The sequence below is a fragment of the Xanthobacter sp. NM-59 genome, assembly GCF_021401125.1.
Classification (GTDB): Bacteria; Pseudomonadota; Alphaproteobacteria; order Rhizobiales; family Xanthobacteraceae; genus Xanthobacter.
In genome coordinates this window covers 1-114072 of the sequence record NZ_JACBFQ010000003.1, presented here as the reverse complement: position 1 = coordinate 114072, position 114072 = coordinate 1, and the positions used below count along the sequence as shown (strand labels likewise).

Here is a 114072-nt window from a genome sequence, read left to right as displayed (position 1 = left end):
GGACCGGTTGTAAGGCGGCGGCGATGCCTTTTGATCTCGTGCTCGGCCTGGGCGCTGCCGCCGCGCTGTTCGTCTACCTGCTCGTGGCGCTGCTGCGCCCGGAACTGTTCTGATGGGGATGGGCATGACCAGCGATCTCATCCAATTCGCCCTTTACCTGGCGGTGCTGACGGCCATCGCCCTTCCGCTCGGCGCCTACATGGCGGCAGTGTTTACGGACAAGGTCCGATTCCTGGCGCCGGTGGAGCGGGCGCTGCTCGGCGCGGCGGGCGCCGGAACCGTGGAGAGCCAGCGCTGGACCGGTTATGCGCTCGCGCTTCTGGCCTTCAATGGAGCCGGCTTCGCGCTCCTGTTCACCATCCTGGTGCTGCAGGGCTACCTGCCCCTCAATCCGCAGGGCTTCGAGGGGCTGGCCGCGCCGCTCGCCTTCAACACGGCCATCTCGTTCGTGACCAACACCAACTGGCAAGCCTATGGGGGCGAAACCACGCTCTCCAATTTCAGCCAGATGGCGGGCCTCACCACCCAAAACTTCCTGTCCGCGGCCACTGGCATGGCGGTGGCGGCGGCGGTGGCGCGCGGGTTCGCGGCGCGCCAGGCGCGGACGATCGGCAACTTCTGGGCCGATCTGGTGCGCGCGACCCTCTATGTGCTGATGCCGGGGGCCGTTCTGCTCGCCCTGGTCTTCGTGGCGTTCGGCATGCCGCAGACCCTTGCCGCCGCGTTCGATGCCACCACGCTGGAAGGGGCACGGCAGACCATCGCCCTTGGTCCGGTGGCGAGCCAGGTGGCCATCAAGCAGCTCGGCACCAATGGCGGCGGCTTCTTCAATGTGAATTCCGCCCACCCGCTGGAGAACCCCGACGCCATCACCAACTTCCTCTCCACCCTCGCCATCCTGGCGCTGCCGGCGGCGTTCTGCTTCACCTATGGCCGCATGGTGGGCGATCGCAGGCAGGGGCGCGCGCTGTTTGCCGCCATGGCGCTGCTGTTCGTGGCCGGCTTCGCCGCCATCTACGCGGCCGAGGCGGCCGGCAATCCGCAACAGGCGGGGCTCGTCATCGCCGGCGCGGGCAACATGGAGGGCAAGGAGGTGCGCTTCGGCGTGCTCGGCTCGTCCCTGTGGGCGGCGGCCACCACCGCCGCGTCCAATGGCTCGGTGAACGCGATGCATGACAGCTTCACCTCGCTGGGCGGGCTGGTGGCCATGCTCAACATGCAGCTGGGCGAGGTGGTGTTCGGCGGGGCGGGCGTGGGGCTCACGGGCATGCTGCTGTTCGTCATCCTCACCGTGTTCCTGGCCGGCCTGATGGTGGGGCGCACGCCGGAATATCTGGGCAAGAAGATCGAGGCCCGCGAGATCAAGCTCGCGGCCCTGACGCTCCTCGTCATGCCCCTTGGCGTGCTGGTGCTGGCGGCGCTCTCCATCGCCGCGGGCACCGCCGCGGCCAGCGTGCAGGATGCCGGCCCCCACGGCCTTTCCGAGCTGCTCTATGCCTATTCCTCGGCCACAGGCAACAACGGCTCGGCATTCGCGGGCTTCTCCGCGAACACCGCCTGGCATGACACCTTCCTCGGCATCGCCATGATGCTGGGGCGGTTCGGATACATCATTCCCATCCTCGCCATCGCCGGCAGCCTCGCCGCCAAGAAGACGGCGGCGGCCACGGCAGGCACCTTCCCGACCCATGGCGCGCTGTTCGTGGCGCTTCTCCTCGCCACCATCCTCATCATCGGCGCGCTCACCTTCCTGCCAGTCCTCGCCCTCGGCCCCATCGCCGAGCAGGTGTCGCTGCTGGCGGGCAGAACCTTTTGAGGCCCCACATGAGCAAGCATTCTCCCGCCGAGCTCGGCCTGTTCGCGCCGCGCATCATCCTGCCGGCCATGGGCCACGCCTTTCGCAAGCTGGATCCGCGCGCGCTGGCGCGCAATCCGGTCATCTTCTCCACCGCGCTTGTCAGCCTCGTCGCGACCATCCTGGTGGCGCGCGAGGGGCTGCGCGGCGGGCCGGCCTTCGCCATTGGCCTCCAGATCACGGTTGGGCTGTGGTTCACGGTGCTGTTCGCCAACTTCGCCGAGGCGGTCGCGGAGGGGCGGGGCAAGGCCCGGGCCGACGCCTTCCGCGCCACCAGATCCGCGGCGCGGGCCAAGGTGCTCGCCGATCCGGCGGACCGCTCCGCCATCACTGAAAAGGACATTGAGAGGGTGGAGGCGGGTGCCTTCATCCTGGTGGAGGCGGGCGACATCGTCCCCACCGATGGCGAGGTGGTGGAGGGTGTCGCCAGCGTGGACGAAAGCGCCATCACCGGCGAGAGCGCGCCGGTGATCCGCGAATCCGGCGGCGACCGCTGCTCGCTCACGGGCGGCACGCGGCTTGTGTCCGACTGGCTGGTGGTGCGCGTCACCGCCCGGCCCGGCGAGACGTTCCTCGATCGCATGATCGCCCTGGTGGAAGGGGCAAAGCGGCAGAAGACGCCCAACGAGATCGCCCTCGACATTTTGCTGGCGGGGCTCACCCTGGTGTTCCTGCTGGTGGTGGTGACGCTGCCGGCCTTCGCATCGTGGTCGGGCACGCAGATTCCGCTGGTCTATCTGGTGGCGCTGTTCGTCACCCTCATCCCCACCACCATTGGCGGGCTCATCTCGGCCATCGGCATTGCCGGCATGGACCGGCTGGTGAAGGCCAATGTCATCGCCAAGTCCGGCCGCGCCGTGGAAGCGGCGGGAGACATTGATGTGCTGCTGCTGGACAAGACCGGCACCATCACTTTCGGCAACCGCATGGCGGACGCCTTCGAGCCGGCCCCCGGCGTCAGCGAGCGGGAGTTGGCGGAGGCCGCGCTCCTCGCCTCGCTCGCCGATGAGACGCCCGAGGGCAAGTCCATCGTCGATCTCGCCGGCCGGCGCTTCAGCCTCGATGCCGGCGGGGCGGAGGCGGCGGAGTTCGTGCCCTTCAGCGCCCACACCCGCATGTCGGGGGTGGACCTGAAGGGCGGCGCGGTGATCCGCAAGGGCGCCTCGGACGCCATGGCCGCCTTCACGGGCGCCGCCTTGCATCCGGCGGTGGACCAGATCGTGAAGCGCATCGGCTCTTCGGGCGGCACGCCGCTGGTGGTGGCCCGCGACACGCGGGTGCTGGGTGTCATCCACCTCAAGGACGTGGTGAAGCCGGGCATCCGCGCGCGCTTCGCCGAGCTGCGGCGCATGGGCATCCGCACGGTGATGATCACCGGCGACAACCCGCTGACCGCCGCCGCCATCGCCGCCGAGGCCGGCGTGGACGACTTCCTGGCGGAGGCGACGCCGGAAAAGAAGCTGGAGCTGATCCGCCGCGAGCAGGCGGAAGGCCGCCTCGTCGCCATGTGCGGCGACGGCTCCAATGACGCGCCCGCCCTCGCCCAGGCCGACGTGGGGGTGGCCATGAACTCCGGCACGCCTGCCGCCAAGGAGGCCGGCAACCTCATCGACCTCGACAGCGATCCCACCAAGCTCATCGAGATCGTGATGGTGGGCAAGCAGATGCTCATCTCGCGCGGGGCGCTCACCACCTTTTCGGTGGCGAACGACGTGGCGAAGTATTTCGCCATCCTGCCGGCGCTGTTCGTGGCTGCCTATCCGGGCCTTGCGGCGCTGGACGTGATGGGGCTCGGCTCGCCCCAGTCCGCCATCCTGTCCGCCATCATCTTCAATGCGCTCGTCATCGTCGCGCTCATCCCCATCGCGCTGAAGGGCGTGCGCTACCGGCCGGCGCCCGCCGCCACGCTGCTGGGGCGCAACCTGCTCGTCTATGGCATCGGAGGGCTTGCTGTGCCCTTCCTCGGCATCAAGGCGATCGACCTTCTCGTCGACCTGCTGCATCTCGCGTGAGCGGAGAACAGACATGAACACTTATGCTCGCCCCGCTTTGGTCCTGCTGCTGCTGTTCACGGCACTCACCGGCCTGGCCTATCCGCTCGCTGTCACGGGCCTCGCGCAGGCGGCGTTTCCGCGCGCCGCCAATGGCTCGGTGGTGGAAGCCGGCGGCCGGATAGTGGGGTCGCGCCTCGTGGGCCAGTCGTTCACGTCGGAGCGCTATTTCCATGGCCGCCCCTCAGCCACCACCGCTCCCGATCCGCTGGACCCCGCGAAGAGCCTGGAGAGCCCGTACAATGCCGCGAGCTCCTCGGGCTCCAACCTCGGTCCCAGCTCGGCCGCGCTCGCGGAGGCGGTGAAGGCGCGGGTGGCGGCGCTGGGCGGGGGCCCCGTTCCCGCCGATCTGGTGACCGGCTCGGCCTCCGGGCTCGATCCCGACATCACGCCGGCGGCGGCCGCGTTCCAGGTGATGCGGGTCGCTCGGGCCCGGGGGATCGATGAAGCCCAGGTGCGCACGCTCGTCCGCCGCAATACCATGGGGCGGGCTCTCGGCTTGCTGGGTGAGCCGCGGGTCAATGTCCTGGCGCTCAACCTTGCTCTCGACGCGCTGAAGCCATAGGGCGCTTCCGGGGGGGGGAGCAGGTTCACGTGAAAAACACGCGTATAAACAAAATGATAATCCACTTCCGTGTCGCTGGGGCACACGGAGGTGGTGCAGCACACGGGGCCACGGTTTCATGGTGAGCACAGCCGATGAGCGCCCGGCACCCGAGGCCTTTCTGGAGGAGGCCCGCACCGAGGCCCGCGGCCGGGGTGCGCCCGGGCGGCTGAAGATCTTCCTTGGGGCCGCGCCGGGCGTGGGCAAGACCTTCGCCATGATCGAGGAGGCCCGCGCGCGCCAGCAGGCGGGGGAAGACGTGGTCGCGGCCCTGGTGGAAACCCACGGCCGCGCCGACACCGCCGGTCTTCTCGGCACCCTGGAGCAATTGCCGCGGCGGCCGGTGGCGTATCGCGGGCAAAGCTTGAGCGAGCTTGATCTTGACGCCCTGCTCGCCCGCCACCCGCAGCTCGCCCTCATCGACGAGTTCGCCCACACCAACGCGCCGGGATCGCGCCATCTCAAACGCTGGCAGGATGTGCTGGAGGTGCTCGACGCGGGCATCGACGTGACGACGACCCTGAACATCCAGCATATCGAGAGCCTCAACGACATCGTCGCCCGCATCACCGGCGTGAAGGTGGCGGAGACGGTGCCTGATCATGTGCTCCAGCGGGCGGACGTGATCGAGCTCATTGACCTGCCGCCGGAGGAGCTCATCAAGCGGCTCAAGGCGGGCAAGGTCTATGTGCCGCAGCAGGTGGGGCGGGCGCTGGAGAACTTCTTCTCCAAGGGCAACCTGACGGCGCTGCGCGAGCTCGCATTGCGCACGGCGGCGAGCCGGGTGGATGCCGACATGCTGGCCTACATGCAGGCCAATGCGGTGAAGGGGCCCTGGCCGACCCAGGAGCGCCTGCTGGTTTGCGTCAACGAGGCGCCGGTGGCCAAGGCCCTGGTTCGGGCCGGAAAGCGCATGGCCGAGCGCGCGAGGATCCCCTGGATCGTCGCCACCGTGGTCACCCCGCGCCACGAGGCCATGCCGCCCGAGGCGCGCGCCGCCACCCGCGAGGCGCTGCATCTGGCCGAAACCCTGGGCGCGGAGACGGTGACGCTCCACGCGGAATCCGACGTGGTTGCCGAGCTGCTGCGCTACGCCCGGGGGCGCAACGTTTCCCGCGTCGTCATGGGGCGCGCGCGTTCGCGCGGCTTCTGGCGGCAAGGGCTGGCGGGCCTGTTCCGTGAGCGGGTGGCCGACCGCCTGCTGGATGCGGCGACCGATTTCGAGGTCACCCTGGTCACGGCCCACGGGCGACCGGGGCGGCGGCCCCTGGCCCACGCCCGCCATCTCAAGCCGGAATGGCGGGGCTATGTGGCCGCGGTGGCGGCCATCGCCCTCGCCAGTCTCATCGCGTGGCCCATTGGCCTGTGGGATGCGCTGCCGGGCGGGGCGATCTCGGCGATCTATCTCACCGCCGTGCTGGTGGTGGGGGCCCGGCACGGGCTGGGCGCCTCGCTGGTGGCCACGGTCCTCGGCTCCGTGGCCTACAATTTCTTTTATACCGAGCCCTATTACACCCTTTCAGTGAGCAATCCGGAGGACGTGGTCTCGATTCTGGTGTTCCTGGTGGGGGCGGTGTTCACGGGCAGCCTCGCCGGCCGGCTGAAGGCGCAGGTGGAAACCATGCGCGCCACCCAGCGGCGCACGCAGACCCTCTACGATTTCGCCCGCAAGATCGCCTCCGCCGGCAATGCCGACGACGTGCTCTGGGCCGGCGCCTACCACATCGCCGCGACGCTGGACTGTCAGTCCCTCATCCTGATGCCCGATGCGGAGGGGACCCTGCAGCAGGTGCAGGGCCATCCCACCATCGAGGATCTCGACGCGGGCGCGGAGGCGGCGGCGCGCTGGGCGTTCGAGAAGAACCAGCCGGCGGGCTCGGGCACCGCCACCCTGCCCATGAGCGCGTGGCTGTTCGTGCCGCTGGCGGCGGGTGAGCGGCCCCTGGGTGCGATCGGGGTGCGGTTCCGCGACCGTGGACGCGGCCTGGATCCGGAAACCCGGCGCCTGCTGCTGGCGGTGGAAGACCAAGTGGCGGTGGCCATCGAGCGGGTCCGCCTCGCCGGGGAGCTGGCGGATGCGCGGGTTTCGGCCGAGAGCGAGCGGCTGCGCGGGGCGCTGCTCAATTCGGTGAGCCACGACCTGCGCACGCCGCTGGCCACCGTTATCGGCACCGTCTCCACCCTGGCGGAGAATGACGATGGCAGCATCGGCCCGGCCGACCGGCGGGAGCTCATCCTCACCGCCTTGGACGAGGCGCGGCGGCTCGACCGCTATGTGCAGAACCTTCTCGACATGACCCGCCTCGGCCACGGCGCCCTCAGCCCCAAGCGCGCACCGGTGGAGCTCGGGGAGATCGTGGGGCGCGTGCGCACGGATCTGGCGCGGGTGCTCGCGGCCCACACGGTCGTGGTCAGTATCCCGCGTGATCTGCCGATGCTGGATGTGGATCCGGTGCTGATCGGCCAGGCGCTCACCAATGTGCTCGAAAACGCTGCGAAATATGCCGCGCCGGGCACCTCCATCCTTCTCTCTGCACGCGCCGAGGGCCGCGATGCGGTCGTCACCGTGGCCGATGAGGGGCCCGGCATTCCAGAGGGCGAGCGGGAGAAGGTCTTTGATCTCTTCCACCGCGTTACCCAGGGCGATGCGCGGCCGGCGGGCACGGGGCTGGGCCTTGCCATCGTGCGGGGGCTTGTGGAAGCTCACGGCGGACAGGTGAAGGCGGAGGCGGGACCGGGCGGGCGCGGGGCGGCCATCACGCTCCGGCTGCCGCTCGCCCCGCAGTCCCCCTTGGATGACGGCGCATGACCCAAGCGAGCCCAGCCACGAGCCCAGCCACGAGCCCAGCCACCCGCATTCTGGTGATCGAGGACGACGCACCCATCCGCCGCTTCCTGCGGATCGCGCTGGCGAGCGGTGGCCACGACATGCTGGAGGCTGAGCGTGGGCGCCAGGGGATCGAGCTTGCGGCCACCTCCGCGCCCGATTGCGTGGTGCTCGACCTCGGCTTGCCGGACATGGACGGCAAGGAGGTGATCGCGGCCATTCGCGGCTGGTCACGGGTGCCGATCCTGGTCCTGTCCGTGCGCGACGGCGAGGCCGAGAAGATCGCTGCCCTCGACGCCGGGGCTGATGACTACGTCACCAAGCCCTTTTCCACCGGTGAGCTTCTGGCGCGCCTGCGCGCGCTTCTGCGCAACCGCCTCGATCGGCCCAGCGAGCCGCCCGAGCAGGTGATCGGGCCCTTGAGCGTCAACTTCGCCAGCCGGACGGTGCGGCTGGAGGGGCGCGAGGTGAGGCTGACCCGCAAGGAATTCGACGTGCTGGCGCTGCTGGCGCGCCATCCCGGGCGGCTCATCGCCCACCGCCAGTTCCTGTCCACGGTGTGGGGTCCCGCCCACGCGGACGACACCCACTATCTGCGCATCGCCGTCGGCCATATCCGTGACAAGCTGGGGGATGACGCCACCAATCCGCGCTTCATCATCACCGAGCCCGGCGTGGGTTATCGGCTGCAGGGGACATGAGCGGGCCGCTGCTCAATGCGCGCGCCACAGCAGGGCGAGCAAGGCGGCCGCGACCAGCCAGAGCGCAAGCAGCGCAGCCAGCACCGCGCCGGCGCCGCCCGTGGCCATGAGCTGGGCCGCAACCAGGGGCGCGAGGGCCTGGGCCAGCAGGGCCGGGCGCGCAAGCCGGCCGGCGAGCACCGGGTAGCGCTCGGCTCCCAGAACCGCCAGCGGCACCGTGCCCTTCGCGATCGAGAAAATGCCGTTTCCCGCGCCATAGGCGGCGAGCGCGATGGCGATGATGGGCAGCCCCAGTGCCAGCAGCACAAGCCCGAGGCCGATCAGCGCCACGGCCCACACCATGGTCCACAGCGGGTGGTGCCGCCCGCCGCTGAGCTGCTCGATGATGCGTGCGAACACCTGCGCGGGCCCGATGGCCGCACCCGCCGCCACCGCCTCCGCGAGGCTGAAGCCACGGGATTGCAGCAGCGCGAGCACCTGCACCGACATGGCGGAGGCAATGGCGCCGGCCAGCGTGATGATGCCAGCCAGCAGCAGGAACGCCTTCAGATCTCTCCCCCGCAGCGCTCCCGCCGGCCGCGGTGCGGCGGTGCCGGCCACCGCGCCGCGCGGGGCGATGGCGGGGATGTACGTGGCCACCAACGGCAGGCACAGGACCACGTGCAGCCCCGCATAAGCGAGGCAGGTGCCGCGCCAGCCGATCTTCGTTTCCAGAAAGGCGGAGAGCGGCCAGCATACGGTGCTGGCAAAACCGCCCCAGAGGGTGAGCAGGGTGATGGGGCGCCGGGCCGCCGCGCCGTGCAGCCGGCCCAGGGTGGCGAAGGCGGCGTCATAGAGGCTTGCCGCCATGCCGGCGCCCATCACGCACCAGCCGAGGGCGAAGATCGCCGGGTTTGGCGCAAGGGCGAGAATGACGAGCCCCGCTGCCAGCAGCGCGCACCCTGCGCCCAGCACCGGCCGGCCGCCATGGGCCTCGATCAAGGCGCCGATGCGCGGCGAGACGAGCCCCGCCACCAGGAGCCCCAGGGAGAGGCTGCCCATCACCCATTGCGCCGGCCAGCCGGTGTCGCGGGCGATGGGCGCCGCGAGTACCGCCAGCAGGTAGAAGGAGGAGCCCCAGGCGAAGATCTGGACGATGCCGAGGGCGGCGATGAGCCGCCGCCCGGCGGTCGGCTCCGGGCCGGGGGACGCGACGGGGGCGGCTGTGCTCACCGCACGGCCGCGCCGAGGGCCAGCCTCTCTTCCAGCTTCGCGGCCTCTTCCTTGCGCTCGCTGTAGCGGTGGGTCAGGTAGGGGGAGATGTCGCGGGTGAGGAGGGTGAACTTCATCAGCTCTTCCATCACGTCCACCACCCGGTCGTAATAAGCGGAGGGCTTCATCCGCCCCTCGTCGTCGAACTCGGCATAGGCCTTCGCCACCGAGGACTGGTTGGGGATGGTGAGCATGCGCATCCACCGGCCGAGAATGCGCATCTGGTTGACCGCGTTGAAGGATTGCGAGCCGCCGCACACCTGCATCACGGCCAGGGTACGGCCCTGGGTGGGGCGGATGGCGCCGAGGGACAGGGGGATCCAGTCGATCTGCGCCTTCATCACCGCGCTCATGGCGCCATGCCGCTCCGGGCTGCACCACACCTGGCCCTCGGACCAGAGCACCAGTTCACGCAGCTCCTGCACCTTCGGGTGCTCCACCGGCTCTGCGTCCGGCAGGGGCAGGCCATCGGCGTGGAATACCCGCGTCTCGGCGCCGAGGCGGCGCAGCAGGCGCTCCGCCTCCAACGTCAGGAGGCGCGAATACGAGCGCTCTCGCAGCGAGCCGTAGAGCAGCAGGATGCGCGGGGGATGGCGCGAGGGCGCCGCGGGGATCAGCCGGTCGAGGGTGGGGATGTCGAGCAGGGCGGCATCCACATTGGGCAGGGTGTCGTGGGTCACTGCGTGCTCCTCGCGGGCGCGCGGGTTGCGGCCTCGCCTTCATACCAACGCTTGGAGCGGTTCACGATCCACACCACGGACAGCATCACCGGCACCTCGATCAGCACGCCCACCACCGTGGCGAGCGCCGCGCCCGATGTGAAGCCGAACAGCGAGATGGCCGCCGCCACCGCCAGCTCGAAGAAGTTCGAGGCGCCGATGAGGGCGGAGGGGCCCGCCACGCAGTGCGCCTCGCCGGCCATGCGGTTCAGCACATAAGCGAGGCCGGCATTGAAATAGACCTGGATCAGGATCGGCACCGCCAGCAGTGCGATGACCAAGGGCTGGGCGATGATGGCCTCGCCCTGGAAGCCGAACAGCAGCACCAGGGTGGCGAGCAGCGCCACCAGCGACAGCGGGCCGAGCCGCGACAGGAGCCGTTCCAGGGCCTGCGGGCCCCCATGCGCCAGCACCCGGCCTCGCAGCAGCTGCGCCACGAATACCGGCACGACGATGTAGAGCACCACGGAAAGCACCAGCGTGCCCCACGGCACGGTGATGGCGGAAAGGCCCAGCAGCAGGCCCACGATGGGCGCGAACGCCACCACCATGATGGCATCGTTGAGGGCCACCTGCGACAGGGTGAAGTGCGGCTCGCCCCGGGTCAGGTTCGACCACACGAACACCATGGCGGTACAGGGCGCCGCCGCCAGCAGGATGAGGCCGGCGATATAGCTGTCGATCTGGTCCGCCGGCAGCAGCGGGCGAAACAGCCAGCCGATGAACAGCCAGCCCAGGAACGCCATGGAGAAGGGCTTCACCGCCCAGTTGACCAGCAGCGTCACGCCAATGCCGCGCCAGTGCTTGCCCACCTGCCCGAGGGCGGCGAAATCGATGCGCAGCAGCATGGGCACGATCATCAGCCAGATGAGCACCGCCACCGGCAGGTTCACCTGCGCCACCTCGACAGCGCCGATGGCCTGGAACACCGCCGGGGCGAGATGGCCGAGGATGACGCCGGCGACGATGCACAGGCCCACCCACACGGTGAGATACCGTTCAAACAGGGACATGCGTGTCTCCTTGGGATCAGCCAGCGATGCGGTGGCCGGCCGCGTCCACCACCTGCTCGCCGTCTTCCTTGGTGAAGGCGCCCTGCTGCGGCGGCAGCAGCTCCAGCACCAGCTCGGACGGCCGGCACAGGCGCACGCCCTTGGGGGACACCACGAGGGGACGGTTGATGAGGATGGGATGGGCCATCATGGCATCCAGCAGCGCCTCGTCGGACAGGGCCGGGTCGCCGAGGCCGAGCTCGGCATAGGGCGTGCCCTTCTCGCGCAGCACATCGCGCACCCGAAGGCCGGCGCGGGCGATGAGCTGCCGCAGCAGCTCACGCGCGGGCGGCGTCTTCAGATATTCCACCACGTGCGGCTCAATGCCGGAATTGCGGATCATCGCCAAGGTGTTGCGCGAGGTGCCGCAGGCCGGGTTGTGATAGATGACCACATCCATGGCGGCCTCACGCGACATGGGGGCGGGGCGCGGTGGCGCCGTCCAGCTGGCCGATCTCGCGCAGGCGGCTGCCGAGAGCGAGCCGGTCCAGCTTGGCAATGGGCAGTGCGGTAAACGCCGAAATGCGGTTCTTCAGATAGCGGAAGGCGGCGTTGAAGGCCGCCTCCTTCTGAATGTCGGTGCCCTCCACCGCGGCGGGGTCCTCGATGCCCCAATGGGCCGTCATGGGCTGGCCGGGCCAGATGGGGCAGGCCTCGCCGGCGGCGTTGTCGCAGACGGTGAAGACGAAATCCATCACCGGCGCGCCCGGCTCAGCGAACTCCAGCCAGCTCTTGGAGCGAAAGCCCTCGGACGGGTAGCCGGCCGCCCGCAGCGCTCGCAGCGCGAACGGGTTTACCTCGCCCTTGGGGGCGCTGCCCGCGGAAAAGGCGCGGAAGTGGTCCGCGCCATCATGGGCCAGGATGCTCTCGGCAAGGATGGAGCGCGCGGAATTGCCGGTGCACAGGAACAGCACATTGTAGATGTGCGGGGGGGCGGCGTCAGGCATGGGTTTCCTCGGCCTCGGGTTCACAGGAGCACGAAAGGGCGGCGACAGCGGGGGTGCAGACATCCGGATGGCCGTTGCAGCAATCCTTCATCAGGAAGGCGACGAGGTCCGACAGCGCCGGATAGACCGCGCTGTAGATGATGGAGCGGCCCTCCCGGCGCGAGCGCGCCAGACCCGCCTGCTCCAGATGGGCAAGATGGAACGACAGGCGCGAGGAGGAGGCACCGCCGATGGCCTCGCCAATGGCGCCGGCCGCCAGACCCTCCGGCCCGGCTTGCACCAGAAGGCGCACGATCCGCAGCCGCGTCTCCTGCGACAGCGCGGCGAAGGCGGCAAGGGCTTGAGCTTCGTCCATTTCTCAATATCTCAATTGAGATTGAATTATTGAATTCATATGCCGTTCGCGGCCGCCGCGCAAGAGGCCCCGGCAAGAGGCCGAGGCAAGAGGCCGGGGGAGGCGCCGGGAAGCGGCCGGCAGGGGCGGGAACAGCGGGGCCCGTTGCCGCCATGCGGGATGGAGCGGAGCCCCTGTGCTGCGCTATAGCTCCATGCCCTGACCGTGGTGGGCATTCTCCCCGTCGGCCGCCCTGTCGGTCGGCGCGGGGCCATGCGCCGCCTGCCCAAAGCCCAAGGCCGAGATGCCCCAGCTGCCTTCCGCCCCCGATCCGTCCGGATCCCTTGTCGAGCGCCTGTCCCTCCCGCCCTATCGCGCGGGGGCCCTCGACGGGCTCGCCTTCACGGTGAAGGACAATATCGACATTGCCGGCCATCGAACCTCATTTGGCAGTCCGGCGTGGCGCGGCGCGCATCCGGCACCGCGCCACCATGCGCTATGCGTGGACCAGCTGCTGGCGGCGGGCGCGCGATGCGTGGGCAAGGTGGTGGCCGACGAGTTCACCTACAGCCTGGACGGCGAGAGCGCGTTTTTCGGAACGCCGCGAAACGCCAGGGCCCCGGAACGCATTCCCGGCGGCTCCTCCAGCGGGTCGGCGGCATCGGTGGCGAACGGGATCGCGGATTTTTCCATTGGCACCGATTCCGGCGGCTCCATCCGCGTGCCGGCCAGCCTCTGCGGCCTTTGGGGCATGCGGCCTTCCCTGCACCGGATCTCGGAAGCCGGGGTCCTGCCCTTCATGCCCAGCGTGAGCACTGTCGGGGCGCTGGCGTCGCGCTTCGATATTCTTGAGCGGGCGATGCGGGTGCTGCTGCGCAGCTGCGCGGGCTCACTGGCGCCCCTGCGGCGCATCGTGGTGTTGCAGGATGCCCTCGACATCGCCGACGCGGCCGTGCGCGAGGCCGCCGAGCGGCTGCTGGCGGGCTGCGCGGCGCGGACCGGAATCCGGCTCGAACGGTTGCCGTTCGCGCAAATCACCGATCTCAGCATGAGCCTTTCCGACTGCAACGAAAAGGCCCTCAGGGATCTGCAGACGGCGGAATTTCAGTGCACGGTCAGCAACTGGATCGAGAATGCGCGACCGGAGCTCGGCTTCACCTTCTCCATGGCCTATCAGAACGTGCTGAAGTTCGATCGCATCGCCGCGCTCGACAGCCTGGCGCGGTGCGAGCAGCTGTTCGCGGCCATCAACGCCTTTCTGGCCGCGGGCACCGTCATCTGCTTCCCCACCACGCCGGTGATCGCGCCGCTGAAGGGCTCGCTTCGCACCCTGGAGGCGGTCGGCGATTTCTATGGGCGAACCATGGCCATCACGGCCTTTGCCGGTGTCGGCCGTCTGCCGGAGATCTCCGCGCCGCTGCTGAGCGTCGAGAATTGCCCGGTCGGCTTGTCCTTCGCCGCGGGCCATTACCAGGATGAATTCCTGCTGCGCGCGGTGCGGGAGATGGTCGCCACCGGGTGAGCGAGGACTGGCCCCGCCCACCCGGTCCGGTTCACGCGGTGCGGATGGTCTGCAGGAAGCGTCGCATCTGCGCCTCGAGCTGGGTGGCCTGGTCGGAGAGGGCGGCCGCGGCGGTGAGCACGTGGCCGGCGGATTCGCCCGTCTCGTCGGCGGTCTGGGCCACCTTGGAGATGTGGGCGCTCACGGTATTGGTGCCGGTGGCGGCCTGGTCCACGTTGCGGGCGATCTCGCGCGTCGCGACGCCTTGCTCCTCCACCGCGGCGGAGATGCTGGAGGCGACATCGTTCATCTTGCGGATCTGGCTGCCGACGGTCTCGATGACCTGCACGGCGTGCTTGGTGCTGGCCTGGATGGCGCCGATCTGGCTTTCGATATCCTCCGTCGCCTTCGCGGTCTGGGTGGCGAGCGCCTTTACCTCGGAGGCGACCACGGCGAAGCCCTTGCCGGCATCTCCGGCGCGGGCCGCCTCGATGGTGGCGTTGAGGGCGAGCAGGTTGGTCTGCCCGGCGATGCTGGAGATGAGGCCGACAACGTCGCCGATCCGCGAGGCGGCCTGGGCGAGGTCCTGCATCGCCTGTCCGGTCTTCTCCGCCTCGGCGACGGCCACGTCGGACATCTGGGCGGACTGCTGCACCTGGCGGCCGATCTCGTCCACGGAGGAACCGAGCTCCTCGGCCGAGGAGGCGACCATCACCACATTGGTGGAGGCCTGCTCGGCGGCGGCGGCGACGGCGGTGGACTGCTCCGACGTGCGGCGCGCGGCCTCGGCCATGGCGCGGGCGGTGCCGTGCAGCTGGCCGGACGCGGAGGCGACGCCGCCGATGATGGCGCCGACCGCGCTTTCAAACTCTCCGGCGAGCTTCATCATGCTCTCGCGGCGCTCCAGTTCGGCCCGCTCGCGGGCCGCGCCGGCCTCGGCCTCAAGTGCGGCGTTGCGGGCCATTTCCTCCTTGAAGACGAGCATGGCCTTCGCCATGCCGCCAATCTCGTCGCGGCGATGGGTGTTGGGAATGGCGATCGAGAGCTGGCCCCCCGCAAGCGCCTCCATGGCGGCGGTGAGATGGGAGATGGGGCGCGTTACCCGCTCGACGACCACGAACAGCCCCACCAGTCCCACGCCCAGCGCCAGCACCAGAAGACCGGCATAGGACAGCAGGGTGGACCAGGAGTGCGCGGCGATGGCGCCGGCCTCGTCGGCGAGGCTGTCCATGGCCGCCAGGCCCACGGCGGCCAGGTTCTCCAGCGAGGCGATGGACTTGGAGCGCCACACCTCGGTGTCGATGTTGGGCAGCGTGCCGGCGGAAAGCTCCTCGGTCAGCTTCTGCCGCAGGGCCGCCGTCTCGCCGGAGAAATAGACCTCGTCGGCGGCGCCGATGGCGGTCTTCAGCGTCGCCGGCATGTCCGATCCCTCGGCCATGGACTGCACTTCGCTCCACGCGGTCTGCACCTTCGCGTTCTGCTCGGCCAAGGCGAGGCTCTTGGCGGTGGTGAACGGGGTCTTGGTGCGCAGCGCGGCGCTGATGAGAAGGGAGGCGTCACCTGCGGCCACGCGCGCGGTGCCGGCGGCGGAGCGCAGCACGATGAAGCGCAGCAGGCTGGGCTCCAGCCCGCGAATTTCGCGCTCCACGGCCACGGTGGCCTGCTCCAGCTGGCCCAGAATGGCATGGGCTTCGGTCATCACGCGGCCGGCGAGCTTGGTGTCCCGGGCCTCGACCGGCAGCCGCAGGGCGGCATCCACTTCCGAGCGCTGCCGGCCGATGGCCGCAACGATGGAATTCAGGCGTTCCGCCACGGCCTGCGCGGCGGGCTGATCGATCTCGTTGAGCTGGGCGAGGGCTTCGCTGAGGCCCTTATCCGCGGTGGCGCGGCGCTCCATCATCTTGCTGATGACGGGCTGTGCCTTGTCCGCCGACAGCGGCAGGACCGAGCCCACATCCGCGCGCTCCACCCGATAGGCCGAATAGGCGCTGAACAGGCCCTGGTCCGCGCGCACATAGGTGGCGGCGGCATCGGCGCTCTGGTTGCGGCCATATGCGGAGATGAGCGAACTGACGCTGATGGCAGCCAGAATCGCCGCGATCGCCGAGAAAAGGACGATCAGCGTAGTCTTGATCGAAAAATTCATGCCCTGTCTCCCCCTACTTAAGCAGGTAGGGGGCAGGGCTGTCCTGAGGCTTGCGTTCACCCCGGCCTCGCGGCCCGCGTGAGGGCGGGCCATGGGGCATGCCGTCAGGCCGCGCGGATCCAGTCCTTGGCGGCTTCCGCATCGGCAAGGGCGAACACCTTGACCTCGGCCGGCATCATGAAGCGGAAAAACTCGGTCGCCTGCCGCAGCCACGCGACGTCGGTAACCACGGCGACCTTGTCCCAGCCGGTGAGATGGGCCATCCCCATCCTGAAGTCGGCCCACATGGCGCCGGGTTCGAAACCGGAGAAGTCGCCACCCACCTCATAATAGACGCGGACCTTGGACTGGCCCGCGAAGGCGGCCTCGATCCTTGGCGTCAGCACGGAATCGTAATCGTGTTTGGTGACTTCGCCGGACGCGCGGATGGCCACGACGTTCAAGGGGAAGCCTTCGAGCAGCTCGATCATTCCACCCTCCCTTTGTCCGCCGGCTGCGCTTGCGAGCCGGCCCGAGGCAGATGCGGCGGGAAGCACTATCCTCCTCCCGACGCGGGCGGCAAAGTCAAATTGCGGGTGGCGGTAGCGGTCACGGGGGCCGGTCCTCGGCGGGCGGCGCCGTGGCGTATCGGGCGGCCGGCGAATATGATCGGCTTTCCGCTTCAGGAGAGGCGAAAAGGGAGGCGCGGAGAGCGCGCGGGCCTTGCGGCGCGCGGGAGACCTTTCTTCCGCGGAAGTGGAGTGGGCGTGATCCGTCGTTTCGACAGTCTTGCGACGCGCACCGCGGTGGTGGCGGTGGTGGGCATCGTCGCGGTCCATCTGGCCAGCCTGTGGACCTACCAGCACGCCATGGAGCGCGAGCGCCACGTCGCCCACACAGCGCGGCTGGCGGAGCAGCTGGCCTCGGTGAAGCGGGCGCTGGCCCTCGTGCCCTCCGCCGAGCGGGAGAATGTGGCCCATGACCTCTCCGGCGGCGCCATCGATGCCCATTGGAGCCGTGACCCCATCGCCGCGCCGGGCCGCCCGCTGCGGCCTGGCGAACAGAGCCTGTTGGACGAGGTGCACGCTCTGGTGCCCGAGCTGGCGCCGGATGATGTGCTGATCGGGGCCGGGGCGGACCCGCATCTGGCGGTGGCCTCCCTGCGCCTGCCGGACGGAAGCTGGGCCAATGTGCGCCTGTTCGCCTCGCCGCCACAGGTGGATGCCGGCCATGGCTCGGTGCTGTCCACGAGTCTCATGGCGCTGGGCGTCCTGCTCATCTCGCTCGCCATCTCGGCCTGGCTCACCCGCCCGCTCCGGGCCATGGCGGGCGCGGTGGCGCGGGCGCACGCCGATCGCCCGCTCGCGCCGCTGCCGGAGACCGGCCCGCGGGAGGTGCGCGAGCTGGCCCACGCCTTCAACGGAATGCAGGCCCGCATTGCCGACCTGATCCGCCGGCGCACCCAGGCCCTGGCAGCGGTGTCCCATGACCTGCGCACGCCCATGACCCGCCTGCGCTTCCATGCGGAAGAGGTGGCGGACCCGGCCCTGAGGGATGCGCTGGTGGCCGATATTTCCGAGATGGAGCAGATGGTCGAGGCGACGCTCTCTTATCTGCGCGGGGAGAGCGCCGACGAGCCCGCGCGCCCCATCGATCTCGTCGCCCTGCTGGACACCATCGTCAACGACGCCCATGACCAAGGGCGGGACGTCACCCTCGACGCGCCGGCAACGCTGGTGGTCGCCGGCCGTTTCATCGCCTTGAAGCGGGCGCTGACGAACCTTGTGCAAAATGCCCTTGCCTATGGCGGCTGCGCCCGTCTCGAGCTGAGGCAAGAGGGTGCGGATGCGGTGCTCACCATCCGCGATGAGGGGCCCGGCATTCCCGAAGACCAGCTCGCGGCGGTCATGGAGCCGTTCGTGCGCCTCGAAAGCTCGCGCAGCCGCGCCACCGGCGGCGTCGGCCTCGGCCTCACCATCGCCCAGGCGGCGGTGCGCAGCCATGGGGGCACCCTCACCCTCGCCAATCGCCCCCGGGGCGGGCTCGAGGTAAGGGTCGTGCTGCCCAAGGGGTGCGTTGAAACAAACTGATACAGAAGCGATACGCGGCGTGACAGGCCGCGCGCTATCAGCCTTCCGGACGGACCAGCAAACGGACGGATCAAGGCATGGTGCGACAGTTGGCGCGGTGGTCGGCGCAAGCCTGGGGTGGCGTGATTTGCGCCCTGCTCGTGGCGGCGAGCCTGGCGGGAAGCGCCCACGCCCATGAAGGGCACGACCACGGCGCGCCGCCGCCCGCCGCCTCCCAAAGCCTCGCGCCGCGCGCTGAAGCGGCCTCCGCCGCCTTTGAGCTGGTGGCCGTGCTGCGGGGCGAGGAGCTGCGCATCTTCCTCGATCGCTTCGCGGACAACGCCCCGGTGGAGGGCGCCACCATAGAGGTGGATACCCCCGCCGGCACCACGACGGCGCGGCCCGCCGCGCCGGGCACTTTTGTGCTGCCCGCGGGCGCCCTCGCAGCGCCCGGCGCGCACGATCTCGCCTTCACGGTCACCGCGGGCGAGGCGGTGGACCTTCTGGCCGCCACGCTCACGGTTCCCGCCGCCAAGGAGAGCACGACATCGCCCCCGTCACCGCCGGAACGGGCCGCACTGGCGCAGATGGGCGGGCAGGGCCTCAGCCTCCTCGCGGGGGTAGGGATCGGCTTTGTTGCCGGTGTGCTGCTGATGGCGCTGCGGCGGCGGACGGCGGCGCTCCTGCTCCTCGCGGGCCTCATCACCCCACTCAGCCTCTTGTCCCCCTTGGCCCGCGCCGCCGACAGCGTGCCGAAGGCGGTGCCCCGCGATGCCGCCCAGAGGCTTGCCGATGGCTCGGTGCTGCTGCCGAAGCCGAGCCAGCGCATTCTCGGCGTGCGCACCCTCGTCGCCTCCGCCGGCGACTTCCCCCGCGTGGTGGAGCTGCCGGGCCGGGTGATCCCCGATGCCAATGCCAGCGGCCTAGTGCAGACCGCCGTGGGCGGGCGCCTCGCGCCGCCGGAAGGCGGCTTCAAGCCCCTGGGCACGCGGGTAAAGACGGGCGACGTGCTGGCCTATGTGCATCCGCCCATCGCCGCATCCGATCTGAAGGACCTGCAGCAGCAGGGCTATGAGCTGGACCAGCAGCTTGCCATCGTGCAGCGCCGCTATGACCGGCTCTCCGCCATTAAGGACGCGGTCACCGCCCGGGAGGTGGAGGAGACGGAACTGGAGCTGAAGGGTCTGAAAACCCGCCGCGCCAATCTGGAGCGGGTGCAGCGCGAGCCCGAGGCGTTGCGCGCGCCGGTGGCCGGCGTCATCGCGAGCGCCGATGCGGTGGCCGGCCAGATGGCCGATCCCAACACGGTGGTGTTCCGCATCATCGATCCCGAGCGGCTGTGGGTGGAGGCCCTGAGCTTCGAGCCCGATGCGGGCCGCGACGGCGCGCAGGGCCGACTTGCCGATGGCCGCCCGGTGGCGCTGGCTTTCCTTGGCGCCGGGCTGTCGGACCGCAATCAGGCGATGCCGATCCAGTTCGCCATCACCCATGACAGCCAGGGGCTGCGGGTTGGCCAGCGCCTCACGGTGCTGGCGGCGTCCGGCGCGCCGCGCACGGGCATCGCCCTCCCGCGCGAGGCGGTGGTGCGTGGGGCCAACGGCGAGGCCGTCGTCTACGAGCACACGCGCGCCGAGCTGTTCGTGCCCCGCGAGGTGCGGGTGGAGCCGCTGGATGCCACCCGCATGCTGGTGGTCGCCGGGCTGGAGCCCGGCCGCCGCGTGGTGACCGCCGGCGCCGAGCTCATCGGCCAGGTCCGCTGAGGCGCCGCCGTGTTCACCTTCCTGGTCTCCCACTCCTTGCGCAACCGGCTGCTGGTGCTGGTGCTCGCCGCCGTCCTCGTGCTCTACGGCGCCTTCGCGGCGACCCGCCTGCCGGTGGACGTGCTGCCCGACCTCAACCGCCCCACCGTCACCATCATGACGGAGGCGGAAGGCCTTGCGCCCGCGGAGGTGGAACAACTCGTCAGCGTGCCGCTGGAAACGGCACTGGCCGGCCTGCCGGGGCTCATGCGCCTGCGCTCCATCTCCGGGGTCGGCCTGTCCGTGCTCTATGTGGAGTTCGACTACGGCACCGACATCTATCGCAACCGCCAGCAGATCGCCGAGCGCCTCGCCCTGGTGCGCGACCGGCTGCCGGCGAACGTGGCGCCGCAGATGGGGCCCATCAGCTCCATCATGGGGCAGATCCTCATGTTCGCGGTGACCAGCAAGAGCGCGTCGCCCATGGCGGTGCGGGAGGTGGCGGATTTCGTGATCCGCCCGCGCCTGCTCTCCATTCCCGGCATCGCCCAGGTGATCCCCATGGGGGGAGAGGTGCGCCAGTTCCGCGTGTCTCCGGACCTCGCGGCCCTGCGCGCCTATGGCATCTCGCTCGACGCGCTGGAGGCGGCGCTCAGCCGGTTCGGCACCAATTCCGGCGGTGGTTTCGCCGACCAGAGCGGGCGGGAGTTCCTGATCCGCAACCTCGCCCGCACCCTGAGCCTCGACGATCTCAAGGGCCTGGCGCTGCCCCGACCCGGCGGCGGCACCGTTTATCTCCACCAGATCGCGGAGGTGGATTATGGGGCCCGGCTGAAGCGGGGGGATGCGGGCTATATGGGCCAGCCGGCGGTCATCCTCTCCGTGGAGAAGCAACCGGAGGTGGACACCCTGGCGCTGACCCGCGCCGTGGAAGATGCGGTCGCGGACCTCAACCGCACCCTGCCGGACGGCATCCGCATTTCCGCGCCCGTGTTCCGGCAAGCGGACTTCATCTCCGCCTCCATCGGCAATGTGGAGAAAGTGCTGGTGGAGGCCATGGCGGTGGTGGCCGTGGTGCTGTTCGCCTTTCTGCTCAACTGGCGCACCACCTTCATCTCGCTCACCGCCATCCCGGTCTCGATCCTCACCACAGCCATCGTGTTCCACGCCTTCGGGCTCACCATCAACACGATGACCCTGGGCGGGCTCGCCATCGCCATTGGCGAGCTGGTGGACGATGCGGTGGTGGACGTGGAGAACATCTTCCGCCGCCTCAGGGAGAATGCGGCGGCGGCCGTGCCGCGCCCGGTGTTCGATGTGGTGGTGGCGGCGAGCCGCGAGGTGCGGTCGGGCATCGTCTATGCCACCCTCATCATCGTCCTGGTGTTCGTGCCCCTGTTCGCCTTGCCGGGTATCGAGGGGCGGCTCTTCGCCCCGCTCGGGCAGGCCTATATCGTCTCCATCCTGGCGAGCCTCATCGTCTCCATCACCCTCACGCCGGTGCTGGCCTTCTACCTGCTGCCGGCCCTGGCCCGCCGCGGCGCCCGTGAGCAGCGGGAAGGCGCGCTGGTGCGCGGCCTGAAGTGGGGCTATGGCGCGGTTCTGTCCCGGGCTTTCCGGCGCCCGCGCCTCGTGATGGGGGCCACGGCCGTGCTCTTCATCGCCGCGCTGGGGGCGGCGGTCAGCCTGCCGCGAGCCTTCCTGCCCCCCTTCAACGAGGGCTCGCTGACCATCTCCATGTCGTTCCGGCCGGGGCTGTCCCTGGCCGAAAGCAACCGCATGGGGCTGGTGGCGGAACAGCTCATCCTGGAGGTGCCGGAGGTGAAGGCCGTGGGCCGCCGCACCGGCCGGGCGGAGCTGGACGAGCACGCGGAGGGTGTCCACGCCTCGGAGATCGAGGTGGATCTCGCCCCCTCCGGACGCAGCCGCGCCCAGATCACCGCCGACATCCGCGACCGGCTCGCGGTGCTGCCCGCCGCCTTCAATGTGGGCCAGCCCATTTCCCACCGGCTCGACCACATGCTGTCGGGCGTGCGCGCCGAGATCGCGCTCAAGCTGTTCGGCGATGATCTCGACACCCTGCGGGCCAGCGCCGAGGAGCTGCGCACCCGCCTCGCCGCCATTCCCGGCCTCGTGGACCTGCAGGTGGAACGCCAGACGCGGGTGCCCGAGCTGGCGGTGCGCGTGGATTATGAGCGCGCCGCCCTCCAGGGCCTCCAGCCGGCCCAGGTGACGGGCGCGCTGGAGCGGCTTTCCAATGGCCGCGTGGTCTCCCGCCTCGTGGACGGCACCCGCAGCTTCGACCTGGTGTTGCGCCTCCATGACGGGGAACGCACCACGGCGGGCCTTTCCGGCCTTCTCATCGAAACCCCCTCGGGCTGGGTACCCCTTTCCGATATGGCGGAGGTGAAGGAGACGGACGGGCCAAACCAGATCCTGCGCGAGGGTGGGCGCCGGCGCATCGTGGTGCTCGCCAACACGAATGGCGCCCGCGACATGGCCGCAATCGTCGCGGACATGCGCCGGGTGCTGGCGGCGGCGCCCCTGCCGCCGGGCGTGTCCGCCAGCCTGGAGGGCACCTTCGCGGCGCAGGAAGAGTCCATGCGCACCATCGGCGCGCTATCGGTGGTGTCGCTGCTGCTGGTGTTCGCGGTGCTCTATAGCCGCTATCGCTCGGCGCTGTTCGCTTTGGTCATCATGGGCAGCGTGCCGCTGGCGCTCATCGGCGCGGTGGTGGCCCTGTGGCTCGCCGGCCAACCGCTCTCGGTCGCGAGCATGATCGGCTTCGTGACGCTGACGGGCATCGCAGCGCGCAACGGCATCCTCAAGATCAGCCACATCATCAATCTCGCCATCGAACACGGCATGACCTTCGGCCCCGAGCTCGTCCGGCGCGGCAGCCTGGAGCGCCTCACGCCGGTGCTGATGACCGCCACTTCGGCCGGCATCGCCCTGGTACCGCTCATGAGCGGGGCGGACGTGCCCGGCAAGGAGATCCTCCACCCGGTGGCCATCACCATCTTCGGCGGCCTCGTCAGCGCCACGCTGCTCGACGCCGTGCTCACCCCCGTCCTCGTCCTGCGCTACGGCCGCGCCTCCCTGGAGCGGCTCGTGGCGGCGGCGCCGCCGGCCTCTCCTTCCGCCGCGCCGGCGACGCCCGCCGACGCCTTCTGACCGGAGCCTTCCATGACCCGCCACATCCTCCCCGTTTTCGTCGCCGTCGCGCTTTTCGCCGCTCCGCTTGTCGCTCCTCCGGCCTTTGCCCATGAGCCGGGCGCGGGCGCCCATGGCGGCGTGCGGGTGGATGCGGGCCATCTCCATGCCGAGCTGGTGGCCGACGGCAGCCCCGCCGTCTCGGTCTTCCTCTCCAATGGGGCGGACAAGCCCATTTCCGCCGAGGGCTACAAGGCCAACGCCATCCTGCTGGTGAACGGCAAGACGCAGCGCTTTGCCCTCACCCCCGCCGGTGACGGCCGCCTGTCGGGCACGGCGGCCGAGCCCGTGCCCCATGGGGTGAAGGGGGTGGTGCAGATCACCGCGCCCGACGGCTCCACGGCCCAAGCCAAGTACTGAGGCCAAGTATCGAGGCCAGCTTCTAAGCCCATCCCTCCCTTTGCGGGCGCCTTCAGGGCCCTGCCGGAGACCGCTTCCATGTCCATCGATCCGCGTGCCCCCCTCGCTCTGAACCGCCGCCAGCTTCTCATCGGCGGCGGCGCCCTTGGCGCCCTGGCGCTGGCCGGGCCGCTGCGCGCCCAGGTGCCCCCGCTGCTCACCGCCGAGAGCACGACCATCGAGGTGCAGGGCAAGGCGGCCAAGGTGTTCGTGGTGCGCGGCCCCTCCGGCGAGGGCATCTTCGCGAAGGAGGGCGACCGCCTCTCCGGATCACTCGTCAACGCCTCGGGCACGCCCCTGCAGATGCATTGGCACGGGCAGATCTTCGCGCCGCCGGAGCAGGACCGAGCCCGGCCGGATGGCACGCCCCTCGCCCCCGGTGGCACCGATGCGGTGGACTATCCGCTCACCCCCGGCACCCACTGGATGCACTCCCATTCCATGACCGAGCAGCAGCTGCTCGCCGCCCCCCTCATCACCCGCGAGGCGGATGCGGGCGAGGCGCAGGACGTGGTGGTGATGCTCCACGACTTCGCCTTCCGCAGCCCGCAGGAGATTTTGGCCGAGCTCGGTGCGGCGGGCGGCCACGGCGCCCATGGCGCCGGCGTTATGCCGTCGCAGGCAATGGGCGCCCCCGGCATGGGGCAGCAAGGCATGGGGCAGCAAGGCATGGGCCATGACGGCGTGGGTCACGGGGCCATGGGTCACGGAGGCATGGGTCACGGGGGCATGGGTCAGGCGGGGATGGGCCCCGCGAGCATGCCCACTCCGCCCATTGGCGCCGGTTACGGAATGGGCGCCGGCCACGGGATGGGCGCCGGCATGATGGGCGGAACCGCGATGGGCGGCGCGGGAATGGCCGGAATGGCGCATGCCAATGATGTCGCCTACGACGCCTACCTCGCCAACCGGCGCACTTTGGCCGATCCGGAAGTCGTCCGGGTTGAGAAGGGCGCCGCGGTGCGCTTGCGCATCATCAATGGCGGCACCGCCACCGCCTTCTTCATCACCGTGCCGGGGCTAGAGCCCCGCTGCGTGGCGGTGGATGGTTCCCCTTGCGTGCCGGTGCGGGCGCCGGCCTTCCCCCTGGCGCAGGGCCAGCGCATAGACTTGGTGGTGGACATTCCCAAGGAAGGAGGCGCCTTTCCGGTGCTGGCCCAGGTGGAGGGCGCCACCGCGCGCACCGGCCTCATCCTGGCCACTGCCGGCGCCACCATCCCGCGTGTGGCGGAAGCGGCAGAGCAGGCCCAGGGCCTGCTCGATCTCTCCTTCGAGAGCACCCTGGCCGCGGCCCGGCCCCTGGCCGTCCGGCCGGCGGACCGCGCCTTTCCCGTGATGCTGGGCGAGGAGCCGGGCTATCGCTGGACCATCAATGGCCGCGTCCATGGCGAGGATGTGCCGTTTGATGTCCGCCAGGGCGAGCGGGTGGAGATGACCTTCATGAATCCGACCATGATGAGCCACCCCATGCACATTCACGGCCATCATTTCCAGGTGGTGGGCCTTGGTGGCCGGCGCTTTTCCGGGCCTGTGCGCGACACGGTGATCGTGCCGCCACGTGTGCCGGTGACCATCGCCTTCGATGCTGGCCCGAAGGGCGAATGGTTCCTGCATTGCCACCACCTCTACCATATGGCCGGTGGCATGATGACGATGGTGCGGGTGGCCTGAGCCGCTGCGTCTGCACGCCGGGTGGGGCGGGGCCGTGCGCCTCCGTCCCGTGCCGCCAGGGGCATGCCCGCCACGCGCGGGCGCCTTCGAAGCGGGGCCGGTCCTCCGGCGCCGCGGCCGCCCGTTTTCCCCGGCCGCCGAAAGCCGGCCAAAGGCTTGTGTGGCAGGGCAGGGGCCGGCGCCGCTGGCATGAAGCGAGCGCGCTTTCCCGACCCGCGCCGGTACCCACGTTGCTCGAAAGGGCGTTAGACCGCGCGCACCTTCATCACCTGATCACTGAGAGGGTTGAATAACCTTCAGCGCCCCCCGGCCGCTCCCGTGCTGCGGGAAGGGGCGCGAGCGGGTGCGGCGCAGGCTTTCCCAGGCCTCCTGGTCGACCTCCGCCTTCAAGGTGGTCTTCGGCGCCTTGTCGGGATGAGCGGTGTCCGGAAAGTCAGCGTAGCGAACGCGGAACGCTCCATCCCCGCGCAGGCGGGGGAGCCGCGTCGGTGGTGTCCTTCGGCTGTATCATGCACGGTCCATCCCCGCATGGGCGGGGGAGTTCTTTGGATATAACATATTGATTTTAAAGCACTATCAAGAAGATGAAATGTGGCGGACTGCCCTGCCACACAGAAGCCAGAGCCCCGTCAAGGTCCGCCAGTCGTCGCGGTGGGGTGCCGAGGGCTTCGAGACCAAGGCCGCCGGCTTGCTTGTCGTCGTGCCGGCCCGAGGGGACCGGGGCCTGGAGCAGCGCCGGCTGGTCCGGCGGACCGACGAGATGCCAGGGCTCATCACCCGGAAAGTCCGGCGTCAGGCCGCGCAGCAAAGCGCGCCAGCTTTCGGCGTCCGGCGGGGGCTCTTCCAAATCCGCCTTGAGGCAGGCCAGCGCACCAAGCTGGCACAGAAAAGCGTGCCACGCATGGCGTTGGCGCGGACGCAGCGCACGGAAGGCTCGCCACCTCGTCCCGCAGCAAAGCGGCATAGGGATCGGGAAGGGTGAAGGGCTGCTCGTTAGCCTTGCGATCAAGGATGCGAATACAGGCAAGGTCCAGCGCATTCGGCATGTACGAGCATTCCAGTTGCCTTCTCACTCTGGTTGCAATCGATCTTGGCTCGTCCCCATGCGTCAACTTGGACCCCGTGACGGACCATGGATCTCCCCCTTCGCGCGCCGTTCCAGGCATGGGACCCGCTGGCGGATCATTGCGCCGACGTGGCGGCGGTGGCGCTTTTGATGCTGCGCCTGATCCAGCGCCGGCTGGCTGCTCTTGCCGGCGTGGCGGACGTGCTGCCGGTCCGGACCGCGCGGCTTTGCGCCCTCGCTTTCCTTCATGATTTCGGCAAGGCCAACCACCGCCTTCAGCGCGGTGACGGGGCCATGTGACCGAGGCCATCTACGTGGCGGCCGATCGCTCCCGCCGCCAGCAAACCGGCCTGGATGCCGCCGAGCCCCGGGCTGCCAATGGCGTGCATTTGCTGGCGATCATCCTCGGCCACCATGGCGAGCCCCCCTGATTTCCAGGCCCGCGCGCCATTCGGGCCGTTTTGGGCTCCGACGCTGGAGCGCGATCCAATCACGGCCGTGTGAACGCTGATCGATACCGCGCGGCACGGATGGCCCGCGGCGTTTGAGCCGGGAGGCCCCCCTGCTTCCCAACCTCCTGAAACCGGCGCCGTTCTGGCACGCTTTCCTGGGGCTGCTGCAGCTCGCTGACCGGCTGGGCTCCGATAGCGCCCCGGATGCCTTCCCTTTTTCCGAGGCGGGAGCACCGTCGCGTCTCGACCTGTCGCGGGTGCGCGCCCGTGATCTGGTGGAGCGGCTCGGCCTCGACCCCAGGAAAATGCGGCATCTTCTGCCTGCTGTATTCGATTTTTCCGCCATCGGCCCCTATCCACCCTCGCCCCTCCAACTGGCGGTCGCAGAGCTGGCGGGGCCGATCGTGGGCCTGGAGGCCGAAACCGGCTCCGGCAAGATCGAGGCGGCGTTCCGGCGCTTCGCCCACCTGTTTGCCGACAGCATGGTGGACGGGCTTTATTTCGCCCTGCCGACGCGCGGCGCTGCGAGTGCCAAGCATGCCCGCATTCAAGCCGCATGCGACCGCCTGCTGGGGAAGGGCAGCTGGACGTGGTGCGCGCTCTGCCCGGTGATGTCGCTGCCGGTGAGACCCGCTGCGCCCGCCGCCGGACTTCGGCGCCCAATGGACGGACGACCCCGACGAGGACACAAAGCGCCCCCGCTGGGCCGCCGAGAGGCCGAAGCGCTTTCTCACCGCGCCAGTGGCGTTGGGCACCATTGACCCGGCCCTGCTGGGCATCGTGCGGGTGAAGCACGCCCAGATGCGCAGCTTCTGCCTCTCCCGCTCGCTGCTGGCGGTGGACGAAGTCCATACTTCCGACGCTTATATGAGCGCACTGCTCGAACGGCTGCTGGAGCAGCATGTTGCCGCTGGCGGTCAGGCGCTGCTTTTGTCGGCAACCCTCGGCACGGTGGCGCGCGCCCGCCTGCTCGCGCCGGGAACGCGCCACACTCCGCTTCCTGCGCTCAACGACGTGATCGCCATGCCTCACCCAGCCCTGTCGCAGGGTGGCGCGGGCGACCCGGTGATGCGGCTGGCCATCGGGCAAAGCCGATCGAAGCGGGTGGAGGTCGTGCCATCCAGCACCATCGGACAGCCCGGGGAGATCGCCGAAAGGGCCCTCGCGACCGCCCGCGACGGCGCGAAAGTGCTGGTGATCCGCAATCTGGTGCGCGATGCGGTGGTGACCCTCGCGGCCCTCGAAGACCAGGCCGGTGGCGATCCAATCCTGTTCTGCGTCGATGGCATCGCTCGCATGGGAATTGGGCGATGGCGATCCGCAGTGGAGCTCCGTTGAGGCCGACAGCATCGGACGCCTTTTCGCCCGCAGGAGCACGGCCGCCCTGGCCGTGGTGGACTGGCGCAGGTCCTGCCCGACTTCAGGGTGGAGAAGGATGAGATCATCGGAACGCGGCTGGGCGTGAGCGACCGGGAGATTCACTTTATCCCTCTGCTACGGGTCCTTTCCCGAGCGCGCCGGTTGTCCACCGGCTGGTGCTCCCGAGCCACGTCGCTGGCGCGGCGGAGCCGGAAACGGAGCCCACGAGCATTCAGCAGGCCGATCGCGGCCTCGAGTTCCAATTCGCCAGCAGAGCCTTTCTGTATGATCGTTTCGGTCTGCGTTCCAAGCCCGTATGACCAATGCCGTGAAAGGCTTACAGCAGGCATTCCCAAGTTCCTCTTCGCCACCGCGCAGCCCACACCCTAGGCTCAAGGTTCATGCGTCAGAGCCGGAAAGCGACGGCGGTCTCGGGGCAGACGGCGGGGAATAATGAGTGGCCACCTCGGTCCTCGCGCGTGGCGATGCGCCGCCTGACGAGAACAAGCGCCACAATATCTCAGTATAATCGGCAGTCGGAGCCTTTCCTGCCATGCCTGATCTATGGGCCGGCGCATCGGTTTCCATAGGGCGGCGAACGGGGCGAGCTGGGCGCAGCTGATGAGTAGGGTCATGGCGCGCGTCGCCGCTTGGCACGCAATGGACCAGGACGGGATTGCCTGACGGGGAGCGTGTCAGGTCGCCTCAGAGGTAAGGGCTCGAGGTCAGGTGGTCGAACAGGCTGAGCGCCGCGGGGGTCAAGTCCGCCTCGTTGCGCACACAGGCCGAAAGCTGGCGGGTTGCCCAGTCGTCAGAAAGCCGCGCGAAACCTATCCGCGCCGATCGCTTCCAATGCCGCGCCGCCTTTTCCGGCACGATGCCGATACCGACGCCCTCGCCGGCCATACGGCAAATGCCTTCGAAACTGCGGAGCGCCACACGCAGCTTGATCCTGGCGCCCAGCCTCGCCGCCTGCATCTCGATATGTTTCTGCAGGGCACCATCCATCAGGCCGATGAAATGATAATCAAGCACATCGGCAAAGCGAAGCCGTCGCTTTCCCGCGAGAACGTGATTGGCCGTAAACACGACGCCGAGCCGGTCGATGGCAAACGGGCGCAAGATCAGCCCCTCGGTCCCAGCTGCATTCGACAGAATGCCGATCTCAGCAAAGCCTGAGGCAATACTTCGCGCAATCTCGAAACTCTGCCGCTCCTTCAGTTCGATGTCGATCTGGGGATTGACCATCATCCATGGAGCAAGCCGCTCCGGCAGGAACTCGGAGACGGCCGCCGTATTGGCGAGGATGCTGATATTGGCGCGCAGCCCCTTGGCGTAACGTCCGAGTTCGCCGCGCATCTGCGCCATTTGGCGCAAGATCGTGCGCGCATGATGAGCGAGGGCCTCACCGGCCTCAGTCAGCTCGACGCCACGGCGGCCTCGATGGAGCAGCAGCACTTCGCCCACCGCTTCCATATCCCGAAGCCTCTCGCTGGCAGCTGGCAACGACATCCCGGCATCGACCGCGCCGCGCGTGATGCTGCCAGCATCCGCAACGGCAAGAAACAGGCGAAGATCGGTGAGGTCGAAGCGCATGAGGGCAGAATAGTCGATCTTCAGCCTTCGGCATATCCGAAGTCTGCTATCGCGAGATCCGCATTGTCGATAGCGCCCGATGCGGTAGCCCTCTGGAATGTTTGATCTTCCGATAGCAACACTCGCCGCCGTCCTGGCGACCTTCTTCGCCGCAGGGCTCGTCAAGGGCGTCACCGGAATGGGCCTTCCGACCGTCGCGATGGGCGTGCTCGGCGCCTTCATCTCCCCATTGGCGGCCGCAACCCTGCTGATCGTCCCGTCCTTCGTCACCAATGTGTGGCAACTCGCGGCCGGACCGAGCTTCGCCTCGCAATTGCGGCGACTGTGGCCGATGATGCTGGCGATCGTCGCGGGAACCCTGCTCGGATCGAGTTGGATCGCCAGCGGCGATGCTGAAGTGACGACGACGTTGCTCGGCGTCGCCCTCATTGTCTATGCCGCCTATACGCTATTCGCTGGACAGTTCAGTGTTTCCCGCCACGCTGAAATCTGGCTGTCGCCGCTCATCGGCGGGGTTACTGGCGCAGTGACGGGAGGAACGGGCGTATTCGTCATTCCGGCCGTGCCCTATCTGCAGGCGCTTGGGCTCGCGAAGGATGATCTGGTGCAGGCGCTTGGCCTGTCTTTCACGGTGTCGACGATTGCGATGGCGGTTGGTCTTGGCGCGCATCGAGCCTTTCAGAGCGAGCATCTCGCGCTGTCAGCCCTATCCGTGGTCCCTGCGCTGGCAGGCATGTGGGTGGGGCAGCGCGCTCGCAACCGGATCAGCCCCTTGGCCTTTCGTCGTGGGTTTCTGGCCTGCCTGCTGCTGCTCGGATGCGAAATGGCAGCGAGGTCGCTGCTATGACCGCCCTCAGCATTCGCGAACAAAGACAGTTCAGCGCGCATCGGAAAGGGGACCTTAGCGGGCGAACGGCGGCCATTGGCGGCAAATCATTCGCCAAATCGGCAAATGTGGCATCGGTGGCGGCGAGCAACCTGGAACTGTATCCCGCGGGCGTTCAGGGGCGTCCGGGAGGCCATTTGAAATATAGCAGAAACTGTTAATTGCGTTCCATCGGCGTCGGCCTGAAGCCGGGGCAGCGGGCCCACAATGGGTGGACTGAACTCCGGGCTGCACATGGTCTGCGCGGAGAAGGGCCAGCCCGTCGTCGCGCTTTTTAACCGAACGCCTGATGAGCGACCGCAAGGGCGCGCGCATCCTGTTCAAAGCCCTGCCACCGGCCAAGGTTCTCATCGCCGACAAGGCCCTCACGACGCGCATTCCCCCATCGGGAAGCCGCAGGCGTCCCTATCGCAATGACCGCAGTTTCTGTCACCAACGCCACGGGATCGAGAACCTGGTCGCTGAGCTGAAAGACTGGGGCCGTATCGCTACACGCTATAACCGATGCGCCCACACCGTCTTGTCGGCCATCTGCATCGCCGCAGCCATCGCATTCCGACTCTGATCGATGAATCCTGAGCGCCGCCATCGGCGGCAGCGACGACAACGCCCTCCTGGGGGATCGATGAGCTCGACAAGGCCGAGCGCATCCATGGGCCGCAGGCCTGGCGAGAACATCCCGCCGGCCGAAGCCGAAGAACACGCTCGGCTCGACCAGCGGAAGAGAGCCGCAGAGCTCACACAACGTGGCCTCTGGTACACCGGAGGTGTTTCACCCAAGGGCGCGAGGAGACGCCTCAGACCCGCTCCAGGGCCACCGCGATGCCCTGGCCCACGCCGATGCACATGGTGCTCAAGGAGCGCTTGCCGCCGGTGAGGGCGAGCTGCAACGCCGCCGTGCCGGTGATGCGGGCGCCCGACATGCCCAGGGGATGACCCAGGGCAATGGCGCCGCCGTTCGGGTTGACGCGCGGATCATCGTCCGCGATCCCGAGATCGCGCAGGGTGGCGAGCCCCTGCGAGGCGAAGGCCTCGTTCAGCTCGATCACGTCGAAATCCGCCGCCGTGAGGCCCAGGCGCGCCATCAGCTTCTTCGAGGCTGGCGCCGGACCGATGCCCATAATGCGCGGCGGCACGCCGGCCGCCGCCCCGCCTAGCACGCGGGCGATGGGCGTGAGGCCATGCCGCGCCGCCGTGGCTTCATCTGCGAGGATGAGCGCGGCCGCCCCGTCATTCACGCCAGAGGCATTGCCCGCCGTCACCGATCCGCCCTTGCGGAAGGGGGTGGGCAGCTTTGCCAAGGCCTCCAGTGTGGTGGCGCGGGGATGCTCGTCGCGGTCCACCACCACGGGCTCTCCCTTGCGCTGCGGAATGGTGACGGGGACGATCTCCCGGGCAAGGCGGCCATCCTGCTGCGCGGCGGATGCTTTGGCCTGCGAGCGCAGGGCGAAGGCATCCTGGTCGGCGCGGCTGATGGCGAAATCCTCAGCCACGTTCTCTCCGGTCTCGGGCATGGAATCCACGCCGTATTGCGCCTTCATCAGCGGATTGACGAAGCGCCAGCCAATGGTGGTGTCGTGAATCTCGGCGTGGCGGGAAAAGCCGGTTTCGGCCTTGGGCAGGACGAACGGTGCGCGCGACATGGATTCCACGCCGCCGGCGATCATCAGCTTTGCCTCGCCCGCCTTGATGGCGCGGGCGGCGGTGATGATGGCATCCATGCCAGAGCCGCACAGTCGGTTAATGGTGGTGCCCGACACGCCCAGGGGCAGGCCGGCCAGAAGCAGCGACATACGGGCCACGTTGCGATTGTCCTCGCCCGCCTGGTTAGCGCAGCCGAAGATCACATCATCCACCGCGCCGAAATCCATTCCCGGATTGCGGGCCATGAGGGCCTTCAGCGGAACGGCGCCGAGATCGTCGGCGCGGACGGACGCAAGGGCGCCGCCAAAGCGGCCGATGGGCGTGCGGATGTAATCGCAGATGAAGACGTCGTTCATTGCGGACTCCCAAAGCATTTCCGCAAGAGAAATGCGTTAAAGCAAGGATCGCGGGCCGTGTGCCGTTTCGATGAAACGAGGCCCGCCCTAGAGTTCAGGCACGATCAGGTCGCCCACCGGGCCGGTGGTGACGAGCTGGGCACCGGTGAGGGACTGCAGCTTCTCCAGCGTGAGGGAAGGCAGCTTCTCGCGCAGCACGAAACGCCCGTTCTCGATGTCGATGACGGCGAGGCTGGAATAGACCCGCGTCACGCAGCCGACGCCCGTGAGCGGCAGGGTGCAGCGCTCCACGAGCTTCGGCTCGCCGCTCTTGGTGACGTGCTCGGTGATGACAGCCACCCGTTTCGCCCCATGGACCAGATCCATGGCACCGCCCACGGCCGGCACGCCCTTGGCGCCCACGCTCCAATTGGCGAGATCGCCATTCTGCGCCACCTGATAGGCGCCGAGAATGGCCACGTCGAGATGGCCGCCGCGCACCATGGCGAAGCTGTCGGCATGGTGGAAGAAGGAGGCCCCCGGCTTCAGCGTCACCGCCTTCTTGCCGGCATTGATAAGGTCCCAGTCCTCCTGCCCCGCGGGCGGAGCCTGGCCGAAATCGAGAATGCCGTTTTCGGTATGGTAGATCACCTCGCGGCCTGCCGGCTGATAGCGCGCCACCATCTCGGGAAAGCCGATGCCCAGATTGACATAGGCGCCGTCGGTGATGTCCTGTGCCGCGCGCCAGGCGATCTGCGCGTTGGAAAGCTTGATGTCGTCGCTGGCGGTCATGGATAGGTTGCTCCGGCGCGGTTCAGCAGTTCCTCCTGCTGCGGGTTCGGCACCTCGACCAACTGGTCGACGAAGATGCCCGGCGTGACCACGTTTTCGGGGTCGATGTCGCCGGCGGGCACGATGCGCGAGACCTGGGCGATGGTCTGGCGCGCCGCCATGCACATCAGCGGGTTAAAGTTGCGCGCGGCCTTGCTGTAGGTGAGGTTGCCGCGGGGATCGCCGAGCTGGCCTTTCACCAAGGCGAAATCCGCCTTCAGCCAGCGTTCCTGCACATAAGGCCGCCCCTCGAACTCCTCCACCGGCTTTCCCCGCGCGAGCTCGGTGCCGTAGGAGGTGGGGGTATAGAAGGCCGGGATGCCGGCGCCGCCGGCGCGGATGCGCTCAGCCAGCGTGCCCTGGGGCACCAGCTCCAGCTCGATCTCGCCCGCCAGATACTTCTCGGTGAAGACCCTCGGGTCCGCCGAGCGCGGAAACGAGCAGATGAGCTTCGTCACCATGCCCACTTCGATCATGGCGGCGAGCCCCACATGACCATTGCCGGCATTGTTGTTGACCACCGTGAGGCCGCGCGGGCTGCCCGTCTTCACGAAGCGGTCGATCAGGGCGTGGATGAGCTCGATCGGCGCGCCGGAGCCGCCGAAGCCGCCGATCATGACCGTGGCACCGTCCCCGATACCGGCCACCGCCTCGGCGAGTGTGGCGATCGTCTTGTCCATGGGTGTCCCTGTTGCGCCATTTCGGCGTTCGTTTCGGATGCCCCGATGAATAGGAACCGCCCCGCTCGACGGCAACGGGATTTGTGCGATATAGATTATTTGTTGACATATCGCACATAACAGACAGGCCGAAGGGCAGCGCAATGAGCATCAGCCAACGGGACACCATGGGCGGCCTCGCCAAGGGGCTGGCGGTGATCGAGACCTTCACGGCCGAGCGCCCGCGCCAGTCCATCACCGAGGTGGCGGAGGCGAGCGGGCTCGACCGGGCGACGGCGCGGCGCTGCCTGCTGACCCTCGCCCATCTGGGCTATGCGGACTATGACGGCAAATTCTTCACCCTCACCCCCCGCGTGCTGCGGCTGGGCACCGCCTGCCTTGCCGCCATGCCCCTGCCGCAGGTGGTGCAGCCCTGGCTCGATCTACTCTCCGCTGAGCTGGAGGAGAGCACCTCCGTCTCCATCCTGGACGAGGACGAGATCGTCTATGTGGCGCGGGCGGCCCAGCGCAAGGTGATGTCCATCGCCCTCATGCCGGGCTCGCGCCTGCCGGCCTATTGCACGTCCATGGGCCGGGTGCTGCTGGCGGCGCTGCCGGAAGCCGAAGCGCTGCGGCGCCTGTCCCTGCGCCCGCTGGTGGCTCGCACCCCCCACACTCTGACCGATCCGCAGACCATCATGGCCCGGCTCCGGCTGGCCCGCGAGGAGGGCTATGTGGTGATCGACCAGGAGGTGGAATTGGGGCTGCGCTCCATCGCTGTGCCCCTGCTCAATGCGCGGGGCGTCACGGTCGCGGCGCTCAATCTGGGGCTGCCGGTAGTCGGCGGGGAGGCCGAAACCCTGGTCACGAAATATCTCCCCGCCTTGCGCTGCGTTCAGGGAGAGATCAGGAAAATCCTGCGCTAGTCGCCGCTATGCAATATTTCTATTGCGATGCACAATTTCCACCGCTGCGTGTGCGCTAAGACGAGTGCGACAAGACGAGACTTCAGCGCAATATACTCGTCCGGTATCAAATTATACCGAGTTGATCTTAGATCAGGCGAGAGGGCCGGTATAGCCTGAAGCTGGGAGCTGTTGCCTTTTCACCGGCATCACAAGCGCTCCTTCCTGGATCACTTCAGCCAGCGTCGGAAAGGGTCATGCCGGTCTTTTGTCGGGCCAATTCCACGGCCAGTTCCATGGCCGATCCCGCGCGCCACCGCCCCCGCGCCTCTTCCGCGAAGGGCATGGCAAGCGGGCATGTTCCGTGCCCGCCCCTCCCGCAGCAGCCGCGAGGGGGCGACGCAGAGACTTAAGCAGCCCCCCGGCGCGCGTGGTGAAGCGCCGCCAATAGCTTTCAAGAACCAAGAAACCTCTGAGGAAATGCCCCGATGCCAAACAGTCTTCCGCTGACGCGGGATGTGAAGCAGATCATCGATGCGGGATCCATGACAGGCCGCCGGTGGGCAGTCGTCGGCCTGTGCTTCGTCATCGCCCTGCTCGACGGCTTCGATACCCAGTCCATCGCCTTCATCGGCCCGGCGATCGCCCAGGACTTTCACATGACCCCGGCGGACATGACTTGGGTCATCACCGCCAGCATCATCGGCATGGCCATCGGCGCCATGGGGCTGGGAAGCTTCGGCGACCGGTTCGGCCGCCGCAAGGCGATCCTGATCGCGGTGTTCCTGTTCGGCCTGTTCTCGCTTGCCGGCGCGTATGCCACCTCACCCACGCAGATCATCGTGCTGCGCTTCCTCATCGGCCTCGGCATGGGCGGCGCGACGCCCTCGGTGCTGGCATTGGCGGGTGAGTACAGCACCGCTTCGAAGCGGGGCCTCATGCTCACCGGCGTGCTGTTGGGCCTGCCCGCGGGCGCCATGCTGGGCGGGCTGATCGCGGCGAGCTGGCTGCCGCTCCTGGGCTGGCGCGGCATCTTCCTGCTCGGCGGCGCCGTGCCCCTCGCACTCATGGTGGTCATCTATTTCCTCCTGCCGGAATCTCCCGCTTACCTCGTTTCCCGCAAGGACATGCGCGGACAGGACCAGGCCCGGCGCCTGCTGGAGCAGATGACCGGCCAGGCCATTGCCCGCGACGTGCAGCTGGTGAGCCCCGCTGATGTGGAGCACGGCGGCTCCATCGCCGGCCTGTTCGAGGCGCGCTATCGTGGCGTTACCCTGGCGATCTCGGCCATCTATCTCTTCAATTGGATCGCCTGGTTCCTCCTGCTCCAGTGGCTGCCCACGGCGCTGACGACCCTGGGCCTGGAAAAGGCCCACGCCGCCTATGGCACGGTGGTGGTCAACGCCGCCTTCATCCTCATGGCCCTGCCCCTGTCCTCGCTGCTGCCCAAGGTTGATCCGCGCAAGCTGCTCATGGTCATGTTCATGGTCGGCATCGCCGTGGCCATCGGCCTCGGGCTGGCGGGAGATCGCTGGCCGGTGGTGTTCACCCTGATCGCCGTGGCCGGATTTGGCATCGGCGGCCAGCAGCTGGTGCTCAACTATCTGATTGCCAACGCATATCCCACCCAGCTGCGCGCCACCGCCACGGGCTGGGGCATCGGCATCGGCCGTTCGGGCGCCATTGTGGGGTCGGCCATTGGCGGGCAGCTGCTGTCCGGTGCCGGGCCGTCGGGATACTTCATCGCCCTGGCTATCCCCCTCGCCGTGGCCGCGCTCGCCACCTTGAAGGTGCGCCGCTCCGACAGCGACGAAGCCGCCGTGCCCGTGGTCACCCACTAGCGGCTTGTCGAGCGAAGCGGATCGGGCCGGAAAACGCGCCCGATCCGTCGGCGACGAACTCAACGAGACAGCACAGGAAGGGAGATACGCGTGTCAGATCAGAGCAGCCGCCCCCGGCGCTTCGAGGGCAAGAGCTTGGTCGTCACCGGCGCGGCACAGGGCGTGGGCAAGCAGGTGGCGCTCGACGCCGCGGAGGACGGCGCCAGCCTGCTGCTGGTCGACCGCTCGCCCATCGTCGACGAGGTGGCGAGCGCCATTAACGCCGCCCATGGGGCCGGCCGCGCCGTCGCCATGGTGGAGGATCTCGAAACCTATGCCGGCAACGCGTCCGTCATGGCGCGCGCCAAGGCGGCGTTCGGCAAGATCGATGTTCTGGTGACGAATGTGGGCGGCGCGATCTGGATGAAGCCGTTCCAGGAGTTTGACGAGCGCCAGATCACCGCGGAAATCAGCCGCTCCTTGTTCCCCACCCTGTGGGGCTGCCGCACCGCTTTGCCCCATATGCTGGAACAGGGCCACGGCACCATCGTGAACGTGTCGTCGGTCGCCACCAGGGGCATCAACCGGCTGCCTTATTCCGCCGCCAAGGGGGGCGTGAACGCGCTCACGGTTTCCCTCGCCTTCGAGCTTGCGGGCACGGGCATCCGCGTGAACGCGGTTGCTCCCGGCGGCGTCAGCGCCCCGCCGCGCCGTGTTCCCCGTGGAACCGATCCCTTGTCCGAACAGGACAAGAGCTGGATGCAAGAAGTTGTCGACCAGACCCTCGACTCCACCCATCTCAAGCGATACGGCGAATTGCGCGAGATCGCTGCGGCAATCCTGTTCCTCGCCTCCGAGGAGGCGTCCTACATCACCGGAACCGTCCTGCCGGTCGGCGGCGGCGATCAGGGCTAGATCTGGTCGATCTCAATGAAGGGGCGAGGCCAAGCCCGTCACATCGGCCGCGACCTCAGCCCTCTTCCCCAGCAGCTTCCTCTCTCGCTTGCGCGGGAGGGCAGGGGGCGCGAGCGCGAGCGCGAGCCTAGAAAGAGTGGCTCAGGTGAAAGACGGGCGCGTGGCGAGATTGTGCTCGCCACTGAGCCACGGCGGGTTCTCCGCATACATCTCCTGGATCAGATCCTTGACGAGATTGATCTGGACCGAGTTGTCACCGACCCTGTGATACAGGATCACCGGCGAGTTCGTCCGCTCGCCTTCCAGCAGCCGGTAATGCACATCCGACCGCATCTGTTGTGCGGATGAGGGAATGATGCACAGGCCCGCCTCCGCGGCGACCAGCCCCAAAGCGGTCTGGAGTTCACGAACCTCCTGCACCTCCGCCGGCCGGGCGCCATGGCCATGCAGCAGGTTGAGCACATGGTCCGCGTATCCCGGCCGCGGCTCCTTGGGATAAACGATGACCCGCTCACCCGTCAGGGCGCCGACCGGCAGGGGGCCGTGTTCCTGCGCGAGGGGGGTGCCCTTGGGGATCGCCACCACCAGGCGCTCTTCCCGCAGAACAATACCCACGACACTCGCGTCAGCGTGATGCATGCGGCCGAAGCCGATGTCGATGCGCCCTTCCTTCAGCGCCGGAATCTGCTGCACGGAGGCCATTTCCAGCACCTGGATCTCAGTCTCCGGCGCCCGCTGGCGCAGCTTGCGCACCAGCGACGGCAGTCCGCCGTAAAGGGTGGAGGCCACGAAGCCGATGGACAGCACACTGTTCTGGTTTAGCCCCACGCGTCGCGTCGCCGCTCGCATTTGCTCGACGCGCCCGAGAACCTGCAGCGACTGCTCGTAGAACAAGCGGCCGGCTTCTGTCAGGCGTACGGGCCGGCTGTTGCGGATGAGAAGGGCCACGCCCAGCTCTTCCTCCAACGACTGGATCTGTCGGCTCAAAGGCGGTTGGGCGATGTTCAGCAGCTGAGCCGCGCGCGTGAAGCTGCGCTCGCGAGCGACGGCAGTGAAGTAGCGAAGCTGGCGAAGATCCATGGCCGCAGCCCTCCCGTGGTATAAAAGTTTCCATCGATTTTGGTATGTTGCGTCGCGGCAAGGCACAGAATATCGCTATTTTTTCGTCTTTCATACCTTATACGCATAATTGGAAACGTAAAAGGTTTTGGACGTCCGGCCGGTCCCCGTCGCAAGGTGTTCCCATGAGCGCCACCTTTGCACACGTCATCTCCACAGCTTCTCCCCTCGGCCCCGTGGTTGAGCGGGTGGAGACCATGCTCGTCGACCTGCCGACCATCCGGCCGCACAAGTTGTCGGTCGCGACCATGAACGGCCAGACCCTGATGCTGGTGAAGATTCACTGCAGCGACGGGATCGTCGGCATCGGCGAGGGGACCACGATCGGCGGGCTGGCCTATGGCGGCGAGAGCCCCGAAGGCATGAAGCTTGCCATCGACACCTATTTCGCACCCCTGATGGTGGGGCAGGATGCCACCGCGGTGCGCGCGCTCACGGCGCGCATCGGAAAGATGATCAAGGAAAACCGCTTCGCGAAATGCGCGGTGGAAACCGCCCTGCTCGACGCCCACGGCAAGCGGCTCGGCCTGCCGATCAGCGAGCTGCTGGGCGGTCGGCTCCGCAATCGCCTCCCCGTGGCCTGGACCCTTGCATCCGGCGATACCGGCAAGGATATCGCGGAGGCGGAAAAGATGCTGGGGCTCCGCCGGCACAAGATCTTCAAACTAAAGATCGGTGCGCGCACGCCCAGCGCCGACGTGGCCCATGTAGCGGCCATCAAGCGCGCTTTGGGCAGCCGCGGTGCGGTGCGCGTCGACGTCAACATGGCCTGGAGCGAAGCCCAGGCGGCTTACGGCATGGCGGCGTTGGCTGATGCCGGTTGCGAGCTGGTTGAACAGCCGGTCGCCTCCGCCTCGGCCCTGGGGCGGCTGGTGCGGCGCTTTCCGGTGGCGCTGATGGCGGACGAGTCCCTGCACGGGCCGGAGACGGCATTCGAAATCGCCAAGACCGCCGGCGCGGATGTATTTGCCGTCAAGATCGAGCAGAGCGGCGGGTTGTTCAATGCGCAGCGTGTGGCGGCCATCGCCGATGCAGCGGGCATCGGCCTTTATGGCGGAACGATGCTGGAAGGCGCGGTGGGCACCATCGCTTCGGCCCAGCTCTTCTCCACTTTCGCCAATCTGCAATGGGGCACCGAACTGTTCGGCCCCCTGCTCCTGACCGAGGAAATCCTCGCCCAGCCGCTCGACTATAGCGACTTCGAGCTGACGGTTCCGCGTGGGCCGGGGCTCGGCATCGAGCTTGATGACGACCGCGTGGCATTCTTTAGCCGCGACAAGATCCGCAACGCCACCAGCGTTGCTCTTTGACGATCAGAACAAGAAGGCCAACGAGCCGCGCACACCAGATGCGGGCGAAACTCTGAGGGGCTTGCGCTGCAGGTCCCCCATCCCGCCACCGGTTGAAGCGCTCCATCTAGGGAGGGAAAGCCATGTCCGCCATTGCTGAAAAACCCGCCGATCTCGACGATCTGCTGGCAAACGCCGTGCAGGACGACAAGGAGGCCGGTGTCTTCCGCTGCCGCCGCGACATCTTCACCAACGAAGAACTCTTCGAGCTGGAGATGAAGCACATCTTCGAGAGCAATTGGGTCTACGTTGCTCACGAAAGCCAGATCCCCGAGAAGGGCGATTATTACACCACCTATATCGGCCGCCAGCCGGTGGTCGTCACCCGTGACAAGACCGGAGAGCTCCACGCGCTCATCAATGCCTGTTCCCATCGCGGCGCCATGCTGTGCCGGCGCAAGCACGGCAGCAAGAGCACGTTCACCTGCCCCTTCCACGGCTGGAGCTTCTCCAACACCGGCAAGCTGCTCAAGGTGAAGGACGAGAAGACCACCCAATATCCGCCCCAGTTCGGTCAGAACGGATCTCACGATCTCAAGCGCGTGCCACGCTTTGTGAACTATCGTGGCTTCCTGTTCGCCAGCCTGAAGGAGGATGTCTCCTCGATTGAGGATCATCTCGGCGAGACGAAGACCATCATCGACCACATCGTCAGCCAGGCTCCGAATGGGCTCGAAGTGGTGCGCGGCAACTCGTCCTACATCTATGACGGCAATTGGAAGCTGCAGATGGAGAACGGCTGCGACGGTTATCACGTCAGCTCCGTTCACTGGAACTATGCGGCCACCATGGGACGCCGCAAGGAAGAGGGTACCAAGGCGGTCGACGCCAATGGCTGGAGCCGTTCCGTCGCCGGCGTCTACGGGTTCGAGAATGGCCACATCCTTTTGTGGACCAACACCATGAATCCCGAGGTCCGCCCTGTTTATGGACATCGCGACGAGATCGCCGCCCGCGTCGGCGCGGACAAAGCGGACTTCATCGTCAACCAGACCCGCAATCTGTGCATCTATCCCAATGTCTTCCTGATGGACCAGTTCAGCACGCAGATCCGCGTGACCCGCCCCATCAGCGTCGACAAGACCGAGATCAGCATTTTCTGCTTCGCTCCCAAGGGCGAAAGCGCGCAGGACCGGGCCACCCGCATTCGCCAATACGAGGATTTCTTCAATGTGTCCGGCATGGGCACGGCCGATGACCTTGAAGAATTCCGCGCCTGCCAGGCAGGCTATGCCGGCATCGCCGCCCCCTGGAACGATCTGTCCCGTGGCGCGCCTTTGTGGATCGAGGGGCCCGACGACAATGCCAAGCGCATGGGCCTTCATCCGCTGCTGTCCGGCGAGCGCAGCGAGGACGAAGGACTGTTCGTTCGTCAGCACGAATACTGGGCCAAGGTGATGCGCGACGCGCTCTCCGCAGAGAAGAACTGAGCAGACCGATGAGCATCTCCTCCGAAGCCGCTCAGGCCCTTTTCTATCGCGAAGCCCGGCTGCTGGATGATCGCGCCTGGGATGAATGGCTCGCCTGCTATGCGCCGGACGTCACCTATTGGATGCCGGCGTGGGACGACGATGACAAGCTCACGGAAGATCCGCAATCGCAGATCTCCCTGATCTACTATCCCAACCGCGACGGCCTTGAGGATCGGGTCTTCCGCATCAAGACCGAGCGCTCCAGCGCCTCCATGCCGGAGCCGCGCACGAGTCATTACGTCAGTAACGTCGAACTGCTCGCGACGCGGAGCGAGGAGGCGGATTTTCGCTACAATTTCCTCACCCTGAGCCACCGGTACAAGGTCACTGACCAGTTCTTCGGTACTGCATTCGTGACCTTGCGTGACGTCGCCGGCCAACTGCTCATTTCAAACAAAAAGATCGTCCTCAAGAACGACTACATCCGTCAGGTTATCGACATCTATCACGTGTGATGGGTGTCGCTGCGGAGCTAGGGAGTGTTCCATGTCCAGCTACAGGATCGCACTGAATTTCGAAGACGGGGTGACCCGTTTTATCGACTGTAAAGCCGGTGAAAAGGTGCTCGACGCGGCCTTCCGTGCCAAGATCAATCTGCCGATGGACTGCTCCGACGGCGTCTGCGGCACCTGCAAGTGCCGCGCGGAAAGCGGCACTTACGATCTCGGCACCGATTATATCGAGGACGCGCTGACCGAGGACGAGGCCGCAGAGGGGCTGGTGCTGACCTGCCAGATGACCCCCTCGAGCGACTGCGTCATCAACGTCCCCGTGAGCTCGCTCGTCTGCAAGACCGGGCAGGAGACCTTCTCAACCACGGTCGCCCAGGTGACCCGTCATAATGACTCCGCCATCGTGCTCGATCTGGACCTTGCCCCCGGCGCGCCTGCGCTGGCCTTTCTGCCGGGCCAATATGTCAATATCGACGTTCCTGGTACGGGCCGCAGCCGCTCCTATTCCTTCTCCTCGGCCCCCGGCGACCAGCAGATCTCCTTTCTGATCAGAATGATCCCAGGCGGGGTGATGAGCGGCTGGCTGGCCGAAGCAAAGCCCGGCGACAAGCTGAACCTGACCGGACCGTTCGGGAGCTTTTATCTGCGAGAGGTGCAGCGGCCGCTTCTCATGCTCGCCGGCGGTACCGGTCTTGCGCCTTTTTTGTCGATGCTCGAGGTGCTCGCCCGCGGCGGCTCTCAGCAGAAGATCCACCTCATCTACGGCGTGACGCGTGATATTGATCTCGTCCTCGTGGACGCCGTGGAGGCTTATACCGCGCGGCTGGCGAACTTCAGCTTCACTACGGTGGTGGCGGACGAGGCCTCGCAACATCCGCGCAAGGGCTGGGTGACGCAATACATGCCGGAAGACATGCTCCGCACGGCCCACCCCGACGTCTATCTGTGCGGCCCCCCGCCCATGGTGGATGCGGTGCGGCAATATTTCGATGCCAACGGCGTCGAGCCGAACAGCTTTTACTATGAAAAATTCACGCCGAATGTGCCGTTGAAGGAAAGTGCATAGCGCGCAAGATCTACGGCGGTAAGAACCTCAAAATACAAAAATGCAAAAACCCTCCGGGGAGGAAACCATGAAAAAAATCGATGTGACCGAGGTGGTCGATTCCGTCCCCTTTGGGGGATTCCAGTGGATGGTGGCCATCGTCTGCGGCGCGCTGCTGGTCGTCGATGGCTATGACGTTTTCGTCGCAGGCACGGTCTTGCCGGCGCTCATGAAGGAATGGGGTCTCAGCAAGCCAGAGGCTGGCGCCCTTCAGGCCTGGGCCCTGTTCGGGATGATGTTCGGTGCCCTCATCTTCGGTCCGCTAGCGGACAAGATCGGGCGCAAGAAGGGCATTGCCATCAGCTTCCTGCTGTTCACTTTGTCGACGCTCTTGGCCGGCTTCGCCAATTCTCCGACTGAATTTGCGATGTTCCGGTTCGTGGCCGGCCTCGGCTGCGGCGGCCTGATGCCGAATGCCGTGGCGCTGATGAACGAATACGCGCCCAAGCGTCTACGCAGCACCATGGTGGCCGTGATGTTCTCGGGCTATTCAGTGGGTGGCATGGTTGCGGCGGGCCTCGGCATCAGCCTGATCCCGCAATTTGGCTGGAAGTCGATGTTCTTCATTGCGGCATTTCCGCTTGCGATGATTCCCCTCATCTTGTGGAAGCTGCCTGAATCTCTGGGCTTCCTGATCCGCCAGGGCAAGCAGGACGAGGCTCGCCGGATCTATGCCCGCATCGCACCGTCCCAGGGCCTCGACGCCGATGACGAGCTGGTTTTCACTGAAACCAAGGGCGTCTCGGCCTCGGTGGTGGAACTCTTCCGCCATCATCGGGCGGTGAGCACCCTGATGTTGTGGGCGTCGTTCTTCTGCTGCCTGCTGCTGGTCTACCTGCTCTCGTCCTGGCTGCCCAAGGTATTGCAGGAAGTGGGATATGCCGAGAAGGCGAGCCTTTTGAGCCTGTTCTCCCTCAATTTCGGCGGCATGCTCGGTGCCATCCTCGGCGGTCGGCTCGGGGATCAGTTCGGCCTGCCGAAGGTGGTGGTGGGCTTCTTCGCCGCTGCCTCGGTCTCCATCGCGCTCATCGGGTTCGGGCTGCCGCCGGCACTGCTGTTCTTCATGGTCTTCATCGCCGGCGCGACGACCATCGGCACGCAGATCCTGCTCTATGCCAGCGTGGCGCAGCTCTACAATCTATCAGTGCGGTCCACGGGCCTCGGCTGGGCGTCGGGCGTCGGGCGCATCGGTGCCATCGTGGGGCCGACGCTGGGCGGGGTGCTTCTGGCGCAGGAGCTGCCGCTGCAGCAGAATTTCTTGATCTTTGCCATTCCCGCGGTGCTCTCGACGCTCGCCATGCTGGTGTTCGCCGCCAGCAATGCCCGCCGTGCCGCCGCCTTGCAGGCGGTCCCGGCATAGCGCCGTAGCAGGGGCGCGGAGGTCCTCCGCGCCCCTGCTAATCCTGAACGAAGCGCCGAAATCACAGGTCCGTCGCGCCGGAGCGCGGCGACGCTCAAGGGCGGCGAGCCGGAAGGGGCGAGAGCGGGGCGAGCAGCCACGATCAGAGGATCGAATTCGTATAGATCAACAGGAGAAATAGCAGAAATGCTTTTCCATGTGAGAATGGACGTGAACATCCCGCTCGACATGCCGGAGGAGGTGGCAGCGCAGCTGAAGCAGCGTGAAAAGGCCTATTCGCAAGAGCTTCAGCGCAGCGGCGCATGGCGTCATATCTGGCGCATCGCGGGCGAATACGCGAACTACAGTATATTCGATGTAGAAAGCAATTCAGCGCTGCATGAGATCCTCACGGGTCTGCCGCTGTTTCCCTACATGAAGATTCTGGTGACGCCGCTCTGTCGCCACGCCTCGTCGGTCCGCGAAGACGACACCTGAAAAAGCCAAAGACACACCCAGGGCCATGCGTGGCTTTTCTCAAGCCGTAGCGTCAAAATGAAGTGGAGGAAACAACAGATGAGCGTTAATATTTTCAGTGGCAAAGAGGTTCAGGATTTCCTGCGCGTGGTGGCCAATCTCGACGGCGCCGGCGGCAACGAGCGGGCGAAGCTGGTGGTGCACCGCATCCTGTCCGACCTGTTCAAGATGATCGAAGATCTTGACCTGACGCCGGACGAGATCTGGACGGGCATTAATTACATCAACAAGCTCGGCGCCGACGGCGAAGCCGCGCTGCTGGCGGCCGGCGTCGGCCTGGAGCACTATATCGACATGCGCCTCGATGCCGAGGACAAGGCTCTCGGTATCTCCGGGGGCACGCCGCGCACCATCGAAGGCCCGCTCTATGTGGCCGGCGCGCCGGTGATGGAAGGCAAGGCCCGCCTCGACAAAAACCCTGATCCGGATACCGTGCCGCTGCACATCCATGGCAGGGTCACCGGGCCGGATGGTGCTCCGGTCGCTGGCGCGCTGGTCGAAATCTGGCATTCCGATTCCAAGGGCTTCTACTCGCACTTCGATCCCACCGGCCGGCAGAGCGAGTTCAACCTGCGCGGTGCGATCCGCACCGCGGCGGATGGCACGTACGAAGTTCTGACCAGGATGCCGGCGTCCTATGGCTGCCCGCCTTCGGGAGCGACCCAGACCCTGTTGAACCAGCTCAACCGCCACGGCAATCGCCCGGCGCATGTGCACTACTTCGTCACCACGGACAAGTTCCGCAAGCTGACGACGCAGTTCAATATCGAGGGCGATCCGTTGACCTGGGACGACTTTGCCTTCGCGACCCGCGAAGGGCTGGTGCCGCACGTGGTGGACAAGAATGACGGCCGTGCGGTCGGCTTCGACGAGGACGCCTATCGGGACATTGAGTTCAACATCGAATTGACGGCTCTGGTCGGCGGCAAGGACAACCAAGTCGTCGAGCGCGCCCGCGCGGCGGCCTGAGCGTGATCCGGCGGCAGCGCTCTTAGCTGCCGCCGATCTCGTTAGGGCCACCCAAACGCGGTCGCCGGCTGGCCTGGGTCATCAGGCGCGGCTGAGCGACCGGAACGATGTTGCCGCAATAATCGAAAGCCATGGCATGTCCGAAGACGCATTTCTCGCATTGCCGAGCCACAGGCTGCACTATCGCATCGATGGCGACGCGGCGAACCGGGCCTTGCCCTGGATCTTGTTCTGCAACTCGCTCGGCACCGACCTGCGGATGTGGGACCCGCAGGCGGCGGCGATGACAGGGCGTTTTCGGGTGCTGCGCTATGACTGTCGCGGTCACGGCCAATCGGGCACCCCACCCGGCCCCTATTCCATTTGCGATCTGGGCGGAGATGCATTGGCGCTGCTGGACGCTCTGAAGATCGAGCGCGCCCATTTCTGCGGCTTGTCCATCGGTGGCCTCACCGGCCAATGGCTGGGCCTCCACGCGGGAGACCGGCTCGGCAAGATTGTGCTGTGCGCGACAGCAGCGAAGATCGGCGATGCCGAGGGCTGGGCGGCGCGCATCGCCGCCGTGGAGACGAGCGGCCTCGCGCCCCTGGTGCCGGCCACCGCCGAGCGATGGTTCACACCTCGATTCAATGCGGAGCACGCGGCGCTCACCGCAGGCATTCTGGCGACGTTCGCGAAAGTCGATCCCAAGGGCTATAACGGCTGCTGCGCGGCCCTGGCGGACGCGGACCTGCGGCCTGAGATCGGCGCGATTTGCAATCCTGTCCTCGCCATTTCCGGCGACGACGATGCCGTGTGCCCCCCATCAGATCTCCAAGACATCGCCGACCACGTCCAGAGCGGCCGTCACCTCTCGCTGCCGGGACGGCACATCGTCAATTTGGAATCGGCGCAGGCGTTCAACGAGGCGCTGCTCGAATTCCTGCAGGATTGAGGAGCCGGCCATGAGCGCACGAAGCGCGGACGAGGCCCGGCGGGATATCCTGGCCATATTGCCCGGCCGGGCGCATGACCTCGCCCGTTTGCAAGAGCTGGCACAGGACGGCGAGCCTATCGTTACGGTCATCGGCAAGTACAACCATGGCAAAAGCCGCCTGTTGAATGAGCTGGTGAGCCGCGACGTCTTTGTCGTGGCCGACAAACGCCAGACCACCACATTGTCCCAACACCTCAGCCATGGCGTGCGCTGGCTCGACGCCCCGGGGCTGGACGCGGACGTGGCCAATGAGGATGACCGGCAGGCCCTGCAAGCCGCATGGCTGAAATCGGATATTCGCCTGTTCGTGCACACCGCCAAGCAAGGTGAGCTGGACGAGACGGAACGGCGCTTGCTGGAGGAGCTGTGTGCGGATGAGCAGCGCACGCGGCGCCAGGTTCTGTTCGTGCTCTCTCAGATCGACCAGCTGGCGGATGACGGCGAGCTCGCGAGCGTGCTTCAGGCCATCACGATTCAGGTGCCGCATATCGCCCCGCACGTCGTCTCCGCGACGCGCCATCGCCATGGCGTCGAGGCCGGCAAGACGCTGCTGGTTGAAAAGAGCGGGATGCCGTCCCTTCGCACGGCGCTGGATGAGGCCCTGGGCCGCGTGCCGGCGGCGAGATCCCACGAAACCGGCCTGCTTTTCACCGAGATTCGCGAAGAGCTACAGCAGCTTTCCGGGCGTCGGGAGCAGGAGTTGGCCGCACTGCGGCAGAAGCAGCGGCGCCTGCTGCAGAACTTCAAAGAAGGGCTCGATGCCGTGTTCGCGAAGGTCGGGCGAGAGATTGAGGAGGTCGTGAATGCACCCATTCCCGATTATGCCATGATCCCCGATACCGCGCAGGACAAGTACAAGACGACTGAGGCTAAGCTGGAGCGGGCGCGCATTCAGATCGGCTATTCCCGCGCCTGCATCCAGATCGACAGTTTCCTTATCGGCCAGGGGGTGAGCGGTCTGCCGAAGGAGCAGCAGACAGCCGCCGGCAGCCTCAACACCGTGATGGTTGCGGTGATGGGTGTATCAGTGAAATTCCGCAACGATCTGCGCCACATGTTCTGCGAAGCCCCCGGCCGGGAGAGGCTGCAGGGAGAATTCACTCGATATTTCGAGCTGTCGGAAGCCAGCACCGTCCTGAGGGCGAAAATCGCCTCGAGCGAGATCGAGCTGAAGGCGATGGAGCGTGCAGTCATGGCCTTAGAGACTCTAGAGGCCGGCGCATGAAAGCGGACACAAATCACGAATACCGCTTCATGTCTGACGTCGACGCCCTCGACTTCTTCGAGCAGGATCTGGAAGCGATCCTGCGAAAACTGACCGATCGATTTGGTCACTTGACCCGTGACCTCGACACCGCCGCCTTGAACCGCGATGGCCTGCGGGACGGCAGCACGCTCGCCCGGCAGGCGGATGCCGTCAATCGTCTGTTGAAGGACAGCATAGCCGCCTGGGCAGGGCAATGGGTGGATCTGCAGCCGGCCCAGGCACTGGCCCACGCCTTTGAGGATCATGCCATCCTGCTGGTGTTCGGCACGTTCAACGCGGGCAAAAGCTCGTTCTGCAATTTCCTGGCGGAGCGTTTCGCGGCCGAGGGCAAGGCCGTGGGCTATTTCCACCTCGACGACGGGCGCATCGTGGACACGCAAGAGCCCTTCAGGGAGGGCGCGACCGAAACCACCGCGCGGCTCCAGGGGGTGCGCCTGGGGGCAAAGCTGCTGCTGCTGGACACGCCCGGGCTGCACTCGGTGACGCCGGACAAGGCGGAGCTGACCCAGCGCTTCACGGATAGTGCCGACTGTGTGCTGTGGCTCACAAGCTCGGCCGCGCCGGGCCAGGTGCAGGAACTGGAGGACCTGGGCCGCGAGCTGGCACGCGCTAAGCCGCTGCTGCCGGTCGTGACGCGCAGTGACCTTTATGAGGAAGACGAGATCGACGGCGCATTGGTCAAAGGCCTGCGAAACAAGACGCCGCAGAACCGGGCGCAGCAGGAGGCCGACGTCACGGCGCGGGCGCAGGACAAGCTTGCCGCGATGCGGGTGGACGCCGCCCAGCTGAAGCTGCCAGTGTCCATTTCGGTGCACATGGCGCGGTCGCACGGGCAGACCTCGATGGGAATGGAAGAGGCCGGGTTCGAGCGTCTCTACGCCGCGTTGCTCGCCATTGTCGAGCCGGCGCTCGCCTATAAGCGCCGCAAGCCCGCCGAAACCTTGTTGCACCACCAGGAAGAGCATGTGCTGGGCACGCTGCGCGCCCGCCTCCTGCCATTGCTGGAGACCCTGAACGCGGAGGCCCGATTGGCTCTCGAGCGGCTCGCCCAGCAGCAGGAGCGAATAATTGAATCGGTGTGGCGCGAGGTGGTTCCGGTCCTGGCGCAGCTGCTGGAACGGCACGCGGACACGCGCGCGGTCGACAGGGTGTGCGAGGACCTGTCTCAATCCCTGCGGCTCGCCTGTATCCAGGCCGAAAAGGAGCATCTTGCGGATTACCTGCCGGCCTCGTTCCAAGGGCCCGCGCCCATCATTCTCGACGAGGGGCTCGGCTTCGACGAACTGTTGGTCGAAGAGGGAGAGCTGCGCCAGGTGGTGGGCGTGGATTATGCGCGCCTTTATGCCGGGCTGGAGAAACAGCTCAGTCACCTTGTGTTGGAACGGGTCGAGGCGCGGATCGAGCAATGCCGGGCAACGATCTTGGCATTGATGAACGCCGTTGCACATCTGGCGGGCATCGTGCCCGCGTATGAGCGAGACTTGCGCACATTAAAAACCGTGCTGCGTGTGAATGCCGGTTGAGACGAAGACGCTGCGCTGCAGGTTAGCGCTCCTGCGGGCTCGCCTACGGCTATCGCGTGGGCAGGAGCCGCCCGAAACAAAAATCGATGAAAGCGCGCAGCTTCGGTGAGTGGTGGGCACTTTGGGGCCAGACCAGCCAGAACCTCTCCTCCGGGGAAGATCATCGAGCAACGTGATGAGCTTGCCGCTACCCAGGCGGTCGCCCGTCCAAACGCTCCTGAAATGCGGCGAAATCGCCACCGTTCCCAGTCGCTAGACCCACCGACGCCACTGTCGAAAATCCCGGAGCCACCTCTTGACGTCTTCTCGGGTATCGAATCGAATGAAGGCGACATCTATAAGGGGGCATGACGGATCGTAGTCATATGATAGCGAGCGTCTTTCTAGCCGCCGGACTGCTTGCGTCGTGCTTTTCCATCAATGCCCTTGCGGAGGACACGAAAGCGCGGGATGCCGTCAAGGAATTCGACATGCATGCGCCCTATGTGCGCGGCCAGTTCGCGGATTCCGATATGGATCGCACCTCGGGGTCGGTGGTGCTGGGTGCGATCAGCAACGGCGGTGCTGAGGCCGGAGAGGTCCATCACACCGCCGGCAATATCAAGACGGTGACGTCGCCAGCTGGCAGGAGGAATGGCTGAAAACCGCAGCGCGCGTGGAGGCGCGCGGCTTGAAGTCGCTAGCCGAGGGCCGCACGCGCAGCACCCGCCAGCAGCTCCTGCGCGCTTCCAATTATTATCGCTTCGCTATCCTTGGAATGATGTCGGACGATCCGCAGATGCGCGCAACTGGAGATAAACTATACGATTTGGCTAAGCGAGCCGGCGAAATCGTCGATACAGCGCATGAGTCTTTCGAAATTCCCTTCGAGGGCGCCAGGCTGCCCGGATATTTCCCCAGGGCGGCGAATGATGTCCAGCCGCACAAGACGCTGCTCACGACATCCTCGTCGCCCGCAAGGATATCGACACCTCGAAACTGGCGGTCTTCGGCGTTTCGGGCGGTGGCGGCTTCGCCCACCAGGCCGCCGAGCAGGATCCGCGCATCAAGGCGGTGGCGATGAGCTCGTGCGTGGTCGACGTCGAGCGCTGTCCGCGGCCATGACCCCGATGGCCACCACCACTGCCGAGAGGCTCGAAATCTCTACCGCCTTCCACCGCAATACGGTGAAGCTCGTCGCCTGGCGGTGGGGCGTGCCGATGGACGATGTGCCGGGGCTGGCCGCGGCCAACAAGGGCTTCACCTTCGAGCCGGCCAAGGTGAAGGTGCCGGCTCTGTCGGTGATCGGCGAAGACGAACACCAGAACCCGGAAACCTGGCGCCAGCAGGCGGTTTGCATGGAAGAGCTGGCCCATCCCAACAAGGAGCTGGTTGGTGACGCCGCTCAATGAAGGCGCCGCCAACCATGTGCTGATGGAGAACCGCAGGCTGATGGCACAAGTGGTGTTCGACTGGCTCGACGACGTCTTCAAGAAATGACGCCGATGGGAACGTCCGTTCCAGCGGCAGGACCTCGTTCGCTCCTTGCCTCTTGCCTCGCCGCATGGCTGGCGCTCGGCGGGCCGGCGCCGGCCGGTAACGACGGAGCGCCGACAGTCCGCCTCGACAGTGGCGTGGTGTCAGGGCGTACAGAGGATGGGATCAACACCTTTCTTGGCATCCCCTATGCCGCTCCCCCGGTTGGCGATCGGCGCTGGAGTGCGCCGCAGCGGCCGGATGCGTGGACCAACCCCCGCGCTGCCATCGCTTTCGGCCCGGCCTGTCCACAGACCGGACTTCTGGAAAAGCAGGCGAGTGAAGACTGCCTCACCCTCAATGTTTGGACTCCCGATGCCTCAGGCGCGGTGAAACTGCCCGTAATGGTGTGGATCCACGGCGGCGGCTTCAATTTCGGCGCGTCATTCCAGCCGGAATATCACGGGGCCAACCTTGCCCGTCGGGGCGTGGTGGTGGTGACAATCAACTACCGCCTGGGACCGCTCGGCTTCTTTCCCCATCCTGCGCGCGCGAATGGACCTGCCCCCGAGGCCTCCGGAAACTTCGGGCTGCTCGACCAGATCGCAGCGCTCCAATGGGTGAGCCGCAACATTGCCGCGTTCGGCGGTGATCCCGGCAATGTCACCATGTTCGGCCAGTCCGCTGGCTCGCGCTCGGTGTCACTCCTCACCCTGAGCGGACCGGCAGCTGGGCTGTTCCAGCGCGCCATAGCCGAGAGCGGCGGGCCGATCATCGGCTCGGAATTTCTCAATCCGACATTCAACGGCGACAAGACTGCGGTCGCGGCCATGAGCAAGGCCCTGAGCGCCCGGCTGGGCTGCACTGACGCGAAAGACGAGCTGGCCTGCCTGCGCGCCAAACCGCCGATGGAGGTGGTGACGGCGGCGGACTGCAAAACTGGCCTTTTCGATACCGGCCTGTTTTTCGCTCCGGTATTCGACGGCACGGTGCTGCCCGACGACCCCGCGGCGGCGGCGCTTGATCCTGCGCGTCCACATGTGCCGATGATCGTCGGCTCGACCGGAGACGAGGGCACCACCTACCTGCGCGGCGAAAAGCACCTGACGCTTCAGCGCTATCGGGCCTTCATGACGGCCCGCTTCGCCGACCGCGCGGATGCAGCTCTCGAGGCGTTCCCGGCGGCGGGCGATGGCGAGGTTCATGCCGCCATCAACCATTTCATTTCAGTGGCGGTCAACGCCGCGCCGGCGCGTTTCATGGCGCGGGCGCTGGAGCGCACGGGAAGCCGCGCCTACCTCTACCGCTTCACCCGCAAGCCCGATACGGCGCGGGCGCGCGAGCTTGGCGCTTTTCATGGGGTCGATCTCGCTTATGTCTTCGGCAACATGGCGGACGGCGAAGGCTATACGAGCCTCGATCTGGCGCTTTCCGACCAGGTGATGGCCTATTGGGTCAATTTCGCCCGAACCGGCGACCCCAACGGGCCGGGCCTGCCGAGCTGGCCGGCCTATGAGGCGGCAGGCGATCGCAGCCTCGACTTTGCCGATGAAATCCGTGTTGAGCAGGGGCTGTACAAGGCGCAAGGCGACTTCATCGACAGCGTGTCGCGCTTCGGCCTGACGCGATGATCACAGGAAGGTCTTACTCGAAGGAATCCGGATGAGGATGCGACACCTGCGGACCACCTTCATCGCTCTGGCGGCAATGGTTTTCGTTGCGACGCCCGTTCTGGCCGACGACCCTGCTGTTGATCCCCACGTCTCGTATATCAAGGTGCGCTTCAGCGACACGACGATGGATTTCGTTTTCGGCTCGCTTGTACTGGGCGCCGCCGTCAACCGTGGAGTGGAAATCGGCGAGGCATTCGCCACCGCCGCGACAATCCGCGACGGCGACGCTCAAAGCTGGAGCGCCGCCTGGCTGAAAATGGCCAGTTTGATCGAGGCGCGCGGCGCCGCGGCATTGGCGAAGGGGCACTTGGTCAGTGCGCGAGACCAGGACCTGCGCGCCAGCTACGCCAATCGCCTCGCACTGGTGGCAATGCTGCCCGATGATGCCCGTTTCCGTCCGACCGCAGAACGAAGCCGTGCCTTGATGAAAAAGGCCGGAGCCCTGCTCGAGCCGAAGCTCGAAGCGATCGGGATTCCCTACGCTGGCGGCGTGCTGCCGGGATATTTCCGCAAGGCGGCGCCGGGCGAGGCTCCGGCGAAGACACTGATCATGATCGGCGGAGCGGAAACCTTCGCCGAGGACCAGTACTTCTATATCGGCCCGCAAGCTTTTGAACGCGGCTATAATTTCCTGACCGTCGACCTGCCGGGCCAGGGTCTGCTCCCGATGGACGGGCGCATATTCCGGCCCGATATCGCCAGCCCGATGAAAGCGGTCGTCGATTATGCCCTGTCCCGACACGACGTCGATCCGAAGCGGCTGGCTCTCTATGGCATTTCGAGCGGCGGCGGGTTCGTCGGACAGAGCGCGGAGCGGGAACCCCGCATCTCGGCTCTGGTGATGAATAACTGCGTGGTCGATGCCGGCGCGGGAGTTGCCCAGATGGCGGTGGCCACGGCCACGCTCGAAGTGGTCGAGCGCTGGTCCTCGTTCGCCCGGATTACCAGCCAATTGATCGCATGGCGGTTCGGGGTCGATCTCAATAACCTTCCGGGGCTGGTCGCCGCCAACCGCGATTTCCGCTTCGATCCGGCGAAAGTCACAATGCCGGCCCTAATCGTGGTGGCGGGAGGCGAGCAGAAAAACCCCGAAATCGAACGCCAGACCCGGCTGTGTATCGACGGCCTGGCGAATGCCCGCAAGGCTGTCGTGGTTACGCCCGAGGCCGAGGGAGCGTCCAACCATGTGGTCATGGAAAACCGCAGCCTGATGGCACAAGTGGTCTTCGACTGGCTTGATGAAACCTTCCATTAAAGCCCGACCTCACCTCGGGCAAAGGTTCAGGCTCTCCTATCAGCAGCAACGAGCGCTCCATCAGGATTGTCGCGGTCCGGGGGCAAACGACCTGAACCGCCCAAGCCTCGCAAGCGGGGCCAAAGCCTGAGGCCCGCTATTTTCCCAATACCTAGTGCGTCCTGCGGGGCGTCTTTTTTGTGACTGCTACGCATGGCTGGTACTCAAATGTAGAATGCTTATTCGCTGGATATTTCCTGGAACGGAAAACCTGAAATGCAGCATAGAGAGACGATATATAATAATTTTTCGATTTCTGGATTGGTGGCATAGGGGGAGATAAACAAGGGCATGTCGCAAGCATATAATGCCGTCGCGAAGGCACCCCATCGCGGGGCACCCGATCGAAGGCGGCGGCCCCCTTTGTGAGGACCTAGCAACTCTACTGGGCGGGTTGAATCGCTTAGCGTCCAAATAACACAAGCAATGTGAATACATTAAAGAGAAAAAATGGCGGAGAGAGAGGGATTCGAACCCTCGATACGGTTGCCCGTATACACGCGTTCCAGGCGTGCGCCTTCAACCACTCGGCCACCTCTCCAGCCGCATGCGCTTGGCGCGCATGGCAACTCGCTGAAGTGCGCTTCAAACAGGCTTGCCGTCTGTAGCGCTCTCAGCACCGCATGCTTTTCAGCTGCGGCCCCACTCGGTCATCCCCGTCGCAGACAGGGGAAATTCAGCGCCGGTTGATGCGCTGCGTCCTAGCGAGGTCGCGGAATATACAGCCTCGGTCGCGTTGCGCAAGCGGGATTCTCAGCTTATCGCAACGCCATTCACAGCGATGCACAGGCCGGCCGGGCCGAGGCCGGAACCTCCGGCCGATGCGGGATGATCGGAGGGCAAAATGCCCGCCGATCATCCCGCGCCTCTGGGCTTGCTGGTGTGCTCAGTCGCGCAGCAGGTCGTTGATGGAGGTCTTGGAGCGGGTCTGGGCGTCCACGCGCTTCACGATCACGGCGCAATAGAGCGACGGGCCCGGCTGGCCGTTCGGCAGCGGCTTGCCCGGCATGGAGCCCGGCACCACCACCGAATAAGGCGGCACTTCGCCGATGAACACCTCGCCGGTCTCACGATCGACGATCTTGGTGGACGCGCTGATGAACACGCCCATGGAGAGCACGGAACCGGTGCGCACCACCACGCCTTCCACCACCTCGGAACGCGCGCCGATAAAGCAATCATCCTCGATGATCACCGGGCCGGCCTGCAGCGGCTCCAGAACGCCGCCAATGCCGACGCCGCCGGACAGATGCACGTTTTTGCCGATCTGCGCGCACGAGCCCACCGTGGCCCAGGTGTCCACCATGGTGCCTTCGCCCACATGGGCGCCGAGGTTCACGAAGGAGGGCATGAGCACCACATTCGGAGCGATGAAGGCCGAGCGGCGCACGATGGCGCCGGGCACCGCGCGGAAGGCGGCGGCGCGGAAGTCCTTTTCGGTCCACGAGAGGAACTTGGAGGGCACCTTGTCCCACCAATGGGCGCCGCCGGGGCCGCCGCCGATCTCCACCATGTCGTTGAGGCGGAAGGAGAGCAGCACCGCCTTCTTCAGCCACTGGTTCACCTGCCAGGAGCCATCTTCCTTGCGTTCGGCGACGCGGGCCTTGCCGGAATCGAGCAGGTCGAGCGCGGTGTCGACGGCCTGGCGCACCTCGCCCATGGTGGAAAAGCCGATGTCGGCGCGCTTTTCGAAGGCGGCGTCGATGACGGATTCAAGCTGCTTGAGGTCGGACATGGGTGTTCCTCCATGCGGCCAGGGGGCGCCGCGCGATGAGTTTGAAGACAAAGCGGAAAAACGGCCTCAGCCGCGCTCTTTCACCGCTACGAATTTGAGCTTGGGCCATTCCTCGATGGCGCGGTCGAGCACCCACTGGCTGCGGGCGAGATAGACCGGCGCATCGTCGCGGTCGCGCGCGGTGGAGGAGCGGTTCGATTCCAGGAAGCGGTCCACTTCGGCGCGATCACCGGTGATCCAGCGGGCGGTGACGAAGGACACCGCCTCATAGCGGATCGGCACGCCATATTCCTTCTCCAGCCGCGCGGCCAGCACGTCGAGCTGCAGGGTGCCCACCACGCCGACGATGGGCGCGGGATCGGACATGGGGCGCAGCACCTGCACCACGCCTTCCTCGGCCATGTCCTGCAGGGCCTTCTGCAGCTGCTTGGCCTTCATGGGGTCGGCCAGCAGCACCCGGCGCAGGATTTCCGGCGCGAAGTCCGGCAGGCCCTCGAAGCGGATGGTCTCGCCCTCGGAGAGGGTGTCGCCCACGCGCAGCATGCCATGGTTGGGAATGCCGATGATGTCGCCGGCCACGGCCTCGTCCACCGTCTCGCGCTCCTGGGCGAAGAAGAAGATGGGGTTGGCGATGGCCATCTGCCGCTTCTCGCGGGCATTGTAGAGCTTCATGCCACGCTTGAACCGGCCGGAGCACAGGCGCACGAAGGCCACCCGGTCGCGGTGGTTCGGGTCCATGTTGGCCTGCACCTTGAAGACGAAGCCGGAGACCATGTCTTCCTGGGGCTCCACCATGCGCTCGCCGGCGGCGGAGCGGGGCAGGGGGCTGGGGCCGACGGCGCCCAGGCCGTCCAGCAGCTCGGCCACGCCCGCTTCCTTCAGCGCGCTGCCGAAATAGACCGGGGAGAGGTGACCTTCGCGGAACGAAGAGAGATCGAAGGGCGGCAGCACGCCCAATGCCAGGGTCAGGCTCTCGATGGATTCGGTGAGGATGCGCTCTTCCACGCCTTCGAGGCCGATCAGGTCCTCCGGCTCGTTGAAGGGCACCTCGCGCACCAGGGGGCCGCCGCGCTCGGTGGCGAGCAGCGCCTTCTTGCCCGCAATGTCGATGAGGCCGCGGAAATCAACGCCGAGGCCAATGGGCCAGGTGAGGGGCGTCAGGTCCAGCGCCAAAGTGGAGGAGACCTCGTCCATGAGGGCGATGGGGTCGAGGCCCTCGCGGTCCACCTTGTTCACGAAGGTGAAGATGGGAATGTCGCGCAGGCGGCAGACCTCGAACAGCTTGCGGGTCTGGCTTTCGATACCCTTGGCCACGTCGATCACCATCACCGCCGCGTCGACGGCGGACAGGGTGCGGTAGGTGTCTTCCGAGAAGTCCGAGTGGCCGGGCGTGTCCAGAAGGTTGAACACGATGCCGTCCTTCTCGAACGTCATCACCGAGGACGTGACGGAAATGCCGCGCTGCTGCTCGATTTCCATCCAGTCGGATCGCGTGCGGCGGCGCTCGCCGCGTGCCTTCACGTGGCCGGCCATGCGGATGGCGCCGGAGGCGAGCAGCAGCTTTTCCGTGAGCGTCGTCTTACCGGCGTCCGGATGGGAGATGATGGCGAAGGTGCGCCGGCGGGCATAATCGGGCAAATCGCCCGGCTTGGCGGCCGCGCGCGCCGCGCCGTGGTCAGGTGTTTCGAGCATGGCGGCTATATAGTGCGAAACCGCGCGGCGATAAACGGTGAACGCGAGGGAGACGGGCCGATGGGCGAGGGATTTTCACAAGCGCGCATGGCTGGCGGTGGCGGGCTCTTTCCGGCCCGGCGGCGGGCGGGTGCGCGCGGGGGCCTTAAGGCCGCGCTGGCGTTCGCCGTTGTCGTCGCGGCCGGCCCGGCGGCGGCGTTGATGCCGCCCTATGTCTATGAGAATGCGCGGCGCGATGCGGTGAGCGTCATCGTGCTGCGGGTGCAGACCGTGACCACCCCGGCCGGCGGCTATGGCGCATGCCGGGTGAAGGGCGTGGTGCGAAAGGTGGAGCGCGGTGCCGCCTTCCGGCCGGGCATGGCGGTGGCACTGGACGTGCCATGCTTGAGGCCGGGCGCGCAGCCCCCCTTGGGCGGCACCATCTATCAGCCGGTCGACACCCTGGTGAAAGCGAAATACGGCCGCGCCTGGCTGGATGCCGAGGGGCATGTGGTGGTATCTCAGTATGAGCAGCTCAAGCAGTTGCCCTGAGTGGCTGGCTTGCGGCTGTGCCCTCGAAGGACGCCTTCCGTGGGGCGCCGGCGCGAACCGCAAGCGCACGCGCTTTCCCCGGCCGGTTCGCGCTGGCCCTAAGTCCTTGATCTCGCAGCGTCTGGCGTTTCCTTGCCCTGCGGCCGGCGGACAGGAGCGCGGGCGACGCATGCGGTTCGCGCATGGAGCGCGAGTTGCTCTTTGCGGAGAATGGGTTAAGCGAAGGCAGTCGCTCCCCGCGTGGGAGCGTGGATCGAAACATCTTGGTCGTGGCACGATCGCCCAAACGCACACTGGTCGCTCCCCGCGTGGGAGCGTGGATCGAAACCCCTGAGCTGGAGACGACTGCGTTTCGTCTCTGGACGTCGCTCCCCGCGTGGGAGCGTGGATCGAAACAAGGTGCTGATGCCGAAGCCGAAGGAGCCGTCCGAGTCGCTCCCCGCGTGGGAGCGTGGATCGAAACAAGCTTGTTCCTCCCTATTCGTGTTCGACAAGGGTCGCTCCCCGCGTGGGAGCGTGGATCGAAACCATCCTTGCTCCTGATCTGGGTCGAGATCGTGGGTCGCTCCCCGCGTGGGAGCGTGGATCGAAACTTCGCGCACACAGCGCGGCGCAGCTCGCCGTTGGGTCGCTCCCCGCGTGGGAGCGTGGATCGAAACATCGCGGCCCGGCAAAGAGCCCTCGGTCACAGCATGTCGCTCCCCGCGTGGGAGCGTGGATCGAAACATCGGGAGCTTGGCGATGACGCCTCGCAGCATGTTGTCGCTCCCCGCGTGGGAGCGTGGATCGAAACTCCTACCATTCCTGTTAATCATGGCGGTCATCCTGTCGCTCCCCGCGTGGGAGCGTGGATCGAAACCTGGCAGACATGATCGGTCGACACGTCGTTACCGGTCGCTCCCCGCGTGGGAGCGTGGATCGAAACAGGCGCCTTCATGATCGGCTTGATCAGGGTCGGATGTCGCTCCCCGCGTGGGAGCGTGGATCGAAACACCAAGGCGGTGATCTATTTCGACCTGTCCGATGCGGTCGCTCCCCGCGTGGGAGCGTGGATCGAAACATCGTCAGGCGCAGCCGCGCCGGCGGCGGGCCACCTGGTCGCTCCCCGCGTGGGAGCGTGGATCGAAACTGGGGAGGCGGTTCGCTCGTCCTCTCCGGCGCCCAGTCGCTCCCCGCGTGGGAGCGTGGATCGAAACCAGACGGTGGTGCTCGACAGCGTCTCCGCCCTGGTCGCTCCCCGCGTGGGAGCGTGGATCGAAACTACCCCGCCTATCGCGCGAGCCGTAAGGCAGCGAGTCGCTCCCCGCGTGGGAGCGTGGATCGAAACACGATTTTCGACGCTGCGTCGGGCCGCGTACTGCGTCGCTCCCCGCGTGGGAGCGTGGATCGAAACAGGCCTAGGTCGGAGGCGATTTGACGGCGCAGGTGGTCGCTCCCCGCGTGGGAGCGTGGATCGAAACGATTAATTAAAACCGCTTGACACCCCGTGGGGAGTCGCTCCCCGCGTGGGAGCGTGGATCGAAACTTAGCTCCGCCGGTCAGGACTGACCAGCCTCCGGTCGCTCCCCGCGTGGGAGCGTGGATCGAAACGCGGGCCAGACCACTAGCTCGTCAATCTCGAAGCGTCGCTCCCCGCGTGGGAGCGTGGATCGAAACGCGCATAGATCACAGCCGCCGACGCAATGACGGAGGTCGCTCTCCGCGTGGGAGCGTGGATCGAAACGCATAACTTCAAGTATCTTGAACTCTGGACTGATAGTCGCTCCCCGCGTGGGAGCGTGGATCGAAACATGATCGCGATGTCAACGAGATCGAGGGTGCCGTCGTCGCTCCCCGCGTGGGAGCGTGGATCGAAACATGAAACCCTAGAAAATCTAGCTAAAAAAGCCGGGTCGCTCCCCGCGTGGGAGCGTGGATCGAAACACGCTGCAAATACTGTCACCGCAGCCGCCCAGGCGAACAGTGTCCGCCTTGATCCTTCGCTCAAGGTTGAGCAGCACCAGCCGATGGGAGCGCCGTCCAAGCCGCCGGGGCGGGCCGCAGGGGCCGCCCTTCGCTGCAAGAAGATCCGGAGGGAAGGCTCAGTCGCCGGTGCCGGGCTCGGCGGAGAACATGGGCTCCTTGCCGGGCTTGCCGTCCCATTCCTTCGCGTCCGGCAGGGCGTCGCGCTTGATGGTGATGTTGGGCCACACCTGGGCGTATTCGGCGTTTAGGGCCGCCCACTTCTCCAGCCCGGGCTCGGAATCGGGCTTGATGGCCTCGGCCGGGCATTCGGGCTCGCACACCCCGCAATCGATGCACTCATCCGGATGGATGACGAGCATGTTGGCGCCCTCGTAGAAGCAATCCACGGGGCACACGGCGACACAATCCGTATACTTGCAGCGGATGCAGTTCTCGGTGACGACGTAAGCCATGGTAATCCCTTTCGCGACCTCGCGTAGCGCACCCGCCTGATGGGTGCAAGCGCGCGGTTGCCGCGCCATATTATTGCACTTTATTTTTCGGTGATTTCTTCGAAAAGCGCGGAAGCTGATGTAGCATCTCCGCGCCGTTCAGAAAAGCTCAACACGCGCAGCACCCTGACGCGGGCGTTCAGGGCGATGGTCAAGACATTGCCCGCCCGCACCGGCTGGGCGGGCGAATTCACGCGCGTTCCATCCAGGCGGACATGGCCGGCGCGGATGAGATCGGCGGCATCGGTGCGACTGCGCACCATTCGGGCGTGCCAGATCCAGCGATCCAGCCGCTGCCGGCCGGGCCCATCCTCGGCGTCGCGCGCGGCCGAGTCCTCCCCGCCGGCGCGATCGGGGCCCTCGCGCCCGCTGCGTGATGCGTCTCGTGACCGCGTTTTCCTCACGCGAACCGATATCCCATCATGGTCGGCGCCGGGAGCGGTCACCCTTTTTCGGGGTGCGCTCTCGGCTCCGATGTGCTGCCGGCGCGGCCGTCAGTTGCCCTTCTTGTCCGTCTCCATGCGCGCCTTGAGGGCGGCAAGGGCGGCAAACGGGCTGTCCGGATCCACCGGCTTGTCACGGCGGCGCTCCTGGTGCGCGGGCCGATGCTCATTGCGCGGGCCGCGATTTTCGTCGCGCGGACCACGCTGGGGACGCTCGCCCCGGGGCGGACGCGGCGGGCGCTCGCCCTCCGGTGCCGCACCTTCGGCCGCGGGCGCCTGGTCATTCCGCTCGGGGCGGCGATGGCCGGGGCCACCCTCGCGACGCTCGCCGCCGCGGCGATGGCCGCCTTCCTTGCGCTCGCCGTCCTTGCCGCCGAAGCGCTCGCCACCCCGCTGGGGACGGTCGCGGCGCGGTCCGCCCGGGGGACGGCCGGGCCGCCACACCTCGATCATCTCCGGCTCGGCCGGAGCGCCTTCCACGGCTTCCGCGCCGCCGGGTGCGGCTGCGGTTTCCACTTCGGCGGCCACTTCGGCCGCAGTGGGGTCGCCGGCCACTTCCATGGCTTCGACAGCCACTTCCGTCTCAACCGCCTCATCGGTGGGGGCCGGCTCTACGGCTTCCGGGGCAGCTTCGGCCGGCGCCAGGTCGGCGGCGACTTCCGCGGCAATGGCCTCGGCCACCTCGGGCGCGCCGGCGTCGAGCGCGGCGGCTTCCGCGGCCACGATCTCCTCAGCCGGGGTCTCGGCGGGAGCGTCGAACAGCAGGTCGGCCTCGATGGCGCCTTCCGGCGCGGGCGGCAGCTCGGCGGGAGCCGCGGCCTCGGCCGCGGGTTCCTCCGGCGGCGGGGCCGCGCGGCGCTCCATGCGATAGCCCAGCGACTTCAGGATGGAGGCGAAATCCTCCCCCGAGCAGCCGGCCAGCGAGGTCATGCCCACAGTGACGGTGAAGCCGCGCCCATCCACGGCACCGGCGGGCTTGGGCCCGGGCGAAGCCGGGCGCCAGTCCAGCGCCGGTCGGATGAGGTCGGCGAGCCGCTCCAGAATGTCCACGCGCACCGCGCGCTCGCCGCACACGCGGAAGCCCACGGCGCGATAGAGCCCCTTCTGGATCTCGTGATCCACGGGGATGGAGGTGCGACCCGACGCCGCCAGGTGCGGCAATTCGTCGAGGCCCTTCTGGGCGAGGCCGCCATGCTTGAGCGCGAACAGCTCCAGCGCCAGGGCGCGGGGCGCGGGCTTCAGCAAGGCCGGCAGATAGATGTGGTGGGCACCGAATCGCACGCCATAGCCACGCAGGGTGGCGCGGGCGGTCTGGTCGAGGCTCTTCATGTCCTCGGCGACGCGGGCCCGTTCCAGCACGCCGAGCGATTCGACGATCTGGAAGGCGATGCCGCGGGCGATGCCGGTGATGTCCTCCGCCGCCTGAAGCTTGGTGAGCGCGCCCAGCAGCTTGTCGACATGGGCGGAAACCCACAGGGCGAGGCGGGCCTCCACCTGGTCGCGGGCGGGGCCGGTGAGGTGCTCATCGGCGATGATCTTGAAGCGGGGCTTCAGGACCTCGTCGCCGGGGATGAGCTTGGCCACGGCCTCGCCGGTCCAGCGGATGGTGCCATCATTGGTGAGCACGAAGGCTTCATCCACGGCCTGGGCGAGGCGCGTGGCGCGTGCTTCGATCTCGCCGGCCAGCGCCTGCTGGGCGGCGGCGCGCAGCGCCTTGGCCTCTTCCCCGCCGGCGGTGGGTTCCGCCTGGAACTGGAAGCCGTGGAGATGGCCGATGACATGTCCTTCGACGGTGACGTCGCCGGTCTTGCTGATTTCAGTTTCGAGCATCTTTTTCTCTCGCAGGCGCCGCATGAGCACGCTGGTCCGCCGATCCACGAAACGCTGGGCCAGCCTTTCGTGCAATGCATCGGACAGCTTGTCTTCGACCCCTCTCGTGACGCCTTGCCAGTGCTCCGGATCCCTGAGCCAGTCGGGCCGGTTGGCCACGAAGGTGAGAGTCCTCACCTGCGCGATCCGGCTCGACAGTGTGTCGATGTCGCCTTCTTGGCGATCGGTCAAGGCGATTTGACGTTTGAACCAATCATCGGGGATGAAACCACCCCCTTCCACATGCCCGAAAAGGGTCGCCACCAGCTCCGCATGGGCGCCCGGGGACACCTTGCGATAGTCGGGCACCTGGCACACCTCCCACAGCCGTTCCACCTGCTGCGGCGAGGTCACGCGGGCCGCCACCTCCGTGTCACGGCTGAGGATTTCCAGCACGGCGACGTCGTCGGCGGTGGGCGCGCGGGTCAGTCCTTCCTCGCGCGGGGGATGCGACAAAGAGGCCAGCAGGGCGCGTGTGGATGAAAAGTCGGGGACGGAGTTGCGCCATTGCAACACCTTCGCGGTGTCGAACGTGTGAGCCTCCAATTGCTCCACCAATTCCTCTTCGAATGGCGGGCAGCGGCCGGTGGTGCCGAAGGTGCCGTCGGAGAGGGCGCGGCCGGCGCGCCCCGCGATCTGCGCCATTTCGGAAGGGTTGAGGCGGCGGAACTGCCAGCCGTCGAACTTGCGATCGGACGCGAAGGCCACATGGTCCACGTCGAGATTGAGGCCCATGCCGATGGCGTCGGTGGCCACCAGATAGTCCACGTCGCCCGACTGGTAGAGTTCCACCTGCGCATTGCGGGTGCGCGGGGACAGCGCGCCCATCACCACCGCCGCCCCGCCGCGATGGCGGCGGATGAACTCGGCGATGGAATAGACTTCATCCGCCGAGAAGGCGACGATGGCCGAGCGGCGCGGCAGCCGCGAGATCTTCCGCTCGCCCGCGAAGGAAAGCGTGGACAAACGCGGGCGCATCATCACGTTCACGCCCGGCAGCAGCTTCTCGATGAGCGGGCGCATGGTGGCCGAGCCCAGAAGCAGCGTCTCGTGCCGCCCGCGCCGGTTCAGAAGGCGATCGGTGAAGACATGGCCACGGTCGAGGTCGGTGGCCACCTGGATCTCGTCGATGGCGACGAACGCCACGTCCAGGTCGCGCGGCATGGCCTCCACGGTGGAGACCCAGTAGCGCGGCGGCGAGCGGCGCGAGCCCTTGGGCTTGATCTTCTCCTCGCCGGTGATGAGGGCGACCTGGCTGGGGCCCACCTTCTCGACGATGCGCTGGTAGACCTCGCGCGCCAGCAGGCGCAGCGGCAGGCCGATGATGCCGCTCTCGTGGGCCAGCATGCGTTCGATGGCGAGGTGGGTCTTGCCGGTATTGGTGGGGCCGAGGATGGCGCTCACCCCCCGCGCCCTCACGGTGCGCGGCAATACGGCCCATTGGGTGATGTCGTCCATCGGTTTCGACTTCGTCGGCTCGGCTCTGGGGGGTGTGTATCATATTGGGTCGGAAGGGCGAGGGCGAAAGGTGTGGATGACCCGATGGAGAACGAACGGGCGACAAAGAGCGTGCGAATCAGGTCGCGGCGCTGCGTCGCGTTTCGTTCCGGCGGCCTTGTGGCGGGCGCGCTCCCTGCTTAAAGCTCACGGGCATGAGCCCGCCCCGATCGCGAGAAGGAGGCCGAAAATGCCGCTGACCCAGGCCACGGTCGATCCGGAAGAGGTCGCCCGCTTTGAAGCGCTCGGCGCGGAGTGGTGGAACGAGAAGGGCAAGATGGCCCCGCTCCACGCCATGAACCCGGCGCGCCTCGCTTTCCTGCGCGGCGCGCTGGTGCGCCATTTCGGCCGGGATGAGAAGGCGCTGCGCCCGCTCCACGGCCTGCGCGTGCTCGATATCGGCTGCGGCGGTGGGCTGCTCAGCGAGCCTTTGGCGCGCATGGGCGCCCAGGTGACCGGCGTCGACCCTGCCCCCGGCAATATCGAGGTGGCGCGCGCCCATGGCCGCGCCTCGGGGCTCGACATCGAATACCTGCCGTCCACCGCGGAGGAGCTGGCCGCCCGCGGCTCGCGCTTCAATGCGGTGGTGGCGCTGGAGGTGGTGGAGCACGTGGCCGATGTGGGCCTGTTCGTGCGCACCGTCGGGCAATTGGTGGAGGACGGGGGCGTGCTCGTCCTCTCCACCTTGAACCGCACGGCCAAGAGCTTTGCTCTCGCCATCGTGGGCGCGGAATATGTGCTGCGCTGGCTGCCGCCGGGCACCCACCATTGGGAGAAGTTCATCACCCCCGACGAGCTGGAGGCGACACTTGCCGCCGCCGGCTATGCGCCCAGCGAAAAGGCGGGGCTCGTCTACAATCCGCTGACGCGGGAGTTCAAGCTCTCGGACGATCTGGACGTGAACTACTTCATGGTGGCGCAGCGGACCTGAGCGCCTCCGCCGGCGGCGAAGCTAGAGGAAGCTCGTCAGCCAGATCCCGAGCGGGATGGTGATGAACAGGGCCAGCGAGGTGATGAGGAGGATGGAGGCCACAGGGCCTTCCTCTTCCTCATAGGTCTCGGAGAAGAGCAGCGCCTTCGACGCGATCGGCAGCAGGCAGACCACGAAGGCGGCCTGGGGCACCGGCCCGGAGAGCCCGAACAGCTTCAGCAGCACGAAGAACAGCGCCGGCATCACGACAAGGCTGTTGAGCACGGCGAGCACCACCGCGCGCGAGCCGAGATGCAGCCGGAACGTGGCCATGGCCAAGCCCGCCGCGAAGATGGCGACCGGGCCGGCCGTTTCGGCCAGGGGCTCCATGATGTCGCTGATGACGGCCGGCAGCGTGAAGCCGCTGAGGGCGATGACGGCACCAAGAAACGGCGCGATCACCAGCGGATCCACCAGGGTCTTGCGCAAGGTCGCAAGGATGGAGGGGGCTTCGCCCGTGCCCGCGCTCTTGAACAGGTAGATGGCCAGGGACAGCTGGGTGAGGTTCATGATCAGCGCGCTGAGGCCGACCATGGCCCGCCCCAGATCCGCGCCGAAGAGCTGGGTGAGCACCAGGAGGCCGTAGACCGTCGCCGCCTTGGAGGTGCCGGCATAAGAGAGCAGCGCGGCGTCCATCGCCGGCTGCCTCGCCGCGCGCAGCAGGGTGTAGCCCAGAACGAAAAAGCCGCTGTAGAACAGCAGCATGATGAGCACCAGCGGGCCCTGGCGCAGCAGTAGCTCGCGATCGAATTGGGCCATGCCGAGGAACAGGGCGGCGGGCATGGCATAGCGCAGCACGAGGGTCGTGAGGCCGCGCATCTGCTCGCCGCTGAACTGTTTCTGTCGTCCCGCGAAATATCCAAGGCCAAGGAGCAGGAAGACGGGCCCGACAACGTGCAGGACGAAGTATATATCCATGGATCGAATAAATCCTATTCGCGATCGTGCGAAATCCGATCGGATGACATGGCGTTTTCGTCTTCATAGGCGAATGAAAGCCGCCCCTCACGGCATATGACCGGCGCCGGGGCCTTCCCATGTTCTTTCGATCTTGGTGATTGTGCATGACGCGCGCGGCGCCGCGCGCGGGAGCGCGTGTTCCCGGAGGGCGGCGCCTTTCGGCTGCCGATCAGGCGGCGCGGTGGAACCCCATGCCGCGATCGGGGCGGGCGGCGTGGAGCATCATCAGCTCGCCCACGTTTTCCGGCGTCAGCAGGCCGACGAGGCGGCCGGTTCCGTCCACCACGCCCACGGCGGGCACCTGCTCGCTGGTGATGAGCTTGAGGGCGGCGTCCAGCCGGGCGCGCGCGTCTACGGTGGGCACATTGGGCTGCATCACCTGGATCACCGGCGTCTGCGGGCCCTCGTCCTTCATGGCGCGGATCATGGCGTCGCGGGTGAGCACGCCGCGCAGGTGGCCGGCCCCGTCCACCACCGGGAATTCCCGCTGTGTGGTGCGGATGAGGGCGTCGGCGGCGTCGTCCACGGTGGCGCTGGGCCCCAGCGTCTCGAAGTGGGTGATCATGGCATCGGCCACGCACAGCCCGCGCGAGGCCTCCTTGAGCTGCACCTGTCCCGCCTCGCCCGACGCGGCCAGGAACACGAACACGCCGATAATCATCAGCATGGGATTGAAGAAAATGCCCGCCAGCCCCAGGCCGATGGCGATGGCCTGGCCGATGGAGGCCGCCACCGCCGTGGCGCGGCCGAAGCCCATATTCATGGCCAGCAGCGCGCGCAGCACCCGCCCGCCATCCATGGGAAAAGCGGGGATGAGGTTGAACACCACCAGGAAGATGTTCGCGCCCGCCAGCTTCACCAGCATGGAGGTGCCCGGGTCCTCGATCTTGGACAGGTCATCCACATTCAGCCCGGCGCCCAGGATGAGCAGCAGGACGGCGGCGATGGCCACATTCACCAGCGGCCCGGCAATGGCCACCACCAGCTCTTCGGAAGGCTTTTCTGGCATGCGTTCCAGGCTGGCGATGCCTCCGAACGGCCACAGGGTGATGTCAGGTGTCTTCACGCCATAGTGACGGGCCGCGAAGACGTGCCCCAGCTCGTGCAGCAGCACGCAGGCGAACAGCAGGGCGACGAATAGTACGCCCTGCCAGGCCGCATCGGCGCCGCCGGTCCGGTAATAGGCGGCCCAGATCCACACCAGGAACAGAAGAAAGGTCACATGGATGCGGATGGCGGTCTCGCCGAGGCGTCCGATGGTCACCGACCAGGGCATGGGCACTCTCCAAAAGGGGCCCCTCACACATAGGTCGCGTGGCGGTGGGCGCAACACGAATCGTGTCGCGCGCGGGTGAAGGGCATTGAAGCTAAGGTTACCTTATTATATGGTTGGCGTGATATGGCAGAAACTCCTCTTGGCTTTCTTCTCGTGGATGCGGCGCGGCTCTACCGCGCCCGCATTGATCGTGCCTTCACCCAGGCCGGCCTTGGCCTCACGGCCGGCGAGGCGCGCACGCTCGCTTATGTGAACCAGCATCCGGGCCTGCGGCAGAGTGCCCTGGCAGTGAAGATGAACGTGGAGCCCATGACGCTGGTGGGCTTCCTCGACGCGCTCGAAAGCCGGGGGCTGGTGGCGCGGGAGACCGATCCGCGGGATCGGCGGGCCAAGATCGTGCGGCTCACGGCGGAGGCGCAGCCTTTCCTGGCCGGCGTCCAGTCTGCGGCGGCGGTGGCGCGGGGGGAGGCTCTCGCCGGCTTCTCCGCGGCCGATCAGACCCGCCTGAGGGACTTTCTGGTGCAGATCCGCGACAATCTCGCGCGCTGCCGCGAGGAGGATTGCCGCGACGACGGGGACAAAGACGAAAAATGAAGCCTGCCGAGTACAAGGCGCCCTCATCCCCTGGGCCGGCGCCCATGATGTCGGAAGTGCGCGTCGCCATGGTCGGCGCGCTCATGGTGATGCTCGGCCCCATCAGCCTCGCCATGTACACCCCGGCCATGCCCACTTTGGTCAGCGTCTTCGACACGACGCCGGCGGCCGTGAAGCTGACCCTGACGGTGTTCTTCCTGGGCTTCGCCTTCTCCCAGCTGGCCTGCGGGCCCCTGTCCGATGCCTTCGGGCGGCGGCCGGTGGCGCTGGGTTTCTTCAGCGTCTACATGCTGGGCGCGCTGGTGGCCACCTGGGCACCCAGCATGGGCTGGCTCATCCTCGGCCGCGGCCTGCAGGGCGTGGGGTGCGCGGCGGGCATCGCCATCTCCCGCGCCATCGTCCGTGATCAATATACGGGCCAGACCTCGGCGCGAATCATGAACCTCATCGGCACCATGCTGGCCATCGGGCCGGCGGTGTCGCCCACCCTCGGCGGCCTCATCCTGGGCACCGCCGGATGGCACATGATCTTTGTCGCCATGGCCATCTATGGCGTGGTGCTGCTGGCGCTGCTCTCCTTCTTCGTGCCCGAGACCAATCGCGGGCGGGACCCGTCCTTGGCGTCGCCCGTTGGTATCCTCAAGAGCTATGCCCGCCTGCTGTCCGACCGCGTCTTCATGCGGGCGAGCCTGGTACTGGGGGGTGGGCTCGGGGCCATCTACACCTTCGCCGCGCTGCTGCCCTTCGTGCTGATCCAGCAGGTGGGGCTCACGCCCACCCAGTTTGGCCTCGCCATGCTGGCGCAGACCGGCTCCTACATGTTCGGCACCCTGATCGCGGGGCGGCTGTTGAAGACCATGAGCGCGTCCGCCCTCATTCCCATTGGCCTGGTGCTGGTGACGGCGGGGGCGTGCGGCCTGGGCATCGGCCTCAGGGTCCTTGAACCTTCGACCCTCACGGTGATGGGGCCCATCGGGCTGTGGGCGTGCGGGGTGGCCATGGTGCTGCCCGGCTGCACCACGGCGGCGCTCGCCGGCTTTCCCGCCATCGCCGGCGCCGCCTCTGCGCTGATGGGCTTCATGCAGATCGGCGGCGGCTTCCTGGGCACGGCGGTGGCGGTGCTGTTTCCCTCGCCGCTGGCGGCGCTCACCACCTTGATGCCGGCCATGGCGCTGGTGGCCATTTGCGGCCATGTGCTGCTGCGTCCATCCCGCTCCGCAGGTGCAGAGGCGCCGGTGGCCACGACCGCCGTGGACGCCACCGATCTCGAACTCGCGGCCGATCCCCTTGGCGTCGTCGGCGCGGCCGGGGAAGAGATCGAGACCGAAACCTGCGTCCGGCAGAATTAGTCCATTCTCGCTTCCGGTCGATCTTCAGCGTTGACCGTTCTCCCACCGTCATGGTCAATCTGCGTCGGGCCGCCCAACGGCCCGGGCTGAGGGGGAGATACGTATGAAGTTCGCAGGACTTGTCCTGGCGGCGCTGATGGCGCTGCCGGCGGCGTCGGCCCATGCGCAGACGGTGAGCTATGCCGAGGCCGCCGGCCTGCTGGCCAAGCATTGTGGCGAAGACATCATGCGCCACTGCCGTGGGCTCAATCTGGGCAACGGCGCCATTTATCAGTGCCTCGTGACGCATCAGGCGAATCTGTCGCCGGCCTGCGCTGCCAACCATGAATCCATCCGCCAGATGACTGAGGCTCGCGCCGAGGCCCAAAAGGCCGTCTACAAGGCGTGCGATCGCGACCGCGCGGAGTTCTGCTCCGGCGTGGTGCCCGGCGACGGCAATCTCGTGTCCTGCCTCCTGGAGGCCTCCAAGGTGGTGAGCCAGACCTGCACCACCGCCCTCACCAATGCGGGTTATCGCTGATGCGCGCCGCTAAGAAGCAGGAGACGGGCTCCATGATCGCCTCGCGTATCACCCTCGCGCTCAGCGCCCTGTGCGCCGGGGCGGTGTTCGCCCTCGGCGCCAGCGCGCCGGCCGCGGCCCAGGCCTTCACCCCCAATTCCGAGATCGTTCAGGGCCTCACCGCCTCGGTGGATGACGTGCCCGGCGTGTCGGTGGAAGCGCTGCGCGATCTCGCCAAGGCCCACATGCAGTATCAGGGCCCGCCCGAGAGCCGCCCGCCGCTGGCGCTGCAGCTCGACAAGCTGGCCCAGATCAATGTGGAGATCGAGTTCGATCTGAACTCGGCGATGGTGAAGCCGTCGTCCTACCAGACCCTCGGCTCCATCGCGGACGCGATGCACAACCCCGTGCTGCTCGGCTACAAGTTCCTGGTGGTCGGCAATACGGATGCCACTGGCACCCGCGAATACAATATGAAGCTGAGCCAGGAGCGGGCGGACGCCATCGCCCAGGCGCTCACCACCACTTTCCGTGTGGATCCGCGCCGCATTCAGGCCGTGGGGCTCGGTGAGGAGGCGCTGCAGGATGCCAAGCATCCCGATGCCGCCATCAACCGCCGGGTGCAGATCTTCAATATCGGTCGCGCCGGTCCGCTGCCGCAGCAGTGACGACATCTTCCGGCCGGTGTCCATGCTCCGGCCGGAGCCTTCATGATCGAAGTTCCGCGGGTCGAAGTCGTCGCGGCGGCAAATGCGCGCCGGCGGGTGCAGGACCTGCCCCCGCCGCGCGAGCCGTCCGGTTGCGGATGCCAACGGAAGGGGCTTCCGTCGGCCATGCCGGGGACGCACACCCCCCGGATGCGCCACCGCCGATACCTCTCGGCCCCCGCTTTCGCGCTGCCGACCTCAGTTCGCGCCCGAAACCGAATGCCGAGTGCCCAGTTCCCCGAACTCGGCTTTACGTGTCAGTTTTACGTGTCAGTTTTTCTTGGGGGCCTTCGCCGCCGGCTTGGAGGCCGGTTTAGCCGGGGCCTTGGGGCTTTTCGCAGCGGCCGCTGGCTTCGTGGTCACAGTCTTCGCGGCAGCCGCCTTCTCGGTGGTGGGCTTAGCGGCCACCGTCTCGGTCACCGCAGGCTTGGCGACCGCAGGCTTTGCGACCGCAGGGTTGGCGGGCGTCGTCTTCGCGGGTGCGGTCTTCCCAGTGGCGGGCTTCGGCGCCGCGGCGGTCTTGGGACCTGCCGACTTGGTGGCCGCGCTTTTTGTGGCGGCACTCTTGGTCGCGGCGGTTTTGGTCGCGGCCGTTTTGGGGGCAGGCTTCTTCGCGGTGGATGCCTTCTCCGCAGGCACCTTCTCCGCAGGGGCCGCCACGGCGGGCATTGCGGGGGCGGGTTCCGCGGGGGTCTTGGGTTCCGCTGCCTTCGCCGAGGTCGCCTTCGCGGCCGGCTTGCCTGCAGTGGCCTTGGTGACGGTAGCTTTGGTCGCGGTGGCTTTGGCGGCCTTGGGGGCCGGCTTCGCGGTGCTGGATGCGCTCTCGGAGGGCGAAACGTCGGCCGGCTTAGCCGCCGCGCTGGTCTTGCTGACCTTGGTCGCGGCCTTTGCCACCGGCTTCGCGGCCGGCTTTACCGCGGCCGGCTTGGCAGGGGCGGCTTTAGCGGGCGCGGCTTTGGCGGGAGCGGGCTCAGCAGCAGCAGGCACGGCAGAAACAGGTACGGCAGTCTTGGCGGCTTCGGCCTTGGCGGGGGCGGCGGCCTTGGGGGCGGGCGCCTTCGCTGCGGTGGCCTTCACCGTGGACGGCTTCGCCGCCTTGGTGGCGGGGGCCTTGGGTGCCGCCGTGGGTATCGTCTTGGGCTCGGCCTTCGGCTTATCGGCGGCCTGGGTCAGGCAGGACGCAGCCAATTTCTTGATCTCGTCGTGAGTAATGCTGCCGGGATCCTTGAGCGCCTTTGCGGCGATCTTGCTCACCGCGGCGCTGGTGACTTCTGTCTTCGCCATTGTCGCCTCCACATCTGGCAGCCGGCGAAGGGTTCGCGAATCAGGGTGTCCGCCAGCATCCCATTGATCTCGTGGAACAACTTCCGAATGGTTAACGCAAGATCAATGTGAAATCCGCGGCGCTCGCGGGGGCGGCGTACTGTTCTTCGAATTCTTCGGATAGTTTTTGCCGATCAAGACTTTGGCTGTGAACGCCAGGGGCCCGCGGCAGCAAAAATCTCTTCGCGCTGATGGCCAGGGGACGGCCGTTGTCATGTCCGCGTCGAGGGACGCGCCTAGTTTCCCGCCCGAGCCGAATCGCCGCCGGAGCAAGTGGGGCGGAAAGTGTGGCGGCAACTACCGGGGGCAGGTGCGGGGCGACCCCGTGACAGGAGTGGGCCTCATGATCACGCGTCCGTCCATCCTCTTCGTGTGCCGGGACAATGCCGGCCTCAGCCTCATGGCAGAAGCGCTGACGATGCACCTTTATGCGCGGGTGCGGGCCTTCAGCGCGGCGACCGCCATGACCGGCCCGGTGGATCCGGTTGCGCTCGAATGCCTGGAGCGGGAGGGCATCGCCACTGATGGCCTGTCCGCCAAGCCGGCGGAGCTGTTCGCTCTTTCGGGCGCGCCGCGGGTGGATTTGGCCGTAGCGCTGGTGGAGGACGCCCATCGCGCCGCCCGCCGCCTGCCTTGGATGCACCTGCTGCGCCTGCGGGGATGGGGGTTCGAGGACATCACCCGCGTGCCGGATCTCAAGGAGCGGGCGCGCGGATATCGCCGGCTGTTGCCGGAGCTGAGGGCCGCCATCACCGCGCTGGTGGAGCAGGATTTCGCCCCCGCCGCGGCCTGACGCGGCTCAGCTCCTCTCCACCAGAGTGGCGCGGAGCTCGGCGAGGGTGCGGCGCTGCCGGCCCTCGGCATCGTGATTGGCGGGGTCGAGCCAGGCCTCGAATGCGGCCTTCGCGCGCGGCCATTCCCCATCCAGCAGCGCGAACCAGGCGGTATCCCGGTTGCGCCCCTTGATGATCATGTGCTGACGGAACAGGCCTTCGAAGGAAAAGCCCAGCCGCTCGGCCGCCCGCCGCGAGCCGGCGTTGAGCGCGTTGCACTTCCACTCATAGCGGCGGAAGCCCAGGGTTTCGAAGGCGTGGCGCGCCATCAGGTACATCGCCTCGGTGCCGCCCGGGCGGCGTTGCAGGGCGGGCGTGAACAGGATGTTGCCCACCTCCACCACCCGGTGTTTCGGCTCTACCCGCATGTAACAGGCATGGCCCACGGCCCGTCCGCTCCCGGTCTCCTCGATGGCGAGCAACAGGGGATCGGCCTTGGTGGCGGCCTCCGCATAGTGAAGGGTGAAGGCGTAGAGGTCGGCGAACGGGCCGGCGCTCATATAGGCCCAGAGCGCCTCTTTCTGCGCGCCGTGGGAGAGGGCGAAGAGATCCGGCCCATGGCGCGCCACGTCGAACGGAACGATACGCACGAAGCGCCCCTCCAGGGTCACCGGCACGGGCGGGCGGGCCGGCGGGCCTTCCACCGGCGCGCCAAGGACAATGCCGGCTTCGGGCGCCGGGGCGGTCTCGTTCTCGGGGCTCGGGGTGTTCACGCTGGGCTCACCTTCGGATAAGCGGACCATGCCGCCGGCAGCCCCATGGGAGCCGCGCGAGGGCTGGATAGGGGCGGGTGGCCGTCGCCACGATGGAACAATGGGCCCGGCTTCGGACGAGGCCCCCGCGCGCTGACCTTTCAGATACGCCGTGGCACGGGGGCGTGTCACCTGGCGCGAGACCCGACGCGACATTTGGGGCGCGGCGTGGCGCGCAATTTGGGGCGCCACTTGGGGTGGGGCCTGCGCCGACACTTCGGGTGACAGCTCTGGGTGCCACGTCAGGCCCCGCGCGAGGCGCGAGTTGGGATCAGCCAACCTTCAGCGCATCCCTTGAGGCTTCCGTCCCTTGATATTCCTCACCTTGGGGCTCCCTCTGCCGCTCGCGGGGGAGGGGCAGAGCATTGGGGATGTCGGCCGGGCCGGCCCGCAAAGGGCAACGCCACGGACAGCACGCCACTATGCCTTGGACGCCAATCCTTGGCGCCCGCGAGGCGCTCCGGGCCTCTCCGTCAGCCGCAACAGGGTGGGCGGGCGCGCGCCTCTGGCCAACGTCTGTTTCCGGAATGCGATGGATCCTGGGGCGAGGCTTGCGCTGGCGGTTGCCCCGGCCGTTGGGCGGACACTTGCGCTGATTTTTGGGCTGACCGTTTGCCTGACATTTGGCCGGCAAGCGCTGCTCGCCTTCACACGCCGCAGGTGGTCTGGCCCCCCCGCAGGTCGTTCGCCCGGCCGGGCGTGCGGCCCCGTCGCCCGCCAGCGTTCCGCGTCACCGGTGCGGCCGGCCTCAAGGCTGCGCGTGGGGCCAAGCAGGGTTTGCGCGTGGTCGAGTTCGGTATATCGAGGGGAAGCGCAGGTGCCCCATGCCGTTTCCTTTCTCCGCCCGTCGTCCCGTTCCGTCCGCCGCCTCCGAAGGGGGCGCGCGCCTGCATGGGGTGGAGGTGACGCGCGGCACCCGGGTGGTGTTCTCCGGCCTCACGCTCTCGCTCATGGAACGGCGCATCGGCCTCATCGGCGACAATGGCTCGGGCAAGAGCACGCTGCTGCGGCTGCTGAACGGGCTCATGCTGCCCGATGCCGGCACCGTGGAAGTGGCGGGGCTGGAGACGCGGCGCCATCGCCGGCGGCTGCCCGCCCATGTCGGCTTCGTGTTCCAGAACGTCGATCATCAGATCATCTTCCCCACGGTGCGGGAGGAGATCGCCTTCGGCCCGCTGGAGCAGGGGGCCTCGAAGGCGGGCGCCGAGGCCATCGCCGAGAGGCTGCTGGCCGAACATGGCTGCGCCGGCTGGGGCGACCGGGCGGTGGACGAGCTTTCCGAGGGCCAGAAGCAGCTGGTGTGCATTCTCTCCGCGTTGGCGGCGGGGCCGCGCGTGCTGTTGCTCGACGAGCCCTTTTCCGCGCTCGACCTGCCGACCCGCCTGGCTTTGTCCGAGCGCATCGCCGGCCTCAACCAGCAGGTGATCATGGCGAGCCATGATTTCAGCCTGTTCGCCGGCTTCGAGCGGGTGCTGTGGCTGCACGCCGGCGAGGTGGCGGCCGATGGCGACCCGGGCGAGGTGATCGCCCTTTACGAGGCCCATGCCCACGCCCGTGCCCGCGGACGCGGCCACCCGGCCGGGGGTGTCGCATGATCGGCGGCTATCTCGCCGGCCACAGCCTTTTGCATCGCCTGCCGGCGGGGGTGAAGCTGATCGGACTTGCGGCGCTCTCGGTGCTGCTGGTGCCGGTGGGCGACCCGTTCGTGCTGGTGCTGGCCCTGGCGGTGGTGGTGATCGTTTATGCCAGCTTCGGGCGGCAGGGCGTGGCGCGGCTCTTCCAGTGGCGCCCGCTGCTGCCGGTGCTGCTGATGATCGGCGCGCTGCAGCTCTGGGCGGCCTCGTTCGAGGTGGCGGCGGCCAGCATCCTGCGCATTCTGCTGATGGTGCTGCTGGCGGATCTCGTCACCCTCTCCACCCGCCTTCAGGACATGATGGACGCGCTGATGGTGGTGCTGCGCCCGTTCGAGCGGCTGGGCCTGGACGCCCGGCGGCTGTCGCTGGCGGTGGCGCTGGTGCTGCGCTTCGTTCCGGTGCTGGTGGCGGGCTGGCATGGCCGCGCCGAGGCCTGGCGTGCCCGCAGCGGCCGGCGGCCGGGCCTGGCCCTGGTGGGGGCCTTCTTCGCGGGCGTGCTGAAAAACGCGGATCAGGTGGCCGAAGCGCTGGAGGCGCGTGGCTTCGCGGCCGACCAGACGCCGCCGGCCGGTGAGGGGAGAGGGTGAGTGGACACACGGATGTTGGTTCGCACGGCGCTCATGGCTGCGCTCATCGGCGCGCTCGGGCTGGTGCCGCCCATCTTTCTCCCGGTCCTGCCCGGGGTGCCGATCAGCACGCAGAACTTGGCCGTGATGCTGGCGGGCCTGATGCTGGGCGCGCGCGGCGGGGCGGCGGCGAGTGCCCTTTTCGTGCTGGTGGTTCTGCTGGGGGCGCCCCTGCTCACCGGTGGGCGCGGCGGTCTCGGCGTGCTGGCGGGGCCCACCGTGGGGTTCTTCCTGGGCTTCGTGCCGGGCGCCTATGTCACCGGCCTTTTGGCGGAACGCCTGCGGTTTTCGGCCTTTCTCTCGGCACTGGTTGCCGCGTTCGTGGGCGGCGTTCTGGTGGTCTATCTGTGCGGAATTCCGGCGCTGGCCCTGGTGGCGGGCATCGGGCTGGAACGGGCTGCCCTCGGCACGGCGGTGTTCCTGCCTGGGGACGTGCTGAAATCGATCGCCGCCGCCGTACTCGCCTCCACCGTGATGGCGCGCTGGCGGGCGGGGTCCCGCTAGGGTGTTTTCGGGGTCGCCTGGACACTGGCCCGCGAGAAGACGCAGCGTTAAATCAACCCCTCGGGCCCTTGCTGGGGCCGTGACACGGGCAAGGTCCTGAAGCGGCGTCACCGCCCCGCCATGGGGGCGGTGTATGCAATCGACGGCACCGCGATACGGGCAGGAGGCGTTCCGTCTCGCGGTTCCCATCGCGCCTGGGCGCGTCGTTCCGGTGCCGCCGCGAGCCGGCGAGTCGCGCCCGCGGGGGGATGGGAGTAGCCTTCGCGGTGGATCGGCAATCCCGCGCTCGCCGCGCTGTGGCCGATTCGCCATGTGACCTTCCCGCGGATCCCGTGCTCGGAGTGTTCCTGCTCGGAGATTTCCGGGGCCACCTGGATCGAGCCAGATGACGCAGACTCTCGACGCTCCCCCTCCCGTTTTCGCCCCCGACGGGGACAGCATGGCGGCCGCCCCGGCGCCTCTGGCCCGCGCGCTGCACGCCATGATCGACAAGATCGGGCAGGCGGGGGCGGAGACGGACCCGGTGGAGATGGTTCATGACGTGCGCAAGGGGCTGAAGGAATATCGCGCGCTGCTGCGCCTTCTGGCCACCGATGGCGCGCGGGAGGCGCGCCGGCACGCGGCCGAGGTGGCGCGCGGATTCGCCCAGGCCCGCGACCACGCCACCGCCCAGGAGGCGCTCGACCTGCTGGACAAGGCCGGGCTGGTTCTTGCCTGCGACCTGAAGGAGGCGCGCGCCGTCATCGGTTTCGATGCGACGGCGGAGACCGCCATTGCGCCCCTGCGCGCGAGCCTGAGCACCTTTCTCGTCGATGCCCGCGCCCGCCTGGCGGGAGGGCTGGAGGCCGATGCGGCGGCGGCGGATCTGGTGGCGGGGCTGCGCCGCGGCTATCGCGCCGCCCGGCGTGGGCGGTTCGGCAACGCCTTGGCCATGCACGAGACCCGCAAGAGGGTGGTGGCCCACCGCTATCAGATGGGGTTCGCGGCCGCCTCCTTCGGCGGCCAGGGCGCGACCCGGGCCGGCAGGGCGCAGCGGCTGCGCGATGTGCTGGGCGCTCATCACGACATCGAGATCCTGCGGGCCATGCTCCACCAGGCTTCCGGCCAGCTGGGGGAGGGGGCGACGCAGCGGCTGAGCCTCGCCATGTCGCGACTGCAGAAGCGCTTGAAGCGGCACGCGGTACGCCTGCACGGCGCGCTGTTCCGCGAACCCTCCCGCCATTTCGCGCGCAAATGGCGCCGCCGGCTCGTGCCCCCGGCGGCGGCGTGATGACGCGCGGCGTTCACATACCCTTGCGGCGGCGCGCGCGCGGCCACATGGTGACACACAATCATGGGATGCCGTTCGCCGTGGCGTGTTTTCGCGTGAAGCCGATGCCGCTTTGGATGAGAAAACGCCCCGGCTGGATGAGCGAGAGCATTGCCCTGCTTCCGTGAAAGGGGAAATGCTCCTGGCGCAGTCGCGCTTCGTGCGCGGCTTTGGAATGGACGCGGGCGGTCCCGTGTCGAGACGTGAGGATGAGCGGTCGATGTCTTCGGAAACCCCTGTCGCGTCCGTCGATCGAAGCAAGGACAGGCTGCCGGGCGGCGCCTCCGCCGTGGCGCAGCCGGCTCCCGTGGCGCACCTTCCCGCTGTCATCGAGCCGGCCAAGGACAATGCGGGCCTGAAGCTGGGCATGATGGAGCTGGCGCGGCCGGACCGGCTGGTGGCACACGCGCTGGCCAGCCTGAGCCGGCTCGACGACAGCGATTTCGACCGGGGCAGCGGCCTCGAGGCCCTGCGGGCGGTGGACCGGGCGGTGGCGGCCTGTGTGGGGCACATCACCTCCGGCTTCTCGCCGACCGCGCTCACCGTGGCATTCCTGGACTGGTGGATGCATCTGTCGGCGGCTCCGGGCAAGCGCTCGGAACTCGCGGTGAAGGCCGGGCGCAAGATGGCCCGCTTCGCCACCAGCATGCTGGCCGCCGGCCTCGACCGCGGCACCGAGCCCGCCATCGCGCCCCTGCCCGGCGACGAGCGGTTCCGCGCGCCGGAGTGGCAGTCCTTCCCCTACCGCATGTGGGAGCAGGCGTTCCTGCTGCAGCAGCAATGGTGGCACAACGCCACCCACGACGTGCCCGGCGTGGATCCGCACAACGAGGCGGTGGTGGCCTTCGTGGCGCGCCAGATGCTCGACATGTTCTCGCCCTCCAACAACCCCTTCACCAATCCGGAGGTGGTGCGCCGCACCATGCAGACCGGGGGCATGAACCTCGTCCAGGGCTGGCGCAACGCCGTCGACGACATGATGCGGAAGGTGACCAACAAGCCGCCGGAAGGGGCCGAGAATTTCGTGCCCGGCCAGAATGTGGCCGCGACCCCCGGCGAGGTGATCTTCCGTAACCGCCTCATCGAGGTGATCCAGTATCGCGCCACCACCCCGGGTGTGCAGGCCGAGCCGGTGCTGATCGTGCCGGCCTGGATCATGAAGTATTACATCCTCGACCTTTCGCCCCAGAACTCCCTGGTGCGCTACTTGGTGGAGAAGGGGCACACGGTGTTCTGCATCTCCTGGCGCAATGTCTGGGAGGAGGATCGCGATCTCGGCTTCGAGGACTATCGCCGCCTGGGCGTGATGGCGGCCCTGGAGGCGGTGAACGCGGTGGTGCCGGACCGCAAGGTGCACGCGGTGGGCTACTGCCTGGGCGGCACCATTTTGTCCGTCGCCGCTGCCGCCATGGCCCGGGCCAATGACGACCGCCTGGCCTCGGTCACGCTGTTCGCCGCGCAGACGGACTTTTCCGAGGCCGGTGAGCTGCAATTGTTCGTCGACCCGAGCGAGCTCTATCTGCTCGAAGCCATGATGTGGAACCAGGGCTACCTTTCGGCCGGGCAGATGGCCGGCGCCTTCCAGATGCTGCGCTCAAACGATCTCGTCTGGTCGCGCATGGTGCATGAATACCTTATGGGTGAGCGCGCGCCTATGAACGACCTCATGGCCTGGAACGCCGACGCCACCCGCATGCCCTATCGCATGCACTCGGAATATCTGCGCAAGTTCTTCCTGAACAACGACCTTGCCGCCGGCCGCTATGAGGTGGACGGGCGGCCGGTGTCGCTGTTGAACCTGCGCGTGCCCCTGTTTGTGGTGGGCACGGAGCGCGACCACGTGGCGCCGTGGAAGTCGGTCTACAAGATCCACCAGCTCACCGACACGGACGTGACCTTCGTGCTCACCTCCGGCGGCCACAATGCGGGCATCGTCAGCGAGCCGGGCCACAAGCATCGCCACTATCGCATCCACACCACGAAGCTGGGTGAGATGCACCTGGGCCCCGACGAATGGGTGGAGGTGCTGGCGCCCGAGGAAGGCTCGTGGTGGCCGGCTTGGGAGGAATGGCTCACCGCCCATTCCAGCGCGGGCACCTTCGGCCTGCCGCCGCTGGGCGCCCCCGGCTACATGCCGCTGTGCCCGGCCCCCGGCACCTATGTGATGGAGCGCTGAGGGGCCAGCCCCTCGGCAGGGCCCGGCGGAGCGCGGCGCTCGGAGCCGGAGCATGTCCTTGCCTCAGGCAGGCCAGGGCATCTGGCCAAGCCATGCCCGAATGATTTGAGTTCATGCGTTTTTGCGGGCGCGCCAGCGTCCCTTTCGCGCCAAGGCGTTCCAGAAAAGCGTTCCAGAGCCCACCCGGCGGGACCCTCGCCGGGTGGGCTCTGTCATTTCAGCTGTCCGATTGCTCCGGAATCAGCACCGCGGCGCCGGTGAGGCGGCCGGTGCGCAGGTCGTCCAGGGCCTCGTTGGCCTGGGTCAGGGGGTAGCGGGTGATGTGGGTGGTCACGCCCGCCTTCGGCGCCAGGGCCAGGAACTCATGGGCGTCGGCGCGGGTGAGGTTGGCCACCGAGACGATTTTCCGCTCTTCCCACAGCCAGCGATAGGGGAAGGTGGGAATGTCGCTCATGTGGATGCCGCCGCACACCACCGTGCCGCCCTTGCGCACCGCCCGGAGCGCCCGCGGAATCAGCTCTCCGGCGGGGGCGAAGATGATGGCGGCGTCCAGCAGCTCCGGCACCGCTTCGTTCGAGGGCCCGGCATAGACCGCGCCCAGGCTGAGGGCGAAGTCCTGCGCCTTGGTGTCACCCGGGCGGGTGAAGGCGAAGATCTGCCGGCCCTGGCCGATGGCCACCTGGGCGATGATGTGGGCGGCCGCGCCAAACCCGTAAATGCCGATGCGGCGGCCCTCGCCGGCCGCCTTTAGGGCCCGCCAGCCGATGAGCCCGGCGCACAGGAGCGGCGCCATGGCCGCATCGTCGCCGATCTCCCCCAGCGGGTAGGTGAAGGAGGCGTCGGCGATGGCGTGGGTGGCGAAGCCGCCGTCGCGGGTGCAGCCGGTGAAGTCAGGGGTGTCACAGAGGTTTTCCTGGTGGCCGACGCAATAGGGGCATACGCCGCAGGCGTGGCCGAGCCAGCCCACCCCAACCCGCTCCCCGAGTTTCAGGTGGGATACGCCGGCACCCAGCGCAGCCACGCGGCCGACGATCTCGTGGCCGGGCACGATGGGCAGATGGGTTTCAGGCAATTCGCCATCCACCACATGAAGGTCCGTTCGGCAGACCCCACATGCGGTCACCTTGATGAGCACCTGGCCGGGACCCGGCGTGGGGTCCGGCCTGGTCTCTCCGACGAGCTTTTCGCCGGCATGCTTGAGAACCATGGCGAACATGGCCGCCTCCTGGATGCGAGTCAGCCTCCATGCTAACGCCCCGCGCCCCCGGCGAAACCATGATCTTGCGCAAATGACGGACGCCGCGGTGGGCCGCGGCGTCGAAATCCGGGCTGTTGGCCCGTGGTGTTCATGTGTGGCGGAGGCGGCTTCAGCTGCCGCCGATGAAAATACCCGCCGCCAGCACCAGCGCACCGCCGAGAACTACCTGCATCACCGAGCGCCAGAACGGCGTTTCCATGTAGCGGTTCTGGATGAAGGCGATGGCCCACAATTCCACGAACACCACGGCGATGGCGATGGCCGTCGCGGTCCAGAAGTCCGGGATGAGATAGGGCAGGGCGTGGCCGAGGCCGCCCAGGGCGGTCATGGAGCCGGAGGCGATGCCGCGCTTGATGGGCGAGCCGCGCCCGGAAATGACACCGTCATCGTGCACCGCCTCGGTGAAGCCCATGGAGATGCCCGCGCCCACGGCGGCGGCCAGGCCCACCAGCAGCGTGGTGTGAGAATTCTGGGTGGCGAAGGCGGTGGCGAAGATGGGCGCGAGGGTGGACACCGAGCCGTCCATCAGGCCGGCGAGGCCCGGCTGCACCCAGGTGAGAACGAACTGGCGGCGGGCCTTTTCGTTCTCCTCCTCCTTCTTGTCCACGGGCAGGTAGCGCGCGGCGAGCTCGCCGGCGATCTCCTCGTGCTGCATCTCCTCGCCGAGCAGGCGCTCGAGCAACTCGCGGGTGCCGGGGTCGGTCGCCCGCTCCTTGGCGTGGCGATAGAAGTTGGCCGATTCGTCCTCCATCAGGCCCACTTCCTGACGGATGCGCTCAATGCCCAGGTTGCACACGTACCAGACTGGGCGGCGGGTGTAGAAACCGGTGATGTTCTCGCGGCGGATCAACGGGATGTGGGGGCCGTAGCGGCGCTCGAACTCGCGGGTGAGGTTGCGCTGGTGCCCGCTCTCCTGCTTCGACATGGCCTCGAACACCTTGGCGGTGTCCGGATAATCCTTGCGCAGGGCATCGGCATAATCCGCATAGACGCGGGAATCGTCCTCCTCGGAGGAGATGGCGAGGGCGAGCACCTCCTTTTCCGACAGATCTGAAAAGCGGCGACGGCCGGGGAAAAAGGACATCATCGGCGGGAACTCCGATTTAGAATAATTCTAAATATAGGATGCCGCATGGGCGCCAAACTGCAAATAGGTTGCAATGTCGCAGTCTAGACCAAGCTGCGGCGGGCGCCATTGTCCGAACTGCCGCAGCGCAATGGGGCGCGGGGATGCCGGCGCAATAGCCGCAGCGGCGGGCGCAAAAAAAAGCCGGCGCGCGGGTGCGCACCGGCCTTCCTGTGGGGCGTGGGGCCCCTTATTCGGAGATCTTGCGGGCCCGGTTGCCGAGGGTGCGCAGGCGCAGGGCATTGAGCTTGATGAAGCCCGCCGCGTCGCGGTGGTCGTAGGCGACCGCGCCTTCCTCGAAGGTGACCAGCTCTTGATTATAGAGCGAATAGGGGCTCTTGCGGCCGATGACGGTGGCGTTGCCCTTATAGAGCTTCACCGTCACTTCGCCGGTGACGAAGGCCTGGGAATGGTCGATGGCGGCCTGGAGCATCTCGCGCTCGGGCGCGAACCAGAAGCCGTTATAGATGAGCTCCGCATAGCGCGGCATCAGCTCGTCCTTGAGGTGGGCGGCACCCCGGTCGAGGGTGATGCTCTCCATGCCGCGATGGGCGGCGAGCAGGATGGTGCCGCCGGGGGTCTCGTAGACGCCGCGGCTCTTCATGCCCACGAAGCGGTTTTCCACCAGGTCGAGGCGGCCGATGCCGTTGGCCTTGCCCTGCGCGTTCAGCTTGGTGAGCAGGGTGGCCGGAGAGAGGGCCTCGCCGTCGATGGCCACCGCATCGCCCTTCTCAAAGGAAATGGTGATGATGGTGGGCTCGTCGGGCGCCGCCTCCGGGGAGATGGTGCGCTGATAGACGTATTCGGGGGCTTCCTCGGCCGGGTCCTCCAGCACCTTGCCCTCGGAGGAGGAGTGCAAGAGGTTCGCGTCCACGGAGAACGGGGCCTCGCCGCGCTTGTCCTTGGAAATCGGGATCTGGTGCTGCTCGGCGAATTCCAGCAGGCGGGTGCGGGAGGTCAGGTCCCACTCGCGCCAGGGGGCGATGACGGTGATTTCCGGCTCCAGCGCGTAATAGCCGAGCTCGAAGCGCACCTGGTCGTTGCCCTTGCCGGTGGCGCCGTGGGAGACGGCGTCGGCGCCCATCTTGCGGGCAATCTCGATCTGCTTCTTGGCGATCAGTGGCCGGGCGATGGAGGTGCCCAGCAGGTAGAGCCCCTCATAGACCGCATTGGCGCGGAACATGGGGAACACGTAGTCGCGCACGAATTCCTCGCGCACGTCCTCGATGAAGATGTTCTGCGGCTTGATGCCGAGCAGCTCCGCCTTCTTGCGGGCCGGCTCCAGCTCCTCGCCCTGGCCGAGATCGGCGGTGAAGGTGATCACCTCGCAATTGTAGGTGGTCTGGAGCCATTTCAGGATCACGGAGGTGTCGAGCCCGCCGGAATAGGCCAGCACCACCTTCTTCACGTCACGCGCCATCAGGTCTCTCGAAGCAAGTGAGGATTTCAGGGAAACTGGCGCGGACTATAGGCCCGCGCGCCGCGCTGGCAAGGGGCCCCGGCGGCGCGAGCAGGTCGGCGTCCGCGGGGGAGGTCTGCGGGAAGAGGGGAGCGGCGGGGCGTGCTATCCCCTGCGGCGGCCAAAGGCCCGCCGCCACAGCGCCCGCGCGCCCTTCTGGAGCTTCAGCCCGACCCGGCCGATGGCGAGCTCCACCACGGCGTCGGAGGGCGCCCCGCGCCGGTCATAGAGCCACAGGCGCGTCAGCACGATGATGAGCACCACCAGCACGCCGGAAAACACCACATCGGTGAAGAAATGCCCGCCGAAGGTCAGGCGCAGGCCGCCCGCCGCCGCGCCGAACGCCACCGCGCCCACCAGCGCCACCGCCCGCAGCGGGCCGGGCGGCACGAGGCTCGCCGGGGCCACCAGCCAGAAGCCGAGGGCCCCCTCTCCGGACACGAAGGAGCAGTTGCCGGGGCAGGTGCCGTCGGTGGCGTACCAGGGGCGGAACTCGTCCTTGCCGCCGAAATCGTTCACATGCACGGGGCGCGGCCGCCCCCATTCCTGCTTCAGGATGCCGTTGACCAGCAGGCCCGGTCCCAGCGCCATGGTGAGCGCCAGCAGCACCGCCGCCCGCGCCGACATGAACATGCGCCGCCGGGGGAACACCAGCTTCAGCACCAGCGCGACGAAGGCGGGCGCGGCCATGAGCCAGGGAATGTAATTGCCCAAAGCGCGCGCCAGCTGCGCCCAGCGCTCCCCGGCCACCGGGAAATAGCGGTGGGAGGCATCCCAGAACAGGCCGGTGATGGCCAGGTCCCATTGCGGGAACACGGTGAAGAGAATCGCCACCGCGGCGCCGATCACCAGCGCGAAGAACAGTACCCACCTCAAGGCGTCACCTTAGCTCCCATGGGCCGGCCGCCCCGCGCCGGGGCAGCTCGCAAAGGCCCGCACGGTGTTCGCTGCTTGCGCACGGCTCCGGCGGTTCGGCAATGCGGAAGTTACCGCCCTTGCGGAACTCCAAAGAGCGGTTACACACTCCCACCGCCTGCGCATCTACAGGGAGGAGGGACCGATGACCAGCGCCACGCTCGATTTCTATTATGAGTTCGCCTCTCCCTATTCCTACCTCACCGCCATGCGGATCACGGCGGCGGCGGAGAAGGCGGGCGTCCATGTGAACTGGAAGCCCTTCCTGCTCGGCCCCATCTTCGCCGACCAGGGCCTCACCACGTCGCCCTTCAACGCCTTTCCCATCAAGGGCGCGCATATGTGGGTGGACATGGACCGCCTCGCCGCCCAGCAGGGGCTGCCGCCGGTGACCCGGCCCGATCCGTTCCCGGCCCATAGCCTGCTGGCGGCGCGGGTGGCGATCTACCTCAACGACGCCGGTCGCCCCTCCTACAGCCGCGCGGTGTTCCAGGCCGAGTTCGCCGGCGGGCGGGACATTGCGGACCGCGAGACGGTGCGCCAGGTGCTGGCCGGGCTCGGCCATTTCTGCAGCGACATCATCGCCGAGGCCGAAGCCCCCGCCAACAAGGACAGGCTGCGCGCCCAGACCGAGGAGGCCAAGGCCCGCGGCGTGTTCGGCGCGCCGAGCTTCGTGACCTCCGACGGCGAGCTGTTCTGGGGCAATGACCGGCTGGAAATGGCCCTGGAGCACGCCGCAAGTCTCGCCAAGGCCGCCTGAGCGCGCCCGCGGGGGGATGCGGACCGCCGCGGCGCCACGCTGTTCCTGTGACTTTGCCGGCTCCAGTTGTCGCAGGCGGGGTGGCGTTGTGGCCGCGCTCTGATATATGGCCGCCTTTGGGCCGGCCTTCGCGCGGCCTCCGGGTTCCGGACCCGACATTCTTCCCCGACCGAAAGGCGCGCCGACCATGGCCAATGTCACAGCTTTTGCGGATCAGGCAACCATCGCCGAGCAGACGGCGCGGATGCTCCTGGAAGTGGAGGCGGTGCGCTTCTCGTCTGGCGAGCCCTTCATCTTCACCTCCGGCTGGGCGAGCCCGGTCTATATCGACTGCCGCCGGCTGATCTCCTTCCCCCGCGTGCGGCAGACGCTGGTGGATTTCGGCATTTCCACCATCTATCGCGAAGTGGGCTACGAGCAGATCGACACCGTGGCCGGCGGCGAGACGGCGGGCATTCCGTTTGCCGCCTGGGTGGCCGACCGGATGATGCTGCCCATGCAGTATGTGCGTAAGAAGCCCAAGGGTTTCGGCCGCAATGCGCAGATCGAGGGCCATCTGGCGCCCGGCCAGCGGGTGCTGCTGGTGGAGGACCTGACCACCGACGGGCGCAGCAAGGTGAATTTCGTGAACGCCCTGCGCACCGCCGGCGCCCAGTGCGACCACTGCTTCGTCTTCTTCTATTACGACATCTTCTCCGAGGCTTCCGGCATCCTGAAGGATGCGGGCCTGACCCTGCACCGCCTCGCCACCTGGTGGGACATCCTGGCGGAAGTGAAGAAGTCCAACCGGTTCGAGAACGAGCAGGTCGCCCAGATCGAATCGTTCCTGCACGACCCCCACAGCTGGTCCAAGGCCCACGGAGGCACCGCCGTCACCGGCGAGTGATCGCCATGGATCTCTATGTCCTCGCGCGGCCGCTGCTGCGCTTCGTCTCGCCCGAGCGCGCACACACCTGGGCCATCAAGGCCCTGCGCAAGGGGCTGGTGCCGAACTTCTCCGGGCCGGACGATCCGGTGCTGGCGACGAAGGTGTGGGGCATCGATTTCCCCAACCCCATCGGCCTCGCCGCCGGCTTCGACAAGGATGCCGAGGTGGTGGATGCGGTGTTGAAGCTGGGCTTCGGCTTCGTGGAGGCGGGCACGGTCACGCCGCGCCCGCAGCCCGGCAATCCCAAGCCGCGTCTGTTCCGGCTGGAGGAGGATGAGGGCGTCATCAACCGCTTCGGCTTCAATAGCCAGGGGCTGGCGCCGTTCGTCTTCCAGCTCGGCAGGCGCCGCTCCGCCCGCGCGGAGGGCCGCGCAAGTGGCATCGTCGGCGCCAATGTGGGGAAGAACAAGGAGAGCGAGGACGCCATCGAGGATTATGCCGCTGGCGTCTCGGCCACCTGCCGGCTGGCGGATTATATCGTCTGCAACATCTCCTCGCCCAACACGCCGGGCCTGCGCTCGCTGCAGGCGCGCTCGGAAATGTCGGCCCTGCTCACCCAGGTTCTGGCCGTGCGCAACGCCTCCATTCCGGACCCGGCGGGCCGCCCGCCGCTGCTGGTGAAGGTGGCGCCCGACCTCGACGACGCCGCCCTCGCGGACGTGGCAGAGGTCGCGCTCGAGACCGGGGTGGATGGCATCATCATGGGCAACACCACCCTGTCGCGCCCCGCCTCCCTGCGCTCCGGCCACAAGGGGGAGACCGGCGGCCTTTCGGGCAAGCCGCTGATGAGCCTGTCCACGGAGCGTCTCGCGGCCCTGTCGCGGCTGGTGGAGGGGCGCCTGCCCTTGATCGGCGCCGGCGGCGTCGCGTCGGGCGCGGACGCCTATGCGAAGATCCGCGCCGGGGCGAGCCTGGTGCAGCTCTATTCCGCGCTGGTGTTCCACGGCCCGGGCCTGGTGAATCGCGTGAAGGCGGATCTGGCGGCGCGACTCAAGGCGGATGGATTTCGCAGCGTGAGCGATGCGGTGGGCGCAGACGTGCGTTGACGCCTGCGCCGTGCTCCGATTCGGGCGCGGCGCTCGCGTGCGGCCGTCAGGCGCCGGGGGTGCGGCCGGCGCCCTCCTTCGCCGCATCCTTGGCGAGAAGATCGCGAATCTCCTGCAGCAGCAACTCGGAGCGGGTGGGGGCCACCGGTAGCTTTTCCTGCTTGCGGCGCAGGACATTGATGCCGCGCACCAGCAGGAACAGCACCGCGGCCACGATCAGGAAGTTGATGGCGATGGTGATGAAGGCGCCGTAGGCGAGCACCGCACCCTGCTTCTTGGCATCGACCAGATTCTCGGCGGTGACCGATTTCGCCAGCGGCACGAAGTAGTTCGAGAAATCCAGGCCGCCCGTGACGGCGCCGATGACCGGCATGAAGATATCGCCCACCAGCGAGGTGACGATATTGCCGAAGGCCGCACCGATGATCACGCCGACGGCGAGATCAACCACGTTGCCCTTCACGGCAAATTCCTGGAACTCCTTCAAGATTGCCATGCTGTGGCTCCATGGTCTGGCAATGGGAAAAGGGGACGCTGCGCGCCGCGCGCCATCTCACCCGATCGTGTTCGCAGCGGCAAGGTGCCTCAATATACCCCGCCACCTTCCGGCGTGTTGGCGTGCCTCACGCGGGGTCTTTCGACGCCGTGACGCTTTCATGACTTTGAGCGCGCCCTTGCCTATGTTAGGGAGTGCCCGCCGCCGATCTCGAAGGCTCGATTTCGGAGGCGGGCCGCAGGGCCCGGTGGAAACGACCCTCTTGAGGAAAAAGACCCTTCTCAGGGACAATACCCTCTTGGGCAGCAAGGCGATTTATCTCAGAAATGGCGGAACGGCAGACCAGCTTCGGGTATGAGGACCTCCTCGCATGTGGACGTGGCGAGCTGTTCGGGCCGGGCAATGCGCAATTGCCGCTGCCGCCCATGCTCATGTTCGACCGCATTTCTGAGATCTCCGAGACCGGTGGCGAATTCGGCAAGGGCATGGTGCGCGCCGAGCTCGATGTGAACCCGGACCTCTGGTTCTTCGGCTGCCACTTCAAGGGTGACCCGGTGATGCCGGGCTGCCTGGGCCTGGATGCCATGTGGCAGATGGTGGGCTTCTTCCTCGGCTGGCTGGGTTCGCCCGGCCGCGGGCGGGCGCTGGGCCTGGGCGAGCTGAAGTTTTCCGGCCAGGTGCTGCCTTCGGTGAAGAAGGTGGTGTATGGCGTGGACTTCAAGCGCGTGATGCGGTCCAAGCTGGTGCTCGGCATCGCCGACGGCTGGCTGGCCGCCGACGGCAACGTGATCTACCGCGCCCATGATCTCAAGGTCGGCCTGTTCCAGGCCGAGCCGGCGGCCATGGCCGGCGCCTGACAAGGCGCCGCCACGATCCGCCGCCATCATGCCTTCCGCCGACGGGACCTGTGAACGGACCCCGGCGGCAGGGCGAAACCGGAGCATCGGCGAGCCCGCCTGGCCCTTGAGCTCTTCCGCTCGAGGCCGGCCAGGACAGGGGCCGAGGCCCGAACCGTGCGTTCCAATGGGGATTTGACATGCGCCGCGTCGTCGTCACCGGGATGGGCATCGTCTCGTCCATCGGCAACAACACGCAGGAGGTCCTCGCGAGCCTGCGAGAGGCCAAGAGCGGCATCACCTTTGCCGAGGATTATGCCAAGCTCGGCTTTCGCTCCCAGGTGCAGGGCGCGCCGACCCTGAACGCCGAGGAGGTCGTGGACCGCCGGGCCATGCGCTTCCACGGCGGCGGCACCGCCTGGAACCATGTGGCCATGGATCAGGCCATCCGCGATGCGGGGCTGGAGGCCAATGAGGTTTCCAACATCCGCACCGGCATCGTCATGGGCTCGGGCGGCTCGTCCACCAAGACCATCGTCGAGGCGGCCGACATCGCCCGCGAGAAGGGGCCCAAGCGCGTGGGCCCGTTCGCGGTGCCCAAGGCCATGGCTTCCACCGCCTCCGCGACGCTCTCCACCTGGTTCAAGATCAAGGGGCTGAGCTATTCCATCTCGGCCGCCTGCGCGACCACGAACATTTGCATCGGCAATGCCTACGAGCTGATCCAGTACGGCAAGCAGGACATCATTTTTGCCGGCGGCTGCGAGGATCTGCACTGGACCCTGTCCGTGCTGTTCGACGGCATGGGCGCCATGTCGTCCGCCTATAATGACCGCCCGGCCGTGGCCTCCCGTGCCTATGACAAGAATCGCGATGGCTTCGTGATTTCCGGCGGCGCCGGCGTGCTGGTGCTGGAAGAGCTGGAGCATGCCAAGGCGCGCGGCGCCCGTATCTATGCGGAAATCGTCGGCTATGGCGCCACCTCCGACGGCGCCGACATGGTCGCTCCCTCCGGCGAGGGTGCCGAGCGCGCCATGAAGCTCGCCATGAGCACGGTGAAGGCGCCCATCGACTATATCAACCCGCACGCCACCTCGACCCCCATCGGTGATCTCAAGGAGATCGAGGCCATTCGCGCGGTGTTTGGGGACAAGTGCCCGCCCATCTCGGCCACCAAGTCGCTGACGGGCCATTCCCAGGGCGCCACCGGCGTGCACGAGGCCATCTATTCCATCCTGATGATGCAGAACGGCTTCATCTGCGAGAGCGCCAATATCGAGGAAATCGATCCGGCCTTCGCTGACATGCCCATCGTGCGCAAGCGTGTGGACAATGCGAAGCTCGGCCATGTGCTCTCCAACGGCTTCGGCTTCGGCGGCACCAATGCCAGCCTCGTCATCAAGCATCTGGATGCGTGAGGGCGGCTCGTCCGCGTACACGCATTGTAAAGATCGGTCGGAAGAGGTGACGGCGAAAGCGTGGCGCGGCGGGGCCGCGTCTGCTATCGCCGGGTGATGTGCGATTTCGCTGCCGCTTTGCGGTGGTGCCGGGCGCGGGGGCGGACCTGAATATGGGCCTCCGGACCGGTTTCGCGGACAGGTGCGGTCCCCTCGGGACAATGCTCTAAGGGTGGGTGATGCAGGACCTGATGAAAGGCAAGCGCGGGCTCGTGATGGGCGTCGCCAACGACCACTCCATCGCCTGGGGCATCGCCAAGGCGCTGGCGGGGCAGGGGGCGGAGCTCGCCTTCAGCTACCAGGGCGAAGGCATGGCCAAGCGCGTGCGGCCCCTGGCCGAGAGTGTCGGCTCCTCCATCCTGTTGCCGTGCGACGTTGAGGATGTGAAGAGCGTCGATGCGGTGTTCGAGACGCTGAAGGAAAAGTGGGGCACCCTGGATTTCCTGGTGCATGCGGTGGCCTTCTCCGACAAATCGGAGCTGAAGGGGCGCTATGCGGATACCAGCCGCGAGAATTTCTCGCGCACCATGGTCATTTCCTGCTTCTCCTTCACCGAGATCGCCAAGCGCGCTGCAGCGCTGATGCCCCATGGCGGTTCGCTCATCACCCTGACCTATGGCGGGTCCACCCGGGTGATGCCGAACTATAATGTGATGGGCGTGGCCAAGGCGGCCCTTGAAGCCTCCGTGCGCTATCTGGCTGCGGACTATGGTCCGGCTGGCATCCGCGTGAACGCCATCTCCGCAGGCCCGGTGCGCACCCTGGCGGGCGCCGGCATCGCCGACGCGCGGCTGATGTTCAACTATCAGAAGCGCCATGCCCCGCTGCGCCGCACCGTGACCATCGAGGAAGTGGGTGGCTCTGCGCTGTACCTGCTCTCGGACCTGTCCACGGGTGTGACGGGCGAGGTGCACTTCGTCGATTCGGGCTACAACATCATGTCCATGCCCCATCCGGACGTGCTGAAGACCCAGGAGGACGCCGAGGCCAAGCTGGCGGCCGAGGTGCCCGGCAAGGACGCCCCCTCCGACGCCTCCTCCAAAGCCGCGGAATAAGTTCAGCGGACCGCCCGGCGCGGCTGCGGCCGCGCGGGGCCTTGGCCTGCCTCCCCGAGGGGCGAATCTCGGGCGCCCGCCGGTGCCGGGTTCGCACCCGCCCGTTGTATCTTCCCGAAAATCATGATTTGAGACGCCGCTTCCTTCGGACGGGCGGCGCCCCTGTGCGCCATGCCTTCCACCTGGGGCGCGGGGAGAGGTGCAACGGCCTGGCAGGCCGGCGCCCGGGGGGAAGCGGATGCAGGCACTGCTGGTGGCGATCGTCGTCTTCGTCGGCCTCTTCGGCGGCGTGGGCTTGGGCATGTGGGGCGCCCGGCGGCTCCGGGAAGAGCACTTGTCCAAGGGAACCGAGGATGCGGTGAAGCTGGGCGTGGGCATGGTCGCGGCCATGGCGTCCCTCATTCTCGGCCTGATGACCGCATCGGTGAAAGGCAATTTCGACACCACCGAACGCGACATTCAGCGCTTCGCTACCGATCTCATTACCCTTGACGTGGCCCTGCGCACCTATGGCCCTGGCGCCGACGGCGCCCGCGCGGCGCTCGTCGCCTATACCCGGCACGCCATCGCGGAAACCTGGCCGGAGGACGGCGGCGCGAACGCCCTGGTGCAGAGCGAGGCGTCCGAACGGTTGCTGGAGCGGGTGGGGCTGCAGATCCGGGCCCTTGAGCCGCAGACGGAGCGCGCGCGGGAGCTGCGCACGGAATCCCTGGAGGCCTACAAGACGCTCGCCGCCCTGCGCTGGACCGTCGTGGGGGAGGCGGTCGCCTCCGTGCCGCCGGTGTTCATCGGCGTCATCATCGTGTGGCTCACCCTTATTTTCATCAGCTTCGGCCTGTTCGCGCCGGTGAATGCGGTGTCGCTGGCGGCCTTCTTTCTCTGTGCCCTTTCCCTAGCGGGCGCGCTGTTCCTGATCCTGGAAATGAGCAGCCCCTTCGACGGCGTCATTCATGTGGCGAGCCAGCCCATGCGAAACGCGCTGGCGCAGATGGCGCATTGAGGCGCTGCGCCGCGCTCCGCCATGTTGCAGGGCAAGATTGGAATCGCTAAAAACTGGCCGCTCCGCACGAGCCGCCTTGCGTCCCGTGGCCCGATGCGGTTCGGATGTCCCAACACGGCGAAGGCGAGGACAGGAGGTCCCGGATGACCCGCAGAGCCCTCTGGGTGGCGGCGGCGAGCGTGCTCGTCGGCATCATTGTTCTCGGCTTGAAGACGATCGCGTGGTGGGTCACCGGCTCGGTGGCGCTGCTTTCGGATGCGCTGGAAAGCATCATCAACGTCGCGGCCTCACTTGGGGCCTTGGTGGCGCTGCACATTTCCTCGCGCCCGGCGGACGCCAACCACCAGTTCGGCCACTACAAGGCGGAATATCTCTCCGCAGTCGTGGAGGGGGTTCTGGTGACCCTGGCGGCGGTCACCATCCTGCGGGAGGCCTATAACGGCCTCCTGGATCCGCATTTGCCGGACCAGCCCTTCACCGGCATGCTCTTCAACGGCGCGGCGACGGTTCTGAACGCCGTGTGGTGCTGGGTGCTGATGCGGGTGGGCAAGGCCCATCGCTCGCCGGCCTTGATCGCCGATGCCAAGCACCTGCTTTCAGATGTGGTGACCTCCGTCGGGGTGCTGGTGGCCTTCGTCCTGGTGCCCATCACCGGCTGGCCGCAGCTCGATCCGCTCATCGCCGGCCTGGTGGCGCTCAACGTGCTGTGGATGGGCTGGGGCCTGATGCGCGAATCCGTGGCGGGCCTGATGGACGAGGCGGCGCCGCCGGACGTGGTCGCGCGCATTCGCGAGCTGGTCTCCACCCACGCCGAAGGGGCGCTGGAGGTGCATGATCTGCGCACCCGCCATGCCGGGCGCATGACCTTCGTGCAGTTCCACATGGTGGTGCCCGACCGCATGACGGTGGCCGATGCGCATGCCATTTGCGACCGCATCGAGACCGCCTTCGCGGAGGACATGAAGGACGCCATCCTCACCATCCATGTGGAGCCGGAGGCCGAGGCCAAGCACCACGGCGTGGTGGTGGTCTAAGACGGCGCCCGGGCGGCTTCCGGGCGCCCCCGCTCAGGCCCCCTTGGGGCGGAACGCGACCACCACGGCGGGGTCGGTCTCGATCCGCGCCGCGCCGATCAGGTCGAGGCAGTAGGGAATGGCGGGGAACACCGCGCCGAGGCATACGGCGATGGAGGCGGGCTTTCCCGGCAAGTTCACGATCAGCGTCTTGCCCCGCACCCCGGCTTCCTGGCGCGAGAGAATGGCGGTGGGCACCTCATTGAGGGAAATGCGCCGCATCTGCTCGCCGAACCCGGGCAGAGGCTTGTGGATTACCGCGGCCATGGCCTCCGGGGTCAAGTCGCGTGGGGCCGGGCCGGTGCCGCCGGTGGTGCAGATGAGATCGAGCTGTTGCTGGTCGCACATCTCGATCAGCGTATCACGCACGCTCTCGAAGCCATCGGGAATGACGCGATAGTCGACCGTCCAGGACGTGGTGATGGCGTGCCGCAGCCAGGCCTCGATGGCGGGGCCGCTCTTGTCCTCATAGGCGCCCTGGCTGGCGCGGTCCGAAATGGTGACGATGCCGATGCGAGCCATGCGGTTTCCTCGATCTGGGACATGAGGGGGCAGCGCCAGCGGGCGCCCGCCGTTTCGACCATGGCTCTAGGCCGCCCGCCGGAACTGGGCAAGGCATTGCCGGCCCGGCGCGGGTTTCGCTTGCGTCCCTTCCGTGACGGCGTATCTATGCGGATATAGCCTTATTCTGTTGTTCCTTCCGGGCATCTTGCGTTTTTTTCGGACTTCGCCATGTCGGAATTTCTCACCACGCGTGAGCTCGCGACCCTTTTGAGGGTGAAGGAGCGCAAGGTCTACGACCTGGTGGCGGCGGGCTCTCTTCCGTTTCGGAAAGTGACGGGCAAGCTTTTGTTTCCCCGAAAGGAAATCGAGACCTGGCTGGGCGCCGAAACCGAAGGGCGCGAGGCGGAGGAGCCCAGCGGGGCGAGCGCCGCGACGCCGCGTCCCCTGGTGTTTGCCGGCGGGCATGACCCGCTGTTGGAATGGGCGCTTCGCGAATCGCGTTCCGGCATAGCAGCCTTCTTCGACGGCACACTCGATGGCATGGACCGGGCGGCGGCGGGCGGGTGCATCGCCGCCGGATTGCATGTGCCCGATGGGGAGGGCTGGAACGTTTCGGTGGTGGAGGAGCGCTTCGGCCAGGAACCGTGGGTGCTGCTGGAGTGGGGGCGCCGCAGCCGGGGCCTGATCTCGCGCCCGGACCTGCCGCGCGCGCCGGCGAGCCTGAAGGATGCCCGCGGCCTGCGCTTTCAGCAGCGCCAGCCGGAGGCCGGAAGCGAGCTGGTGCTCGATCGCCTGCTGAAAGACGCGAAGATGCGGCGCGCGGACCTGATGATGGTGGATACCGTCGAGCGCTCGGAAACCGATCTCGCCATGGCCATTGCCAGTGGGCGGGCGGACGCGGGGCTGGGCATTGAGGCGGCGGCGCGCCAGTTCAACCTGGATTTCGTGCCGCTGGTGGAAGAGCGGTTCGACCTTCTGGTCTGGCGCAAGGCTTATTTTGATCCGCCGTTCCAGAAGTTCGTGGCCTTCTGCCACACGCCGGCTTTGCAGGCGCGGGCGCAGGCCCTTGGCGGATATGATCTTTCCGGACTAGGGACCGTCCATTTCAACGGCCGCTGATCTCCTTCCGCTGTGCCGCCGAAGTGGGGCCGCCCGGCCGAGGGCAAGGGCGGCCCGGATCCGTGCTCAGTCCACCGCCACGATGACTTCGGACGACTTCACGATGGCCGTGGCTTCGCCGCCCACCACCAGGCCCAGATCGTCCACGGCCTCGTTGGTGATGGAGGCGGTGATCTTGAGGCCGTTCACGTCCAGCACGACGTGGGCTGTGGTGGCGCCCTTCTTGATGTCGACGATCTTGCCGGGGAAAGCGTTGCGGGCGGAAACCTTCATGATGCTCTCCTGAACCTCGAATGAGAAAGAAGCGGAAGGCCCGCCGCCGACGCGGCCCGCAATGCGGCCTGCGGCGCGGGCCCTGGGGTGGCCTCAGGCCACCGCGATGATGACGTCAGAGGATTTCACGATGGCGGTGGCGTCTCCGCCCACCTTGAGGGCGAGCTCGTCCACGGACTCGTTGGTGATGGAAGCGGTGACCTTCAGGCCGTTCACGTCAATCACCACATGGGCTGTGGTGGCGCCCTTCTTGATGTCGACGATCTTGCCGGGAAGGGCGTTGCGCGCGGAAACCTTCATTGTGTCTTCTCCCGATGCTCGCTGGAGCCAAGCGCAGCCAGACGAGAGCGTTTCCCAGCGAAGTGGAACCCCACTCGCGCCAGGGAAACGCATAAAGCCCAAGGGACCGGCGGCTTTAGTGCTGCGATGAAAATGGAAAGAGCCGAGGCGCCGGCCGTGAAATCAGATCGACGCGCCGCCTCAGGCCACGGCGATGATGACATCCGAAGACTTGATGATGGCCGTGGCTTCGCCACCCACCTTGAGGCCCAGGTCTTCCACGGCCTCATTGGTGATGGAGGCGGTGACCTTCATGCCGTTCACATCGATCACCACGTGAGAGGTGGTGGTGCCTTTCTTCAGATCGACGATCTTGCCGGAAAGAGCATTGCGCGCAGAGACCTTCATCTTCGTTCTCCTGTCTTATGCGGAGCAAGATCGCAGGCCCGTAGGGAGAGACCTTGGCGCAGACGATGGATGTCGTCCCTGGAGGGGTTAGCTAGGCGCCCGTCCGCCAAGAAACAAGTTGCGGAAAATACGCTCCTCCCCCCGCCGCGCCGCGAAACCGCGGAAGGCTGGGGGACAATGGCCTCGCGCTGCGAAGCTATGTCGCATGGGGTATAGCTTTGGTCGGTGCCCGTTGGGACGTCGGCGGGGCGGAAATGAAAAGCCCGCGCTCTGGGCGCGGGCTCTCCGGTCTTCGCGCGGGGCGAGCCTATTCTGCCGCCTCCATGGGCGGGACGTCCAGGGCGCGGAAGATGGCGCAGCGCCGGAAGATCTCGATGGACGGAGGCACCTGCTTCTGCGAGCAGAACTTGGACACCAGCTTGGCCAGGCCCTTGATGTCGCGGCCGGAGGTCTCCGGAAACTGCTGCACGAGCTGGTCGATGAGCGGGTCCGAGAGGCCGAGGCCGAACTGTTCCGCCATCACCTTCCAGATCTTGCGCCGGTCGTCAGGGCCCGGGGCGTGATACTTGATGAGGGCGATGCAGCGCGAGACGATGGCCTCGTCGATATCGTCCACCCGGTTGGTGGTGAGGAAGAGAAGGCCGTTGAAATATTCGAGCACGCGCAGGAACACGCCCACCACCGCATTCATGGTGAGGTTGTCCTGCCGGCGCTTGATATAGACATCCGCCTCGTCGATCAGCATCACCGCGCCCCAGCGCTGGGCGCGGGTGAGGGCGTCCTTGAGCTGGCTCTCCATGGTGGCCACATCGAGCCCCAGCTGGCCCGAATGCACCCGGTAGAGCGGGCGCTGGATGATCTCCGAATAGACCTCGGCCGTCAGCGTCTTGCCGACGCCGGGCGGACCCGCGCACAGCACCGTGGTGCCGCCGGACTTGCCCACGACGATGTCGTCCATGAGCGTGTTCATCTCGGCGGTGAGGATGTCGATGAGGTCGGTCTGCTCGGGGGGCAGAACCAGCTTCTGCTTGAGCTCGGGGTGGTATTCGTAAGGCTTGATGTCGTCCACATGCACCCACACGTGGTGGTGCAGTTCCAGGTGGAACATCAGGATGAGCGGGTGCACGGGCATGTCCGTGAAGGCGCCCTTGGGCACGCTGTCCTTGGCCTTCTTCAAGGCCTCGTCCACCGCCATGTCGAAGCAGTTCTGCTTCTCCGCCTTCTTCACCAGCTTGTCGAGGAAGAAGCCGGAGGTTTCCAGGCCCAGCGTTCGCTCGCCCAGCAGCTCCTCGTCATTGACGAGCCGGGTTTCGGAGCCCGAGGAGGACAGCACGATGGTGGACTTGCGGGCCCAGTCGGTGTCACGGCGGTTGGCGGTGGGGTCCTCGGCGAAGATGCCGGTGCCGGTGGCGGAGAATTGCTGGCCATAGCGGCCGCGCCAGTCGAAATAGCGCACCATTTCGCCGTCGAAGGAGGCGAGCAGGGCCGCGTCCTCCAGTAGCCAGCCCTTGGCGGCCAGCGTGCCGGGAATGGTGAGGCCGCGCAGGTCCTTGGAGCGGATCAGCACGTTTTCCATGCTGGTGCGGCCGCGGCTGTTGGCCTTCAGCTCGATGATCACGCGCCCGGCCTCTTCCTCGCCAGCGGGGGTGTAATCGAGCCGGGTGATGAGGTAGGGCTCGGGCTTGCCGCCCGGATTCATGCGGAACAGCCAGCCGCGAATGCAATTGTCCACCAGGAACAGCGCCAGCGCGCCGGCCAGGTCCTCCAGGTCGTCGGGGCCGAATTTCGGCCCATCATACTGGAAGACGCGCACCATGTTGGCGAGCTGCTCGTCCTGGCCGCGAATGGGGGTGCCGCCATTCTGCCGTACCAGATCGTGCAGATGGGCGATTTCGTCGGCCTTCAGCGTGTCGAGGCCGACTTCAACCCGATTGGAGAAGCGCGGCTGGGCGAGCAGGTGGGCCTGATCGGGAAAGGCGTTCACCAGGGATTCGACGACCAGACGTTCGACGACGAGCTTCATCGATCACCTCTTAGTCCCAAGTTCGTCCCAAGCCGCCTGGCGACCCGCGGACAGGAAGCCGCGGGCTGGCGGGGTGGGTCCACGGACAGACACGGCGCGACGCCCTGTCGGGTTTGCGACAAACCCGACACGCGCCCGCCATTCCGGCTGGATGGGTGCATCGCAGCAAGAAGCAGGCCGCTTTTTGATCTGGCTCAAATTGGATCCCCGGCCCTCTGCCCACGCGCATCGAACGCGCGAAGCTGTGAGGGGCGGGGGCGCCTGCCGTGGCGCGAGGGGATTCCCACCGGGCCGCGAGGCGGCTATAGGGATTCCTTACAGCGGGTTCGGCACCTCGTCTGGTGCCGCAAATGAGAGTTGAAAGCACTTTCCCGATTCATTGAACGGCGAAATGCTTTAGAATGGCTGCGGTCCCAAGCTGTCGATCCGGCTGCGGGAGGCTGCGGTACCGCGTTTGACCGTATAATGGTACGGTTGGGGTCGCCTTGCTCCGGCCGTATGCCGTCGTTAGTGAACAAATCGCCGCCCGACCTTAGCGGGTGCGGAGACCTGACGTTGCGTTCATTCATCGCCGCGACCATCGCTTTTGTCCTGACTGTCGCCCTGGCTGTCGCCCTCGTCTCGGTCGGCAGTGGGCCGGCGCGCGCGATGGAGCCCGTTGCGCTGCGGCTCGACGCCAAGGTGACGGACCTTGCCCCCGCCGTGACGCGGGAAACCACGGACAATGGACGCATCCAGATTTCCACCGCCCCGGATTCCGAGGGCGTGGTACGGCGGATCGAGGTGCAGAGCGCCGATGGGCGCCAGCACGCGGAGTGGATCGCCTTCGCGCTCACCAACAATACCGATGAGCAGGTGGACCGCCTCATCGTCGCCCCCCATTACCGCATGGTGGGCTCGGGCCTGTTCTGGCCGGATCTGGGCAATCGACGCATCGTCTCGCTCACGCCCAGCCAGGGCTTCAAGCCCGAGCGGCAGAACTCGCCTGACGCGGACGTTTATCTCGTCACGCTCGATCCCGGCTCCACCGTCACTTTCGTGGCCGAGCTCGGCTCGTCTACCCTGCCGCAGCTCTATCTGTGGGAGCCGGATGCCTACAAGGAGAGGGTGAACGCCTTCACCCTCTACCATGGCATCGTCATCGGCATTGCCGGCCTGCTGGCGCTGTTCCTCACCATCCTGTTCGTGGTGAAGGGCTCGGTGATGTTCCCGGCGGCAGCGGCGCTGGCGTGGGCGGTGCTGGGCTATATCGGCCTCGATTTCGCTTTCTGGTCCAAGGTGTTCGGGCTGTCGCCCCTGGCTGAGCAGTTCTGGCGGGCGGCGGGCGAGGCCTTCCTCACCGCCACCTTGCTGGTGTTCCTGTTCGCCTATCTCAACCTCAATCGCTGGCACGTGCGCTATGTGCACGTGGCCGCCGGCTGGCTCACCTTCCTGGCCGCCCTGGTGGTGGTGGCGCTGCTTGACGCGCCGGTGGCGGCCGGCATCGCGCGCCTGTCGTTGCTGGCGGTGGCGGTGGCCGGGTTCGGCATCGTGCTGTGGCTGTCTCAGCACGGCTATGACCGGGCGGTGCTCATCATCCCCACCTGGTCGCTGCTGCTGGTGTGGGTGCTCATGGCGGGGCTCACGGTGGCCGGCGTCATCAGCAACGATCTCGCCTCGGCGGCCCTGTCGGGTGGCCTGGTGCTGATCGTGATGCTCATCGGCTTCACCGTGATGCAGCACGCCTTCGCCGGCATCGGCGGCATCCAGGGCTCCACCTCCGAGCTGGAGCGCCGCGCGCTGGCGCTGGCCGGCTCCGGTCTCATCGTGTGGGACTGGGACGTGGACACCGACCGGATCTACACCTCGCCAGAGGCGGAGGAGGCCCTGGGCCTGAAGCGCCATTCGCTGGAAACCGAGGCCGCCGGCTGGCTGGAGGTGCTGCACCCCGCCGACCGCGACCGCTTCCGCGCCACCCTCGACGGCATCATCGACCAGCGCCGCGGCCGCATCGACCAGGACTTCCGCCTGAAGGCCATTGATGGCCACTACCTCACCTTCAACCTGAAGGCCCGCCCCGTGGTGGGCGCCGATGGCGAGGTGGTGCGCTGCGTGGGCACCCTGTTCGACGTGACCGGCGAGCGCATCGCCGCCGAGCGCCTGCTGCACGACGCGGTGCGCGACAACCTCACCGGCCTGCCCAATCGCGAGCTGTTCCTCGACCGGCTGGAGCAGGCCCTCGTCCTCGCTCGGCTGGATCCGAAGGTAAAGCCGACGGTGATGGTGATCGACCTGGACCGTTTCAAGCAGGTGAACGTGCAGGTGGGGATGGCGGTGGCCGATTCCATCCTGCTCACGGTCTCCCGCCGCCTGATGCGCCTGCTGCGCCCCCAGGACACGCTGGCCCGCATCTCGGGCGACCAGTTCGGCCTGATCCTGATGTCGGAGCGCGACCCCGAGCGCATCACCACCTTCGCCGACACCCTGCGCCGCTCTTTGCGCGCGCCCATCACCTTCGCCGACAGGGAGATGTTCGTCACCGCCTCCATCGGCCTCGTGCTGTCCGGCCCGGAAGTGGGCAAGCGCGATGAGGTGATGAAGGATGCCGAGCTCGCCATGTATTACGGCAAGCGCATCGGCGGCGACCGCATCGAGGTGTTCCGCCCCGCCATGCGCCAGCAGAAGATCGATCGCGTGGTGCTGGAGGCCGAGCTGGCCGAGGCGCTGAACAATGGCGAGATCTTCGTGCGCTATCAGCCCATCGTGCGGCTTGGTGACCGCGCCATTGGCGGCTTCGAGGCCTATATGCGCTGGAATCATCCGCGCCTGGGCGAGCTCTCCGCCTCTGAATTCCTGCCGCTGGCGGAGGAAACCGGGCTCATCCTCGATCTCGGCCTCTATGTGCTGGAAAAGGCGGCGGGACAGCTGGCCATCTGGCAGCGCATGCTGCGGGTGGACCCGCCGCTGTTTGTGCATGTGAACGTCTCCTCGCGCCAGCTGCTGCGGCATGATCTGGTGCAGGACCTGAAGTCGGTCCTCACCCGCAACCATGTGGCGCCGGGCTCGCTGAAGCTGGAAATCACCGAGACGCTGGTGATGGAAAATCCGGAATATGCCGCGGTCCTGCTGGGCCGCATGCGGGAGCTGGGCGCCGGCCTGGTGCTGGACGATTTCGGCACCGGCTATTCCTCGCTCTCCTATCTCCAGCGCTTCCCGTTCGACACCATCAAGATCGACCAGCATTTCGTGCGCGACACCGCCAAGGGCCCGGCCCGGGCGGCGCGGCCCATCATCGTCAACTCGCTGGTGGAGCTGGCGCACGAGCTGGGCATGGACGTGATCGCGGAAGGCCTGGAGCGCGAGAACGAAGCGGTCCAGATGTCCCAATATGGCTGCGAATATGCTCAGGGCGTCGTGTTCGGTGAGCCGCTGACCGCCGAGGACTGCCGCACCCTCATCGAGCCCGCCCCGGCGGATACGAAGAAGAAGCGCGCCGCTGCCGAGTGACGCGCCGGTCAGGTCCACGCGGCGCTTCCTCTATTCAGTCACGCCTTGAAGGGCTGGCGGCATCGAAGGCGTGCCCGGATGGGGTGGGCCGCGGCAGGCGCTGTGCGCGTGGACCTGGGCGCGGTCTTCGCTGACGTCATTCGCAGCCTGATCTGGTTCGGAAGCGCTGGCCATTCGCACCGCCGGCACAGGCCCCCGCCAGCACTGGCCGTCCGCCGGTATGGGCGCCGGTGTTCCCGTCGGTGTTCCAGTCGGTGCTCGATGCGCGCGGCGGCCAGCTGCCGGGCGCGTGGAGTTCTCGTGCGGGCAGTTCGCGCAAGACTGCTGCCCCGGGGCGACTTTCCGAATTTGAGAGCAGTGGGGCCGCAGCTGAAAACGTCGGCTGCGCGTAATCCCCTCCGGGTCGCCTGCCGGGGCAGGATCAGCGGCTTCGGAGCCCATAGACGCGGGCCGAACAGGCGAGCACCGCAACGGCCAAGACCCCGAGGACCCAGTCTCAGGCGGGATCTCGACGGAGCGAGAACGAACGCCGCGGCCTTACGCTGCTGCTCGCTGCCTCAGGCGTGGCCGGCGTCGCTGGAGAGCATGCCGGGGTCGATGCCCAGCTTCTTCAGGGCAGCGTCGTAGCGGGTTTCCAGGCTGCGTCTGAAGATCAGGTCCGGGTCGGCGGGGCAGTTCAGCCAGCCATTGGCCTGGATCTCCGCTTCCAGCTGACCGGGCGCCCAGCCGGCATAGCCCAGCGCCAGCACCGCATTATGCGGACCGGTGCCGCCGGCAATGGCCTTCAGAATGTCCAGCGTCGCCGTCAGGCAGATGCCGTCATCGATGGGCAGCGTGGAATTCTCAATGAAATAATCGGCCGAATGCAGCACGAAGCCGCGGCCGGTCTCCACCGGCCCGCCTTTCAGCACCTTGATGGCGCCGGCACTTTCGGGCAGCAGGATGCGCTGGGTTGCGGGCACCACGTCCAGCTGCACCAGCAGCTCACCGAAATCGATGTGGTTCGCGGGCTGGTTCACCACGATGCCCATGGCCCCTTCCGAGGAGTGGGCGCAGACATAGACAAGGGTGCGCGCGAACTGCTCGTCGCGCATGGTGGGCATGGCGATCAGCATCTGCCCGTCGAGGAAGCGCGCGCCGCCTTCCCGGGCGTTCGGGGTATCAGTCGCGTTCATGCTGCAAGCGTACCGCGCATCGGGTGTTTTGGGAATGAGCGGATGTGGACAGGGCATCACGTGCTCTTGTCCCCCGGCCGCAGGCGATGGTGCGCCGCGTCTGCTCACAGCCTTGTGCATGCGGGGGGCTTTGCCCCGGGGGCGCGAGAGGCTACCGCCAGCATATGACAAGCATCGCATCTGGCCGCGCGGCGCACGCCGGCTCCGATCCCGCCGTGTCCGCCGACCATAAGATCGCCGTGTGGGCGGGGAGGCTGGCTGTGCTCGCGGCCGTGTTGGCGTTCTGGACCAGCGCGCGGGCGGCGGAAACCGATGCGGTGAGCCTGCCTGGTGCGGAGGTGCGCCTGCTCTCGGCCGGCGGCAGCGGGGCGACGCGCGAGGCGGGCATCGAAATCCGCCTGCAGCCCCACTACAAGACCTATTGGCGCTATCCCGGCGACAGCGGCGTGCCGCCCCTGATCTCCTTCGAGGGCTCGCAGAACGTGGCTGATGTGAAGGTCGGCTGGCCGGCGCCGCGCCGCTTTTCCGATGGCAGCGACGGCTTTTCCATCGGCTACAAATCGAGCGTGCTGTTTCCGCTCACGGTGACGCTGAAGGATCCGGCGCAGCCGGCGCGGCTCGACATGGTGATGGACTTCGCCGTGTGTGAGAAGCTGTGCATGCCGGCCAATGCCCGCCTTGCCCTGGAGCTGGAAACGACGCCCGACCCGGCGGTGGCGAAGCGCATCGCCAGCGCTCGCGCCAAGGTGCCCGAGCCGGCGGAACTGGGGGCGCCGGGCGCCCCCTCCATCCTCTCCGTGCGATTGGATGAGGGTGCGACGCCGCCCCAGCTGGTGGTGGAAGCGCGGGTGGGCACGCCCATGGCCGACCTGTTCGTGGAAGGCCCCGATGCCCATTGGGCCCTGCCGCTGCCGCAAAAGACGGCCCTGCCTGATGGCCTGGCCCGCTTCACCCTGCCGCTGGAAGGCGTGCCAGCCGGAGCGGATCCCCGCGCGGCCCGGCTCACCTTCACGCTGTCCGACACGCCGCGTTCCATCACCACCCAGGCGGTGGCGCAGCCTTAATCGGGGCCCTTTCCTCCTCCGGAAAACTACGTATTGTCCGCGAGCGGCCGTTCCCGGCCGTTTTCTCGTGGAGAGTGCCATGTCCATCTCGGTTGGCGAAAGCCTGCCCTCCGCCACCTTCCGTGTGATGACCGCCGATGGTCCGGTGCAGAAGAGCACGGACGAGGTGTTCAAGGGCAAGCGGGTGGTGCTGTTCGCGGTGCCGGGCGCCTTCACGCCCACCTGCCACCGCAACCATCTCCCAGGCTTCGTGGCCAATGCCGATGCCATCAAGGCCAAAGGCATCGACACCATCGCCGTGGTGGCGGTGAATGATCCGTTCGTGATGGGGGCTTGGGAGAATGCCTCCGGCGCCGCCGGCAAGATCCTGTTCCTGGCGGATGCCGACGCGAGCTTCTCCAAAGCCCTGGGTCTCACCTTCGATGGTTCGGCCGCTGGCCTCGGCGTTCGGTCCCAGCGCTATTCCATGGTGGTGGAAGACGGCGTGGTGAAGGTGCTCAATGTCGAGGATTCGCCCGGCAAGGCTGACGTTTCCGGCGCCACTGCCCTGCTCGGCCAGCTCTGAGCCGGCGGGCGAGCGCCCGCGTCTGCGCGCGAGCGGACGCCGCCCTGGCGGCGTCCGGCCTTCGCCTCAGGCGATGATGTCGGGGAAGAGCTGATCCTCGATATGGGTGATGCGGTCCTTGAGCTGGAGCTTGCGCTTCTTCAGCCGCTGCACCTGGAGCACGTCGGAGCCCGAAACCACGGTCAGGGCTTCTATGGCGACATCGAGATCCCGATGCTCCTGCCTCAGACGCTCCAGAAGGATCTTCAGATCCCGTTCCTCGTCAATGGTCATGCACCCATCCGTCGCAACCCGCGCCCGGCCCGGTCACCCGCGGGCGACACCCCCGAAAGGGTGATGCCGTCAGGCAGGGCGGCCGATCCGCATCCCCCAAAGGACGGGTCGGTGCCCATTGGCGACGATTGCCCGCCGCGCCGGCCGGGGCTTCCCCCGCTGCGCCCCCGAAAGGACGTTCCCCACATGGCGGCGGAGCGCCGCCATGCCCTCGATCACATCTTCGACAGAACGGGTCCCGCACCCGGTGCCCGCCGCGCGCCGCGAGCGCGCCAAACGACTATGGCATGGGCTTTTCGCACTGCAAGACATCTTCCGACGCAAAGAGCAAGAAAGGTGGTCGACTTCACGTCAGCTCCATGACACACTCAAAAGCGTGATGCAGACAGGGAGTGGCTCAGTATGTCCATCCAGTCGCACCTTCAGGAGTTGAAGCGTCGCCACGCGGCTCTCGATCAGGAGATCGCCCGCGAGCTTGCCTCCCCCGCCAAGGACTCGGTCCGGGTTGCGGAACTCAAGCGCAGAAAGCTTGTCCTCAAGGACGAAATGAATCGCCTCGGCGAATCGTCCACAATCCATTGATGATCAACCGGTGATGTCACCGACGTGGGGCCTTGCTCTGCGGCGGCGGATGGACCGCGGTTAAGGCCGAAGGCACGCGCCTGCGGGCGGGCCCCGGGCGATGTCGTGTGCGCGGTGCCGGAAGCGGCGTCGCTCGGACGGCACCGGGCCCTCTCGGGCGCAGGCGGAGCGCATCCCCTTTGCGTTCCGCCGCCGGTGGCTTAAATCGGGCGTCATGGCCCCACCGCTGATCCTGCTCCAAGACATCCATCTGCGCTTCGGCGCCACCCCTCTCCTCGACGGGGCGGACTTGTCCGTCTCCGCCGGTGATCGAGTCTGCTTGGTCGGCCGCAACGGCTCGGGCAAGTCGACGCTGCTCAAGGTGGCGGCGGGATTGATCGCGCCCGATGACGGGACGCGCTTCTTCCAGCCCGGCGCAACCGTGCGCTATCTGCCGCAGGAGCCGGACTTCACCGGCTATGCGACCACGCTTGCCTATGTCGAGGCCGGCCTCGGCCCCGGCGACGACGCCTACCGTGCCCAATATCTCCTGGAACAGCTGGGTTTGACCGGCCAGGAGGACCCCGCCCATCTCTCTGGCGGGGAGGCGCGGCGGGCGGCGCTCGCGCGCGTCATCGCCCCCGAGCCGGACGTGCTGCTGCTGGACGAGCCCACCAACCATCTCGATCTGCCCGCCATCGAGTGGCTGGAAACCGAGCTTAGGTCGCTGAAATCCGCCATCGTGCTCATCAGCCATGACCGGCGCTTCCTGGAAAACCTGTCCCGCGTCACGGTCTGGCTCGATCGCGGCGAGACACGGCGGCTGGAGCAGGGCTTTTCCGGCTTCGAGGCTTGGCGCGACGGCGTGCTGGAGCAGGAAGAGACGGAGCGCCACAAGCTCGACCGCAAGATTGTCGCGGAGCTGGACTGGCTGCGCTACGGCGTCACCGCGCGGCGCAAGCGGAACGTGCGGCGCCTGGGCCTCCTGCATTCCATGCGCAAGGAGCGGCGTGAGGAACGCCGCGCCCAGGGTAATGTGAAGCTCCAGGTCAGCGAGGGCGAGACCTCCGGCAAGCTGGTCATCGAGGCCAAGGCCATCTCCAAGGCCTATGGCGAGCAGGAGGTGGTGAAGGAGTTTTCCACCCGCATCCAGCGCGGCGACCGCATCGGCATCGTCGGGCCGAACGGGGCGGGCAAGACCACGCTCATCAAGCTGCTGACAGGCGAGATCGCGCCTGATTCGGGCACGGTGAAGCTGGGCACCAACCTGGAAATCGCCTCCCTCGACCAGAAGCGTTCGGCGCTCGCCCCCACCACGACCCTGCGCGACGCCCTCACCGGCGGCGGCTCCGACACGGTGATGGTGGGCGGTACGCCCAAGCACGTCATGGGCTATCTGAAGGACTTCCTCTTCACGCCCGAGCAGGCCAATACGCCGCTTTCCGTGCTTTCGGGCGGCGAGCGGGGTCGGCTGATGCTGGCGCGGGCCCTGGCCTTGCCCTCCAACCTGCTGGTGCTGGACGAGCCCACCAACGACCTCGACCTGGAAACCCTCGATCTGCTTCAGGAAATGGTGGCCGACTATCCCGGCACCGTGATCCTGGTGAGCCATGATCGTGACTTTCTGGACCGCACGGTGACCAGCGTCATCATGGCCGAGGGCCACGGCCTGTTCCGCGAATATGCGGGCGGCTATTCGGACATGCTCACCCAGCGCGGGCGGGGCGTGGAGGCCAAGGCGAAGGCACCCGCCGGCACCGCCGCGAGCGCGCCGAAGGAGGCGGCAAAGGAGGCGGCCCCGAAGGAAAAAGCGAAAAAGCGCCTCTCCTTCCACGAGCAGCACGCCTTGAAGACGCTGCCTGACACCATGGACAAGCTGCGCGCGCAGATCGCCAAGCTCGCCACGACCATGGCCGATCCCAGTCTTTACGCCCGCGACCCGGCCACCTTCGAGAAAACCTCCGCCGCCCTCGCCAAGGCCCAGGCCGAGCTGGATGCGGCGGAAGAGGAATGGCTGCGGCTGGAGATCCTCAAGGAAGAACTGGAAGGCTGAGCCGGCCCCCTTCGGTCCGCAAGGCCCCCGCCGCGCGTCCCCAATTCGTGTGCCTTCTCCCGCTTGCGGGGGAGGGCGGGAAGCGGGGAGAGGCGTGGTGGCCAGATTCGTCGGCGCCCTCAGGCCTGTCGCCATTCAATGCGCGTGGCGCGGCTTCCTCTCCGGTTTTCGGGGAGGGTTGGGGGGCAAAACGGCGGGAAAGTGCCCCCCGGCGGCACGGCGAATGGCACCGCCTCGAAAGTCCCAAAAGTCTTGCATCTCAAATCTTTGCACCGCTGAGGCGGTCACGGTCCAAGCGGTCCTGTCCCCTCCATCCCTCTTCCTCGCAAGCGGGAGAGGGAACGCGCCGTCGGCAAACCGCTGTTCTTGAACGTTGATCGGACCTGGAGGGCCGTCATCCGCTCAAAAGCGGCATTTCGGGCTTCAACGCGCCGGCCCTCACCCGCGTGGGAGAGGGGGCGAGGGATGCCGTGCCTGGTCGCGCGCACCGCGGGGGCGCCTCTCGTCGTCCCCGCGCTTTGACCGCCTCTCACGTTTTTTGGAAACGCTGAAGCGGTCTATCCTTTCGTTCGCATGCGTTTCCTTCGTGCGAACCGGTGCCCACTTCCCTCGGCAACGCTCAGCCGACGGTGAGCACGATCTTGCCGATATGCGCGCTGGAATCCATGCGGGCGTGGGCGGCTGCGGCGTCCTTCAGGGGGAAGGCCTGGTCCATCACCGGGCGCACGGTTCCCGCCGTCACCAGTGGCCACACCTTCTCCACCACGGCCGCGGACAGCGCCGCCTTTTCCGAGAGCGGGCGCGAGCGCAGGGTGGAGCCGGTGTGGGTGAGGCGCTTCAGCATCACGCGCATGAAGTCCACCTCGGCCTTGGACCCCTTCTGGAAGGCGATCTGCACGATGCGCCCGTCGACGGCGGCGGCCTCGTAATTCTTCTGGATGTAGGGGCCGCCGATGATATCGAGAATCACGTTGGCGCCCTTGCCGGCGGTGGCGCTCTTCACCTCGGGCACGAAGTCCTTGGTGTTGTAGTTCACCGCCACGTCGGCGCCCAGCTTCAGGCAGGCGTCGCATTTCTCGTCGGAGCCCGCGGTCACGATCACCCGCGCGCCGAAGGCCTTGGCGAGCTGGATGGCGGTGGTGCCTATGCCGCTGCTGCCGCCATGCACCAGCAGCCACTCGCCGGCCTTAAGCCCGCCGCGCTCGAACACATTGCTCCACACGGTGAAGACCGTTTCGGGCAGGGCCGCGGCCTCGGGGGCGGAAAGGCCGGTGGGGATGGGCAGGCAGGTGGCTTCCGGCGCCGTGCAATATTCCGCATAGCCGCCGCCCGAGACGAGGGCGCACAGGCGATCGCCGATCTTGAAGTGGCTCGCGCCTTCGCCCAGCGCCACCACCGTGCCGGCAATCTCCAGGCCGGGAATGTCGGAGGCGCCGGCCGGCGGCGGATAAAGGCCGCGGCGCTGCATCACGTCGGGCCGGTTCACGCCGGCCGCCTCCACCTTCAGCAGCACCTCGCCGGGGGACGGCCGGGGAACCGGGCGCTGCTCCGGCACCAGAACTTCGGGGCCGCCGGGCTTGGAAATGGCGATGGCGGTCATGGTGGCGGGCACGGCCGGCTCTGTCATGGCAAGGCTCCCAAAGGCTCAGGTGGCGCTTTGTAGCCCCGCCGCCGACGGACGCAAAGCACTGCCCCTTCAGCAGCCCCCTTCATGGCGGAAGGAGGGCCCGCTAACATGCGGAGGAGCAGCGAGAGGAGGATGAGCATGGACGAGGAACGGCCGGCGCCACCGTCCGATCCCTTGGTGGGTGTGGATGTGTCGCGCCTCTCGGTGGATGAGATCAGGGAGCGCATCGAGGCGCTCAAAGGCGAGATTGTGCGCCTGGAAGCCGCCCTCGCGAAGAAGGAGGCCTCCCGTGCCGCCGCGGACGCCGCCTTCAAGTTCTAGCGCGGGAGGCGCGGCGAATCGTTTGCCGCCCGTAGATTGAGGCAACTGGACGTGGGCCGTGCCTGCCACGGGATCGTTAACTTCGCGTTAACCCTGCGGTGTGAAACTGCGTCTGTCCGGTGCATGGAGCTTTAGCCCCGGACTTCTGGCAACTCTCCCTGTCAGACTCACGAGCCGCCGCAAGGCGGCTCCTCTTTCGAAGGGCTCCTTTCGCCCCTCTCGTGCCCGGTTTCCCCATGGGGCGCGCCTTTAGCGGCCTTTACCTTTTGCGCGCGGCGGCGTCATGTGGCGCCGCGCGAAGGCGGATGGCGGAGAGGTGGCGGCGCGTGGGACAAAACGCGGGAACGGTGTCGGCGGCTCTGGAGCCGGTGTTCGCGGGCGGCATGGCGCTGCTGGCCGAGGCGCGCGCGCGTCTCGCCGATGACCGCGTCACCGTTGGGCTCGATGGGGCCGGACGTGGCGGCCTCTCCGTTCTCCTGCTGGATCTGTCCACCGCATTGATGCTGCTGCGCGCCGTGGCCGAAGGTGACATGGCGCCGACGCCTGCGTGCGATGAAGCCGAGCGGCTGCATCTGCCGGAGCAGGTGGCGCAAGTGCTTACGCCGGCCTTGCGCGGTGCACGGGCTCCCGCCCTTCAAGTGGTGCTGCTTCAGGTTTCCGGCCTCGCCGCCCAGGTGCTGGCGCTTTTGGACACGCTGGCCTTCGAGACCACCGAGCTGCCCGCAGGGCTGGATGCGGTGGGGCCATGGTCCCTCAATGGCGAGACGGACCTTGAGGAGCCATCGGCTCCAGCGCGTCCCCGGCTGCGCCTGGTGACCCCTGAGAACGACGCTTAGGGCGCTTTCAAGCAAAGCAGACGCCAAGCAAAGCAGACGCCGGATTTCCGAAGGACCGCGCGTAAAAAACCGCGAGGATCGACCTTCAGCATCAGCGATGGCCTCCTGGCCGGGCACCGGGAGGCATCTTGCGCGGGGGCCGCCTCTCTCGCCCGCAGGGGAGGGCGCCGGCGTTCGGAATGCGGGCTCAGGGCGTTTCCGAGCGAAGGGGAAAGCGGTTCGCGTGAAAGAGCTGCGCAAAAACAAAAGGATAGGTTGCTTTAGCGCTTCCATGAGAAGCTGAAGCGATACGGCGGCGATGTGAGGCAACGGCTCGGAAATCTGCGGCGGCCTGCCTTTCGAACTCCGCAGCCATCGAGGCGGTCATAGCCCCTGGTCAGCTGTCGGGAGTGAGGCTCCAGCCTCCGCTTGCCTCCTGAATATCGGTTGATTCCAGAGCCTTTCCGCTTTCCCGCGACACGGCGGAAGGTGCAAAAGCCCGTGGGAGCCGCGCTCCGGCCCGCCCCTGAGCCCCCCTTGGGGGCGGAAAAGCTACGCCATCAGCTGTTGCCCCCACAGCGCCTGGCATCATCGCGGCGACTGGCTCAGATCGCGCGCACCGCAGGGGCGCTCAAAAGCAAAAAGCCGCGTGGGCATCCGTGGGATGCACGCGGCTTGTCGTCGGTTCCGAAAACGCCCCTTGCGGAGGCAAGGCCCGCGAGAGCGGGCCTTTGGCCGGATCGTTGCGCTTCCTGGCGCCCTTTGGTGTTTCACACCTGCGTGAGGGAAGCTGCGGCGCGGGCGCGCAGCTCTCCCAAAGGCACGGGCGCGGTCGGGGCTCAGCCCTTGAGCAGCGCGCCGAACTTGTTCTTGAAGCGGGACACGCGGCCGCCGCGGTCCATCAGCTGCTGGGTGCCGCCGGTCCAGGCCGGATGGGTACGCGGATCGATGTCGAGCTGGAGGGTGTCACCGTCCTTGCCGTAGGTCGACCGGGTCGTGTACTCGCTGCCGTCCGTCATCACCACCTTGATGAAGTGGTAGTCGGGATGGATATCGCTCTTCATTGTCTCAATCCTTTTGGCCTCGCCGGGCTCACGGGACGATCCCGTAAATTCCCGACGCGCTCAAATTCGTTTCCTGCCGGAAGTGGCGGGTCTATAGCTGAGAGCCACCTTTGACACAAGCCGACCTTGCCCCCGAACCCGCCGCCCAACCTGCATTTGAAGAGAATGCGCGGCCCAAGCGACGCTCCCTCGGCCCCCTGAAGGGATTGTGGCCCCATCTCGTGCGCTATCGCGGGCGATTGCTCGCGGCGCTCGGCGCGATCCTGATTGCCGCCCTCGCGACCCTGGCGCTGCCGCTCGCCGTGCGGCGGATGATCGATTTCGGCTTTGCCGCCGACCAGGCGGGGCTGGTGGATCGCTATTTCGAGGTGCTGGTGGCGGTGGTGGCCGTGCTCGCCGCTGCGTCCGCCGCCCGCTACTACCTCGTCACCACCTTGGGCGAGCGGGTGGTGTCGGACTTGCGCACGGCGGTGTTCGCCCGCCTCGTGACCCTGGACGGCGCTTTTTATGATACCGCCCGTTCCGGCGAGCTGACCTCGCGGCTGACGGCCGACACCACGCAGATCAAGGCGGCGGTGGGTGCCTCGGCCTCCACCGCTTTGCGCAATCTCGTGCTGTGCCTCGGCTCCATCATCATGATGGTGGTGACGAGCGCCCATCTCTCCGGCCTCGTGCTCATCGCCATTCCCATCATCGTGCTGCCGCTGGTGGCGGCGGGTCGCAAGGTGCGCAGCCGCTCGCGCGCCGCCCAGGACACCCTGGCGGATGCTTCCGCCTATGCGGCCGAGGCTTTGGGCGCCATGCGCTCGCTCCAGGCTTCCACCGCCGAGGGCGCGGCCCTGGCGCGCTTTGGCGGGGCGGTGGAACGGGCCTTCGGAGCGGCGCAGGAGGCAAGCCGGGCGCGGGCCATTCTCACTGCCATCGGCATCTTCCTGGTGTTCGCCTCCATCGTGGTGGTGCTGTGGGTGGGCGCCCAGTCGGTGCTCAACGGCACCATGAGCGCCGGCGCCCTCAGCCAATTCGTCCTTTATGCGGTGCTGGCGGCGTCGTCTTTGGGCGATCTCTCCCAGACCTGGGGCGAGGCGTCCGCCGCCGCCGGCGCCGCCGAGCGCATCGCCGAGCTCCTGAAGGTGCAGCCGCAGGTGAAGGCGCCGGCGAAGCCCACGGCGCTGCCGGCGCGCATCGCGGGGGCCATCCGGTTCGAGGAGGTGAGTTTCGCCTATCCCAGCCGGCCTGATGCCAATGCGCTGCACAATATCGCGTTCGAGATCCGCCCCGGCGAGCGGGTGGCGCTGGTGGGCCCCTCGGGGGCGGGCAAGAGCACGGTATTCCAGCTGCTGGAGCGCTTCTACGATCCGCAGGCGGGCCGCATCACCTTCGACGGTATCGACATTCACGCCTGCGATCCGGTGGCGGTGCGCCACCAAATGGCGCTGGTGCCGCAGGAGGTGGCCATTTTCGCGGACACGGTGCGCGGCAATATCCGCCTCGGCCGACCCGATGCCACCGACGCGGAGGTGGAAGCCGCCGGCCGCGCGGCCCTGGTGGACGAGTTCGTGGCGCGCCTGCCGCAGGGCTGGGACACACAGGTGGGCGAGCGGGGCGTCACCCTTTCGGGCGGCCAGCGCCAGCGCATCGTGATCGCCCGTGCCATCCTGCGCGCGGCGCCCATATTGCTGCTGGACGAGGCCACCAGCGCCCTTGATGCGGAGAGCGAGACCCTGGTGCAGACCGCCCTGGAGCGCTCCATGGAGGGGCGCACCACTCTGGTGATCGCCCACCGCCTCGCCACTGTCCTGTCCGCCGACCGCATCTTGGTGATGGAGGCAGGCCGCGTCGTGGACGAGGGCAGCCATGCCGAGCTGGTGGCCAAAGGCGGGCTTTATGCGCGCCTCGCCGCTCTGCAGTTCAACGCGGCAGGGTAGGGCGGGCCGCCGGGGTGTGCTCCTGAAGCCTGCGGCACGCGAGTGGAAGTCGTCGGCATTCATGGGCTGTTGCTCAAGCCCGCGCCGCGCTGTGGTGAACCCAGCGGGCGCCGGCCTGCAACGGGGCCGCAGGCAGCATGCGCCCCGTTATCGCCGAGGCCGGGGCCGTTCGCCATTCAGCGTCCCTGTCGCCGCGCCCTTTCCCGCCGGCCGGGAAGGGGCTGGGGCAAAACGTTGGGCGTGGGGACCCGGCGGCGAGGCGAAGGCCCTGGGAACAGCCTCCACGCCTTGGATGCCTGTCGTTCCCCGCCGGGACTGCCCCCATACTCCGGGCGGAAGAGGGCTGGGGATCGGGCGGGACCGGCCCTGCGGTAGAAGGGATTGGTGTTCGAGACCTTTCGGCTCATCGCCGCGCGGCCCCCGCGCCGCTCGGTCCCGCTCCCCACATTTTGCCCCACAAGAACGGGAGAGGGAGCGTCATGAACGACACGTTGCTGGCTGCGCAGAAGTGCATGCCGCGTGGGCTGAATGTTGGTGGGGCCTAGCACTACTTTGGCAGATTAACGGATTGATAACGTTGAGGTGTTGAGGTTTGCGCCCGGATGGGAGCGCAGGCCATGGCGATCTGGGATGAGGCGCTGGGGGAGTTTCTGAAGCCCTTCGTGGCCCTGCTGGGGCACAAGAAGCGGCGGCAGATGTGTCCGCTCTATGTGGCGGGGCTGATTGGTCCGGGCGAGCGCAAGAGCATGCAGCCCATGGCCGAGCGGCTCGAGCCGACACGGTATGACCGCTTCCACCACTTCATCTCGGATGGTCTATGGGACGAGGCCCCCTTGAAGCGGAACTCGCCCGCGCCGCCGACCGCCTCGTGGGGGACCCGATGCCATCCTCGTCATCGACGACACGAGCCTGCCCAAGAAGGGCAGCCATTCGGTTGGCGTGGCGCCGCAATACGCCTCCATGCTGGGCAAGCGCGCCAACTGCCAGACTTTGGTCTCCGTCACACTCGCGAGGGACGAGGTGCCCGTGGCCGTGGGCCTGCGCCTGTTCCTGCCTCAGACCTGGACCGATGATGTCGAACGCATGGTCACCGCCGGTGTACCAGAGCGGTTCCAGGCACCGCGCTCCAAGCCTGAGATCGCCCTTGATGAGATCGATCGCGTCAGGGCGCTGGGCGTGCGTTTCGGACTGGTCCTGGCCGATGCCGGCTACGGCATGTCCGCCTCCTTCCGCCAAGGCCTGAGCACACGCGGCCTCACCTGGGCCGTGGGCATCCCGAAGCACCAAAAGGTCTATCCGGCCGATGTTGCGCTCATCTTCCCCGTTGCCGGGCGCGG

The 114072-nt window shown here is 67.2% G+C and carries 101 protein-coding genes, 1 tRNA gene, 1 pseudogene and 1 CRISPR repeat array; of the genes and pseudogenes, 66 read left to right on the top strand and 37 right to left on the bottom strand.

The window, feature by feature from the left end; translation table 11 throughout:
* Window positions 1–23: 23 nt before the first annotated feature.
* From L0966_RS08345 to L0966_RS08320, 6 genes are all read left to right on the top strand, one after another.
* Window positions 24–113, top strand: coding sequence for a potassium-transporting ATPase subunit F (locus L0966_RS08345; RefSeq protein WP_234051438.1), 90 nt, complete (start codon window positions 24–26; stop codon window positions 111–113).
* Window positions 114–124: 11 nt separating this feature from the next.
* The gene (kdpA, locus tag L0966_RS08340) at window positions 125–1816 is read left to right on the top strand and encodes a potassium-transporting ATPase subunit KdpA (protein ID WP_234051437.1); all 1692 of its coding nucleotides are present in this window, start codon (window positions 125–127) and stop codon (window positions 1814–1816) included.
* A gap of 8 nt (window positions 1817–1824) precedes the next feature.
* The gene (gene kdpB / locus L0966_RS08335) at window positions 1825–3867 is read left to right on the top strand and encodes a potassium-transporting ATPase subunit KdpB (protein WP_234051436.1); all 2043 of its coding nucleotides are present in this window, start codon (window positions 1825–1827) and stop codon (window positions 3865–3867) included.
* Between the two features lie 13 nt (window positions 3868–3880).
* Entirely contained in the window at window positions 3881–4471 is a 591-nt protein-coding gene (gene kdpC, locus L0966_RS08330) for a potassium-transporting ATPase subunit KdpC (protein WP_234051435.1), read from the top strand.
* A 118-nt stretch (window positions 4472–4589) separates the two neighbouring features.
* Complete coding sequence (locus L0966_RS08325) at window positions 4590–7319, top strand: sensor histidine kinase KdpD (RefSeq protein WP_234051433.1); 2730 nt, start codon at window positions 4590–4592, stop codon at window positions 7317–7319.
* On the top strand, window positions 7316–8038 hold the full coding sequence (locus L0966_RS08320; RefSeq protein ID WP_234051431.1) for a response regulator: 723 nt from the start codon (window positions 7316–7318) through the stop codon (window positions 8036–8038). Before L0966_RS08325 ends, L0966_RS08320 begins: the two co-directional genes overlap by 4 nt.
* Window positions 8039–8050: 12 nt before the next feature.
* Here the strand turns inward: L0966_RS08320 and L0966_RS08315 are convergent, their stop codons facing one another.
* The 6 genes from L0966_RS08315 to L0966_RS08290 are packed head-to-tail and all read right to left on the bottom strand — an operon-like array spanning window position 8051 to window position 12362.
* Window positions 8051–9250, bottom strand: a complete 1200-nt coding sequence (locus tag L0966_RS08315) for an MFS transporter (protein ID WP_234051429.1) — start codon at window positions 9248–9250, stop codon at window positions 8051–8053.
* A complete protein-coding gene (arsH, locus tag L0966_RS08310; protein ID WP_370640673.1) occupies window positions 9247–9969 on the bottom strand; it encodes an arsenical resistance protein ArsH in 723 nt (240 codons plus the stop codon). The genes L0966_RS08315 and arsH overlap by 4 nt, the downstream gene beginning before the upstream one ends.
* Entirely contained in the window at window positions 9966–11021 is a 1056-nt protein-coding gene (gene arsB, locus L0966_RS08305) for an ACR3 family arsenite efflux transporter (RefSeq protein ID WP_234051428.1), read from the bottom strand. The genes arsH and arsB overlap by 4 nt, the downstream gene beginning before the upstream one ends.
* Window positions 11022–11037: 16 nt before the next feature.
* Window positions 11038–11460, bottom strand: coding sequence for an arsenate reductase (glutaredoxin) (arsC, locus tag L0966_RS08300; RefSeq protein ID WP_234051426.1), 423 nt, complete (start codon window positions 11458–11460; stop codon window positions 11038–11040).
* A gap of 7 nt (window positions 11461–11467) precedes the next feature.
* Entirely contained in the window at window positions 11468–12007 is a 540-nt protein-coding gene (locus L0966_RS08295) for an arsenate reductase ArsC (protein WP_234051425.1), read from the bottom strand.
* A complete protein-coding gene (locus tag L0966_RS08290) occupies window positions 12000–12362 on the bottom strand; it encodes a helix-turn-helix transcriptional regulator (protein ID WP_234051424.1) in 363 nt (120 codons plus the stop codon). The genes L0966_RS08295 and L0966_RS08290 overlap by 8 nt, the downstream gene beginning before the upstream one ends.
* 283 nt (window positions 12363–12645) lie before the next feature.
* Between L0966_RS08290 and L0966_RS08285 the strand changes: the two genes are divergently transcribed.
* Window positions 12646–13863, top strand: a complete 1218-nt coding sequence (locus tag L0966_RS08285) for an amidase family protein (RefSeq protein WP_234051423.1) — start codon at window positions 12646–12648, stop codon at window positions 13861–13863.
* 31 nt (window positions 13864–13894) lie between these two features.
* Here L0966_RS08285 and L0966_RS22235 read toward each other — a convergent pair whose 3' ends face one another.
* Both L0966_RS22235 and L0966_RS08270 read right to left on the bottom strand, forming a co-directional pair.
* Entirely contained in the window at window positions 13895–15988 is a 2094-nt protein-coding gene (locus L0966_RS22235; RefSeq protein WP_255684192.1) for a methyl-accepting chemotaxis protein, read from the bottom strand.
* A gap of 104 nt (window positions 15989–16092) precedes the next feature.
* Window positions 16093–16458, bottom strand: a complete 366-nt coding sequence (locus L0966_RS08270; RefSeq protein WP_234051422.1) for an STAS/SEC14 domain-containing protein — start codon at window positions 16456–16458, stop codon at window positions 16093–16095.
* Between the two features lie 276 nt (window positions 16459–16734).
* On the opposite strand from L0966_RS08270, the gene L0966_RS22490 reads away from it, so the two are divergent.
* The 9 genes from L0966_RS22490 to L0966_RS08230 all read left to right on the top strand — a co-directional run bounded on the left by L0966_RS22490 (window position 16735) and on the right by L0966_RS08230 (window position 27914).
* A complete protein-coding gene (locus L0966_RS22490) occupies window positions 16735–18057 on the top strand; it encodes an ATP-binding protein (protein ID WP_234051421.1) in 1323 nt (440 codons plus the stop codon).
* A 77-nt stretch (window positions 18058–18134) separates the two neighbouring features.
* On the top strand, window positions 18135–19796 hold the full coding sequence (locus L0966_RS08260) for an efflux RND transporter periplasmic adaptor subunit (RefSeq protein WP_234051420.1): 1662 nt from the start codon (window positions 18135–18137) through the stop codon (window positions 19794–19796).
* A 9-nt stretch (window positions 19797–19805) separates the two neighbouring features.
* A complete protein-coding gene (locus L0966_RS08255) occupies window positions 19806–22949 on the top strand; it encodes an efflux RND transporter permease subunit (RefSeq protein WP_234051419.1) in 3144 nt (1047 codons plus the stop codon).
* 12 nt (window positions 22950–22961) lie between these two features.
* The gene (locus tag L0966_RS08250; RefSeq protein ID WP_234051418.1) at window positions 22962–23348 is read left to right on the top strand and encodes a hypothetical protein; all 387 of its coding nucleotides are present in this window, start codon (window positions 22962–22964) and stop codon (window positions 23346–23348) included.
* Between the two features lie 78 nt (window positions 23349–23426).
* The gene (locus tag L0966_RS08245; RefSeq protein ID WP_234051417.1) at window positions 23427–25058 is read left to right on the top strand and encodes a multicopper oxidase family protein; all 1632 of its coding nucleotides are present in this window, start codon (window positions 23427–23429) and stop codon (window positions 25056–25058) included.
* Between the two features lie 1132 nt (window positions 25059–26190).
* Window positions 26191–26424, top strand: a complete 234-nt coding sequence (locus L0966_RS08240) for an HD domain-containing protein (protein WP_234051416.1) — start codon at window positions 26191–26193, stop codon at window positions 26422–26424.
* Complete coding sequence (locus L0966_RS22225) at window positions 26421–26555, top strand: hypothetical protein (RefSeq protein WP_255684191.1); 135 nt, start codon at window positions 26421–26423, stop codon at window positions 26553–26555. The genes L0966_RS08240 and L0966_RS22225 overlap by 4 nt, the downstream gene beginning before the upstream one ends.
* Window positions 26556–26668: 113 nt before the next feature.
* On the top strand, window positions 26669–27337 hold the full coding sequence (locus L0966_RS08235) for a hypothetical protein (protein WP_234051415.1): 669 nt from the start codon (window positions 26669–26671) through the stop codon (window positions 27335–27337).
* Window positions 27324–27914, top strand: a complete 591-nt coding sequence (locus L0966_RS08230; RefSeq protein ID WP_234051414.1) for a hypothetical protein — start codon at window positions 27324–27326, stop codon at window positions 27912–27914. Before L0966_RS08235 ends, L0966_RS08230 begins: the two co-directional genes overlap by 14 nt.
* Before the next feature lie 726 nt (window positions 27915–28640).
* On the opposite strand, the gene L0966_RS08225 is transcribed toward L0966_RS08230, so the two are convergent.
* Complete coding sequence (locus L0966_RS08225) at window positions 28641–29531, bottom strand: LysR family transcriptional regulator (protein ID WP_234051413.1); 891 nt, start codon at window positions 29529–29531, stop codon at window positions 28641–28643.
* Between the two features lie 97 nt (window positions 29532–29628).
* On the opposite strand from L0966_RS08225, the gene L0966_RS08220 reads away from it, so the two are divergent.
* Complete coding sequence (locus L0966_RS08220) at window positions 29629–30378, top strand: sulfite exporter TauE/SafE family protein (protein ID WP_234051412.1); 750 nt, start codon at window positions 29629–29631, stop codon at window positions 30376–30378.
* 328 nt (window positions 30379–30706) lie between these two features.
* Window positions 30707–30982: a hypothetical protein gene (locus L0966_RS08215; RefSeq protein WP_234051411.1), complete on the top strand. Its 276-nt coding sequence runs from the start codon at window positions 30707–30709 to the stop codon at window positions 30980–30982.
* A 232-nt stretch (window positions 30983–31214) separates the two neighbouring features.
* Here L0966_RS08215 and pcaF read toward each other — a convergent pair whose 3' ends face one another.
* The 3 genes from pcaF to L0966_RS08200 form a co-directional block, all read right to left on the bottom strand.
* The gene (gene pcaF, locus L0966_RS08210) at window positions 31215–32417 is read right to left on the bottom strand and encodes a 3-oxoadipyl-CoA thiolase (RefSeq protein WP_234051410.1); all 1203 of its coding nucleotides are present in this window, start codon (window positions 32415–32417) and stop codon (window positions 31215–31217) included.
* An 87-nt stretch (window positions 32418–32504) separates the two neighbouring features.
* Window positions 32505–33188, bottom strand: a complete 684-nt coding sequence (locus L0966_RS08205; protein ID WP_234051409.1) for a 3-oxoacid CoA-transferase subunit B — start codon at window positions 33186–33188, stop codon at window positions 32505–32507.
* Window positions 33185–33907, bottom strand: a complete 723-nt coding sequence (locus L0966_RS08200; protein WP_234051408.1) for a 3-oxoacid CoA-transferase subunit A — start codon at window positions 33905–33907, stop codon at window positions 33185–33187. The genes L0966_RS08205 and L0966_RS08200 overlap by 4 nt, the downstream gene beginning before the upstream one ends.
* A 143-nt stretch (window positions 33908–34050) precedes the next feature.
* Between L0966_RS08200 and L0966_RS08195 the strand changes: the two genes are divergently transcribed.
* The 3 genes from L0966_RS08195 to benD all read left to right on the top strand — a co-directional run bounded on the left by L0966_RS08195 (window position 34051) and on the right by benD (window position 37526).
* Window positions 34051–34812, top strand: coding sequence for an IclR family transcriptional regulator C-terminal domain-containing protein (locus tag L0966_RS08195; protein WP_234051407.1), 762 nt, complete (start codon window positions 34051–34053; stop codon window positions 34810–34812).
* 467 nt (window positions 34813–35279) lie between these two features.
* Window positions 35280–36632: an MFS transporter gene (locus L0966_RS08190; protein ID WP_234051406.1), complete on the top strand. Its 1353-nt coding sequence runs from the start codon at window positions 35280–35282 to the stop codon at window positions 36630–36632.
* A gap of 90 nt (window positions 36633–36722) precedes the next feature.
* A complete protein-coding gene (benD, locus tag L0966_RS08185) occupies window positions 36723–37526 on the top strand; it encodes a benzoate diol dehydrogenase BenD (protein WP_234051405.1) in 804 nt (267 codons plus the stop codon).
* A 141-nt stretch (window positions 37527–37667) separates the two neighbouring features.
* Here benD and L0966_RS08180 read toward each other — a convergent pair whose 3' ends face one another.
* Window positions 37668–38606 carry a LysR family transcriptional regulator gene (locus L0966_RS08180; protein ID WP_234051404.1) on the bottom strand — a complete coding sequence of 313 codons (939 nt, stop codon included), beginning with the start codon at window positions 38604–38606 and terminating at the stop codon, window positions 37668–37670.
* Window positions 38607–38770: 164 nt separating this feature from the next.
* Between L0966_RS08180 and L0966_RS08175 the strand changes: the two genes are divergently transcribed.
* The 15 genes from L0966_RS08175 (at window position 38771) to L0966_RS08110 (ending at window position 54017) form a co-directional block, all read left to right on the top strand.
* Complete coding sequence (locus L0966_RS08175) at window positions 38771–39955, top strand: muconate/chloromuconate family cycloisomerase (RefSeq protein ID WP_234051402.1); 1185 nt, start codon at window positions 38771–38773, stop codon at window positions 39953–39955.
* Window positions 39956–40077: 122 nt separating this feature from the next.
* Window positions 40078–41424, top strand: a complete 1347-nt coding sequence (locus tag L0966_RS08170; protein WP_234051401.1) for a Rieske 2Fe-2S domain-containing protein — start codon at window positions 40078–40080, stop codon at window positions 41422–41424.
* Between the two features lie 8 nt (window positions 41425–41432).
* Window positions 41433–41921 (top strand): benzoate 1,2-dioxygenase small subunit, encoded by a 489-nt coding sequence (gene benB / locus L0966_RS08165; RefSeq protein WP_234051400.1) that lies wholly within the window; start codon window positions 41433–41435, stop codon window positions 41919–41921.
* Between the two features lie 31 nt (window positions 41922–41952).
* Entirely contained in the window at window positions 41953–42984 is a 1032-nt protein-coding gene (benC, locus tag L0966_RS08160) for a benzoate 1,2-dioxygenase electron transfer component BenC (RefSeq protein ID WP_234051399.1), read from the top strand.
* 67 nt (window positions 42985–43051) lie between these two features.
* Window positions 43052–44383, top strand: a complete 1332-nt coding sequence (locus tag L0966_RS08155) for an MFS transporter (RefSeq protein WP_234051398.1) — start codon at window positions 43052–43054, stop codon at window positions 44381–44383.
* Window positions 44384–44569: 186 nt separating this feature from the next.
* Window positions 44570–44860, top strand: coding sequence for a muconolactone Delta-isomerase (catC, locus tag L0966_RS08150; protein WP_234051397.1), 291 nt, complete (start codon window positions 44570–44572; stop codon window positions 44858–44860).
* A gap of 78 nt (window positions 44861–44938) precedes the next feature.
* Complete coding sequence (catA, locus tag L0966_RS08145; RefSeq protein WP_234051396.1) at window positions 44939–45868, top strand: catechol 1,2-dioxygenase; 930 nt, start codon at window positions 44939–44941, stop codon at window positions 45866–45868.
* Window positions 45869–46004: 136 nt separating this feature from the next.
* A complete protein-coding gene (pcaD, locus tag L0966_RS08140; protein ID WP_234051395.1) occupies window positions 46005–46802 on the top strand; it encodes a 3-oxoadipate enol-lactonase in 798 nt (265 codons plus the stop codon).
* Window positions 46803–46812: 10 nt separating this feature from the next.
* Entirely contained in the window at window positions 46813–48069 is a 1257-nt protein-coding gene (locus tag L0966_RS08135) for a GTPase (RefSeq protein WP_234051394.1), read from the top strand.
* A 29-nt stretch (window positions 48070–48098) separates the two neighbouring features.
* A complete protein-coding gene (locus L0966_RS08130) occupies window positions 48099–49634 on the top strand; it encodes a GTPase (RefSeq protein WP_234051392.1) in 1536 nt (511 codons plus the stop codon).
* 347 nt (window positions 49635–49981) lie between these two features.
* Entirely contained in the window at window positions 49982–50275 is a 294-nt protein-coding gene (locus L0966_RS08125; protein WP_234051391.1) for a hypothetical protein, read from the top strand.
* A 301-nt stretch (window positions 50276–50576) separates the two neighbouring features.
* Window positions 50577–50738, top strand: a complete 162-nt coding sequence (locus tag L0966_RS22485; protein ID WP_370640684.1) for a hypothetical protein — start codon at window positions 50577–50579, stop codon at window positions 50736–50738.
* Window positions 50735–51025 (top strand): hypothetical protein, encoded by a 291-nt coding sequence (locus L0966_RS08120; protein ID WP_234051390.1) that lies wholly within the window; start codon window positions 50735–50737, stop codon window positions 51023–51025. The genes L0966_RS22485 and L0966_RS08120 overlap by 4 nt, the downstream gene beginning before the upstream one ends.
* Before the next feature lie 84 nt (window positions 51026–51109).
* A complete protein-coding gene (locus L0966_RS08115; RefSeq protein WP_370640672.1) occupies window positions 51110–52720 on the top strand; it encodes a carboxylesterase/lipase family protein in 1611 nt (536 codons plus the stop codon).
* A 31-nt stretch (window positions 52721–52751) separates the two neighbouring features.
* Entirely contained in the window at window positions 52752–54017 is a 1266-nt protein-coding gene (locus L0966_RS08110) for a S9 family peptidase (RefSeq protein WP_234051388.1), read from the top strand.
* Between the two features lie 490 nt (window positions 54018–54507).
* Here L0966_RS08110 and L0966_RS08105 read toward each other — a convergent pair.
* The 3 genes from L0966_RS08105 to L0966_RS08095 form a co-directional block, all read right to left on the bottom strand.
* Window positions 54508–54597, bottom strand: a tRNA-Ser gene (locus tag L0966_RS08105).
* A 345-nt stretch (window positions 54598–54942) separates the two neighbouring features.
* Complete coding sequence (gene dapD / locus L0966_RS08100) at window positions 54943–55791, bottom strand: 2,3,4,5-tetrahydropyridine-2,6-dicarboxylate N-succinyltransferase (protein ID WP_234051387.1); 849 nt, start codon at window positions 55789–55791, stop codon at window positions 54943–54945.
* A gap of 66 nt (window positions 55792–55857) precedes the next feature.
* Window positions 55858–57483, bottom strand: coding sequence for a peptide chain release factor 3 (locus tag L0966_RS08095; RefSeq protein ID WP_234051385.1), 1626 nt, complete (start codon window positions 57481–57483; stop codon window positions 55858–55860).
* Window positions 57484–57543: 60 nt separating this feature from the next.
* Between L0966_RS08095 and L0966_RS08090 the strand changes: the two genes are divergently transcribed.
* The gene (locus tag L0966_RS08090; protein ID WP_234051384.1) at window positions 57544–58014 is read left to right on the top strand and encodes a hypothetical protein; all 471 of its coding nucleotides are present in this window, start codon (window positions 57544–57546) and stop codon (window positions 58012–58014) included.
* Between the two features lie 228 nt (window positions 58015–58242).
* Window positions 58243–59937: a CRISPR direct-repeat array (repeat unit 32 nt; unit sequence GTCGCTCCCCGCGTGGGAGCGTGGATCGAAAC).
* Window positions 59938–60095: 158 nt separating this feature from the next.
* Here L0966_RS08090 and fdxA read toward each other — a convergent pair.
* The 3 genes from fdxA to L0966_RS08075 form a co-directional block, all read right to left on the bottom strand.
* A complete protein-coding gene (gene fdxA, locus L0966_RS08085; RefSeq protein ID WP_234051383.1) occupies window positions 60096–60431 on the bottom strand; it encodes a ferredoxin FdxA in 336 nt (111 codons plus the stop codon).
* An 80-nt stretch (window positions 60432–60511) separates the two neighbouring features.
* On the bottom strand, window positions 60512–60760 hold the full coding sequence (locus L0966_RS08080; RefSeq protein ID WP_255684223.1) for an RNA-binding S4 domain-containing protein: 249 nt from the start codon (window positions 60758–60760) through the stop codon (window positions 60512–60514).
* Window positions 60761–60964: 204 nt separating this feature from the next.
* The gene (locus L0966_RS08075) at window positions 60965–64240 is read right to left on the bottom strand and encodes a helicase-related protein (RefSeq protein WP_234051381.1); all 3276 of its coding nucleotides are present in this window, start codon (window positions 64238–64240) and stop codon (window positions 60965–60967) included.
* A gap of 229 nt (window positions 64241–64469) precedes the next feature.
* Here L0966_RS08075 and ubiG point away from each other — a divergent pair, with 229 nt between their 5' ends.
* On the top strand, window positions 64470–65210 hold the full coding sequence (gene ubiG / locus L0966_RS08070) for a bifunctional 2-polyprenyl-6-hydroxyphenol methylase/3-demethylubiquinol 3-O-methyltransferase UbiG (protein ID WP_234051380.1): 741 nt from the start codon (window positions 64470–64472) through the stop codon (window positions 65208–65210).
* 21 nt (window positions 65211–65231) lie between these two features.
* Here the strand turns inward: ubiG and L0966_RS08065 are convergent, their stop codons facing one another.
* Together L0966_RS08065 and L0966_RS08060 are read right to left on the bottom strand one after the other, a co-directional pair.
* Window positions 65232–66167, bottom strand: coding sequence for an AEC family transporter (locus L0966_RS08065; protein ID WP_234051379.1), 936 nt, complete (start codon window positions 66165–66167; stop codon window positions 65232–65234).
* 211 nt (window positions 66168–66378) lie between these two features.
* Window positions 66379–67485, bottom strand: a complete 1107-nt coding sequence (locus L0966_RS08060) for a site-2 protease family protein (RefSeq protein ID WP_234051377.1) — start codon at window positions 67483–67485, stop codon at window positions 66379–66381.
* A 123-nt stretch (window positions 67486–67608) separates the two neighbouring features.
* On the opposite strand from L0966_RS08060, the gene L0966_RS08055 reads away from it, so the two are divergent.
* The 4 genes from L0966_RS08055 (at window position 67609) to L0966_RS08040 (ending at window position 70595) form a co-directional block, all read left to right on the top strand.
* Window positions 67609–68079, top strand: coding sequence for a MarR family winged helix-turn-helix transcriptional regulator (locus L0966_RS08055; RefSeq protein WP_234051376.1), 471 nt, complete (start codon window positions 67609–67611; stop codon window positions 68077–68079).
* The gene (locus L0966_RS08050) at window positions 68076–69428 is read left to right on the top strand and encodes a multidrug effflux MFS transporter (protein WP_234051375.1); all 1353 of its coding nucleotides are present in this window, start codon (window positions 68076–68078) and stop codon (window positions 69426–69428) included. The genes L0966_RS08055 and L0966_RS08050 overlap by 4 nt, the downstream gene beginning before the upstream one ends.
* Window positions 69429–69531: 103 nt before the next feature.
* Complete coding sequence (locus tag L0966_RS08045) at window positions 69532–69948, top strand: cysteine rich repeat-containing protein (protein WP_234051373.1); 417 nt, start codon at window positions 69532–69534, stop codon at window positions 69946–69948.
* A 32-nt stretch (window positions 69949–69980) separates the two neighbouring features.
* Window positions 69981–70595 (top strand): OmpA family protein, encoded by a 615-nt coding sequence (locus L0966_RS08040; RefSeq protein ID WP_234051372.1) that lies wholly within the window; start codon window positions 69981–69983, stop codon window positions 70593–70595.
* Between the two features lie 309 nt (window positions 70596–70904).
* On the opposite strand, the gene L0966_RS08035 is transcribed toward L0966_RS08040, so the two are convergent.
* Window positions 70905–71918: a hypothetical protein gene (locus L0966_RS08035; RefSeq protein ID WP_234051371.1), complete on the bottom strand. Its 1014-nt coding sequence runs from the start codon at window positions 71916–71918 to the stop codon at window positions 70905–70907.
* Between the two features lie 382 nt (window positions 71919–72300).
* On the opposite strand from L0966_RS08035, the gene L0966_RS08030 reads away from it, so the two are divergent.
* On the top strand, window positions 72301–72750 hold the full coding sequence (locus L0966_RS08030) for a low molecular weight phosphatase family protein (protein WP_234051370.1): 450 nt from the start codon (window positions 72301–72303) through the stop codon (window positions 72748–72750).
* A gap of 6 nt (window positions 72751–72756) precedes the next feature.
* Here L0966_RS08030 and L0966_RS08025 read toward each other — a convergent pair whose 3' ends face one another.
* Window positions 72757–73503: a GNAT family N-acetyltransferase gene (locus L0966_RS08025; RefSeq protein WP_234051369.1), complete on the bottom strand. Its 747-nt coding sequence runs from the start codon at window positions 73501–73503 to the stop codon at window positions 72757–72759.
* 863 nt (window positions 73504–74366) lie between these two features.
* On the opposite strand from L0966_RS08025, the gene L0966_RS08020 reads away from it, so the two are divergent.
* The 5 genes from L0966_RS08020 to L0966_RS08000 all read left to right on the top strand — a co-directional run bounded on the left by L0966_RS08020 (window position 74367) and on the right by L0966_RS08000 (window position 79791).
* On the top strand, window positions 74367–75137 hold the full coding sequence (locus L0966_RS08020; protein ID WP_234051368.1) for an energy-coupling factor ABC transporter ATP-binding protein: 771 nt from the start codon (window positions 74367–74369) through the stop codon (window positions 75135–75137).
* Entirely contained in the window at window positions 75134–75763 is a 630-nt protein-coding gene (locus tag L0966_RS08015; RefSeq protein WP_234051367.1) for an energy-coupling factor transporter transmembrane protein EcfT, read from the top strand. Before L0966_RS08020 ends, L0966_RS08015 begins: the two co-directional genes overlap by 4 nt.
* 12 nt (window positions 75764–75775) lie before the next feature.
* Window positions 75776–76306, top strand: coding sequence for a biotin transporter BioY (locus tag L0966_RS08010; protein ID WP_234051365.1), 531 nt, complete (start codon window positions 75776–75778; stop codon window positions 76304–76306).
* Between the two features lie 385 nt (window positions 76307–76691).
* Window positions 76692–77576, top strand: a complete 885-nt coding sequence (locus tag L0966_RS08005) for a CHAD domain-containing protein (protein ID WP_234051364.1) — start codon at window positions 76692–76694, stop codon at window positions 77574–77576.
* Window positions 77577–77982: 406 nt separating this feature from the next.
* Complete coding sequence (locus L0966_RS08000; RefSeq protein WP_370640683.1) at window positions 77983–79791, top strand: PHA/PHB synthase family protein; 1809 nt, start codon at window positions 77983–77985, stop codon at window positions 79789–79791.
* 217 nt (window positions 79792–80008) lie between these two features.
* Here L0966_RS08000 and L0966_RS07995 read toward each other — a convergent pair whose 3' ends face one another.
* The 4 genes from L0966_RS07995 to L0966_RS07980 form a co-directional block, all read right to left on the bottom strand.
* A complete protein-coding gene (locus L0966_RS07995; RefSeq protein WP_234051362.1) occupies window positions 80009–81007 on the bottom strand; it encodes a zinc-dependent alcohol dehydrogenase family protein in 999 nt (332 codons plus the stop codon).
* Window positions 81008–81158: 151 nt separating this feature from the next.
* Entirely contained in the window at window positions 81159–82136 is a 978-nt protein-coding gene (mbfA, locus tag L0966_RS07990) for an iron exporter MbfA (protein WP_234051361.1), read from the bottom strand.
* A gap of 229 nt (window positions 82137–82365) precedes the next feature.
* Complete coding sequence (locus L0966_RS07985; protein WP_234051360.1) at window positions 82366–83595, bottom strand: argininosuccinate synthase; 1230 nt, start codon at window positions 83593–83595, stop codon at window positions 82366–82368.
* A gap of 144 nt (window positions 83596–83739) precedes the next feature.
* Window positions 83740–84510, bottom strand: a complete 771-nt coding sequence (locus L0966_RS07980) for a phosphatase PAP2 family protein (RefSeq protein ID WP_234051359.1) — start codon at window positions 84508–84510, stop codon at window positions 83740–83742.
* Window positions 84511–84694: 184 nt separating this feature from the next.
* Here L0966_RS07980 and L0966_RS07975 point away from each other — a divergent pair, with 184 nt between their 5' ends.
* The 3 genes from L0966_RS07975 (at window position 84695) to L0966_RS07965 (ending at window position 87283) form a co-directional block, all read left to right on the top strand.
* Entirely contained in the window at window positions 84695–85309 is a 615-nt protein-coding gene (locus L0966_RS07975) for a 2-hydroxychromene-2-carboxylate isomerase (protein WP_234051358.1), read from the top strand.
* 187 nt (window positions 85310–85496) lie between these two features.
* Complete coding sequence (locus tag L0966_RS07970) at window positions 85497–86195, top strand: orotate phosphoribosyltransferase (RefSeq protein ID WP_234051357.1); 699 nt, start codon at window positions 85497–85499, stop codon at window positions 86193–86195.
* A 5-nt stretch (window positions 86196–86200) separates the two neighbouring features.
* On the top strand, window positions 86201–87283 hold the full coding sequence (locus L0966_RS07965) for a quinone-dependent dihydroorotate dehydrogenase (protein WP_234051356.1): 1083 nt from the start codon (window positions 86201–86203) through the stop codon (window positions 87281–87283).
* A gap of 46 nt (window positions 87284–87329) precedes the next feature.
* Here the strand turns inward: L0966_RS07965 and mscL are convergent, their stop codons facing one another.
* Window positions 87330–87773, bottom strand: coding sequence for a large conductance mechanosensitive channel protein MscL (gene mscL / locus L0966_RS07960; RefSeq protein WP_234051674.1), 444 nt, complete (start codon window positions 87771–87773; stop codon window positions 87330–87332).
* A gap of 332 nt (window positions 87774–88105) precedes the next feature.
* Between mscL and fabA the strand changes: the two genes are divergently transcribed.
* From fabA to L0966_RS07935, 5 genes are all read left to right on the top strand, one after another.
* Window positions 88106–88636: a 3-hydroxyacyl-[acyl-carrier-protein] dehydratase FabA gene (gene fabA, locus L0966_RS07955; protein WP_234051354.1), complete on the top strand. Its 531-nt coding sequence runs from the start codon at window positions 88106–88108 to the stop codon at window positions 88634–88636.
* Window positions 88637–88815: 179 nt separating this feature from the next.
* Window positions 88816–90033: a beta-ketoacyl-ACP synthase I gene (fabB, locus tag L0966_RS07950; protein ID WP_234051353.1), complete on the top strand. Its 1218-nt coding sequence runs from the start codon at window positions 88816–88818 to the stop codon at window positions 90031–90033.
* A 218-nt stretch (window positions 90034–90251) separates the two neighbouring features.
* Window positions 90252–91127 (top strand): enoyl-ACP reductase FabI, encoded by an 876-nt coding sequence (gene fabI / locus L0966_RS07945; protein ID WP_234051352.1) that lies wholly within the window; start codon window positions 90252–90254, stop codon window positions 91125–91127.
* Between the two features lie 238 nt (window positions 91128–91365).
* Entirely contained in the window at window positions 91366–92127 is a 762-nt protein-coding gene (locus tag L0966_RS07940; RefSeq protein ID WP_234051351.1) for a DUF4239 domain-containing protein, read from the top strand.
* Between the two features lie 143 nt (window positions 92128–92270).
* Window positions 92271–93161, top strand: coding sequence for a cation diffusion facilitator family transporter (locus L0966_RS07935; protein ID WP_234051350.1), 891 nt, complete (start codon window positions 92271–92273; stop codon window positions 93159–93161).
* 33 nt (window positions 93162–93194) lie between these two features.
* Here L0966_RS07935 and mog read toward each other — a convergent pair whose 3' ends face one another.
* Window positions 93195–93722, bottom strand: coding sequence for a molybdopterin adenylyltransferase (gene mog / locus L0966_RS07930; RefSeq protein WP_234051349.1), 528 nt, complete (start codon window positions 93720–93722; stop codon window positions 93195–93197).
* Between the two features lie 210 nt (window positions 93723–93932).
* Between mog and L0966_RS07925 the strand changes: the two genes are divergently transcribed.
* Window positions 93933–94823: a helix-turn-helix transcriptional regulator gene (locus tag L0966_RS07925; RefSeq protein ID WP_234051348.1), complete on the top strand. Its 891-nt coding sequence runs from the start codon at window positions 93933–93935 to the stop codon at window positions 94821–94823.
* Window positions 94824–94889: 66 nt separating this feature from the next.
* On the opposite strand, the gene L0966_RS07920 is transcribed toward L0966_RS07925, so the two are convergent.
* The 4 genes from L0966_RS07920 to L0966_RS07905 form a co-directional block, all read right to left on the bottom strand.
* Entirely contained in the window at window positions 94890–95096 is a 207-nt protein-coding gene (locus tag L0966_RS07920; RefSeq protein WP_234051347.1) for a molybdopterin-binding protein, read from the bottom strand.
* A gap of 93 nt (window positions 95097–95189) precedes the next feature.
* The gene (locus L0966_RS07915; protein ID WP_234051346.1) at window positions 95190–95396 is read right to left on the bottom strand and encodes a molybdopterin-binding protein; all 207 of its coding nucleotides are present in this window, start codon (window positions 95394–95396) and stop codon (window positions 95190–95192) included.
* A gap of 180 nt (window positions 95397–95576) precedes the next feature.
* On the bottom strand, window positions 95577–95783 hold the full coding sequence (locus L0966_RS07910; protein WP_234051345.1) for a molybdopterin-binding protein: 207 nt from the start codon (window positions 95781–95783) through the stop codon (window positions 95577–95579).
* A gap of 307 nt (window positions 95784–96090) precedes the next feature.
* Window positions 96091–97806 (bottom strand): ATP-binding protein, encoded by a 1716-nt coding sequence (locus L0966_RS07905; protein ID WP_234051344.1) that lies wholly within the window; start codon window positions 97804–97806, stop codon window positions 96091–96093.
* A 648-nt stretch (window positions 97807–98454) separates the two neighbouring features.
* Here L0966_RS07905 and L0966_RS07900 point away from each other — a divergent pair.
* A complete protein-coding gene (locus tag L0966_RS07900; protein WP_234051673.1) occupies window positions 98455–101292 on the top strand; it encodes an EAL domain-containing protein in 2838 nt (945 codons plus the stop codon).
* Between the two features lie 557 nt (window positions 101293–101849).
* Here L0966_RS07900 and L0966_RS07895 read toward each other — a convergent pair.
* The gene (locus L0966_RS07895) at window positions 101850–102467 is read right to left on the bottom strand and encodes a YqgE/AlgH family protein (RefSeq protein ID WP_234051342.1); all 618 of its coding nucleotides are present in this window, start codon (window positions 102465–102467) and stop codon (window positions 101850–101852) included.
* Between the two features lie 215 nt (window positions 102468–102682).
* On the opposite strand from L0966_RS07895, the gene L0966_RS07890 reads away from it, so the two are divergent.
* The gene (locus L0966_RS07890) at window positions 102683–103531 is read left to right on the top strand and encodes a protein-disulfide reductase DsbD domain-containing protein (protein ID WP_234051341.1); all 849 of its coding nucleotides are present in this window, start codon (window positions 102683–102685) and stop codon (window positions 103529–103531) included.
* Between the two features lie 79 nt (window positions 103532–103610).
* A complete protein-coding gene (locus tag L0966_RS07885) occupies window positions 103611–104096 on the top strand; it encodes a peroxiredoxin (RefSeq protein ID WP_234051340.1) in 486 nt (161 codons plus the stop codon).
* 66 nt (window positions 104097–104162) lie between these two features.
* Here L0966_RS07885 and L0966_RS07880 read toward each other — a convergent pair whose 3' ends face one another.
* Window positions 104163–104369 (bottom strand): YdcH family protein, encoded by a 207-nt coding sequence (locus tag L0966_RS07880; RefSeq protein WP_234051339.1) that lies wholly within the window; start codon window positions 104367–104369, stop codon window positions 104163–104165.
* A gap of 402 nt (window positions 104370–104771) precedes the next feature.
* Here L0966_RS07880 and L0966_RS07875 point away from each other — a divergent pair, with 402 nt between their 5' ends.
* Together L0966_RS07875 and L0966_RS07870 are read left to right on the top strand one after the other, a co-directional pair.
* Window positions 104772–104951 carry a YdcH family protein gene (locus tag L0966_RS07875; protein WP_234051337.1) on the top strand — a complete coding sequence of 60 codons (180 nt, stop codon included), beginning with the start codon at window positions 104772–104774 and terminating at the stop codon, window positions 104949–104951.
* A gap of 214 nt (window positions 104952–105165) precedes the next feature.
* On the top strand, window positions 105166–106983 hold the full coding sequence (locus tag L0966_RS07870) for an ABC-F family ATP-binding cassette domain-containing protein (RefSeq protein WP_234051336.1): 1818 nt from the start codon (window positions 105166–105168) through the stop codon (window positions 106981–106983).
* 619 nt (window positions 106984–107602) lie between these two features.
* On the opposite strand, the gene L0966_RS07865 is transcribed toward L0966_RS07870, so the two are convergent.
* The gene (locus L0966_RS07865; protein WP_234051335.1) at window positions 107603–108610 is read right to left on the bottom strand and encodes an NAD(P)H-quinone oxidoreductase; all 1008 of its coding nucleotides are present in this window, start codon (window positions 108608–108610) and stop codon (window positions 107603–107605) included.
* Between the two features lie 138 nt (window positions 108611–108748).
* On the opposite strand from L0966_RS07865, the gene L0966_RS07860 reads away from it, so the two are divergent.
* Together L0966_RS07860 and L0966_RS07855 are read left to right on the top strand one after the other, a co-directional pair.
* Window positions 108749–108931, top strand: a complete 183-nt coding sequence (locus L0966_RS07860; protein ID WP_234051334.1) for a DUF1192 domain-containing protein — start codon at window positions 108749–108751, stop codon at window positions 108929–108931.
* Between the two features lie 326 nt (window positions 108932–109257).
* Complete coding sequence (locus L0966_RS07855; protein WP_234051332.1) at window positions 109258–109767, top strand: DUF1465 family protein; 510 nt, start codon at window positions 109258–109260, stop codon at window positions 109765–109767.
* A gap of 818 nt (window positions 109768–110585) precedes the next feature.
* Here the strand turns inward: L0966_RS07855 and rpmE are convergent.
* Complete coding sequence (gene rpmE / locus L0966_RS07850; RefSeq protein ID WP_234051330.1) at window positions 110586–110810, bottom strand: 50S ribosomal protein L31; 225 nt, start codon at window positions 110808–110810, stop codon at window positions 110586–110588.
* A gap of 110 nt (window positions 110811–110920) precedes the next feature.
* Here rpmE and L0966_RS07845 point away from each other — a divergent pair, with 110 nt between their 5' ends.
* Both L0966_RS07845 and L0966_RS07840 read left to right on the top strand, forming a co-directional pair.
* Window positions 110921–112735 carry an ABC transporter transmembrane domain-containing protein gene (locus L0966_RS07845; protein WP_234051329.1) on the top strand — a complete coding sequence of 605 codons (1815 nt, stop codon included), beginning with the start codon at window positions 110921–110923 and terminating at the stop codon, window positions 112733–112735.
* Window positions 112736–113352: 617 nt separating this feature from the next.
* Window positions 113353–114072 (top strand): annotated as a pseudogene (locus L0966_RS07840) (IS701 family transposase); the annotation flags it as partial.

Excerpts from the sequence above, each read along its gene's own strand:
- L0966_RS08120 (WP_234051390.1), top strand. The coding sequence starts at position 50,735 with ATGACCCCGATGGCCACCACCACTGCCGAGAGGCTCGAAATCTCTACC.
- L0966_RS08200 (WP_234051408.1), bottom strand. The coding sequence starts at position 33,907 with ATGGACAAGACGATCGCCACACTCGCCGAGGCGGTGGCCGGTATCGGG.
- fabI (WP_234051352.1), top strand. The coding sequence starts at position 90,252 with ATGCAGGACCTGATGAAAGGCAAGCGCGGGCTCGTGATGGGCGTCGCC.
- L0966_RS07905 (WP_234051344.1), bottom strand. The coding sequence starts at position 97,806 with ATGAAGCTCGTCGTCGAACGTCTGGTCGTCGAATCCCTGGTGAACGCC.
- fdxA (WP_234051383.1), bottom strand. The coding sequence starts at position 60,431 with ATGGCTTACGTCGTCACCGAGAACTGCATCCGCTGCAAGTATACGGAT.
- L0966_RS08130 (WP_234051392.1), top strand. The coding sequence starts at position 48,099 with ATGTCTGACGTCGACGCCCTCGACTTCTTCGAGCAGGATCTGGAAGCG.
- L0966_RS22235 (WP_255684192.1), bottom strand. The coding sequence starts at position 15,988 with ATGAATTTTTCGATCAAGACTACGCTGATCGTCCTTTTCTCGGCGATC.
- L0966_RS08075 (WP_234051381.1), bottom strand. The coding sequence starts at position 64,240 with ATGGACGACATCACCCAATGGGCCGTATTGCCGCGCACCGTGAGGGCG.
- catA (WP_234051396.1), top strand. The coding sequence starts at position 44,939 with ATGAGCGTTAATATTTTCAGTGGCAAAGAGGTTCAGGATTTCCTGCGC.
- fabA (WP_234051354.1), top strand. The coding sequence starts at position 88,106 with ATGGCGGAACGGCAGACCAGCTTCGGGTATGAGGACCTCCTCGCATGT.
- L0966_RS08155 (WP_234051398.1), top strand. The coding sequence starts at position 43,052 with ATGAAAAAAATCGATGTGACCGAGGTGGTCGATTCCGTCCCCTTTGGG.
- pcaD (WP_234051395.1), top strand. The coding sequence starts at position 46,005 with ATGTCCGAAGACGCATTTCTCGCATTGCCGAGCCACAGGCTGCACTAT.
- L0966_RS07860 (WP_234051334.1), top strand. The coding sequence starts at position 108,749 with ATGGACGAGGAACGGCCGGCGCCACCGTCCGATCCCTTGGTGGGTGTG.
- L0966_RS08090 (WP_234051384.1), top strand. The coding sequence starts at position 57,544 with ATGGGCGAGGGATTTTCACAAGCGCGCATGGCTGGCGGTGGCGGGCTC.
- L0966_RS08180 (WP_234051404.1), bottom strand. The coding sequence starts at position 38,606 with ATGGATCTTCGCCAGCTTCGCTACTTCACTGCCGTCGCTCGCGAGCGC.
- L0966_RS08055 (WP_234051376.1), top strand. The coding sequence starts at position 67,609 with ATGGCAGAAACTCCTCTTGGCTTTCTTCTCGTGGATGCGGCGCGGCTC.
- L0966_RS08040 (WP_234051372.1), top strand. The coding sequence starts at position 69,981 with ATGATCGCCTCGCGTATCACCCTCGCGCTCAGCGCCCTGTGCGCCGGG.
- L0966_RS08205 (WP_234051409.1), bottom strand. The coding sequence starts at position 33,188 with ATGACCGCCAGCGACGACATCAAGCTTTCCAACGCGCAGATCGCCTGG.
- L0966_RS08260 (WP_234051420.1), top strand. The coding sequence starts at position 18,135 with ATGGTGCGACAGTTGGCGCGGTGGTCGGCGCAAGCCTGGGGTGGCGTG.
- L0966_RS08095 (WP_234051385.1), bottom strand. The coding sequence starts at position 57,483 with ATGCTCGAAACACCTGACCACGGCGCGGCGCGCGCGGCCGCCAAGCCG.
- L0966_RS08005 (WP_234051364.1), top strand. The coding sequence starts at position 76,692 with ATGACGCAGACTCTCGACGCTCCCCCTCCCGTTTTCGCCCCCGACGGG.
- dapD (WP_234051387.1), bottom strand. The coding sequence starts at position 55,791 with ATGTCCGACCTCAAGCAGCTTGAATCCGTCATCGACGCCGCCTTCGAA.
- pcaF (WP_234051410.1), bottom strand. The coding sequence starts at position 32,417 with ATGAACGACGTCTTCATCTGCGATTACATCCGCACGCCCATCGGCCGC.
- kdpA (WP_234051437.1), top strand. The coding sequence starts at position 125 with ATGACCAGCGATCTCATCCAATTCGCCCTTTACCTGGCGGTGCTGACG.
- L0966_RS08115 (WP_370640672.1), top strand. The coding sequence starts at position 51,110 with ATGACGCCGATGGGAACGTCCGTTCCAGCGGCAGGACCTCGTTCGCTC.
- L0966_RS07910 (WP_234051345.1), bottom strand. The coding sequence starts at position 95,783 with ATGAAGGTCTCTGCGCGCAATGCTCTTTCCGGCAAGATCGTCGATCTG.
- L0966_RS07995 (WP_234051362.1), bottom strand. The coding sequence starts at position 81,007 with ATGTTCGCCATGGTTCTCAAGCATGCCGGCGAAAAGCTCGTCGGAGAG.
- arsC (WP_234051426.1), bottom strand. The coding sequence starts at position 11,460 with ATGGATGTGGTCATCTATCACAACCCGGCCTGCGGCACCTCGCGCAAC.
- L0966_RS08225 (WP_234051413.1), bottom strand. The coding sequence starts at position 29,531 with ATGCGCTTCGACCTCACCGATCTTCGCCTGTTTCTTGCCGTTGCGGAT.
- L0966_RS07965 (WP_234051356.1), top strand. The coding sequence starts at position 86,201 with ATGGATCTCTATGTCCTCGCGCGGCCGCTGCTGCGCTTCGTCTCGCCC.
- L0966_RS08195 (WP_234051407.1), top strand. The coding sequence starts at position 34,051 with ATGAGCATCAGCCAACGGGACACCATGGGCGGCCTCGCCAAGGGGCTG.
- L0966_RS08245 (WP_234051417.1), top strand. The coding sequence starts at position 23,427 with ATGTCCATCGATCCGCGTGCCCCCCTCGCTCTGAACCGCCGCCAGCTT.
- L0966_RS08020 (WP_234051368.1), top strand. The coding sequence starts at position 74,367 with ATGCCGTTTCCTTTCTCCGCCCGTCGTCCCGTTCCGTCCGCCGCCTCC.
- L0966_RS08110 (WP_234051388.1), top strand. The coding sequence starts at position 52,752 with ATGAGGATGCGACACCTGCGGACCACCTTCATCGCTCTGGCGGCAATG.
- kdpB (WP_234051436.1), top strand. The coding sequence starts at position 1,825 with ATGAGCAAGCATTCTCCCGCCGAGCTCGGCCTGTTCGCGCCGCGCATC.
- L0966_RS08285 (WP_234051423.1), top strand. The coding sequence starts at position 12,646 with ATGCCCCAGCTGCCTTCCGCCCCCGATCCGTCCGGATCCCTTGTCGAG.
- L0966_RS08050 (WP_234051375.1), top strand. The coding sequence starts at position 68,076 with ATGAAGCCTGCCGAGTACAAGGCGCCCTCATCCCCTGGGCCGGCGCCC.
- L0966_RS08250 (WP_234051418.1), top strand. The coding sequence starts at position 22,962 with ATGACCCGCCACATCCTCCCCGTTTTCGTCGCCGTCGCGCTTTTCGCC.
- L0966_RS08295 (WP_234051425.1), bottom strand. The coding sequence starts at position 12,007 with ATGCCTGACGCCGCCCCCCCGCACATCTACAATGTGCTGTTCCTGTGC.
- L0966_RS08220 (WP_234051412.1), top strand. The coding sequence starts at position 29,629 with ATGTTTGATCTTCCGATAGCAACACTCGCCGCCGTCCTGGCGACCTTC.
- L0966_RS08290 (WP_234051424.1), bottom strand. The coding sequence starts at position 12,362 with ATGGACGAAGCTCAAGCCCTTGCCGCCTTCGCCGCGCTGTCGCAGGAG.
- L0966_RS08270 (WP_234051422.1), bottom strand. The coding sequence starts at position 16,458 with ATGATCGAGCTGCTCGAAGGCTTCCCCTTGAACGTCGTGGCCATCCGC.
- L0966_RS08000 (WP_370640683.1), top strand. The coding sequence starts at position 77,983 with ATGATGGAGCTGGCGCGGCCGGACCGGCTGGTGGCACACGCGCTGGCC.
- L0966_RS08060 (WP_234051377.1), bottom strand. The coding sequence starts at position 67,485 with ATGCCCTGGTCGGTGACCATCGGACGCCTCGGCGAGACCGCCATCCGC.
- L0966_RS08240 (WP_234051416.1), top strand. The coding sequence starts at position 26,191 with ATGGATCTCCCCCTTCGCGCGCCGTTCCAGGCATGGGACCCGCTGGCG.
- arsB (WP_234051428.1), bottom strand. The coding sequence starts at position 11,021 with ATGTCCCTGTTTGAACGGTATCTCACCGTGTGGGTGGGCCTGTGCATC.
- L0966_RS07880 (WP_234051339.1), bottom strand. The coding sequence starts at position 104,369 with ATGACCATTGACGAGGAACGGGATCTGAAGATCCTTCTGGAGCGTCTG.
- L0966_RS07940 (WP_234051351.1), top strand. The coding sequence starts at position 91,366 with ATGCAGGCACTGCTGGTGGCGATCGTCGTCTTCGTCGGCCTCTTCGGC.
- ubiG (WP_234051380.1), top strand. The coding sequence starts at position 64,470 with ATGCCGCTGACCCAGGCCACGGTCGATCCGGAAGAGGTCGCCCGCTTT.
- L0966_RS07870 (WP_234051336.1), top strand. The coding sequence starts at position 105,166 with ATGGCCCCACCGCTGATCCTGCTCCAAGACATCCATCTGCGCTTCGGC.
- benB (WP_234051400.1), top strand. The coding sequence starts at position 41,433 with ATGAGCATCTCCTCCGAAGCCGCTCAGGCCCTTTTCTATCGCGAAGCC.
- L0966_RS08170 (WP_234051401.1), top strand. The coding sequence starts at position 40,078 with ATGTCCGCCATTGCTGAAAAACCCGCCGATCTCGACGATCTGCTGGCA.
- L0966_RS07865 (WP_234051335.1), bottom strand. The coding sequence starts at position 108,610 with ATGACAGAGCCGGCCGTGCCCGCCACCATGACCGCCATCGCCATTTCC.
- L0966_RS07920 (WP_234051347.1), bottom strand. The coding sequence starts at position 95,096 with ATGAAGGTTTCCGCCCGCAACGCTTTCCCCGGCAAGATCGTCGACATC.
- L0966_RS08010 (WP_234051365.1), top strand. The coding sequence starts at position 75,776 with ATGTTGGTTCGCACGGCGCTCATGGCTGCGCTCATCGGCGCGCTCGGG.
- L0966_RS07985 (WP_234051360.1), bottom strand. The coding sequence starts at position 83,595 with ATGGCGCGTGACGTGAAGAAGGTGGTGCTGGCCTATTCCGGCGGGCTC.
- rpmE (WP_234051330.1), bottom strand. The coding sequence starts at position 110,810 with ATGAAGAGCGATATCCATCCCGACTACCACTTCATCAAGGTGGTGATG.
- L0966_RS07900 (WP_234051673.1), top strand. The coding sequence starts at position 98,455 with ATGGAGCCCGTTGCGCTGCGGCTCGACGCCAAGGTGACGGACCTTGCC.
- L0966_RS08035 (WP_234051371.1), bottom strand. The coding sequence starts at position 71,918 with ATGGCGAAGACAGAAGTCACCAGCGCCGCGGTGAGCAAGATCGCCGCA.
- L0966_RS08135 (WP_234051394.1), top strand. The coding sequence starts at position 46,813 with ATGAGCGCACGAAGCGCGGACGAGGCCCGGCGGGATATCCTGGCCATA.
- L0966_RS08065 (WP_234051379.1), bottom strand. The coding sequence starts at position 66,167 with ATGGATATATACTTCGTCCTGCACGTTGTCGGGCCCGTCTTCCTGCTC.
- fabB (WP_234051353.1), top strand. The coding sequence starts at position 88,816 with ATGCGCCGCGTCGTCGTCACCGGGATGGGCATCGTCTCGTCCATCGGC.
- L0966_RS08015 (WP_234051367.1), top strand. The coding sequence starts at position 75,134 with ATGATCGGCGGCTATCTCGCCGGCCACAGCCTTTTGCATCGCCTGCCG.
- L0966_RS07875 (WP_234051337.1), top strand. The coding sequence starts at position 104,772 with ATGTCCATCCAGTCGCACCTTCAGGAGTTGAAGCGTCGCCACGCGGCT.
- L0966_RS08125 (WP_234051391.1), top strand. The coding sequence starts at position 49,982 with ATGACGGATCGTAGTCATATGATAGCGAGCGTCTTTCTAGCCGCCGGA.
- kdpC (WP_234051435.1), top strand. The coding sequence starts at position 3,881 with ATGAACACTTATGCTCGCCCCGCTTTGGTCCTGCTGCTGCTGTTCACG.
- L0966_RS07925 (WP_234051348.1), top strand. The coding sequence starts at position 93,933 with ATGTCGGAATTTCTCACCACGCGTGAGCTCGCGACCCTTTTGAGGGTG.
- L0966_RS08175 (WP_234051402.1), top strand. The coding sequence starts at position 38,771 with ATGAGCGCCACCTTTGCACACGTCATCTCCACAGCTTCTCCCCTCGGC.
- L0966_RS08045 (WP_234051373.1), top strand. The coding sequence starts at position 69,532 with ATGAAGTTCGCAGGACTTGTCCTGGCGGCGCTGATGGCGCTGCCGGCG.
- L0966_RS07915 (WP_234051346.1), bottom strand. The coding sequence starts at position 95,396 with ATGAAGGTTTCCGCGCGCAACGCCCTTCCCGGCAAGATCGTCGACATC.
- catC (WP_234051397.1), top strand. The coding sequence starts at position 44,570 with ATGCTTTTCCATGTGAGAATGGACGTGAACATCCCGCTCGACATGCCG.
- L0966_RS07935 (WP_234051350.1), top strand. The coding sequence starts at position 92,271 with ATGACCCGCAGAGCCCTCTGGGTGGCGGCGGCGAGCGTGCTCGTCGGC.
- L0966_RS08215 (WP_234051411.1), top strand. The coding sequence starts at position 30,707 with ATGAGCGACCGCAAGGGCGCGCGCATCCTGTTCAAAGCCCTGCCACCG.
- L0966_RS08190 (WP_234051406.1), top strand. The coding sequence starts at position 35,280 with ATGCCAAACAGTCTTCCGCTGACGCGGGATGTGAAGCAGATCATCGAT.
- L0966_RS08030 (WP_234051370.1), top strand. The coding sequence starts at position 72,301 with ATGATCACGCGTCCGTCCATCCTCTTCGTGTGCCGGGACAATGCCGGC.
- L0966_RS08345 (WP_234051438.1), top strand. The coding sequence starts at position 24 with ATGCCTTTTGATCTCGTGCTCGGCCTGGGCGCTGCCGCCGCGCTGTTC.
- L0966_RS07885 (WP_234051340.1), top strand. The coding sequence starts at position 103,611 with ATGTCCATCTCGGTTGGCGAAAGCCTGCCCTCCGCCACCTTCCGTGTG.
- L0966_RS07970 (WP_234051357.1), top strand. The coding sequence starts at position 85,497 with ATGGCCAATGTCACAGCTTTTGCGGATCAGGCAACCATCGCCGAGCAG.
- L0966_RS07975 (WP_234051358.1), top strand. The coding sequence starts at position 84,695 with ATGACCAGCGCCACGCTCGATTTCTATTATGAGTTCGCCTCTCCCTAT.
- mog (WP_234051349.1), bottom strand. The coding sequence starts at position 93,722 with ATGGCTCGCATCGGCATCGTCACCATTTCGGACCGCGCCAGCCAGGGC.
- mbfA (WP_234051361.1), bottom strand. The coding sequence starts at position 82,136 with ATGATGTCCTTTTTCCCCGGCCGTCGCCGCTTTTCAGATCTGTCGGAA.
- L0966_RS08320 (WP_234051431.1), top strand. The coding sequence starts at position 7,316 with ATGACCCAAGCGAGCCCAGCCACGAGCCCAGCCACGAGCCCAGCCACC.
- L0966_RS08325 (WP_234051433.1), top strand. The coding sequence starts at position 4,590 with ATGGTGAGCACAGCCGATGAGCGCCCGGCACCCGAGGCCTTTCTGGAG.
- benC (WP_234051399.1), top strand. The coding sequence starts at position 41,953 with ATGTCCAGCTACAGGATCGCACTGAATTTCGAAGACGGGGTGACCCGT.
- L0966_RS07895 (WP_234051342.1), bottom strand. The coding sequence starts at position 102,467 with ATGAACGCGACTGATACCCCGAACGCCCGGGAAGGCGGCGCGCGCTTC.